The 115,343-nt window shown below is 36.0% G+C and carries 101 protein-coding genes, 2 pseudogenes and 1 riboswitch (2 of these 104 running past the window's edge); of the genes and pseudogenes, 67 read left to right on the forward strand and 36 right to left on the reverse strand.

What is annotated here, in order from left to right; all coding sequences use genetic code 11:
- The 6 genes from lytS to msrB all read left to right on the forward strand — a co-directional run.
- A protein-coding gene (gene lytS, locus ACUN28_RS01875; protein ID WP_016085371.1) for a two-component system sensor histidine kinase LytS crosses the window boundary here: on the forward strand, positions 1-1,046 show its 3' portion. Its footprint begins 724 nt before the window's first position; only the last 1,046 of its 1,770 coding nucleotides appear in the window; its start codon lies beyond the left edge, outside the window; the stop codon is at positions 1,044-1,046.
- Positions 1,024-1,764, forward strand: a complete 741-nt coding sequence (locus ACUN28_RS01880) for a LytR/AlgR family response regulator transcription factor (RefSeq protein ID WP_016085372.1) — start codon at positions 1,024-1,026, stop codon at positions 1,762-1,764. The genes lytS and ACUN28_RS01880 overlap by 23 nt, the downstream gene beginning before the upstream one ends.
- A gap of 133 nt (positions 1,765-1,897) precedes the next feature.
- Positions 1,898-2,329: an antiholin-like murein hydrolase modulator LrgA gene (gene lrgA, locus ACUN28_RS01885; protein WP_016085373.1), complete on the forward strand. Its 432-nt coding sequence runs from the start codon at positions 1,898-1,900 to the stop codon at positions 2,327-2,329.
- Positions 2,330-2,363: 34 nt separating this feature from the next.
- Positions 2,364-3,056, forward strand: a complete 693-nt coding sequence (gene lrgB, locus ACUN28_RS01890; RefSeq protein WP_000168869.1) for an antiholin-like protein LrgB — start codon at positions 2,364-2,366, stop codon at positions 3,054-3,056.
- Positions 3,057-3,381: 325 nt separating this feature from the next.
- Positions 3,382-4,416 (forward strand): AI-2E family transporter, encoded by a 1,035-nt coding sequence (locus ACUN28_RS01895; RefSeq protein WP_016085374.1) that lies wholly within the window; start codon positions 3,382-3,384, stop codon positions 4,414-4,416.
- 101 nt (positions 4,417-4,517) lie between these two features.
- Positions 4,518-5,483 (forward strand): peptide-methionine (R)-S-oxide reductase MsrB, encoded by a 966-nt coding sequence (gene msrB, locus ACUN28_RS01900; RefSeq protein WP_016085375.1) that lies wholly within the window; start codon positions 4,518-4,520, stop codon positions 5,481-5,483.
- A 28-nt stretch (positions 5,484-5,511) separates the two neighbouring features.
- Here the strand turns inward: msrB and ACUN28_RS01905 are convergent, their stop codons facing one another.
- The gene (locus tag ACUN28_RS01905; RefSeq protein ID WP_016085376.1) at positions 5,512-8,628 is read right to left on the reverse strand and encodes an efflux RND transporter permease subunit; all 3,117 of its coding nucleotides are present in this window, start codon (positions 8,626-8,628) and stop codon (positions 5,512-5,514) included.
- Positions 8,629-8,927: 299 nt separating this feature from the next.
- On the opposite strand from ACUN28_RS01905, the gene ACUN28_RS01910 reads away from it, so the two are divergent.
- Positions 8,928-9,800 carry a TetR/AcrR family transcriptional regulator gene (locus tag ACUN28_RS01910; protein WP_016085377.1) on the forward strand — a complete coding sequence of 291 codons (873 nt, stop codon included), beginning with the start codon at positions 8,928-8,930 and terminating at the stop codon, positions 9,798-9,800.
- Between the two features lie 30 nt (positions 9,801-9,830).
- Here the strand turns inward: ACUN28_RS01910 and ACUN28_RS01915 are convergent, their stop codons facing one another.
- Positions 9,831-10,802, reverse strand: a complete 972-nt coding sequence (locus tag ACUN28_RS01915) for a glycosyltransferase family 2 protein (protein ID WP_016085378.1) — start codon at positions 10,800-10,802, stop codon at positions 9,831-9,833.
- Between the two features lie 36 nt (positions 10,803-10,838).
- Entirely contained in the window at positions 10,839-11,222 is a 384-nt protein-coding gene (locus tag ACUN28_RS01920) for a GtrA family protein (protein WP_016085379.1), read from the reverse strand.
- 302 nt (positions 11,223-11,524) lie between these two features.
- On the opposite strand from ACUN28_RS01920, the gene ACUN28_RS01925 reads away from it, so the two are divergent.
- Positions 11,525-12,964 (forward strand): glycosyltransferase family 39 protein, encoded by a 1,440-nt coding sequence (locus tag ACUN28_RS01925; protein ID WP_016085380.1) that lies wholly within the window; start codon positions 11,525-11,527, stop codon positions 12,962-12,964.
- 44 nt (positions 12,965-13,008) lie between these two features.
- Here the strand turns inward: ACUN28_RS01925 and ACUN28_RS01930 are convergent, their stop codons facing one another.
- The 5 genes from ACUN28_RS01930 to ACUN28_RS01950 all read right to left on the reverse strand — a co-directional run bounded on the left by ACUN28_RS01930 (position 13,009) and on the right by ACUN28_RS01950 (position 19,670).
- Positions 13,009-14,460 carry an ArnT family glycosyltransferase gene (locus ACUN28_RS01930; protein WP_016085381.1) on the reverse strand — a complete coding sequence of 484 codons (1,452 nt, stop codon included), beginning with the start codon at positions 14,458-14,460 and terminating at the stop codon, positions 13,009-13,011.
- 91 nt (positions 14,461-14,551) lie between these two features.
- Positions 14,552-16,105 (reverse strand): ABC-F family ATP-binding cassette domain-containing protein, encoded by a 1,554-nt coding sequence (locus ACUN28_RS01935; RefSeq protein ID WP_016085382.1) that lies wholly within the window; start codon positions 16,103-16,105, stop codon positions 14,552-14,554.
- A gap of 211 nt (positions 16,106-16,316) precedes the next feature.
- The gene (locus tag ACUN28_RS01940) at positions 16,317-17,138 is read right to left on the reverse strand and encodes a glycosyltransferase family 2 protein (protein WP_016085383.1); all 822 of its coding nucleotides are present in this window, start codon (positions 17,136-17,138) and stop codon (positions 16,317-16,319) included.
- Positions 17,139-17,166: 28 nt separating this feature from the next.
- On the reverse strand, positions 17,167-18,621 hold the full coding sequence (locus tag ACUN28_RS01945; protein ID WP_016085384.1) for an oligosaccharide flippase family protein: 1,455 nt from the start codon (positions 18,619-18,621) through the stop codon (positions 17,167-17,169).
- A gap of 536 nt (positions 18,622-19,157) precedes the next feature.
- Entirely contained in the window at positions 19,158-19,670 is a 513-nt protein-coding gene (locus ACUN28_RS01950) for an acyl-CoA thioesterase (RefSeq protein WP_000412135.1), read from the reverse strand.
- 313 nt (positions 19,671-19,983) lie between these two features.
- Between ACUN28_RS01950 and ACUN28_RS01955 the strand changes: the two genes are divergently transcribed.
- Entirely contained in the window at positions 19,984-21,297 is a 1,314-nt protein-coding gene (locus tag ACUN28_RS01955) for an ArnT family glycosyltransferase (protein WP_016085385.1), read from the forward strand.
- A 92-nt stretch (positions 21,298-21,389) separates the two neighbouring features.
- Here ACUN28_RS01955 and ACUN28_RS01960 read toward each other — a convergent pair whose 3' ends face one another.
- The 3 genes and pseudogenes from ACUN28_RS01960 to ACUN28_RS01970 all read right to left on the reverse strand — a co-directional run bounded on the left by ACUN28_RS01960 (position 21,390) and on the right by ACUN28_RS01970 (position 23,453).
- Positions 21,390-22,130: a methyl-accepting chemotaxis protein gene (locus ACUN28_RS01960; RefSeq protein WP_431154533.1), complete on the reverse strand. Its 741-nt coding sequence runs from the start codon at positions 22,128-22,130 to the stop codon at positions 21,390-21,392.
- A gap of 63 nt (positions 22,131-22,193) precedes the next feature.
- Positions 22,194-22,691: pseudogene (locus tag ACUN28_RS01965) on the reverse strand (protoglobin family protein); the annotation flags it as partial.
- A gap of 129 nt (positions 22,692-22,820) precedes the next feature.
- Entirely contained in the window at positions 22,821-23,453 is a 633-nt protein-coding gene (locus ACUN28_RS01970) for a trimeric intracellular cation channel family protein (protein WP_000924376.1), read from the reverse strand.
- Between the two features lie 271 nt (positions 23,454-23,724).
- Here ACUN28_RS01970 and ACUN28_RS01975 point away from each other — a divergent pair, with 271 nt between their 5' ends.
- The 8 genes from ACUN28_RS01975 to ACUN28_RS02010 all read left to right on the forward strand — a co-directional run bounded on the left by ACUN28_RS01975 (position 23,725) and on the right by ACUN28_RS02010 (position 33,049).
- A complete protein-coding gene (locus tag ACUN28_RS01975; RefSeq protein ID WP_016085387.1) occupies positions 23,725-25,125 on the forward strand; it encodes an O-antigen ligase family protein in 1,401 nt (466 codons plus the stop codon).
- Between the two features lie 77 nt (positions 25,126-25,202).
- Entirely contained in the window at positions 25,203-26,303 is a 1,101-nt protein-coding gene (locus ACUN28_RS01980; protein ID WP_016085388.1) for a glycosyltransferase family 4 protein, read from the forward strand.
- Positions 26,304-26,318: 15 nt separating this feature from the next.
- Positions 26,319-27,059, forward strand: a complete 741-nt coding sequence (locus ACUN28_RS01985) for a WecB/TagA/CpsF family glycosyltransferase (protein ID WP_016085389.1) — start codon at positions 26,319-26,321, stop codon at positions 27,057-27,059.
- Between the two features lie 281 nt (positions 27,060-27,340).
- Entirely contained in the window at positions 27,341-28,540 is a 1,200-nt protein-coding gene (locus tag ACUN28_RS01990) for an MFS transporter (protein ID WP_016085390.1), read from the forward strand.
- Between the two features lie 200 nt (positions 28,541-28,740).
- Positions 28,741-29,457 carry a LytR/AlgR family response regulator transcription factor gene (locus tag ACUN28_RS01995; protein WP_016085391.1) on the forward strand — a complete coding sequence of 239 codons (717 nt, stop codon included), beginning with the start codon at positions 28,741-28,743 and terminating at the stop codon, positions 29,455-29,457.
- Positions 29,458-29,578: 121 nt separating this feature from the next.
- Entirely contained in the window at positions 29,579-31,654 is a 2,076-nt protein-coding gene (cstA, locus tag ACUN28_RS02000) for a carbon starvation protein CstA (protein WP_016085392.1), read from the forward strand.
- Positions 31,647-31,850 carry a YbdD/YjiX family protein gene (locus tag ACUN28_RS02005; protein WP_016085393.1) on the forward strand — a complete coding sequence of 68 codons (204 nt, stop codon included), beginning with the start codon at positions 31,647-31,649 and terminating at the stop codon, positions 31,848-31,850. The genes cstA and ACUN28_RS02005 overlap by 8 nt, the downstream gene beginning before the upstream one ends.
- 143 nt (positions 31,851-31,993) lie before the next feature.
- The gene (locus ACUN28_RS02010) at positions 31,994-33,049 is read left to right on the forward strand and encodes a diguanylate cyclase (RefSeq protein WP_016085394.1); all 1,056 of its coding nucleotides are present in this window, start codon (positions 31,994-31,996) and stop codon (positions 33,047-33,049) included.
- An 83-nt stretch (positions 33,050-33,132) separates the two neighbouring features.
- Here ACUN28_RS02010 and pdxK read toward each other — a convergent pair whose 3' ends face one another.
- Entirely contained in the window at positions 33,133-33,957 is an 825-nt protein-coding gene (gene pdxK, locus ACUN28_RS02015) for a pyridoxine/pyridoxal/pyridoxamine kinase (RefSeq protein ID WP_000174251.1), read from the reverse strand.
- Between the two features lie 134 nt (positions 33,958-34,091).
- Here pdxK and ACUN28_RS02020 point away from each other — a divergent pair, with 134 nt between their 5' ends.
- From ACUN28_RS02020 to ACUN28_RS02030, 3 genes are all read left to right on the forward strand, one after another.
- Positions 34,092-35,642, forward strand: coding sequence for a GAF domain-containing sensor histidine kinase (locus tag ACUN28_RS02020; protein WP_016085395.1), 1,551 nt, complete (start codon positions 34,092-34,094; stop codon positions 35,640-35,642).
- Positions 35,643-35,662: 20 nt separating this feature from the next.
- Positions 35,663-36,310 carry a response regulator gene (locus ACUN28_RS02025; RefSeq protein WP_016085396.1) on the forward strand — a complete coding sequence of 216 codons (648 nt, stop codon included), beginning with the start codon at positions 35,663-35,665 and terminating at the stop codon, positions 36,308-36,310.
- A gap of 189 nt (positions 36,311-36,499) precedes the next feature.
- The gene (locus ACUN28_RS02030) at positions 36,500-37,126 is read left to right on the forward strand and encodes an FMN-dependent NADH-azoreductase (RefSeq protein ID WP_016085397.1); all 627 of its coding nucleotides are present in this window, start codon (positions 36,500-36,502) and stop codon (positions 37,124-37,126) included.
- 63 nt (positions 37,127-37,189) lie between these two features.
- On the opposite strand, the gene ACUN28_RS02035 is transcribed toward ACUN28_RS02030, so the two are convergent.
- Complete coding sequence (locus ACUN28_RS02035) at positions 37,190-37,861, reverse strand: transcriptional regulator YeiL (RefSeq protein WP_016085398.1); 672 nt, start codon at positions 37,859-37,861, stop codon at positions 37,190-37,192.
- Between the two features lie 106 nt (positions 37,862-37,967).
- Between ACUN28_RS02035 and ACUN28_RS02040 the strand changes: the two genes are divergently transcribed.
- The gene (locus ACUN28_RS02040) at positions 37,968-38,663 is read left to right on the forward strand and encodes a YjjG family noncanonical pyrimidine nucleotidase (protein WP_016085399.1); all 696 of its coding nucleotides are present in this window, start codon (positions 37,968-37,970) and stop codon (positions 38,661-38,663) included.
- 43 nt (positions 38,664-38,706) lie between these two features.
- On the opposite strand, the gene ACUN28_RS02045 is transcribed toward ACUN28_RS02040, so the two are convergent.
- Entirely contained in the window at positions 38,707-39,936 is a 1,230-nt protein-coding gene (locus ACUN28_RS02045; protein WP_016085400.1) for a chloride channel protein, read from the reverse strand.
- Between the two features lie 319 nt (positions 39,937-40,255).
- Positions 40,256-40,360, forward strand: a riboswitch (SAM riboswitch).
- Between the two features lie 93 nt (positions 40,361-40,453).
- Between ACUN28_RS02045 and ACUN28_RS02050 the strand changes: the two genes are divergently transcribed.
- The 3 genes from ACUN28_RS02050 to ACUN28_RS02060 all read left to right on the forward strand — a co-directional run bounded on the left by ACUN28_RS02050 (position 40,454) and on the right by ACUN28_RS02060 (position 44,076).
- The gene (locus ACUN28_RS02050) at positions 40,454-41,752 is read left to right on the forward strand and encodes a bifunctional O-acetylhomoserine aminocarboxypropyltransferase/cysteine synthase (RefSeq protein ID WP_016085402.1); all 1,299 of its coding nucleotides are present in this window, start codon (positions 40,454-40,456) and stop codon (positions 41,750-41,752) included.
- The gene (gene metA, locus ACUN28_RS02055; RefSeq protein ID WP_016085403.1) at positions 41,736-42,641 is read left to right on the forward strand and encodes a homoserine O-acetyltransferase MetA; all 906 of its coding nucleotides are present in this window, start codon (positions 41,736-41,738) and stop codon (positions 42,639-42,641) included. The genes ACUN28_RS02050 and metA overlap by 17 nt, the downstream gene beginning before the upstream one ends.
- A 139-nt stretch (positions 42,642-42,780) precedes the next feature.
- Positions 42,781-44,076 carry a homoserine dehydrogenase gene (locus ACUN28_RS02060; RefSeq protein WP_016085404.1) on the forward strand — a complete coding sequence of 432 codons (1,296 nt, stop codon included), beginning with the start codon at positions 42,781-42,783 and terminating at the stop codon, positions 44,074-44,076.
- A gap of 23 nt (positions 44,077-44,099) precedes the next feature.
- On the opposite strand, the gene ACUN28_RS02065 is transcribed toward ACUN28_RS02060, so the two are convergent.
- Positions 44,100-44,726: a YczE/YyaS/YitT family protein gene (locus ACUN28_RS02065; RefSeq protein WP_016085405.1), complete on the reverse strand. Its 627-nt coding sequence runs from the start codon at positions 44,724-44,726 to the stop codon at positions 44,100-44,102.
- 97 nt (positions 44,727-44,823) lie between these two features.
- On the opposite strand from ACUN28_RS02065, the gene ACUN28_RS02070 reads away from it, so the two are divergent.
- Genes ACUN28_RS02070 through ACUN28_RS02090 form a run of 5 tightly spaced genes read left to right on the forward strand, consistent with a single transcriptional unit; the run spans position 44,824 to position 49,289 of the window.
- Positions 44,824-45,801, forward strand: a complete 978-nt coding sequence (locus ACUN28_RS02070; protein ID WP_016136948.1) for a LacI family DNA-binding transcriptional regulator — start codon at positions 44,824-44,826, stop codon at positions 45,799-45,801.
- Positions 45,802-45,811: 10 nt separating this feature from the next.
- Complete coding sequence (locus ACUN28_RS02075; RefSeq protein WP_116329605.1) at positions 45,812-46,693, forward strand: SGNH/GDSL hydrolase family protein; 882 nt, start codon at positions 45,812-45,814, stop codon at positions 46,691-46,693.
- Positions 46,690-47,607, forward strand: coding sequence for an ABC transporter ATP-binding protein (locus tag ACUN28_RS02080; RefSeq protein WP_000207734.1), 918 nt, complete (start codon positions 46,690-46,692; stop codon positions 47,605-47,607). Before ACUN28_RS02075 ends, ACUN28_RS02080 begins: the two co-directional genes overlap by 4 nt.
- Positions 47,600-48,592: an ABC transporter permease subunit gene (locus ACUN28_RS02085; protein ID WP_016085408.1), complete on the forward strand. Its 993-nt coding sequence runs from the start codon at positions 47,600-47,602 to the stop codon at positions 48,590-48,592. Before ACUN28_RS02080 ends, ACUN28_RS02085 begins: the two co-directional genes overlap by 8 nt.
- 19 nt (positions 48,593-48,611) lie before the next feature.
- The gene (locus tag ACUN28_RS02090; protein WP_016085409.1) at positions 48,612-49,289 is read left to right on the forward strand and encodes a uracil-DNA glycosylase; all 678 of its coding nucleotides are present in this window, start codon (positions 48,612-48,614) and stop codon (positions 49,287-49,289) included.
- An 87-nt stretch (positions 49,290-49,376) separates the two neighbouring features.
- Here the strand turns inward: ACUN28_RS02090 and ACUN28_RS02095 are convergent, their stop codons facing one another.
- The 3 genes from ACUN28_RS02095 to ACUN28_RS02105 all read right to left on the reverse strand — a co-directional run bounded on the left by ACUN28_RS02095 (position 49,377) and on the right by ACUN28_RS02105 (position 52,164).
- Complete coding sequence (locus ACUN28_RS02095; protein ID WP_016085410.1) at positions 49,377-49,670, reverse strand: DUF3817 domain-containing protein; 294 nt, start codon at positions 49,668-49,670, stop codon at positions 49,377-49,379.
- 211 nt (positions 49,671-49,881) lie between these two features.
- The gene (locus tag ACUN28_RS02100) at positions 49,882-50,703 is read right to left on the reverse strand and encodes a Cof-type HAD-IIB family hydrolase (protein ID WP_016085411.1); all 822 of its coding nucleotides are present in this window, start codon (positions 50,701-50,703) and stop codon (positions 49,882-49,884) included.
- 177 nt (positions 50,704-50,880) lie between these two features.
- Positions 50,881-52,164, reverse strand: coding sequence for a purine/pyrimidine permease (locus tag ACUN28_RS02105; RefSeq protein WP_016085412.1), 1,284 nt, complete (start codon positions 52,162-52,164; stop codon positions 50,881-50,883).
- Positions 52,165-52,259: 95 nt separating this feature from the next.
- On the opposite strand from ACUN28_RS02105, the gene ACUN28_RS02110 reads away from it, so the two are divergent.
- From ACUN28_RS02110 to ACUN28_RS02120, 3 genes are all read left to right on the forward strand, one after another.
- Positions 52,260-53,252 carry a potassium channel family protein gene (locus tag ACUN28_RS02110; RefSeq protein WP_016085413.1) on the forward strand — a complete coding sequence of 331 codons (993 nt, stop codon included), beginning with the start codon at positions 52,260-52,262 and terminating at the stop codon, positions 53,250-53,252.
- Positions 53,253-53,258: 6 nt separating this feature from the next.
- On the forward strand, positions 53,259-53,546 hold the full coding sequence (locus ACUN28_RS02115; RefSeq protein ID WP_016085414.1) for a YwdI family protein: 288 nt from the start codon (positions 53,259-53,261) through the stop codon (positions 53,544-53,546).
- A gap of 64 nt (positions 53,547-53,610) precedes the next feature.
- Positions 53,611-53,979 (forward strand): DUF423 domain-containing protein, encoded by a 369-nt coding sequence (locus tag ACUN28_RS02120; RefSeq protein WP_000688322.1) that lies wholly within the window; start codon positions 53,611-53,613, stop codon positions 53,977-53,979.
- A gap of 30 nt (positions 53,980-54,009) precedes the next feature.
- Here ACUN28_RS02120 and gerQ read toward each other — a convergent pair whose 3' ends face one another.
- The 4 genes from gerQ to hemQ all read right to left on the reverse strand — a co-directional run bounded on the left by gerQ (position 54,010) and on the right by hemQ (position 57,279).
- On the reverse strand, positions 54,010-54,438 hold the full coding sequence (gene gerQ / locus ACUN28_RS02125; RefSeq protein WP_016085415.1) for a spore coat protein GerQ: 429 nt from the start codon (positions 54,436-54,438) through the stop codon (positions 54,010-54,012).
- A 27-nt stretch (positions 54,439-54,465) separates the two neighbouring features.
- Positions 54,466-54,888: a cell wall hydrolase CwlJ gene (cwlJ, locus tag ACUN28_RS02130; RefSeq protein WP_000538163.1), complete on the reverse strand. Its 423-nt coding sequence runs from the start codon at positions 54,886-54,888 to the stop codon at positions 54,466-54,468.
- Between the two features lie 174 nt (positions 54,889-55,062).
- Positions 55,063-56,334, reverse strand: a complete 1,272-nt coding sequence (locus ACUN28_RS02135; protein WP_016085416.1) for a serine hydrolase — start codon at positions 56,332-56,334, stop codon at positions 55,063-55,065.
- A 201-nt stretch (positions 56,335-56,535) separates the two neighbouring features.
- The gene (gene hemQ / locus ACUN28_RS02140; RefSeq protein ID WP_016085417.1) at positions 56,536-57,279 is read right to left on the reverse strand and encodes a hydrogen peroxide-dependent heme synthase; all 744 of its coding nucleotides are present in this window, start codon (positions 57,277-57,279) and stop codon (positions 56,536-56,538) included.
- Positions 57,280-57,559: 280 nt separating this feature from the next.
- Between hemQ and pta the strand changes: the two genes are divergently transcribed.
- Positions 57,560-58,531, forward strand: a complete 972-nt coding sequence (gene pta, locus ACUN28_RS02145) for a phosphate acetyltransferase (protein WP_016085418.1) — start codon at positions 57,560-57,562, stop codon at positions 58,529-58,531.
- Between the two features lie 48 nt (positions 58,532-58,579).
- Here the strand turns inward: pta and ACUN28_RS02150 are convergent, their stop codons facing one another.
- The gene (locus tag ACUN28_RS02150) at positions 58,580-59,425 is read right to left on the reverse strand and encodes a lipoate--protein ligase family protein (protein ID WP_016085419.1); all 846 of its coding nucleotides are present in this window, start codon (positions 59,423-59,425) and stop codon (positions 58,580-58,582) included.
- 175 nt (positions 59,426-59,600) lie between these two features.
- Here ACUN28_RS02150 and ACUN28_RS02155 point away from each other — a divergent pair, with 175 nt between their 5' ends.
- Positions 59,601-60,191: a lipoprotein BA_5634 family protein gene (locus tag ACUN28_RS02155; protein ID WP_033659979.1), complete on the forward strand. Its 591-nt coding sequence runs from the start codon at positions 59,601-59,603 to the stop codon at positions 60,189-60,191.
- Between the two features lie 28 nt (positions 60,192-60,219).
- Here ACUN28_RS02155 and ACUN28_RS02160 read toward each other — a convergent pair whose 3' ends face one another.
- Positions 60,220-60,912: an RsfA family transcriptional regulator gene (locus ACUN28_RS02160; protein ID WP_016085421.1), complete on the reverse strand. Its 693-nt coding sequence runs from the start codon at positions 60,910-60,912 to the stop codon at positions 60,220-60,222.
- A 284-nt stretch (positions 60,913-61,196) separates the two neighbouring features.
- Between ACUN28_RS02160 and ACUN28_RS02165 the strand changes: the two genes are divergently transcribed.
- The 6 genes from ACUN28_RS02165 to ACUN28_RS02190 all read left to right on the forward strand — a co-directional run bounded on the left by ACUN28_RS02165 (position 61,197) and on the right by ACUN28_RS02190 (position 67,217).
- Entirely contained in the window at positions 61,197-61,421 is a 225-nt protein-coding gene (locus tag ACUN28_RS02165; RefSeq protein ID WP_000526076.1) for a DUF1450 domain-containing protein, read from the forward strand.
- Positions 61,422-61,734: 313 nt separating this feature from the next.
- The gene (locus ACUN28_RS02170; protein ID WP_016085422.1) at positions 61,735-62,790 is read left to right on the forward strand and encodes a FecCD family ABC transporter permease; all 1,056 of its coding nucleotides are present in this window, start codon (positions 61,735-61,737) and stop codon (positions 62,788-62,790) included.
- The gene (locus ACUN28_RS02175; protein ID WP_016085423.1) at positions 62,787-63,803 is read left to right on the forward strand and encodes a FecCD family ABC transporter permease; all 1,017 of its coding nucleotides are present in this window, start codon (positions 62,787-62,789) and stop codon (positions 63,801-63,803) included. Before ACUN28_RS02170 ends, ACUN28_RS02175 begins: the two co-directional genes overlap by 4 nt.
- Before the next feature lie 15 nt (positions 63,804-63,818).
- A complete protein-coding gene (locus tag ACUN28_RS02180) occupies positions 63,819-64,631 on the forward strand; it encodes an ABC transporter ATP-binding protein (protein WP_016085424.1) in 813 nt (270 codons plus the stop codon).
- A gap of 190 nt (positions 64,632-64,821) precedes the next feature.
- Positions 64,822-65,766, forward strand: coding sequence for an ABC transporter substrate-binding protein (locus ACUN28_RS02185; protein WP_000787739.1), 945 nt, complete (start codon positions 64,822-64,824; stop codon positions 65,764-65,766).
- Between the two features lie 146 nt (positions 65,767-65,912).
- On the forward strand, positions 65,913-67,217 hold the full coding sequence (locus ACUN28_RS02190) for an HD domain-containing protein (protein ID WP_016085425.1): 1,305 nt from the start codon (positions 65,913-65,915) through the stop codon (positions 67,215-67,217).
- A 39-nt stretch (positions 67,218-67,256) separates the two neighbouring features.
- Here ACUN28_RS02190 and ACUN28_RS02195 read toward each other — a convergent pair whose 3' ends face one another.
- Positions 67,257-67,442 carry a 2-hydroxymuconate tautomerase gene (locus ACUN28_RS02195; RefSeq protein WP_001147171.1) on the reverse strand — a complete coding sequence of 62 codons (186 nt, stop codon included), beginning with the start codon at positions 67,440-67,442 and terminating at the stop codon, positions 67,257-67,259.
- 112 nt (positions 67,443-67,554) lie between these two features.
- Here ACUN28_RS02195 and ACUN28_RS02200 point away from each other — a divergent pair, with 112 nt between their 5' ends.
- Positions 67,555-68,229, forward strand: a complete 675-nt coding sequence (locus ACUN28_RS02200) for a site-2 protease family protein (protein WP_016085426.1) — start codon at positions 67,555-67,557, stop codon at positions 68,227-68,229.
- 25 nt (positions 68,230-68,254) lie between these two features.
- Positions 68,255-68,764, forward strand: a complete 510-nt coding sequence (locus ACUN28_RS02205; RefSeq protein ID WP_016085427.1) for a YwhD family protein — start codon at positions 68,255-68,257, stop codon at positions 68,762-68,764.
- Positions 68,765-68,797: 33 nt separating this feature from the next.
- On the opposite strand, the gene ACUN28_RS02210 is transcribed toward ACUN28_RS02205, so the two are convergent.
- Both ACUN28_RS02210 and ACUN28_RS02215 read right to left on the reverse strand, forming a co-directional pair.
- The gene (locus ACUN28_RS02210; protein WP_016085428.1) at positions 68,798-70,849 is read right to left on the reverse strand and encodes a transglycosylase domain-containing protein; all 2,052 of its coding nucleotides are present in this window, start codon (positions 70,847-70,849) and stop codon (positions 68,798-68,800) included.
- Between the two features lie 98 nt (positions 70,850-70,947).
- Positions 70,948-71,673 carry a glycerophosphodiester phosphodiesterase gene (locus ACUN28_RS02215; protein WP_016085429.1) on the reverse strand — a complete coding sequence of 242 codons (726 nt, stop codon included), beginning with the start codon at positions 71,671-71,673 and terminating at the stop codon, positions 70,948-70,950.
- A gap of 152 nt (positions 71,674-71,825) precedes the next feature.
- On the opposite strand from ACUN28_RS02215, the gene ACUN28_RS02220 reads away from it, so the two are divergent.
- The 4 genes from ACUN28_RS02220 to speB all read left to right on the forward strand — a co-directional run bounded on the left by ACUN28_RS02220 (position 71,826) and on the right by speB (position 75,508).
- Entirely contained in the window at positions 71,826-72,233 is a 408-nt protein-coding gene (locus ACUN28_RS02220; RefSeq protein ID WP_016085430.1) for a MerR family transcriptional regulator, read from the forward strand.
- 5 nt (positions 72,234-72,238) lie between these two features.
- Positions 72,239-73,402: an MFS transporter gene (locus ACUN28_RS02225; protein WP_016085431.1), complete on the forward strand. Its 1,164-nt coding sequence runs from the start codon at positions 72,239-72,241 to the stop codon at positions 73,400-73,402.
- Between the two features lie 186 nt (positions 73,403-73,588).
- Positions 73,589-74,416: a polyamine aminopropyltransferase gene (speE, locus tag ACUN28_RS02230; protein WP_016085432.1), complete on the forward strand. Its 828-nt coding sequence runs from the start codon at positions 73,589-73,591 to the stop codon at positions 74,414-74,416.
- A gap of 219 nt (positions 74,417-74,635) precedes the next feature.
- A complete protein-coding gene (speB, locus tag ACUN28_RS02235) occupies positions 74,636-75,508 on the forward strand; it encodes an agmatinase (protein ID WP_001209831.1) in 873 nt (290 codons plus the stop codon).
- Between the two features lie 303 nt (positions 75,509-75,811).
- Here speB and ACUN28_RS02240 read toward each other — a convergent pair whose 3' ends face one another.
- Positions 75,812-76,849: a PTS sugar transporter subunit IIC gene (locus ACUN28_RS02240; RefSeq protein WP_016085433.1), complete on the reverse strand. Its 1,038-nt coding sequence runs from the start codon at positions 76,847-76,849 to the stop codon at positions 75,812-75,814.
- A gap of 234 nt (positions 76,850-77,083) precedes the next feature.
- On the opposite strand from ACUN28_RS02240, the gene ACUN28_RS02245 reads away from it, so the two are divergent.
- Complete coding sequence (locus ACUN28_RS02245) at positions 77,084-77,446, forward strand: YxeA family protein (protein ID WP_000779940.1); 363 nt, start codon at positions 77,084-77,086, stop codon at positions 77,444-77,446.
- A gap of 25 nt (positions 77,447-77,471) precedes the next feature.
- Here ACUN28_RS02245 and ACUN28_RS02250 read toward each other — a convergent pair whose 3' ends face one another.
- On the reverse strand, positions 77,472-78,458 hold the full coding sequence (locus ACUN28_RS02250) for a S66 family peptidase (protein WP_016085434.1): 987 nt from the start codon (positions 78,456-78,458) through the stop codon (positions 77,472-77,474).
- A 203-nt stretch (positions 78,459-78,661) separates the two neighbouring features.
- On the opposite strand from ACUN28_RS02250, the gene ACUN28_RS02255 reads away from it, so the two are divergent.
- From ACUN28_RS02255 to ACUN28_RS02275, 5 genes are all read left to right on the forward strand, one after another.
- The gene (locus tag ACUN28_RS02255; protein ID WP_000414868.1) at positions 78,662-79,099 is read left to right on the forward strand and encodes a DUF1934 domain-containing protein; all 438 of its coding nucleotides are present in this window, start codon (positions 78,662-78,664) and stop codon (positions 79,097-79,099) included.
- Complete coding sequence (argS, locus tag ACUN28_RS02260; protein WP_016085435.1) at positions 79,099-80,769, forward strand: arginine--tRNA ligase; 1,671 nt, start codon at positions 79,099-79,101, stop codon at positions 80,767-80,769. Before ACUN28_RS02255 ends, argS begins: the two co-directional genes overlap by 1 nt.
- A 151-nt stretch (positions 80,770-80,920) precedes the next feature.
- Positions 80,921-81,448 carry an RNA polymerase sigma factor gene (locus ACUN28_RS02265; RefSeq protein ID WP_016085436.1) on the forward strand — a complete coding sequence of 176 codons (528 nt, stop codon included), beginning with the start codon at positions 80,921-80,923 and terminating at the stop codon, positions 81,446-81,448.
- Entirely contained in the window at positions 81,435-81,749 is a 315-nt protein-coding gene (locus ACUN28_RS02270) for a hypothetical protein (protein WP_016085437.1), read from the forward strand. The genes ACUN28_RS02265 and ACUN28_RS02270 overlap by 14 nt, the downstream gene beginning before the upstream one ends.
- Complete coding sequence (locus tag ACUN28_RS02275; RefSeq protein WP_016085438.1) at positions 81,733-82,404, forward strand: ECF-type sigma factor negative effector; 672 nt, start codon at positions 81,733-81,735, stop codon at positions 82,402-82,404. Before ACUN28_RS02270 ends, ACUN28_RS02275 begins: the two co-directional genes overlap by 17 nt.
- A gap of 25 nt (positions 82,405-82,429) precedes the next feature.
- On the opposite strand, the gene ACUN28_RS02280 is transcribed toward ACUN28_RS02275, so the two are convergent.
- A complete protein-coding gene (locus ACUN28_RS02280) occupies positions 82,430-82,804 on the reverse strand; it encodes a hypothetical protein (protein ID WP_016085439.1) in 375 nt (124 codons plus the stop codon).
- A gap of 1,838 nt (positions 82,805-84,642) precedes the next feature.
- Between ACUN28_RS02280 and ACUN28_RS02285 the strand changes: the two genes are divergently transcribed.
- Positions 84,643-91,494, forward strand: a complete 6,852-nt coding sequence (locus ACUN28_RS02285) for a Cna B-type domain-containing protein (RefSeq protein WP_445423328.1) — start codon at positions 84,643-84,645, stop codon at positions 91,492-91,494.
- Between the two features lie 647 nt (positions 91,495-92,141).
- Here the strand turns inward: ACUN28_RS02285 and ACUN28_RS02290 are convergent.
- On the reverse strand, positions 92,142-93,539 hold the full coding sequence (locus tag ACUN28_RS02290) for a M28 family metallopeptidase (RefSeq protein ID WP_016085443.1): 1,398 nt from the start codon (positions 93,537-93,539) through the stop codon (positions 92,142-92,144).
- A 515-nt stretch (positions 93,540-94,054) separates the two neighbouring features.
- The gene (map, locus tag ACUN28_RS02295; RefSeq protein ID WP_016085444.1) at positions 94,055-94,849 is read right to left on the reverse strand and encodes a type I methionyl aminopeptidase; all 795 of its coding nucleotides are present in this window, start codon (positions 94,847-94,849) and stop codon (positions 94,055-94,057) included.
- A 157-nt stretch (positions 94,850-95,006) separates the two neighbouring features.
- Here map and ACUN28_RS02300 point away from each other — a divergent pair, with 157 nt between their 5' ends.
- Genes ACUN28_RS02300 through ACUN28_RS02315 form a run of 4 tightly spaced genes read left to right on the forward strand, consistent with a single transcriptional unit; the run spans position 95,007 to position 98,370 of the window.
- Positions 95,007-95,909 carry an ABC transporter ATP-binding protein gene (locus ACUN28_RS02300; protein WP_016085445.1) on the forward strand — a complete coding sequence of 301 codons (903 nt, stop codon included), beginning with the start codon at positions 95,007-95,009 and terminating at the stop codon, positions 95,907-95,909.
- Positions 95,906-96,640 carry an ABC transporter permease gene (locus ACUN28_RS02305; protein ID WP_016085446.1) on the forward strand — a complete coding sequence of 245 codons (735 nt, stop codon included), beginning with the start codon at positions 95,906-95,908 and terminating at the stop codon, positions 96,638-96,640. The genes ACUN28_RS02300 and ACUN28_RS02305 overlap by 4 nt, the downstream gene beginning before the upstream one ends.
- Positions 96,641-97,771 (forward strand): sensor histidine kinase, encoded by a 1,131-nt coding sequence (locus ACUN28_RS02310; RefSeq protein ID WP_016085447.1) that lies wholly within the window; start codon positions 96,641-96,643, stop codon positions 97,769-97,771.
- Positions 97,768-98,370: a response regulator transcription factor gene (locus ACUN28_RS02315; protein WP_016085448.1), complete on the forward strand. Its 603-nt coding sequence runs from the start codon at positions 97,768-97,770 to the stop codon at positions 98,368-98,370. The genes ACUN28_RS02310 and ACUN28_RS02315 overlap by 4 nt, the downstream gene beginning before the upstream one ends.
- Positions 98,371-98,399: 29 nt before the next feature.
- Here ACUN28_RS02315 and ACUN28_RS02320 read toward each other — a convergent pair.
- Positions 98,400-98,946: pseudogene (locus tag ACUN28_RS02320) on the reverse strand (M4 family metallopeptidase); the annotation flags it as partial.
- 168 nt (positions 98,947-99,114) lie between these two features.
- On the opposite strand from ACUN28_RS02320, the gene plcR reads away from it, so the two are divergent.
- Together plcR and ACUN28_RS02330 are read left to right on the forward strand one after the other, a co-directional pair.
- Complete coding sequence (plcR, locus tag ACUN28_RS02325; RefSeq protein ID WP_016085450.1) at positions 99,115-99,972, forward strand: transcriptional regulator PlcR; 858 nt, start codon at positions 99,115-99,117, stop codon at positions 99,970-99,972.
- A 79-nt stretch (positions 99,973-100,051) separates the two neighbouring features.
- Positions 100,052-100,198, forward strand: a complete 147-nt coding sequence (locus ACUN28_RS02330) for a quorum-sensing peptide PapR (protein WP_000734736.1) — start codon at positions 100,052-100,054, stop codon at positions 100,196-100,198.
- Positions 100,199-100,214: 16 nt separating this feature from the next.
- On the opposite strand, the gene ACUN28_RS02335 is transcribed toward ACUN28_RS02330, so the two are convergent.
- The 3 genes from ACUN28_RS02335 to cls all read right to left on the reverse strand — a co-directional run bounded on the left by ACUN28_RS02335 (position 100,215) and on the right by cls (position 105,201).
- Positions 100,215-102,893: a DUF4084 domain-containing protein gene (locus tag ACUN28_RS02335; RefSeq protein WP_016085451.1), complete on the reverse strand. Its 2,679-nt coding sequence runs from the start codon at positions 102,891-102,893 to the stop codon at positions 100,215-100,217.
- A gap of 128 nt (positions 102,894-103,021) precedes the next feature.
- Complete coding sequence (uvsE, locus tag ACUN28_RS02340; RefSeq protein WP_016085452.1) at positions 103,022-103,975, reverse strand: UV DNA damage repair endonuclease UvsE; 954 nt, start codon at positions 103,973-103,975, stop codon at positions 103,022-103,024.
- A gap of 32 nt (positions 103,976-104,007) precedes the next feature.
- Positions 104,008-105,201, reverse strand: a complete 1,194-nt coding sequence (gene cls / locus ACUN28_RS02345) for a cardiolipin synthase (protein WP_016085453.1) — start codon at positions 105,199-105,201, stop codon at positions 104,008-104,010.
- Between the two features lie 240 nt (positions 105,202-105,441).
- On the opposite strand from cls, the gene ACUN28_RS02350 reads away from it, so the two are divergent.
- The 8 genes from ACUN28_RS02350 to pyrG form a co-directional block, all read left to right on the forward strand.
- A complete protein-coding gene (locus ACUN28_RS02350) occupies positions 105,442-107,553 on the forward strand; it encodes a heterodisulfide reductase-related iron-sulfur binding cluster (RefSeq protein WP_016085454.1) in 2,112 nt (703 codons plus the stop codon).
- 9 nt (positions 107,554-107,562) lie between these two features.
- Positions 107,563-108,846 carry an acetyl-CoA C-acetyltransferase gene (locus ACUN28_RS02355; protein ID WP_098404985.1) on the forward strand — a complete coding sequence of 428 codons (1,284 nt, stop codon included), beginning with the start codon at positions 107,563-107,565 and terminating at the stop codon, positions 108,844-108,846.
- A 56-nt stretch (positions 108,847-108,902) separates the two neighbouring features.
- Positions 108,903-109,754: a 3-hydroxybutyryl-CoA dehydrogenase gene (locus ACUN28_RS02360; RefSeq protein ID WP_000538860.1), complete on the forward strand. Its 852-nt coding sequence runs from the start codon at positions 108,903-108,905 to the stop codon at positions 109,752-109,754.
- Positions 109,755-109,826: 72 nt separating this feature from the next.
- On the forward strand, positions 109,827-110,957 hold the full coding sequence (locus ACUN28_RS02365; protein WP_016085456.1) for an acyl-CoA dehydrogenase: 1,131 nt from the start codon (positions 109,827-109,829) through the stop codon (positions 110,955-110,957).
- A 21-nt stretch (positions 110,958-110,978) separates the two neighbouring features.
- A complete protein-coding gene (acdA, locus tag ACUN28_RS02370) occupies positions 110,979-112,118 on the forward strand; it encodes an acyl-CoA dehydrogenase AcdA (RefSeq protein ID WP_016085457.1) in 1,140 nt (379 codons plus the stop codon).
- A gap of 66 nt (positions 112,119-112,184) precedes the next feature.
- Positions 112,185-112,814, forward strand: a complete 630-nt coding sequence (locus tag ACUN28_RS02375) for a TetR/AcrR family transcriptional regulator (RefSeq protein WP_000238598.1) — start codon at positions 112,185-112,187, stop codon at positions 112,812-112,814.
- Positions 112,815-112,968: 154 nt separating this feature from the next.
- Positions 112,969-113,493: a DNA-directed RNA polymerase subunit delta gene (gene rpoE / locus ACUN28_RS02380; protein ID WP_016136942.1), complete on the forward strand. Its 525-nt coding sequence runs from the start codon at positions 112,969-112,971 to the stop codon at positions 113,491-113,493.
- A 257-nt stretch (positions 113,494-113,750) separates the two neighbouring features.
- Positions 113,751-115,343, forward strand: the 5' portion of a protein-coding gene (gene pyrG, locus ACUN28_RS02385) for a CTP synthase (RefSeq protein WP_016085459.1). The gene runs 15 nt beyond the window's last position; 1,593 of the gene's 1,608 nt are visible here — the first part of the coding sequence; it begins with the start codon at positions 113,751-113,753; the stop codon falls past the right edge of the window.

Genomic DNA, 115,343 nt, shown 5'->3' on the forward strand with positions numbered 1-115,343 from the left:
ATGTGGCACAAATTATTCACCGTTTTACGGGAACGGATGCGGTATCCTTAACAGATACAGAGAAAATATTAGCTCACGTTGGATTAGCATCAGATCATCATATTCCTTCACACAGTTTAATAACAGGTTTATCGAAAGAGGTTTTACATACAGGGAAAATAATGAAAGCGAAATCACGTGAGATTATTAATTGCCAACATGAAGGCTGCCCTCTGCAAGCAGCTATTGTTATTCCATTAACTTCACATGAAAATACGATAGGGACATTAAAACTGTATTTCAAGAACTCTAACCAGTTAAGTCGTGTTGAAGAGGAACTAGCAGAAGGATTAGCAAAAATATTTTCCACGCAGCTTGAATTAGGTGAAGCTGAGTTGCAAAGCAAATTATTACAAGATGCAGAGATAAAGGCATTACAAGCACAAATTAACCCGCACTTTTTATTTAATGCGATTAATACAGTATCAGCTTTATGCCGAACAGATGTAGAAAAAGCAAGGAAGTTATTATTACAGCTTAGCGTGTATTTTCGTTGTAATTTGCAAGGGGCACGTCAGTTATTAATTCCGCTAGAACAGGAATTAAACCATGTACATGCATATTTATCATTAGAACAAGCGCGCTTCCCAAATAAGTATGAGGTGAAGATGTACATTGAGGAAGAGTTAAAGACGACTTTAGTTCCACCATTTGTACTTCAGCTATTAGTTGAAAATGCATTGCGCCATGCTTTTCCGAAGAAACAACCAGTATGCGAAGTGGAAGTGCATGTTTTTGAAAAAGAGGGCATGGTTCACTTTGAAGTAAAAGACAATGGACAAGGAATTGAGGAAGAACGTTTAGAACAATTAGGAAAGATGGTAGTTCCGTCAAAGAAAGGGACTGGAACCGCTTTATATAATATTAATGAACGTCTAATCGGGTTATTTGGGAAAGAAACGATGCTTCATATCGAAAGTGAATTAAATGAGGGGACAGAGATTACTTTTGTTATTCCAAAAAAGGTAGGGGAGGAAGAGCGGATTGTTAAAGGTATTAGTAGTTGACGACGAAATGTTAGCACGTGACGAACTAAAGTATTTATTAGAGAGAACGAAAGAAGTTGAGATAATTGGTGAGGCGGATTGCGTAGAGGACGCATTAGAAGAGCTAATGAAAAACAAACCAGATATTGTTTTTTTAGACATTCAGTTATCGGATGATAACGGATTTGAAATCGCAAATATATTAAAGAAGATGAAAAATCCACCTGCAATTGTGTTTGCTACTGCCTATGATCAATATGCATTGCAAGCATTTGAAGTAGATGCGTTAGACTACATTTTAAAGCCATTTGATGAAGAACGTATTGTACAGACATTAAAGAAATATAAAAAGCAAAAACAAATAAAATTAGAAACGAAACAAGAAGTAAAGAGTGTAGATGTAACGACCGAGATGCATAAATTAGCATTACCAATTGAAGAATCGATTGTACTTGTGAATATTGAAGACATTATATACGTAGGACTTGTGGACGGAAAAGTGACAGTAAAAACGACGAGAGAAACATATGTAACTCATGATACACTTGTCATTTTGGAAAAGAAGTTGCCGCAAGCAAGTTTTATGCGTGTCCATCGCAGTTTTGTTGCAAATATTAATCATATTACAGAAATACAACCATGGTTCAATTCTACTTATAATTTAATTATGAAAGAAGGATCAAAAGTACCTGTTAGCCGTACATATGCAAAAGAACTCAAAAAGCTGCTTCGTATTTAAGAAGTAGCTTTTTGTATTTCATCTGCCTATTTTTGTAACTAATTTTGTATATTTGACGTTCTGTTGTGTAAACGCTTACAGTTTTGTTTGTATCTTATACAATAAAGGTACCAAATCGAAAGAGGTGGCCAAAATGAGTACGAAAAAAGTATATAGTTTCTTATCACAAGCATTCATATTTTCAGCTATTATGTTAGTTTCTAATATTATTGCAACACATTTACCAATTCCGATGCCCTCATCGGTAATCGGATTAGTCATTTTATTTAGCTTATTATGTTTAAAAGTTATTAAATTGGAGCAAGTTGAATCACTCGGAACAGCTTTAACAGGTATTATCGGATTCCTTTTCGTTCCATCAGGTATTTCAGTTATTAATTCTCTTGGTGTGATGGGACAATATTTTGTACAAATTTTAACTGTAATTGTTGTCGCAACAATTATTTTACTAGCTGTAACAGGGTTATTTGCACAATTCATTTTAGGAAAAGATGACAAAGAAACAAAAGATACGAAAGAATTGAAAGTAGTAAATAAAGGACGCAAGCACGGAAAAGTTGCGTAACCAATTTAGTATATATTGTTAGGAGGTAATGAACATGGCAAGCACAATGACTCCATACTTCGGAATCGTCGTTTCATTAATCGCATACGGAATCGGAACATTATTATTTAAGCATTCAAAAGGATTTTTCTTATTCACACCATTATTCGTAGCGATGGTATTAGGGATTGTCTTTCTAAAAGTAGGTAACTTTACTTTTGAAGAATATAATACTGGCGGCAAAATGATTAGCTTCTTCTTAGAACCAGCAACAATCGCCTTTGCTATTCCATTATATAAACAAGTTGATAAGTTGAAAAAATATTGGTGGCAAATTTTATCGGCTATCGTAGTTGGATCTATTTGTTCAGTAATTGTCGTGTTCATTGTTGCAAAAGCAATTGGTTTAGATACAGCAGTAATGAATTCAATGTTACCACAAGCAGCAACAACAGCAATTGCGTTACCAATCTCTGAAAGTATTGGTGGCATTCCAGCAATTACATCGTTTGCAGTTATTTTTAACGCAGTTATCGTATACGCATTAGGAGCATTATTCTTAAAAACATTTAGAGTGAAGCATCCGATTGCGAAAGGTCTGGCACTTGGAACAGCAGGTCACGCATTAGGAGTGGCAGTAGGAATTGAAATGGGTGAGGTAGAGGCAGCTATGGCAAGTATTGCTGTAACAGTAGTTGGGGTTGTAACCGTAGTTGTCATACCGATGTTTATGCCATTTATTGGATAGTAAAACTTACTTAAAAAATGAGAAAAGCAAGCTATTTGTAGGACAGATTTCTACTGATAGCTTGCTTTTTATGTTACAGTAGTGGTAAGACCTATTTAAACAAAATGTAAGTTTCCTTAAATCTTCATTAATACTGTGTAGAATACGTTTTGAATTAGGTCATTGTATTGTAAAATAAGAAGTAAGCTACTATAGACCTGCTAATGTAGGCGTATAATGAGCTTATAAAAATCTTAATATGAATGAATAATTAAAAGTAGAAAAGAGAGAAAAATCTACTTATTAACGTTTTACTTTATAGGACAGGAGAGAGTACTCGTCGATTATGCAAATAAAAAACCTGTTTCAAAGCAAAGGATTTCAGAGGTTACTCGTATTAGTAATACTTGCTCTCGTGTTATACGGGCTACAAAGTATGTTGAATTTAATATTAATTACGTTTATTCTCACGTATTTAATGGATCGATTCCAAAAGTTTATTTCCCGCAAATTAGACCACTTTATGCCCATTAATCGAAAGCTCATCATAGCATTTCTATATGTCATGTTAATTGGTGGAATTGCTATTACGCTATTTAAATATTTACCAGTATTAACGATACAAATTTCACAATTGATTTATCAATTTAACGTATTTTTAAGAAACCCACCAGATAGTGAATTAATTAAGTATGCAGTTAATGCTGTCAATCATATGGAACTTTCGAAGTATGTAGGACAAGGCGTTGACATTCTGTATAAATCGATTACGAATGTTGGGAAATTTGGCCTTCAAGTGTTACTTTCTTTAATTTTAAGTTTATTTTTCTTATTGGAAAAAGCTCGTATCGTTGCTTTTACTGCAAAATTTAAAGAAAGCCGACTTGCAATTTTCTATACTGAAATTGAGTACTTCGGTAAGAAATTTGCACGTTCATTCGGAAAAGTAATCGAAGCACAATTTTTAATCGCAGTTGTTAACTGTGTTTTATCCGTTATTGCACTATGGATATTAGGATTCCCACAATTACTAGGTTTAGCGTTAATGATTTTCTTACTTGGTTTAATTCCAGTAGCCGGGGTGATCATTTCGTTATTCCCACTTTGTATGATTGCTTACAATATCGGCGGTATTATGTACGTTGTTTATATTTTAATTATCGTAACAGTGATTCATGCGCTTGAAAGTTACGTATTAAATCCAAAGTTTATGTCGCAAAAAACAAATTTACCGATTTTCTATACGTTTATGGTATTAATTTTCTCAGAACACTTCTTAGGTGTATGGGGACTGATTATCGGTATTCCAATCTTCATCTTCTTATTAGATGTCTTAGATGTGACAAGTGATGAAATGGAGAAGGATGTTGGAACAAAATAAAGTGAAGTAAAGAAAAAGCATCGGTGTTCGATGCTTTTTCTTTTATAACATTATGTTTCTTATGCCATACTGTAAGGAGAATATAGAATAGGGGTGAAAGAATGGCTGTAAATGAAAAGGTAGAATTAGCTACATTTGCTGGAGGGTGCTTCTGGTGTATGGTTTCGCCATTTGAAGAGATGGAAGGGATTATAAAGGTTGTTTCTGGCTATACAGGTGGTCATAAAGAGAATCCAACGTATAAAGAAGTATGTTCGGAAACGACGGGACATTATGAGGTAGTACAAATTACATTTGACGCAAATAAAATGCCGTATGAAGAGTTATTAAATATATATTGGAGACAAATTGATCCGACTGATATAGGAGGACAATTCCACGACCGTGGACAGTCTTACGAAACGGTGATTTTCTATCATAATGAAGAACAACATAAGAAGGCAGAGGCTTCAAAAGAAGAGCTTGCAAAGAGTGGCCGCTTTTCAAAGCCAATTGCGACAAAAATATTGCCAGCTGCTACATTTTATCCAGCTGAAGAATATCATCAAGGATATCATAAGAAAAATACATTCCGCTATGAGTTATATCGTAAAGGTTCGGGACGAGATGTTTTTATCAAACAACATTGGCCGAAAGATAATGCTCATTTAAAAGAAAAACTAAATGAGATGCAATTTTATGTAACACAGGAAAATGGCACAGAACCACCATTTCGAAATGAGTATTGGAACCATCAACAGGAAGGTCTTTATGTAGACATCGTTTCAGGTGAACCGTTGTTTACTTCTATAGATAAATTTGATAGTGGATGTGGATGGCCTAGTTTTACAAAACCAGTTATGGCAGCAAGTTTGAAAGAAAAAATGGATGTGAGTCATAATATGACTCGTACAGAAGTGAGAAGTAAGGAAGGGGATTCACATCTTGGGCATGTATTTCCGGATGGTCCAGGACCAAATGGCCTTCGTTACTGTATTAATTCTGCAGCTCTTCGATTTATTCCAAAAGAGGAATTAGAAAAAGAAGGCTATGGTGATTTCCTAATCTTGTTTGGAAATAAAAAATAACCTCGCAGTTAGCGAGGTTATTTTTTTGTTATTTTGCTTTTTTCTTTTTAAATTTGCTTAATGCTTCATAAACGATTGGAACAATAAGAAGTGTTAATAACGTTGAACTTGTTAATCCACCGATTACTGTTACACCAAGTCCTTTAGAAATTAAGCCGCTACCTTCAAATCCTAATGCAAGCGGGATAAGGGCCCCGATTGTTGCGATTGCGGTCATTAAGATAGGACGCAGGCGTGTTGCACCAGCTTCTAATAAAGCTTCACGTGTTGATAGACCTTCATTTTCTTTATGAATAACGCGGTCGATAAGCACGATTGCGTTTGTTACAACGATACCGATTAACATAAGCGCACCAATCATTGCAGAGACACTTAACGTTTCGCCAGAGATTAGTAAGGCAACAAGAGCTCCGATAATTGTAAATGGTAGCGAGAATAAAATTGCGAATGGTGCAAGAGCACCGCCAAATGTAACGACAAGAACGAAGTATACAATGGCAATCGCAGCTAACATCGCTAAGCCAAGTTGCTTGAATGATTCTTCAATATCTTTTGAAACGCCGCCCATAGAAACATCCACGCCAGAAGGAAGATCCATTTTATCTACTTCTTTTTGGACTGCAGCAGATGCTTTTGAAACATCATCAGATGTTAGTTTTGCACTTACTTCCACATAAACACGGCCATCGCGGTGTTTCACTGTATTCGAAGTTTCTCCTTCTTTTACAGTCATCACATCTTTCACAGCCACTTCATTACCAAGTGGTGTTGTAATCTTTCGATTTGTTAAGTCGTCGATTGTTTCATAATTTTGTTTTTCAGCTTCTACATATACATTGACATCTTTACCGTCTTTTTTAATTGTTGTTAGAACAGGGCGATCATGTTGATTAGAAAGTCCCATTCCAATTTGTGCAGCCGTTAGACCCATCTTACTTAGTTTTTCTTGATCTGCAACTAAAGTGTACTCTGCATACGTTTTTGCAATACTAGAGTCTACATCCTTTAAGTCTTTATTTTTCTTCATGATATTTTGAATATCTTTTACGACAGGCTTAATGTCTTCCGAGCTATCTCCGTAAACGTATAGTTTAATTTCGTTACTACCGCCACTCGCTCCGAAATCTTGGTTTTTCCATTCGCCTTTTCCAGACATCTTTTGTAAATCTTTTACGACTTGTTCTTTCTCTTTTTCGAAGTCTTTCGTGTCGTTATCATATTGCACGAAGAACATTGCTTGGTTTGATTGACCAGGACTCATTGGGTTTTCGCCACCTAATGAGAATTGAATTGTTTTGACATTTTTATTATCTTGGAAGTGCTTTTCAGCCTTCGTTGCAATTTTTTCAACGTCTTCTAACGTTTGACCTGGTTCAGGGTTGTACGTTGTAATAATCATTTTTTCTTCTTCAGATGGTAAGAAACTTACACCGATAATTGGTACAAGTGCAAGACTACCTACTAATAGAAGGACAGCGACACTGGATGTAATGATTTTATGATTTAAAGCCCATGCAAGTATGCGTTTATAAATGTTTGCTAATTTACTTGGTTTTTCTTCATGATGTACTTCTTTTTCCCTCATGCTTTCTCTCTTAAATAAGGAATGAGCTAGCATTGGTACAATTGTAACCGCTACTAGTAACGATGCTAATAAAGCAAAGACGATAGTTAAGGCGAATGGTAAGAACATTTCACCAATCATACCTTTTACTAGTCCAAGAGGTAAGAATACAGCAATTGTTACAATGGTAGAAGACATAATTGGGATAAACATTTCTTTCGTCGCTTCACGAATTAAATCTTTCCCGCGCAGTTTCTCTTCTGATAACGACATACGTCGGTAAATATTTTCAATAACAACAATGGAGTCATCGACGACGCGTCCAATAGCGACTGTCATTGCTCCGAGTGTCATAATGTTAAGCGTAATATCCATTTGTTTTATGACTAGTACAGCAATTAATAAAGAAAGAGGTATAGAAACGACAGAGATTAATGTTGTTCGGATATTTCGTAGGAACAGCATAATAATAACAATCGCAAAGATAGCACCAAAAATTGCTTTGCTCAGCATTGTTTCGACTGATTTCTCAATAGGTGCACCTTGGTCGAATGTTGAAATGATCTCTAAGTCTTTATATTTTTTCTCAAGGTCTTTTACTTTATCCTTCACTGCATTTACAACATCAACTGTATTCGCATCAGCAGCTTTCACAATTTGAATTCCAATTGCTTCTTTTCCATTTGTTCGAGAAATAGATTCTGCTTTTCCGACTTCTTTAATGTCAGCAATTTCTTCTAATGTAACTGTCGGAATCCCGTTCATAGCAGCTGGATTCATTTGTGGTGTTTGTGCACCAGCTCCAGCATTTTGACTACCTTGACCGCTCGGTGATGAAGGAATAGCTGGGATTTTTAGTTCTTTTAATGCTTTCATTGTTGTAATATTTCCATCTACAACAACTGATTTTTCCGTGTCTTTAAATGTATATAAGCCAAGTGGTAAAGATACGTCCGATCCTTTAATTACATTTTTTACAGTATCTTCACTTAAACCTAATTCTTTCATCTTATCTTTCTTGAAGACAAGTTGTACTTCATCTACTTGTTGACCTGAAATTTGGACAGATGCGACCCCATCAAGTCCTTTTAATCCTGGAACAACATTTTTTTCTACATTTTCAGTTAAGGCAGCTAAAGATTCATTTTTACTTGCTACGCTTAACGAAATAACTGGGAAGGCATTGAAGTTTACACGTGAAACTTTTGGATCCTTTACGCCTTCAGGCAGTTTCACATTTGCGAGAGCTTCTTTAATTTCTGTTTCAGCCTTTTCCATATTTTTATCAAAATCATATTCTACCTGAATAGAAGATGCGTTTTGAAAAGAGGATGAACTAACAACGTTTACACCACTTAAATTTTGCAGTTGCTCCTCCATCGGTTTGGAAACTTTGTCAGCTACTTCTTCTGGTGTAGCACCAGGGTAAACCGTAGTTACTGTTACAACCGGTGTTGTAATATCAGGAATTGTTTCCAGCTTCATATTCAGCCCAGAATAAATACCTGCAATGGTAACAATAATGGTTAGTAGCCAAACTGCGAACTTATTTTTTAATGAGAAATTAATGATTTTGTTCATGTTTGCGCTCCCTTTTTATCATATTGACCAACTGGTCAGTCTAATACATAATATAACTGACTGATTGGTCAGTCGTCAATGAAAAGGGATGGTATAATAAAGTGGAACTTTAATCAGTGGGGGTTTTGTTCATCACCCACTGATTATTAGCCTTCACCAATCGGGCTTTTACGGGCAGTTAAGTTATCTCCCACCTATCTTTCTTGCATTTGCTGAATTTTGAGGTGGGAGTCTTACTGCCTAGCGAATAGTGGGATAAATTCATAATAAGATGCGAGATTGAATTTAGGAGAGACGATATGAAAGAAAAAGAGCGCTTAATTATAGAGATGGCTATGAAGTTATTTGCGACTAAGGGTGTAAATGCGACATCAGTGCAGGAAATTGTGACAGCATGTGGCATATCTAAGGGAGCTTTCTATTTATATTTTAAATCGAAAGATGAGCTTTTATTAGCAACACTTCGATATTACTATGACAAGATTCAAAATAAAATGATGGATATTGATAAAGAATCATTATTACCACGTGAAAAATTTGCAAAACAATTGTATTGCCAGTTTAACGATATACAAAAGCATAAGGAATTTATTATTATGCATGCGAGAGAAAATGCTATTCCTTTTAATAAAGAAGTGGAAGAGTTTATGATGCGGATGAAGTTAGAGTCTCACGCATTTTATAGGAATAGTTTACTGTCTATTTATGGTGATAAGGTTATGCCATATTTATTAGATTTAGTAATTATGGTAGAAGGCATATGCCGTGGATATTTAGAATTGATCATTTTACAAGCTCCAGAAATTGACTTATCTTATGTCTCTGCTTTTATTTTGAAAAGAGTGGACGATTTAGTAGACGGATTGGTAAAATCTTCGGAAGAACCCGTGTTACATGAAGAAAAGCTTGGAGAATTTCTTTGCAAATCAGAGCTTATTAAGGAGCAGGTTAAGGAACATTTTTTAAAAGAAATTATTGTGTTTAAGCGTACATTAGCTGATCAATTAGAAGATGAGGAATTGCTTGTTACATTAGATGTTTTGGAGGCAGAAATGAGATTGCAAAATCCAAGGATCCCGGTCATTCAAGGGATGCTATCTAATTTAGATATATATCCAAATTTAAAAGAATTTCGTTTGAGGCTTATGGGGTATTACAATATAAAAAGGTAACAATGATAGCTTTCATTGTTACCTTTTTTATTATGCATTCACTTTTTCTTTTGTTTGTGTAGTCTCTTCTTGCTCAATATTGATTGTCTCTTTTACGATATAAATTGGACGGTTTTTACTCTCGTCATAAATACGAGCAATATATTGGCCAACGATGCCAAGACCAAGTAACTGAATACCGCTAAAGAATGTAATAGCAACCATAATAGATGCCCAACCTGTTTGCGTACCAGTGCCAATGATTTTTACAGTAATTGTATATAGTAAGACAATTATTGAAACGAGAACTGATAATAATCCTAAAGTCATAACGATACGTAACGGTTTTGTTGAAAATGCAATAATGCCATCTGATGCAAATTTAATCATTTTCTTTAATGGATATTTTGTTTCACCAGCAAAGCGCTCATCACGTTCATATTCAACATACGTTTGGCGGAAGCCAACCCAAGACATCATACCACGGATGAAGCGATTTCGCTCAGTCATTTGATTGAAAACATCAGCTACTTTGCGATCGATGATTCGGAAATCACCAGTATCTTTTGGGATATCGATATCAGACATGTAGTTTAAGAATTTATAGAAATATTTAGCTGTTAAAAGTTTAAACCAAGTTTCACCTTTACGTTGTTTACGTTTTGCATAAACAACCTCATATCCTTCTTCCCATTTTGCAATAAGTTCAGGAATAACTTCAGGTGGATCTTGTAAGTCTGCATCTATAATTACAATAGCGTCACCTTTTGCAGCAGCAATACCAGCTGTAACTGCTACTTGGTGTCCAAAGTTACGTGCGAAATTAACGATTTTTGTACGGTAATCATTTGCTGCAATCTCAGATAAGATTTCCATTGTACGGTCTGTACTACCGTCGTTCACAAAGACAAATTCGTAATTAATATCATTTTGAAGCATAACGGACTTTAAACGGTTATAACATTCCTGTGCTACTTCTTCCTCGAAGTACATAGGAACTACAACCGAAATTAATTTTTGCATGTTGTATCCTCCGTAGTTTTAATAAGTTGTTCAAGTTTAATTAGTAGTCTTTTCAGTTTGGTTGAATGTCCAAATTTTATTAAGGACAAAATTTATAACCATTCCGACACCAATTGCGAAGATTTGTGCAATTAATGCATTAAAGGTAAGTTTATCTACTAATATAAATAAACATAATGTATTAAAAGCCAATACAATTAAATTTACAGTTAGAAATTTAAAGAACATTGACGTACTTTTATTATTAGGTTTAAACACCCAATTTTTGTTCCAATAGTAGCTATTGGCAACACCAATTAAATAGGCAATTGTATTCGCAATAAGGTAGTTCATCCCGAATTTTAATAATATCCAAAAGCTAATAATTGTAATGAGCGTATTAAAGATTCCTACTAAACCAAACTTTAAGAGTTTCTCCATAATAGTATCCTCATCTTTATAAAATATATAAACAAAATAGGAAATGTAGAAAGGTTATTCATACATAACAACTATCAATTATAGCATAGTTTATGCTAAGATGTTATATGTTTTGAGTGGATATCATTTTAGGATATAGAATAAATCTGTCAATAATAAAAAAGGTTACTTTAAATTGGTATAATGGGCAATATGAAAGCAAACATGGAAATCATGGTAATATTAATGTATAGTAGCTGGGAGTGTATTTTTTTTAGGAAATATAATGTTTTCCCGTATAAAGATTTTAAGGAGTGAGTTTTTTGGAACGTTTTTCTGGATTGTTTTCAACCTTTTCTACACGTGCCATATACGGCATTTATAGCTTTTTCGTTGCGATATTAATTTTTGATTATTTTTCGGATACTCAAAAATACAATTATGTAATGATAGTAGTTGGATTCTTACTTTTATGTACAATTGGAAACTTTATACTTAGTAGCGGATCGCTATATCTTGAAAGATTAAATGAAAAAATGTGCTTTTTTGCACTGTTAATTATTTGTCTAGCAGTGAAAACAGCGTGGATTCTTACATATAAGATTGATCCAATTGGTGATTATGAAGCCTTTTTTAATACAGCAAAAGCATTAGGTGACAACTTTGTTATTCATGATAGATATGTTGCATTATTTCCACATATTTTTGGTTATGCTTCATTCTTAAGTATCTTCCTAAAAATATTTGGGGCAAACTTTATGATTCCACCAATTATTAATGTTGTTTTAACTACAATTTCGATGGGATTAATATATTTTATAGCTAGAAGAATTGGTGGAGTGAGAACAGCGATAACAGCAAGTGTTTTATGGATTCTCTTGCCATCACAAACGATGTATAACATGTTTGCACTTTCAGAACCGTTGTATTGTACAATACTATTATTAGCCTGGGCAATTATGATAATTGTTTATGATAAACTTGAAAATATAACGATTGCAAAGGTTCTGATGTATTCAATTCTATTAGCTGCATTACTTGTATTAATAAATATGGCAAGACCAATTGCAGCAGTGCCAATTATAGCCTTAGCGATATGGATGTTTATCATAGATACAAAGCATATCGGAAATAAAAAGCTACTTATTAATAAGGTGGCATATGTAGGGGTTATCATTATTGGATATTTAATGATGTCTTCGGCGGTAAATCATTATGTAACATTACGTTTAGGTGAAGAGATAGCAACAGTGCCGGGATACAATATTCATGTAGGATTTAATAAGGGAGCCTCAGGAACATGGAATCCAGGAGATTCAGCATTACTATATCATTATAGTGGTCAACCAGGATGGAGTGCTCAGGACGTTCAAAAGCAAATGCTTGAAGAAGCGAAAAAGAGAATCAAAAATGATGATATAGATTTCGGGAAACTAATGTATGATAAATTTATTATCTTTTTAGGGAATGATGATCAAGCTGTTAAATATGCAGATCCAATTATGGACCATAAAGTACGCTATACTATAATTTCTAATGTTTTCTATTACTTTTTACTAGTTACTTCACTGTTCGGAGCGTTAGTAGCTATAAAAAATAAAAATAAATCTTCACTTTTAATTATTTGTTTATATGTGATTGGGCTAACAATGGCACAAATGATAGTAGAAGTAGCACCGAGATATCATTATTCGGCTACAATACCTATGATCTTTTTAGCTGCTTTTGGTATTAGTCACATTTACAATAAAAAAAGAGTATAAATAAAAAGGCATGAGCTCAGTATTGCACTGAGCTCATGCCTTTTTTATTTGGCCTTTCTTTTAGACACGAGACGATAAACTACATATAGTCCAGCACTTTGAATGATTGTAAAGCTAGGGATGATAAAGTATCGATATCTTGTTTGATATTCAATTAAGAAGTGAATCGTTATATAACCAATTATTAATAATAAAAATAGTGTGTAATGTGTGTTATTTTGCTTAGTTAATAAGAGATAAAAAGTTGCTAACGTACCAAATAACATGGTTGTAATATATATATATTTATCGTATATCTTAAGGTCTTCTTGTAAGGTAATCATATCATTCTCTGTGTTACTTAGTGTTGCCAGACTCCATACTGGAGCGGAATCATAATCTGCCCACATAATTGTGAATTTATCACCAAATAAAGATAAAACCTTTTGTGGATCAGCTAGTCGTTCTTGAATTAATTTCTTCTCAACGGCTTCTCGTTCTTTTCCAAGTTTAAAGGACATAACATAGTCTACATCTGCTGAAGAATATCCACCTCTTGTTTCGTGATTAAGTCCTACTGTGAATTTCCAGAGAGGATCCCTGTTAGATAGCGGATATTGGGTAATTCCGGCAGATATAAATGAAGAACTTATAATGTAATGAACAAGGTAAAAAATGATGAAAATCCCAGACAATTTTTTTATAGAAGTTAAAATATCCTGTTTTGATTTTCCTAATATACCTTGTAAAAAGACATAAAGGGCTACTGCAATCAAAACTAAAGCGCCAAGTGGACGCATAATATCTCCTAAAGCTAGGCAGATCCCTATAAAAATCCACATATATTTATGGGTTAGGCCTTTTGTAATTAATAAATAAAACCCAAGATAAAATAGAAATGTGGCAATGTGTTGATTCGTTAGTAATGAGCTTAATACAATGCTTGGGATATATAATGCATATAGCAATCCAGCCATTCTTCCAGACCACTCATTAAAAACATATGAAGTTATTTTGTAAATTAGCCATGTTGTTCCTGTGCAATACATTATATTTAAAAGTTTTAGAAGGAAAGGGCCTTCACCGAATAACTTAATAATGAGTGCTTGGTACATTGTAAATCCAAGTTGATAAACCCATGAAGTATAATAGTCATCTTGTGCAAAACTAAAATCGCCTTTAGTGGCTTGAATAGCACTATTGTACATCACTGAAAAATCTGATTCGATAGGAGTAGGAACGTTGAGAACCCAAATTAATCGAACAGAAAAAGCTAAAATAATAAGTGAAACGGTAAATGTAAATGTAGACATATACGTATTAAAAATATACCCAATAAGTAAAAATAGAAGACCTATTATAATAATAATTGGGATTATAATAAAGGACTGTGTGTCGGTTTTTTCTTGGATTACCACTATCGATTGCCACGTTATAGCAGCAGAAATAATTAGACATAGTACTAATAAGCACTTTACAAAAAATGTATTAAGTTTTAGGGGGATTGTGCGTTGCATCACTAAAAACTCCTTATCAAATTGCATGGTTATTTTAAAACGAAATCCCTTTACACATTAAATATTAGTGTAAAGGGATGTTGTTAGGGGATTAAGAATTTTCTTGGGCCCATTTTTCTACATCCCAAGTTTTTGTTATCCAATCTTCATAAAAGTCTGGTTCGTGGCATACAAGAAGAATTGTCCCTTTGTATGCTTTCATCGCTTTCTTCAACTCTTCTTTTGCTGTAACATCAAGGTGGTTTGTTGGCTCATCAAAGAGTAGCCAGTTACTTTCTTCACCCATTAGTTTACATAAACGAACTTTTGCTTGTTCGCCACCGCTTAATTGATTCAGTGGACGAGAGATATGTTCGTTTTTTAAACCGCATTTTGCTAACATTGCACGTACTTGATGTTGGTCTAAGCTAGGGAATGTATTCCAAACATCATCAATTGGTGTTATATTATCAGCTTTTACTTCTTGCTCGAAGTATGATGGGTTTAAGAAGTCACCAAGACTTGTTTTTCCGCTTAATGGTTTAATTTTACCTAAAATCGTTTTTAATAGCGTTGATTTACCGACACCATTACATCCAACAATTGCAATTTTTTCACCACGTTCAATTGTCATTGTTAATTTCGGTAATAACGGATGTGTATATCCGATCTCTACATTTTCCCCTTCGAAGACAAAGCGACTACTTGCACGGCTTTCTTTAAAGGAGAACTCAGGCTTAATAGCTGTTTCAGGACGATCGATACGCTCCATGCGATCAAGTTGTTTTTGACGGCTCTTTGCACGGCCTGTCGTTGAGTAACGGGCTTTATTTTTTGCAATAAAATCTTCTTGCTTTTTAATAAACTCACGTTGCTTTTCATAAGCGTTAATATGTTGGTTTTTATTGATTTCTGCCAGCTCTAGGAATTTCTCATATGTTGCTGTATAACGCGTCATTTTTGTGAATTCTAGATGGAAAATAACATCGACACATTTATTCATAAATTCCGTATCATGGGAAATTAATAGGAATGCATGTGGATATTCTTTTAAATAATTTGTTAACCAATGAATATGTTCAACGTCTAAATAGTTGGTAGGCTCATCTAATAGTAATACTTCTGGTTGCTCAAGTAGTAACTTTGCAAGTAATACTTTTGTACGTTGTCCACCACTTAATGCCGCAACATCACGATCTAGACCAATTGCATCAATTCCAAGGCCGCGTGCTGCTTCTTCAATTTTAATATCTAATAAATAGAACCCACCTGCTTCAAGGGCATCTTGAATTTCTGCCATTTGTTCAAGAAGTTCCTCTAATTCTTCCGGTGTAGCGGTTCCCATTTTTTCTGCAACTTCATTTAAAGCTTTTTCTTTTTCAAATAAAGGTAAAAACGCATCTGCTAATACGTCACGAATCGTGCGACCAGGTGTTAAAATGGTATGTTGGTCTAAGTAACCATAATTTGTACCAGGTGTCCATTCTACACGGCCTTCGTCATGGATAAGCTGACCAGTAATTATATTCATAAATGTTGATTTACCAACACCGTTTGCTCCAACTAATCCAACATGTTCTCCTGCGAGTAAGCGCATGGATACATCTCTAAATAATGTACGATCACCAAATGTATGGCCTAATTTTTCAACAGTTAATAAGCTCATAATATCCTCCGTTCGTTTCTAAATAGTGTCTTGAATCATGATACTAAATTCTTGGATATAATGCTATCATTTCAAAAATATATAATGTAATTGATCAGCAGGGGGGATGCGATTATAAAAGAATGATGGGTTACTTTGTAAGAAATAAGCGATGCAGGAGAAATAAAAAACAAGGTGTAACTATTTAATAAAAGTAGTTACACCTTGCTTTTTATTTTAAATATCCACGAACAATTCCGCGTAAGCGATTTGCGTGGAATTTGCGCTTATCATTAGAAATATTTTGTGTCATACGGAATGTTGCCGCAGCGACAGCACGTAAGAAATAAGGGAATCCATAGTGTAAGCGAATAACTCTACCAAAACCACCAGCATAAGAAACGGCACGTTTTAATGATTGCTCATTAATAATTTCTTCTTTTACAGGATGGTATACGAACAGATCTTTTCTAAATAAACCAGTATAATTTTGTTTCATACCACGTAGTACAAAGTCAGTTTCTTCACCAGCTCCATAAATCGTGCCAGAACCAACACCTAAATCTTCATCAAATGTACCTACATCTTGTACAAATTGTTTTGTGAAGAATAGTGTGAAAGAAGGTCCCATGAATCCATATTTATTATTTAAAATAATGTCTGAATTCGGTGCGTGTATTAAAGAACCTGTGCCTTCCACATTTGTAGTGTTTGTTGAGATGAAATGAACATCTTTATTAGAGTTGAAAGTTTCTAATATACTCTCTAAAACATTTGTTTCATAAATACAATCATCATCTGGAAAAGCGATGAAATCACCATCTGCTACTTTTAAGCCTGCATTTCGAGCTCTCGATAGTCCTTTAATAGGTGTATAAATGTAATGAATAGAAAATTTTTCTTTATATTCATCAAATAAATCAGAGATTGGCGTATCATTTTGATCTACTACGATAAGTTCAAAGTTTTTGTAAGTTTGTTGTTCAAGTGATTTTAGTAAGTCAAGAATATCATCACGTCTGCCACAAGTAGCCATGATTAAAGAAAATTTCAAGTTTAACAGCTCCTTTTAGAGATTGCGTTTAAGCCTTTTTGAATCGTCCTAATATCTTTTCAAGTAGTGAAAAGAGAATTTCATCCTTTGTTATAAAGAGGATAAGGGCATATGTTAATCCACACGTTATTATTACTAGGATAACTTGTAGTATTTGTCCAGATACGAGCATATCAATAACGAATGCTATCGGGACAAATGTTAGTGAATAAAATAGATATTTAAGTTTTTGTATATCGAATAAAGTATAGTTCACTTTTAATTTCTTTTTCACATAAATATATTCAAATGTGATTAAGAAACAATTCGCAATTGTTGTTGTGAAAATTGCGGTTGTTGGTGTAAGTACATGGAAGTATATTAGTGCAATATTGGATGCTAAGTTGATAAATCCGCAAATGAATAAAAATCGCACTAAAATGCTTTCTTTCTTTTTCACATAAATAATTTGATTCGATAAAATGGACTCAATACCGACTGTAATCATATAGAAAGCGAAAACAATTAATGTATTACCAGCCTCAGCAAATTGTTGTCCACCGTAAATAACAACAGCTCCATGAGCAATGAGCATTAAACCAATTGAGGCAGGGAATAGGGTAATGAAATATACTTTTGAAATTTTGTTTAATAATGATTCGTATTCCATTTCAGATGCGTTCCCTGATAAGTAAGACAGTCTTGGAACGGTTACTTGTACAACACTTAACATAAGTGTATTAATAATCATCATAATTTGAAAAGCCATTACGTAATATGCAACTTCTTCTTTTCCAACATATACTCCTAAAACCAGACGATCTAATTGAGTATATAAAATATTAGCATTTGAAAAAATCAAGACTAATAGTAACGGTTTTAAATGAGGAATAATCGTTAAGTCGGAAAAATCAAATTTCACTTGGCGTTTCACATATATAAAGCTAATAGAGTGGTTTAAAAATGTCGATAAGACTAATAAACCAGCAAATGTTTTGTAATCGTCGACCCCATGAATGAAAGAGAAAAGAAGTACGACATAGATTAATCGAACGATAACTGTTTTTTTAGTGATGAAGTCATAATTTTCATATGCTTCATTGAACCATTCCACATAAAACATATTAGATATAAAGTTAAAACCGAAAATAAGAAGAACAGGAAATAGACTTTCATGTCCGAATCCAATATAACTAAAGAGCACAAAGGCTGATAAAGCTAAAATACTAGTTGTGAAGTTAATTACATAGAGACTTGTAAATAACTTAGAAACTTTCTTTTTATCGTTTTTAATTAAGCTAATTTCACGTAAACCATATTGATATACACCAAATACGGCGAACACGAAGAAGTAATTGAAAAAAGTTTCAGCAAGGTTAACGGTTCCAATTGAATTTGCTCCTAATGTTCGATATGCGTAAGGACCAACTAAAATTGGAAGTATAATATTAAACGTGTTGAGCAGTATTTTATAAAAAATATTTGAAGCAATTGATTTCTGCATAATTTCACCTTTCCATTAAAATAATCCAGTTTCATTAAAATACTTGCTATGTCATAGTAAGTTTTTTTGCTAGAGTTAATTTTCTCAATATAATGAAGTGTAAGGTGTTTTCTACACTGTTTACAAATCCTTAAATTGTTTTGTTGACCACCCGTATAAGTGTACCCTACATAAACTTTGTAAAGCAACTGTTGATGGGATAGAAGCGTATTATAAAGTGAAACTTTAATCAGTGGGGTTTTGTTCATCCCGCATTGATTATCAGCCCTCACCAATCGGGCATTTACGGGCAGCGGGGCTCCTGCCTAACGTCTTTGCTCCAGCCGAATTTTAAGATGGGAGTTTACAGCCCGAAAATAGCGGGATAAATGAGATTTTATCAATTAGAAAAAGTTAATAGCGAGCGGGTATGTATAAAAATATTACATAATATGTGTGAAAAGGAGTAATGGTTGTATGAAGGTATGGAATTGTTTATAAAAAATGAGCGAATATGTGATAGCTATTCGCTCAGAAGATGTTTTAATGGTGGAGGTCTATATACTCCAAGGTTTACTTAAAGTTAAAACTTCAGCCATTTCCTTGCTTTTTACACGCCCTTTTTTTCTACTTTCTGCACGCTCAGAACCAGTTGTGTGTAGCCAATGTTCTTCTTCAGTTTCCGGTAGTACTTGTGGAACAGATGAAGGTTTTCCATCTTTTAATGCAACGAATGTAATGAAACATGTTGCAGCTATTCTACGTTCGCCTGCTAATAAATTCTCCGCAATTACTTTTACGAACACTTCCATCGAAGATTTTCCTGTATAACATACGAATGCTTCGTAACAAACAGAATCTGCTTGGTGAATGGGAGTTAAAAAATCAACAGAATCGATAGATGCTGTTACGCAATGTTTACGGCTATGTCTTGCAGCTGCAATTGAAGCAATACTATCAATTTCTGCTAATAATTTTCCTCCGAAAAGTGTTTGATGATTATTTAAATCATTCGGAAAAACACGTGTTGTTTTAATTGCTTTGGATTCTCGCATGAATTTCTTTTCCATATGGTCAGCCCCTATTTTCTGTTTTCAATCAGAATGACATGTATTGTAAGTGGAGTACAAAAATATTAAAAATCAATAGATATTTAATGAAGTAAAGAATTCCAGAAGAGGGTTAGTAAAACTTCTGTATTTGTATTCATGTAACTGAAAGAAAATTTATCACTATATAAAGTGTAGTGTAAAAGAGGATTCGCTTACATTGCAAGTGAAAAAATTCGGACCCTGTATTTGTCATAGAAATTCCCTATCAGCTGTGTACCTATTCATGATAGAATCGTTTTGTTATGAATGGAAATAGAGGTGCAATGGACATATGAATCATATACAAACAAATTTTTCGTCTTTTTTCAGTAAAATAATGATTGGTGCGATGCTCGCATTTTTTGTTTATAGTTGTTGGTCTGCGTTTGAAACAAGTAAACAATTTTTTGGCGACAGTACAACAAGTGTAACAATCGTATTGGTTATTTTTGTTATTCTCATGCTGTTAATGGCATCGATTTTACAGTATCGTTTTACAGATAAACAATTTCTTGTTTTTCTTATTAGTACATCTATAGTTGTGAGACTTAGTATGGTTTTATTTGTAGATGTTCCGATTATCGGTGATATGAACGCGATGTTTGAGTCTGCAAAGCAGATTGCAATTGGTAATAGCGTAGAGAATGTAGCGCAGTTACCTTTTATTATTTATGAATCAATTATTATTCGTGTATTTGGCGATACAGTATTCGCATTGCAGTTATTTAATGTTTTATTTTGCACAGGGACTGCATTTTTCATTTATCGTATTGCAGCAATGGTTTTTGGAGAAGAGTGCGGGCGTATTGCGTCTGTATTTTACGCTTTATATATTCCAAATATATTTATGAGTTCCTTATTAACATCAGAATCGCTCGCAATATTTTTATTTTATTTGGCTTGTTACATACTTTTATATAAAGGTTTAGATCATCCTTATATGTGGGTGCTTTCAGCAATTTTATTTGCATGTAGTAATATGATGTTTCCAATGGGGGTATTTCTTCCTATTTTTATTGCTGTATATGTGTTGTTAATTGAACTCTTTCAATCAGCAATGAAGCAAAAAGTACTATTAAAGATGATAGGGATACTGATTTTATTTTATAGTGCTCATTTTGGTGTGAGTTATGGAATTCAGACAATGGGAATGTCACAATATACGATTTCAAATGAGACGTATGTTCAATCTGTTTTAATTGGAAAAGAGAAAAATGAGGAAAAAACAACTAAGAATCAAAGCGTAACAGAGCATATTGATCAAAAGCTAAAAGAGATTGAAGAAGAAAGATTTAAACTTTTAAAGCCAGTAATTAATCAATTCTCAGATGAGGGAATACATTCTATTCTATTTAAATGTGAAAAACTTATATATATAGCGGTAACATTGTTTATGTCTATTGCTTTATTACACTTTCTTATTAAACAACAACAAAATGAAGGGTATATGTTGTTCTTATTGTTAATTAGCGGATACGTATTGTTAAGACTCTTCCAAGTAAATATGGCATATTACAATCTTATTGTGCCAGCATTGTTTATTTTGCAAAGCTTTGGTGTTTATATGAGCTATGTGTATTGTCAAAAAATATTCTTCAGAAAATAAAAAGAATCCACTTTGGATTCTTTTTTTATTGATGGATGGTGAGGATTAGCCGTCAGCAGAGATAAAGAATCTCTACTGACATAAGCTTCACTCTATCGGTTCAGTTCCAGTTGTAAACTATCAGCTGTTAGAGCCATTTTTGAGGAATCGTCTTGAATTCCTTTCATTACTTGTGAAATGGTTTCTAACTCATTCTCAATTTTTTTATTCTGTTCTTTCGAGTTAGACATGTCTTTCACAATTTCTTGGAAGTATTGATCTGTTGCAGACATACTATCCGTTCCTTCAGATACGAGGGAGCTAATTTGTTTCACAGAAGAAGAGACACGAATAATTTGTTCATTTGTTTTTTCAACGAGCTTTGTAACGTTGAATATAGATTCTTTCGTTTGCTCGGATAACTTTCGAATTTCTCCAGCTACAACAGAAAAGCCTTTGCCAAATTCCCCAGCACGTGCAGATTCAATCGCAGCATTTAGTGCGAGTAAATTTGTTTGCTCTGCAATGGATTTTACAATATCTATAATTTCGTTAATTTTGTTAGAAATATCGAGAAGTTCATGAGTATCTGTAATGATCGTTTCCATGTTCGTTTGAATGTATTCCATTCGTTTATTTTGCTGATTTAATTGTTCTTTCCCTTTATTCGCTTTTTCTTCTGATGTTGTAGCTAATGATGTACCTGTTTTGGCAATTTCTACAATAGTTTCAGATTTAGCGGTTAATTGTTGAATAGAAGAACTCGTTTTTTCAGATACAGATGCTAGTTCTGTTGCAATATGCGTAATGGTCATAGCTGTTATTTCTTTTTCTTTTTCAAGTTCTTTTTGCATTCTTTCATATTCAGATTCATAAGCTGCAAGAACGAGTTCTTGCTCAAGAGTGAATAATTTGTTTATAACATTTATGGAATAAGAAAAATCATCAATTGTTGTAATTTTCGTTTTTAAAATCTTCATGATAGAGCGGAATAATTCTTGATAAGCAGCTGTATACCACTTTCTATGTAACCCAATTTGTACATGCCTTTTTGCAATTCTAACGCGTTGGTCAATAAAATCTTCATGCATATCTCCGCTGAATAATTCTTTTATATGCGTTTTTAAAGTTTGCTTTAGTTTTGGAATAGAGCTATAACGTTCAATAACAGTAATTAAATTAGGCTGTTTTGTAATATTGGCATAGAATTTTTCCGTAATCCAATCAATTTCTTCATAAATAAAGGGCTGCAGTACCTTTACGGTTTGTAAATCTTCTTTTGAAATATGTAGCATGTCCATTTGAATTTTCAGTTCAGAATTAGTAGGCACGTTAAAAGTGATTTGTTGCTCCTTACTTAATTCAAGTATACTGGCGTTTGTTTTATTTGTATGTTTTTTAAAAACCCCGAGCATCGTTCTTCCCCCTGTGTATAAAGCGTTTTCATTTTTGTTTCTTATATAATTATATATTTTTATATACAATTACTCTACATTAGTGTGTAGAATAGTATATAAATTAAGAGAATTCTATGTAGAATTCTCTTAATGGCCTTTATTAATTTTAGCATGTGTTTTAAAGAAAACTGGGAAATGTACATTATATATTACAGTGACAACACGAATAATGAATGTTACTAATAAACAAACATAGAAAGCTAATACGTGTGCCCCCATTGCATATGTGATTAGGAAACTAATTGCTCCTAAGATAGAAGCGATTGCGTAAATCTCTTTTCGGAATACGTAGGGGATATCTTGAGCGCAAATGTCACGCAAAATACCGCCTCCAATACCTGTAATGACTCCCATTGAAACAACTAAAAATGAGGCGTCAACATGATGTGACATTGCCGCATTTGCACCAATAGCCGTAAAAACACCTAAGCCAACAGCATCAGAAAGCATGATAACGACTTGTAGTTTATTGATACGCTCAAAAAACATACAAGTAAATAATGCTGATAATACACTTACGAAAAAGTAAATGGGTTTAACAAATGCGACAGGAGGCAGGTTACCGATCATAATATCACGAATAATACCGCCGCCGAGAGCTGTAGCTACAGCTAAACAAAGGACACCGAATAAATCTAAATCTTTTTTTAAACCAACTAATGTACCAGAAATAGCAGCGGCGATAATGCCAAGAAACGTAAATATGTCGATTAATAACATTGCTGTAATCCCTTCCTCCTAAAGATGTTCCAGAGAAAAAATATACACTAAAGTTATGTAAATAACAATGCATTTTCGTTACATGTAGAAAAAAAGAAAGAATGAGGAAAGAAAGCGCTTGAAAATGCAAATATGCTTTTTTCTATAAGGTAAGATTGGGGAGAAATGTGAGACGTTTAATTAAAAAATATATGTTATAATAAATATTTGAGATAAGAAAAAAATATTAACTGTATAGATTGAAATTAGGTAATAGTTATGGAGGTTCTAGATGTTAAGCGAAAATAGTAAAAGTAATAAATTTGAAAATTTTCTACTAATCTTTATTTTGTTGCAACCGATTTTAGATTTACTTACAGCGTTCTGTATCATGGTTTTAAAAATTGATACGACCATTGGAGTTATTACACGCTTATTCGTTATGTTCCTAAGCGGGATATATATTTTAATTCAAACGAAGAAACAAGGAAATATAAAATATATATTGTATATAATATTAGTAGGAATAGTCTTCACCATCGGATTGGTAAATAACAAGCTTACAAAAAACCCTATGGTACTTACAGAAGAAATTAAGTTTATAGCAAAAGCTTTATATCCATTTGTTATGCTTACTTGTTATGTGTTTGTGTTTAAGTCTTTAAAAGAAAAAAGCCATTCAAAAATGCGCGACTATATTACGTATGCATCGTTAATTATAGGAGTAGTCATGGTAGCTTCGATTACTACTGGTACAGATTATAATAGTTATGAATGGGTAAAGTTAGGGTCACGCGGTTGGTTTTATGCAGGTAACGAACTAGGATCTATTTTAGCCATCATGTGTCCAATTGTTATTTTGTACTCAATTGAAAAAACAAAAAGTATAGGTAAAGCATACTATTGGATTCCTTCAATTTTAGTTGTTTACTCATTATTTGCAATTGGGACAAAGGTTGGCGTAGGAGCAATCTTTGGATCAATGGCTATAGCAGTTGTTATGTGCTTTATTCAAGCATTTACACAGCGTAAAGACGGAAAGAAACATGCCTATTTATTAAATGGTTTTCTTGCAATAACTGTATTTGTAGGCATATTGGCATATACACCTTTTTCACCATTTATGAAAAATATGGGATTCCATTTCCAATTGATTGAACAAGAACAGAGTGCGAAAAAGGAAGAGAAAAAGAAGGAGGAAGCTAAAGAGCACAAACCTCCTGTGACAGAGCAAGAAAAAGAGAAAGAGAAAGCAAAAGAGAAAGTAGCTGAGAAAAAAGAAGAAACGCAAGCACTTATCTTTAGTGGGCGTCAATTATTTGAACAGATGTATAAAGATTTCTATAATGAAGCCCCAATGTCTCAAAAATTATTAGGAATGGGTTATGCTGGTAACTATAAAGAACAGCCGAAATTAATTGAACGTGACTTCCATGATTGGTTCTATTCTTTCGGAATCATAGGGTTCATTTTACTTGTAATTCCATTCTTATACTTTGGTATTAAATTTATTGCATGTATATTTACTAAATTTAAACAAATATTCACAGTGAAATATGCAATGGTAATTGCAGCGATACTTCTCGGATTAGGTATCTCATTCATGGCTGGTCATATTTTAATTGCACCAGGAGTGAGTTTCTACTTAGTATTACTCATGGCATATTTAATAGTTGACTTGGAAATTGAATGATAGAAAAATAAAAGCTAGCATATGTTAGCTTTTATTTTGTTATAGTAAATAAAAAGAAAAAATGGGGGATGTAAGAAATGAAAGTGTTGCATATGAATGCTGGTGCAGAAGAAGGTGGGGGGAAAACACATATTATTTCACTTTTATCTCAATTTTCAAAGGAAGAAGTGGAATTAATGGTATTTGAAGAAGGTGCGATTGCTAGAGAGGCGAGAAACCTTGGTATTCAAGTGCATGTTTTTACCCAATCATCTCGGTACGACCTATCAATTCTTTCAAAAATAAAAGCATTTATTAATGAAAATCAATTTGACATTGTGCATACACATGGCGCACGAGCAAATTTCTATCTCTCCCTCTTGAAAAAAGGTATAAAAGCGAAATGGATAATGACTGTCCACAGTGATCCAACTTTGGATTTTATGAAGAGGGGATTAAAAGGATGGGTATTTACGAAGTTAAATTTACGTTCTTTCAGGAAGGTAGATTTGTTCTTTGCAATTACGGAGAACTTTAAGAGAAACATAATAAAACTAGGTGTACCAGAAGAGAAAATCTGTACGGTTTATAATGGAATTGAGTATGATAATACTCCGGCAAAACCGTATGATAAGAGTGAATTTGGCATCGATGAAGGAGTATTTACAGCCATTCAAGTAGCGCGTCTTCATCCTGTTAAAGGTCATGATATTTTATTTGAAGCGTTACAAAAAATTAAAATTCCAAATATAAAGGTGCTCTTGCTTGGTGATGGGCCCATAGAAGCAGAATTAAAAGAGATGGTAAAACAAAAGGGCTTAGAGGATAAGGTGATGTTTCTAGGTTTTCGTACAGATTCCAAAGAATTATATGCATCTGCACACATTAATTTGTTAACCTCTTATAGCGAAAGTTTCCCTCTCGTTTTATTGGAAGCGGCTAATCAACGCTTAACATCTATTGCAACAAATGTAGGTGATATGAAAAAGTTAATAGTTGATGATACGTATGGATGGATTGTACCAATTGGTGATGCAGACTCGTTAGCAAGCGCATTAGAGAATGCTTACGAAAAATGGTTGAATGGTGAATTAGAAGCGATGGGAAATCGTTTATATAATCATGCATCTACTCAGTTCTCGCTAAAAAATTTGTATGAAGATACTTATAATGCATATAAAAAACTTTTACTGAAATAGAGAGGATAGTTAATCATGGAAGTAAAAACGGTTGATATTCTAGGTGTTCCTTTTTCTACAATGACAATGGATGAAACAGTCCAATATTTGAAGGGGCAACTAGAATTGGAGCGAACGCATACTTTTCAGGTAGTAACAGCGAATCCTGAAATTGTTATGTGTGCAAAAAAGGATGAAGCATTCCATCAAACATTATTAAATACAGATTTAATTACACCTGATGGTATTGGAGTTGTAAAAGCAAGTGGTATGTTAGGTACACCTGTAAAGGAACGTGTAGCAGGTTTTGATTTAATGTGTAATTTATTTGCGAAGCTATCACAAGAGAATAAACCGGTATCTGTTTTCTTACTTGGTGCAAAACCACATGTTGTACAAGCTGCAGCAGATCATTTAACGAAGACGTATTCAGCAGTATCTATTGTGGGTATACAAGATGGGTATTTTAAACAAGAGGACGAAGAAAATATCATTTCTCGTATTCAAGAAGCAAAACCAGATCTATTACTTGTCGCACTTGGTTTCCCGAGACAAGAGAACTTTATCCAAACTAATAAGCATCGTTTAGAAACGAAAATGGCTGTTGGAGTAGGTGGAAGTTTAGACGTATGGGCTGGAGAGGTAAAACGTGCACCAAAATGGATTCAATCGATTCATTTAGAGTGGTTTTATAGATTGTGTAGCAATCCAACGCGCTGGCGTCGTCAGTTAGTATTAGCGGAATTTTTAAAAGAAGTTATGCGTTCGAAAAAGTAGCGGAATATCGCTACTTTTTTATTTGGCCATTTTTGATAAAATGCACCTTTAATCAGTGAGGTTTTGTTCACCTCCTACTGATTGTTAGTCTTCACCAATCGAACATTTACTGGCAGTCGATCTTCAATCTAACTCTTTTGCTCCAGGTGAATTTTGAGGCGGGATAAGTATTTTATTTTTTGGGAATGATGAAGGAGAATTTTTTACACAAAAGTATTTTACTTATGCAATTCACACATGTAAAATGATGTGTAAAGACAGCTGTGTAAGGAGGACTTCTTGTGGGCAAGGTGAAGGAAATTTCGAAGCGAAAGCTACTTGGTATAGCAGGGCTTGGATGGCTATTTGATGCAATGGATGTTGGTATGCTTTCATTTGTAATGGTAGCACTGCAAAAAGATTGGGGATTAAGTACGCAAGAAATGGGCTGGATAGGCAGCATTAATTCAATTGGTATGGCAGTCGGAGCGCTCGTTTTTGGAATACTATCAGATAAAATAGGGCGGAAATCAGTCTTTATTATTACATTATTACTATTTTCTATCGGTAGTGGTTTAACTGCTTTAACGACGACACTTGCGATGTTCCTTGTTTTACGATTTTTAATTGGTATGGGGCTTGGCGGAGAGCTTCCAGTTGCTTCTACATTAGTATCAGAGAGCGTTGAAGCACATGAACGTGGCAAAATAGTTGTGCTATTAGAAAGTTTTTGGGCAGGTGGATGGCTAATTGCAGCTCTTATCTCGTATTTTGTTATTCCGAAATATGGTTGGGAAGTTGCAATGGTATTGAGTGCGGTTCCAGCACTATATGCTTTATATTTAAGATGGAATTTACCGGATTCCCCGAGATTCCAAAAGGTTGAAAAAAGACCGTCCGTTATTGAAAATATAAAGGCAGTTTGGTCTGGGGAATATCGTAAGGCAACAATTATGTTATGGATTCTATGGTTTTGTGTTGTCTTTTCCTATTATGGGATGTTCCTTTGGTTACCTAGCGTAATGGTATTAAAAGGATTTAGTTTAATAAAAAGTTTCCAATACGTACTTATTATGACGTTAGCTCAATTGCCAGGGTATTTCACAGCTGCTTGGTTTATTGAACGTCTTGGTCGTAAGTTTGTTTTAGTTACGTATTTAATCGGTACAGCGTGCAGTGCTTACTTGTTTGGAGTGGCGGAGTCGTTAACAGTATTGATTGTAGCAGGCATGTTACTATCCTTCTTTAATTTAGGCGCTTGGGGTGCATTATACGCCTATACACCTGAACAGTATCCGACAGTTATTCGTGGTACAGGTGCAGGAATGGCAGCTGCATTCGGTCGTATTGGTGGTATTCTTGGGCCACTATTAGTAGGATATTTAGTTGCTTCACAGGCTTCACTATCATTAATATTTACGATTTTCTGTGGATCAATTTTAATTGGCGTGGTTGCTGTAATTGTACTTGGGCAAGAAACGAAGCAACGAGAATTAGTATAAGGTGAAACTTTAATCAGTGAGGGATCTATCCATTGCTAATTATTGGCCCGTACCAATTGTATTTTTGGGGGAACCGTGGTGGTTCCCTTTTTTCTGTTTTTTTAGATAAATAATGGTATAGTAAGAAAAAGGGAATGTTCCTTATAAAAGCGAATGTATACAACAGGACATACGGACAAAAGAATTAGGTGGTTGAAGAAATGAAAATTTTACTGATCATGGAAGAAGCAGAAGAGCGAAGAAGTTTAGCTGAAAAATTTACTGAAAATATAAGGAATGTAGAATGTTTTGAAGCGAATACGGGAACAGAATCATTATTTATTATGAAAAAGCATACTCCAGATTTTGTTTTTTTAAATTCAAAATTACTAGATGGAACTGGCTTTGAATATGCGAGTTTATTACGGGAAGTAAATTGTTATACGAAATTTATTTTTATGGGTGAAGATATAGAAGAGTCCATTACGGCATTTCGTTTTCAAGCATTATATTATTTACTACGCCCATTTCGCGAAGAAGATTTGCAATTCCTTTTATATAGAATGGGTAAAGAGCAAGGCGAGAAAGCAAAGAGCTATTTGCGAAAACTACCGATAGAAGGTCAAGAGGGGATTAGATATATTTTTCCTGAAGATATTGTATATGTAAGCAAAAATAAGGAAAACAAAACGGTTTCCATTTATACAACGAATAATCAGTATATTTCAACATATACACTTCAGGAGCTAGAGAATAAGCTAAATATATATGATTTTTTACGCGTGCATAAAAGTTATTTAATTAATATGTCATATGTACAAGAACTAAAACCTTATTATAATGGCACATATAATCTGTATTTAGATAAATATGATGAGCAACCGATTCCAGTTAGTCGTAATTATGTGAAACGACTTCGAAATAAAATTGAATTATAGCAGATAATGCGAATTTTTTAACATGATAAACTAAAAATCCTTCATGATAAGGAGGATTCAAATTAAATATTCAGAAAATTTAGTACAATCCCACTAAGCAATAGTATTGGGGGGATTGTATGTGAAAACATTGAAGTCGATTTTACTATGGGGAGTTATTGCAGCAGTAGGAGCAGGTGCTTTTGGTGTAATAGCTTTATCACAAGGTGAAACTATTAATGCCGTGTGGCTCCTAGTAGCTGCGGTATGTGTGTATGCAGTGGCTTATCGCTTTTATAGTAGATTTATAGCGAGAAAGGTATTCGGTTTAGATAATAATCGGCAAACGCCAGCCCATACATTAAACGATGGAAAAGATTATGTTCCGACAAATAAGTGGGTATTATTTGGGCACCATTTTGCAGCAATTGCTGGGGCAGGGCCTTTAGTAGGACCAATTTTGGCGGCACAAATGGGATATTTACCAGGGACAATATGGATTATTGTTGGGGTAGTTGTCGCTGGAGCTGTGCAAGATTTTGTCATTTTATTTGCTTCGATGAGACGGAATGGTAAATCTTTAGGAGAAATGATTAAAGATGAGATTGGTCCTGTTACAGGGCTTATTGCAATGATAGGTATTTTAGGCATTATGATTATTTTATTAGCGGTATTAGCATTAGTAGTAGTAAAGGCACTTGTCGGAAGTCCGTGGGGAATGTTTACGATAGCAGCAACGATTCCTATTGCTATTTTAATGGGAGTGTACATGCGCTACATTAGGCCTGGACGGGTTGGGGAAGGGTCAGTAATCGGAATTGTTCTACTTATACTGTCTCTTATTGGAGGACAGTATGTGGCGGAAAATCCAACGCTTGCAAATATGTTCACGTTTAGCGGTGAAACGATTGCTATTATGCTGATTGTATATGGATTTATCGCATCGGCATTACCAGTTTGGATGCTTTTAGCACCACGTGATTATTTAAGTACATTTTTAAAAGTCGGAACAATTGTTGGATTAGCAATCGGTATTTTAATTGTAGCACCAGATTTACAAATGCCAGCAGTTTCGAAATTTATCGATGGAACAGGTCCTGTTTTCCCTGGAAACTTATTCCCGTTCTTATTTATTACAATTGCTTGTGGTGCGGTGTCTGGCTTCCATGCTCTCGTTTCATCAGGTACGACGCCAAAAATGATTGAACAAGAGGGACACGCACAGCCAATCGGTTATGGAGCAATGTTAATGGAGTCATTTGTAGCGGCGATGGCGATGATTGCAGCTTGTGTATTAACGCCGGGAACTTATTTTGCGATTAATAGTCCCGCAGCACTTATTGGTACGGATGTCTCGCAGGCAGCTCAAGTTATTTCTTCATGGGGATTTGCTATTACACCAAATGAACTAAAAGATCTTGCTGTAAACGTTGGGGAGCAAACAATTTTATCACGTACAGGTGGTGCGCCAACGTTAGCGATAGGTATGGCATATATTTTCTCACAAGTAATAGGTGGAACGGCCATGATGGCATTTTGGTATCATTTTGCGATTCTCTTTGAAGCGCTATTCATCTTAACAACGATTGATGCTGGAACGCGTGTAGGCCGATTTATGATTCAAGATATTTTAGGGCATGTATATAAGCCATTTGCGAAAACGGATTCTACATTAGCGAATGTAATAGCTACAACGTTATGTGTATTAGGATGGGGTTATTTCTTATATCAAGGGGTAGTAGATCCGCTTGGTGGAATTAATACATTATGGCCACTGTTCGGTATTGCAAATCAAATGTTAGCAGGTATTGCATTATTACTTGGAACAACAATTTTGTTCAAAATGGGGAAAAAGGCATATGTTTGGGTGACGCTTATTCCAACTGTCGGATTGCTTATTGTAACGATGACGGCGGGTTATCAAAAGCTATTTCATGAAAATCCTAAAATAGGATTTCTATCCCACGCAAAGGTGTTTCAGGGAGCACTAGATGAGGGGAAAGTGTTAGCGCCAGCTAAAAATGTCGCTCAAATGAAACAAATTATTTTCAATGATTATATTGATGCGGCACTTTGCGGGATTTTTATGATAGTTGTAATCGCTGTATTAATTTCTGCAATTCGAATTTGGATTCAAGTATTAAGAAATAAGCCGATGCCGCTAAAAGAGGCACCATATATCCCTAGAGATGAAAGTGAGTCGAGGAACTATGCTTAAAAAATTGCGGCAAGTATGGGGACAAAGGAAACACTTTATTAGTTTACTTGTTGGGGTACCAAGCTATGAAACATATGTAGAGCACATGAAAAAGCATCATCCAGAAGAAGAAGTTGTATGTCAAAAACAATTTTTTGCAGAAGCGCAAGAAGCTAGATTTAATGCAAAGGGCGGAAAAATATCACGTTGTTGTTAATAAAAAAGGGACGAAATTTCGTCCCTTTTTTATTTTTTCTGTTTCACGTGGAACAGAAAAAATAAAAAGCTTTGGGAATTATAGGGATTTCGTATACAATAAAATAAGGAAAGGTATAGACGAAAAAGTAGGGAGATTATTTTATGTTAAGGGATTTATTTGTAAACACAACAATTATTCTTTCCTTTATCTTTATTGGAGGTCAGCTTTTAAGAGATAGACCGTTACAAGAAGGGTTATCTTTTTGGCAGAAATGTGTAGTAGGTACTCTTACTGGAATATTAAGTGTACTGTTGATGCATTTTGGTGTACATATTGAAGATATTATGTTGGATCTACGTTATCTAGCTGTTATTTTGGCAATTATAATTGGAGGTCCGATAGCTAGTAGTATAACAGTTACTATTATTTTAATTACCCGATTATTTTTTACCGAGTACTCTCTAGCCTCTGAATTGGCTTGTTATACGATTGTATTGATAGGTGTTGGAGTTATTTTCATTTGGCGGATGAACGCTTCTATCTTTACAAGGTGGATTTGGTTTAATGTATATAGTTTATCTATTTTAGCGGTGCCACTCTCTATTTTATTTAAGGATATATCTATAGTGGCATTATATTTAGTTTGTAGTAGTATAGCAGCATATATCACATTTATAAGCGCAAATTACGTATTGCAATCGAATGAGTTATTTCAAACGATGAAGCAGTATGCAACGATAGATGCATTGACAGGTTTAGGGAACGTAAGACAGTTTGATTTAGAAATGAATCGTCATATTGGTAGTAAGCGTATAAAAAATGATTCACTTTGTTTACTACTTATAGATATTGATCACTTTAAGTGTGTAAATGATACGTATGGGCATCCTGCAGGAGATGAAGTATTAAGACAAATAGGATGTATTTTACGAGAAGTTTCAGCGTTTCCAGATTTGGTCTTTCGAAAGGGTGGAGAGGAGTTCGCGCTTTTGATACCGCAGAAGGGGTTAGCTTATGGAATGCGTATGGGGGAACAAGTGCGCACAGCTGTTGAAAAACATTCATTCCAATTGTTAAATGGAACAAAGATAAAAATTACAGTTTCAGTAGGAATTTCAGTGTATGAAGAGTCACCAGAGCAATTTATTCAAGCTGCTGATGACGCGTTATATTACTCGAAAAGAAATGGTAGAAATCAGGTCAGTTCTGTATCTTAAAGATAAGATGACCGGAAGAGCTTATAAAAAACACCCACAGAGAGGGAATATATGAACTCTCTGTGGGTGTTTTCACTTATAGGTTAGACAAGTTCTTTTGATGCAACGAATTTACGATATGCACCGTGATGTGTTGGGCCTACGTATTCGTTGATCTTGAATGAATAACGGATAGCAGCTGTGATAAATTCTTTAGCAGTTTTTACTGCTTCTTTCACAGGCTTTCCTTTTGCAAGTTCTGCTGTAATTGCAGCAGAATATGTACAACCTGCGCCATGTGTATTTGTCGTATCGATTTTTTCTGATTCTAGAAGATCAAATGTTTCTCCATCATATAGGACGTCGATTGCAGTTTCCGTACCAAGTTTGCTACCACCTTTAATTAGGACGTATTTCGCACCTAAAGCGTGGATTTTCTTCGCTGCTTCTTTCATGTCCTCAAGAGAATTAATCTTTACGCCACTTAATTGGTAAGCTTCAAATAAGTTTGGTGTTACAACTAATGCTTTTGGAACAAGAACGTCACGTAAGCAATCATTCGTTTCAGGATGTAATGCTTCATCTGCACCTTTACATACCATAACAGGGTCAACCACTACATTTTTGAAATTATGTTTTTCGATTGTTTCTGCAACCATTTCAATAATTTCTACTGATCCAAGCATGCCTGTTTTTAAAGCATCTACTCCAACACCTTCAATTGTTGTTTCTAATTGTGGTTTTAATGTAGAAGCTGGGATTGGGAATACGTTATGTGCCCAACCGTTATGTGGATCCATCGTTACAATTGTCGTAAGAGATGTCATTCCGTATACACCAAGTTCTTGGAATGTTTTTAAATCTGCTTGTATACCAGCACCGCCACTTGTATCAGAACCAGCGATAGTAAGTGCTTTATTTAATGTCATTATGAAAGCCCCCTCAAGTGATATAATGAAAACTATGTTTTCACCATTATATCAATGTTACGAATAAGTACAAAGTGAAAAGTAGATGATTTACTTGAGAGGCGATTTAAAATCTTGTATGTGGGAGACTGAGGATGTTTCGAGATAACCGTACAAATGAATTAGTTATATTAAAAGAAATTGCAGAAACGCTAAATACATCAAATGATACATATCATGTATTGCAAGCAGTGTTAGAAAAATTGCTCAATGTAACAGGTTTAACGACAGGATGGATTTTTCTTGCGGATGAAAACGGGAAGTATACAAAGTTGATTGATTACCAGTTACCAGAGGCACTTACATATGAAAACAAACGCCCGATGTGTGAAGGTGAATGTTGGTGTTTACGTGGTTTTGTAGATGGAAAATTAGAGCGAGCAGTTAATATTATTGAATGTAAAAGAATTAATAATGCAATTGAATACAATTGGGGAGATACAGAGGGGATTCTTCATCATGCTACAGTTCCTTTAAAAGCTGGAGGAGAAAAATTTGGTGTTTTAAATGTAGCAAGCCCAGGTAAAACACATTTTTCAGAAGAAGAATTAGTATTGCTCCAATCGGTTGCCTTCCAAATTGGGACGGCTTTAAAGCGAACAAAATTATATGAAAACGAAAAGCGAAGGGCACATTATTATGTGAAATTGGAGCGTTTTATTCAAGCTTTAAAAACGATTCATAAGTTTAATGTATTACCTGAAAAGGTGGTAAATTACGTAGGTGAAGTATTTCAATGGAATCAAGTGGCATTTTTTATTAGGGAAGAAAAAGAATTATCTTTGCGAGCTTCTTATGGTCAGGGAGAGTTACAAGAGGGTGTAAAAGAAGCGGCAAAGAAGGCGTTAGAACAAGATGAGCCAGTTCTAGTAAAACATCTAAATGGAGCTGTTATTACTACGCCAATACATATTCAAAATCATATGTTTGGTGTTTTATGTGTTAGTTTAAATAATGGAGAATTTGATGTTAATACAATAGATGTAATTCAAGCATTATCGAACCATGTTTCATTAATAATAGAGAATTTAAGGTTAAACGAACAGCGCCGTGAACTCGTACGAATGGAAGAAAGAAACCGATTAGCGAGAGATTTACATGATTCTGTTTCGCAAAAATTATTTTCATTAACCTTTATGACAAAAGGTGCTGAAGCAGTTTTAAAAGGTCAAAATGAAAAGGTAGATCAATCTTTGCATGAGATGCGTGAACTAGCGCAAGGAGCTTTAAAGGAAATGAGAACATTAATTTGGCAGCTTCGTCCGGCAGGATTAGAAAAAGGCTTATTACCAGCTTTAAAGCAGTACGGTGAAAACTTGGGACTGAAAATTAGGGAACAAGTTACGGGTGTTCGTGATTTACCACGTGTAGTAGAAGAATCATTATGGCGCATTGGACAAGAAGCGCTAAACAATGTAAGTAAGCATGCGGGTGTAAAAGAAGCGACAGTTTACGTTAAAATAACTGAGAAAAATGTATCATTAGAAATAGTAGATCACGGTAATGGGTTTATAGAAAAGGACATACAAAAGAAGAAATCACTCGGCATGACTACGATGCGGGAAAGAGTAGAATTAGTTGGTGGAACAATTAAAATTGTAAGTGATAAGAAAAGAACAAGTGTAAAAGTAAACGTACCATTATGATGTGAAAATGAGGGAAGTTTGTGAAAATAAAAGTATTGTTAGTTGATGATCATACAGTCGTTTTAAAAGGGTTAGCATTTTTCTTAAGTACACAGGAAGATTTAGAATTAGTTGGAGAAGCAAATAATGGGAAAGAAGCATTAGTGAAAGTAGGGGAGACAAATCCTGATGTTGTACTAATGGATTTATATATGCCCGAAATGGATGGTGTTGAGGCGACGGCGTGTATCAAAAAAGAATATCCGGATGTGAAAGTAATTGTATTAACTAGTTTTTCTGATCAGGCGCATGTTTTACCAGCGTTAAGGGCGGGAGCGAGCGGCTATATTTTAAAAGATGTAGAACCGGATCAGCTTGTTGAAGCTATTCGAAGCGCATATAAAGGTAATATTCAATTACATCCGGATATAGCAAATGCCCTTCTCTCTCAAACATTACCTGTGGAAGAAAAAGAAGAAGAACCTTCTATTCAAGTGGATGTGCTAACAGCGAGAGAAAATGAAGTGTTGCAGCTATTAGCGAAAGGGATGAGTAATAAAGAAATAGCTTCTGTTTTAGTTATTACAGAAAAAACGGTAAAAGCGCATGTAAGTAGTATTTTGAGTAAATTAAACTTATCCGATCGCACGCAAGCAGCATTATATGCAGTGAGAAATGGGGTTGTATAAGACGAAAGTCGTAAGACCTAGTTCGCCTTTAGAAGGTGGACTTTTTTTATGGAAAAATACGTCTATGTGAGGACGAAATCGTCTTGATATAAAGATAAAATATGTTTGTAAGCAACAAAACAACAATTACAAGGGATACCTTTTTGAAAGCATATAACAACAAAAGAGTGAGTACTAGGAGGAAAAACAATGGCAACAGTTTTATTTGTAAAAGCAAACAACCGCCCAGCGGAACAAGCAGTTAGTGTGAAATTATATGAGGCATTTTTAGCAAATTACAAAGAAGCACATCCAAATGATACAGTAGTAGAACTTGATTTATATAAAGAAGAATTACCATACGTAGGCGTAGACATGATTAATGGTACATTCAAAGCAGGTAAAGGATTTGATTTAACAGAAGAAGAAGCAAAAGCAGTAGCAGTTGCTGATAAGTACTTAAATCAATTCCTAGAAGCTGATAAAGTTGTTTTCGGTTTCCCATTATGGAACTTAACGATTCCAGCAGTACTACACACATATATCGATTATTTAAACCGTGCTGGTAAAACGTTTAAATATACGCCAGAAGGTCCAGTTGGTCTAATTGGAGATAAGAAGATTGCATTATTAAACGCGCGCGGTGGTGTATATTCTGAAGGCCCAGCAGCTGCAGTAGAAATGGCTGTTAAATATGTAGCAAGCATGATGGGCTTCTTCGGTGCAACAAATATGGAAACAGTAGTTATTGAAGGGCATAATCAATTCCCGGATAAAGCAGAAGAGATTATTACAGCTGGTCTTGAAGAAGCAGCTAAAGTAGCAAGCAAATTTTAATTAAAAATAGAATCGTCACTCGAAAAAAGTAGCATTAACATGTAAACGTTAATGCTACTTTTTTTATATTTTAAGTTCGTCAGCCAGTGTTTCTAATTGAATTCGATCTTGTATGTAATAGATTCTTCCATCCTTTTTTAAATAATTTTGCTGGCAAAACTGGTTTAACACATATAAAAGATGACGGTAGCTGACATTTAAGTATTCTGAAGCCTCGGTATGTTTTTCGGTATAACTGTTACTTTGTTCTGTTAATAGAATAAAGGCTGCTAACCGGTTTTCGAACGGATAACTATTGTTTTTGGCGTAACTTTCTGTTCGGGTAATTGTTTTTTCGCCGATAAATTTGCATAGTTTCTGTAGAAAGATAGCATCTTGCAATAAAAGATGCTGGCAATCTTTAAGAGGAAGCGCTAAGCATATACAATCTTCAATTACTTCTACCGTTTTCGTAACGGATTCTACGCCAATTAGCCCTAATTCTCCAATGAACGAAGGTGCTTGAATAAAGTTAATTAAGGAGACCCTTCCGTTTTTGTGACTCATATATATTTTTGCCTTCCCGGAAATTAAGTAATAAAGATAAGGAACATCAACCCCTTCAGTACATATCTTTTCTTTCTTTTGAAAGGAATGTAGTTCAGCATACGGTAAGACATCAAAAGAAAAAAGAGTGTGGAAGTTGTAATTTTGTATGGAATGAGAGATTTCTTTGCTATTTTTGCTGACTTTCATATTTTCACCTCATGTTTAGTATGAGATATCTCCTATTATTTTTACAAGAAAGAATGATACGATTTATGTAAATTTGTTTTTGTAGAAAAGAGAGTGTGAGGGGCCTATGAAAAAATATAAAACACTATTATTTGATGTAGATGATACATTGTTAGATTTTCAGAAGGCAGAGAAAATGGCGTTACGTATGCTTTTTGAAGAGAAAGGGATTCCTCTAACTAGCGAGGTTGAAGTGCAGTATAAAACAATTAATAAAAGTCTTTGGGATGCTTTTGAAGAAGGTAAAATGAACCGTGATGAAGTTGTAAATACACGGTTTTCGATTTTGTTTAAAGAATACGGGGAAGAAGTAGATGGGATATTATTCGAAAATAATTATCGCAGTTACTTAGAAGAAGGGAATCAACTTATACAAGGCGCGTTTGAATTTATAAGTCAAATTCAAAGTGAGTACGATTTATATATAGTGACAAATGGTATTTCTAAGACGCAAGATAAACGTTTACGTAATGCAGGATTACATACCTTGTTTCAAGATGTTTTCGTTTCCGAAGATACAGGATTCCAAAAGCCGATGAAAGAGTATTTTGATTATGTTTTTGAACGAATTCCTAATTTTGCTCCTGAAGAAGGGCTCATTATTGGGGATTCGTTAAGCGCTGATATTAAAGGTGGATATGTAGCGGGAATTGACACTTGTTGGTTTAATCCAGAAAAGAAATCAAATAATAGCGAGATTGTGCCAACATATGAAGTACAAAATTTTGAAGAGTTATATGCAATATTGAAGCAGCGTGTGTAATGAAAATAGGCAGTGGAACTTTTGTCCCTACTGCCTATTTGTATTAGCTTGTAGTTTCGTTGTTTTTAGGAAGTGGAAATGCATTACCAATCGCTGCCGCTCCAAGCATCGGGAATAGTAAGTTGAGCGGGAAAAACATGAGCAATAGTAATGTTATAGCAATTGGTTTTCTTAATGCATAGCTTGAAATTGCTGTTGTTACGATGGCTACCGAAGCGATTGGATCTATAGGGATAATGGAAGCTATAGCATATCCGATACTAGATCCAGCAAATATAATCGGGAAAATATGCCCGCCACGCCAACCTGTATTTAAACAAACAGCAGTAATACATAATTTTAAAATCCCTGAAAGAAGTAGTACCCAGAAGGATAAATGGCTCCATTCAACGACTAAATCTTTTAATTGATGTTCTCCGGAGAATAACGTGTACGGGAGAAAAGTTCCTGTAATTCCTAATAAAATACCACCGATAATTCCAAGTGATAGTTTATATTCTTTTAAGGGATGGATTAATTTCTCTAATGTGAATTCTAATTTGAAATAAAAGAATCCAACTATAGCACCAATACTAGCAAGTGGTAGAAAGGCAATCCATTCATTAAGAGATAGGGAACCCTCCCCAAAATCAACGATAAAGGATCCACGATTATCGAATTTACTAAGTAATAAATAAACGGAAAAACCAGCGAAAGTGGTAGCTAAATATACAATTGCTTTTTTTCCTTTAGAAAATTCGTTAATTTGCTCACCCTCATTTTCATTTGGAGCTAAATAACCGAATAATGGCGCGTTAAAAATTACACTTAAAGTAGCACCGATTCCAACCTCTGTTAGTTCATTCATTCCTTTTAAGGCGAATGTAAAGCGATCGCCTACCCATGTACAAAGTCCACCGATAATTCCAACAAGTGCTGCTTCGGGACCTAAGCTAGCTCCAAATATTAAAACGATAATCGCAGTTAAAGTAGCTTTATGTACAAAACGGTATTCAATTCTACCTGTTTTTTTATATTCACCCATTACTTCCGGCATAAGACGTGGATATGTGCCGAAGTATTTTTGGGTTAAACCAACGAGAATCCCACCGATAGTTGTTACACAAATAGTGTAATAAGGGGGAGAAGAGAAAATAGTAGGTAAGTATCCCCAAATAAAGTGAATGCCGATATTTATTGTAACTAAAAATAACCAGACTGTTGCTCCTACTATAGAGCCTAAAAGAATGCCGTATAGGACGAGCATATAGTGCATGTCTTTTGTATTTGTCATGTGATACCTCCGTTATGTAAGTTTTAATGTCGAAAGGATTAAATATACTACTGCGAAATGAGATGAATATGTATAGTATCTTTTTGAGAGGTTGGCTTATTCAATATATTGAGGTCTCGTGAGAATTTGGAATGTATACAGTTAAACTACGTATTTAATTCTATATATTAATCGGGGGTTTTAAAAGGTCTTTTTCAAATGAATATGGAATATATTTCTTTTGTTATGCATGTAAACTTATTTGTAATTAATTTTGAACATTCAGAAAAACCAATTGACATTAGGAAATTATTGCTATAAAATCAACGGTAATTGCATAGTCTTATCAAGAAAAGGTGGAGGGACAGGCCCGATGAAACCTTGGCAACAGCCGTATAACGGAATTGTGCCAAATCCTGCAGGTAATAATCCTGAAAGATAAGAAAGAGCCTTTAGAGCGTGTTTTCAAACTGCTCCTTTCTTGTTTTCAGGAAAGGAGCAGTTTTTTTATTTTGTATAAAAGAAAGGAGAATGAGAGATGGGAGAATCATGGGGAAAAGGAACAATTTGTGTGCAAGGTGGCTATACACCAAAGAATGGTGAACCGCGTGTTTTACCGCTTTATCAAAGTACAACGTATAAATACGATACTTCGGATGATTTAGCGGCGCTATTTAATTTAGAGGCAGAAGGATATATCTACACGCGTATTGGAAATCCTACTTTAGCTGCATTTGAGCAAAAGTTAGCGGATTTAGAGGGTGGTGTAGGAGCTGTTGCAACGGCTTCTGGGCAGGCTGCTATTATGCTTGCCGTTTTAAATATTTGTAGTAGCGGAGACCACTTGCTTTGTTCTTCAACAGTTTATGGCGGAACGTTTAATTTATTTGGAGTGAGTTTGCGTAAGCTTGGTATTGATGTTACGTTCTTTAATCCGAATTTAACTGCTGATGAAATTGTGGCCCTTGCTAATGATAAGACGAAACTTGTTTATGCAGAATCGTTAGGAAATCCAGCGATGAATGTTCTAAATTTCAAAGAATTTTCAGATGCAGCGAAAGAGTTGGAAGTACCTTTTATCGTGGATAATACATTAGCAACTCCTTATTTATGCCAAGCATTTGAACATGGAGCAAATATTATCGTTCATTCTACGACGAAATATATTGATGGTCATGCAAGTTCTTTAGGTGGCATTGTTATTGACGGAGGGAACTTCGATTGGACAAATGGGAAATATCCTGAACTTGTTGAACCGGATCCAAGTTATCACGGCGTAAGTTACGTTCAAAATTTTGGTGCAGCAGCTTATATTGTGAAGGCACGTGTTCAATTATTAAGAGACTACGGAAACTGTATGAGCCCATTCAATGCGTATATTAGCAATATCGGCTTAGAAACGCTGCATTTAAGAATGGAGCGTCATAGTGAAAATGCTCTCGCAGTTGCTAAGTGGCTTGCTAACCATGAACGTATTGAATGGGTGAATTATCCGGGATTAGATAGTAATGAAAATTACTCGTTAGCACAAACGTATTTGAAGAAAGGTGCTAGTGGTGTTTTAACATTCGGCATTAAAGGGGGATTAGAAGCAGCGAAAGAATTTATCGCAAATGTAAAACTAGCAACTCTCGTAACGCATGTAGCTGATGCGCGAACTTGCGTCATACATCCTGCTAGCACAACGCATAGACAATTAAGTGCTGAGGATCAGCGTTTAGCTGGCGTCACATCAGATTTAATTCGTTTATCGGTCGGTATAGAAGATGTTTCTGATATTATTGCAGATTTAGAAGCAGCGCTAGTCGGAGGCAAAGAACATGCCGATCATAATTGATAAAGATTTACCAGCTCGCAAAGTGTTGCAGAAGGAAAATATTTTTGTAATGACGAAGGAGCGAGCAGAAACACAAGATATCCGGGCATTGAAAATTGCTATATTAAATTTAATGCCTACAAAGCAAGAAACAGAGGCGCAATTACTTCGTTTAATTGGCAACACACCGTTGCAATTAGATGTTCATTTGCTTCATATGGAATCGCATTTGTCCCGTAATGTAGCACAGGAACATTTAACGAGTTTCTATAAAACATTTCGTGATATTGAGAATGAGAAATTTGATGGACTTATTATTACGGGAGCACCAGTTGAAACTCTTTCTTTTGAAGAAGTAGATTATTGGGAAGAGCTTAAACGTATTATGGAGTATTCAAAAGAGAATGTAACATCTACGCTTCATATTTGCTGGGGGGCACAGGCTGGTTTATATCATCATTACGGCGTTCCAAAGTATCCTCTTAAGGAAAAAATGTTCGGTGTATTTGAACATGAAGTCCGTGAGCAACATGTGAAATTGTTACAAGGGTTTGATGAATTGTTTTTCGCCCCGCATTCTCGTCATACAGAAGTACGAGAGAGTGATATTAGAGAGGTGAAAGAATTAACATTATTAGCAAACTCTGAGGAAGCGGGTGTGCACCTTGTTATTGGGCAAGAAGGAAGACAAGTGTTTGCGCTCGGGCATAGTGAATATAGTTGTGATACGTTAAAGCAAGAATATGAACGGGACCGCCAAAAAGGGTTAAATATTGATGTGCCGAAAAATTATTTTAAGCATAATAATCCAAATGAGAAACCACTTGTAAGGTGGAGGAGCCATGGGAATCTATTATTCTCTAATTGGCTGAATTATTACGTGTATCAAGAAACCCCTTATGTACTATAAAAAGATTGTGTAACACGTGGTAACGTTTTCTTTGTAAAGATCAGCTTATATTTTTCCGAATGTTCAAAAAACATTGTTTTTCAGATTTTTTACTCATATAATTTCATCTAAACACAATTTTTGAGGGGTGGACAGTATTATGAAAGAAATTCAAGTTGGTTTATTAGGTCTTGGGACAGTTGGTAGTGGTGTAGTTCGTATCATTACAGATCATCAAGAGCGACTTATACACCAAGTAGGTTGTCCTGTAAAAGTAACGAAAGTACTAGTACAAAATATTGAAAAAGAGAGAGAGGTAGAGGTACCTTCTACTCTATTAACACAAGATGCAAATGAAATTTTAGATAATCCAAATATTGACGTTGTCATTGAAGTGATGGGTGGCATTGATGATGCAAAAGTATATATTTTGCAAGCTTTACAAAGTGGGAAGCATGTTGTGACTGCCAATAAAGATTTAATGGCGTTACATGGTGCGGAACTCTTAGCGGTAGCAAAAGATAATAAAGCTGATTTGTTTTATGAAGCAAGTGTAGCTGGAGGGATTCCGATTTTACGAAGTATCGTAGAAGGACTTTCTTCCGATCTTATTACGAAAGTAATGGGAATTGTAAATGGAACGACAAATTTTATTTTGACGAAAATGTCAGATGAAGGGAGAGCATATAACGACGTGTTAAAAGAAGCTCAGCAACTTGGATTTGCAGAAGCAGATCCAACATCAGATGTGGAAGGTTTAGATGCGGCAAGAAAAATGACAATTTTGGCTACCCTTGGTTTCTCTACAAATGTAGAGCTTGGAGATGTGAAGGTAAAAGGGATTACTTCTATTACAGAGGAAGATATTGAATACAGTAAGAGTTTAGGATACACGATTAAATTAATCGGTCTTGCGAAGCGGGATGGTGAAAAATTAGAGGTTACAGTTGAACCGACGCTACTTCCAAATACACATCCTCTTGCGGCCGTGCAAAATGAATATAACGCTGTATATGTGTACGGTGAAGCGGTCGGGGAAACGATGTTTTATGGACCAGGTGCAGGAAGTTTACCAACAGCAACAGCTGTTGTTTCAGATTTAGTAGCTGTAATGCAAAATATTCGATTAGGTGTAAACGGAAATAGTGCGGTATCCCCGCAGTATAAAAAGGTATTAAAAGAGCCAGACGAAATTGTTGTGAAGAAGTTTTTAAGACTTCATGTAAAAGATGAAATTGGTGTATTTGCAAAAATTACTTCATTGTTCTCTGAGCGTGGTGTTAGTTTTGAAAAGATAATTCAAATGCCGCTTGAAGAGAAAGGAAAAGCTGAAATTGTAATTGTAACGCATCGTGCGTCTCTTGCTGATTACGAGTACATTCTACATACATTGCAAGGGTATGAAGAAATAGATTGTTTGAAAGCAAACTATCGAATTGAAGGGGATGCTAAGTAGTATCTCCTCTAATAAAAAACCTATTAAGCAGCTTGCTTAATAGGTTTTTTTCTATTTAAAATCTGCGTGCCAATTTGAATAAATGCTTGGATAATCCAGCCTGTTGTAAAGGATAAGATGATTGTTCCAAAATAGATAGGTCCATCCAATAAAAAGCTTAATGTTAAAAATAAAAACGCTAATGAAATTTCTGTTCTTCTAAACGTCCACTTCTTTTTCTCAGCAACGGTTAAAACGAAAGCTTCTTGAGGCGCCGCGCAAAGGTTTGTAGAGACGTAAAGACCGATTCCAGCTCCAACAAATAGATTTCCACAAATAAGTGTTATATATTTTGGAAGAGAGCGGATAGCGTCCATAATAGTTGTAATGGAACCAATCCAATCAACAAAAAGCGAAATAAGAACCATCGTCACAATTGTACCAATTGTTATTTGTTTTTTATTCCAAAAGAGTACGATAAGTGTAAATGCAAAATTAATCATGAAAATCCAAAAACCGATACTTATCCCAAAATTTTGATATAGTGCAATAAAGAAGGAATCATAAGGGCTAAGTCCAAAGGAAGTAATTGTCGTCATCATATTAATACCGATGGCGAGAATAAGTAGACCACCAATGAAAAATATATATTCTAATTTGAATCGAAGCATAGTTGTATATCCTTTCAAAATGTATTTGCTAGGAAAGGATATATTGTGGAAAGCTTACCAGGTCAAGGGAGAATTTTTGCGAGAAGGGGAAAATGAGATGACGAATATAAGAAAGATTGCTGAACTTGCTGGGGTATCTGTTTCAACTGTTTCACGTGTACTGAATAATCATCCATATGTGAATGAACAGAAACGAAAAGAAATTTTAGCAATTATAGAAGAATTAAATTATACGCAAAATGTGAATGCAATTCATTTAGTGAAAGGAAAAACGAATGTCATTGGCGTTTTATTACCGCACGTAAATGATCAATATTATAGCGCTATTATCGAGGGAATATCAAAGGAAACAGCAAAAAATAATTATAATATGATGCTTTGTCAGACGAATTATAGTGAGGAAAGAGAATTAGAAATTTTGAATATGTTAAAAATGAAAAAGCTTGATGGGGTTATTATATGTTCCCGGGCAAATAGTAAGGAAAAGCTTGAAGAATATACGAAATTTGGTCCAATTGTTATGTGTGAAGAAATAGAATCGAATTTCATTTCGAGTGTGCATATTGATTACTATAAAGTCTTTTCGCGCGGGATGAAGAGCTTAATAGATGCTGGCCATACAAGTATTGGGTATTGTATTGGAAGAAATAATAGTATTAATAGTCAGAGAAGAAAACAAGCATATGAGGATTCGCTTCAACAGGTTGCTATAACACCGATAGAGGCCTGGAAGTTTAAGGGCTGTTTTACGGTGGAAGATGGGCGTAATGTAGTCAGAGAATGGGCTCGTATGTCTGTAAAACCGACGGCGTTTCTTGTATCTTGCAACCATATTGCAGCGGGTATGGTAACAGAGGCGAAAAAACAAGGAATTCGTATTCCAGAAGATATTACGATTATCGGCTGTGATGATCAAGATGTGGCAGATATTTTAGGCATTACGACGATTTCATATTCTAGTAAAAATGTAGGCGTGAAGGCATTTGAATTATTATATGAAAAGATTAATGATGAGAAAATAGATGTAAAGCACGTAGAGTTATTGCCAGAATTAGTACATAGGGAAACAACATAATAGATAAGGTGTGAAAATCGCTTTTCAAAATTGCGTTTGGTATAATTATGGACAATCTATAAGGGCTAAAAGGGGTTTTGATATGAGATCAAAAGTAGTAAAAGTAATTCTACTCATTACAATTGCATCTTTCTGTTTATTTGCATATGGCTTTGTTTCAGGTGTAAATGATGTATTAAATCCGAAAGCTTCAAATTTAATTAAAAAGACCGATGTAGTGGCAAAAGAGAAAAAGAAAACGGGAACGTTACAAATCGTTAGTTTAGGTGATTCATTAACACGTGGTGTTGGTGATAAAGAAGGAATTGGCTATATTGGACGGGTGAAAGAAGATTTACAAAAAGATTATAAGCAAAAGGTTGCCTTAACGAACTTAGCTGTTAGTGGTGCGAAAATGCCTGATTTATTAAAACAAATGGAGAGTAGTGGCGCTCAATATTCAATTAAGCAAGCAGATGTAATCGTTTTAACGATTGGAGGAAATGATTTATTTCCAGGTTGGGAATCGCTTGGAAAGATAGATTTAGAAACATACCGTCCTGATACAGAAACATTCCAGAATGAAGCGAAGAAAATTATAGAAGAAATTCGTAAGTTAAATACAGATAGCCCTATTTTTTGGCTAGGTTTATATAATCCTTTTGAAGATGTAGAAGATTTAAAAGGGTCTTCAAACATTGTTGTAGATTGGAATGCATCTTTAGAAAAATTGGCGATAAATAATAAAAATGTGTATATTACACCGACATTTGATTTATTCCAAAACCGAGGGAAAGATTTATTATACTCCGATCATTTCCATCCGAATGAAGTAGGGTATACATATATGGCGGACCGATTAGTTCAAAATGTTACGAGTAAATTAAAACTAGAACAAGGAGGGGTAAAATGACGACGATACTTTCCGTACGAGACGTGAAGAAGGTAATTGGAAAGAAGACAATTGTAGAGAATATTTCCTTCGATGTAAAACAAGGAGAAGTGTTTGGCTTCCTAGGACCGAATGGCGCCGGGAAAACGACTACCATTCGAATGTTAGTTGGATTGATTAAAGAAACAGAAGGTACGATTTCTATCGGTGGTTATTCTATTAAGGAAAATTTCAGAGAAGCGATGCGTCAAATTGGGAGTATCGTTGAAAACCCAGAACTGTATACATATTTAACGGGATGGGAAAATTTAAAACAATTTGCCCGTATGCTGGGTGATATATCAGATGAACGTATTATTGAAATTGCTCAAATGGTTCATTTGGATGAAAGAATTCACGATAAGGTAAAAACATACTCACTTGGTATGAAACAGCGCCTTGGCATTGCGCAAGCGCTTCTTGGAAACCCAAAATTGCTCATATTAGATGAGCCAACAAATGGTTTAGACCCAGCTGGAATTAGAGAACTTAGGGAATTTATACATAAGCTTGTGAAAGAAGAAAATATGAGTGTGTTTATTTCAAGTCACTTGCTAAGTGAAGTACAAATGATATGCGATCGGGTTGCGATTATTCATAAAGGAAAAATGATAACAGTTGCCAAGGTTGAAGAGTTAATTAAAACAGCAAGTGATCGTGTAGAATGGATTGTTACACCGATTTCTAAGGCAAAAGATATGCTAGAAGATGCTGAAGAAGTAAGAGAAGTGAGTATAGAAGGTGACCGATTACTATGCCGCATGGATATCTCATCTATAAGTAGTTGGAATAGACACTTTGTAGAAAATGGGATAGATGTGCATAGTGTTAAGGAGCTTGTATTTACGCTAGAAGATTTATTTATTGAACTCACAAGGGGTGAGCAGCATGCGTGAATTTGCGAATCTAGTCTTAAATGAATCGGAAAAAATTTATCGTAAGAAACGTATTTTTGTTGTCATGCTTATTTTAGCAATCTTGATTCCACTTTTCGTGTATGCGCAGTATCGTGAAGTAGAAACGACACAGAAAAGACTAGGTACAACGGATTGGAAAGTTTCATTACAACAACAAATTGTTGATTCTCAAAACCGCTTGAACAACTCTAGATTACCAGAAGAATGGCGTGATTGGCTAAAGGTAAGAGTGGAGCAGCAACAATATTATTTAGATCATGATATTAACCCGATGGCACCGGGCGCACCAACTTTTGTAAGGGCGTTTATTGAGCAAGGAATTACATTGTTTATTCCGCTTCTTGTCATGATTGTCGCTATTGACATTGTTTCAGGAGAAAGAAGTGATGGAACGATGAAAATGTTGCTCACGCGGCCGATTCGGCGCTGGAAAATACTCCTTAGTAAGTACGTGACGATGTTATTTTTCATTTCACTCATACTGCTTCTTGTAGGTGTATTTGCTTACGGATTATCCGGGCTTGTATTTGGATACTCGGGATGGAATTTACCGGTTTTAACAGGGTTTGTTATTGATAAAGAGAACCTAAATACAAACTTCGTACATCTTATTCCGCAGTGGCAATACATCTTGATGGCGTATGGATTAGCTTGGTTTGTTGCTATCGTTGTCGGAACTATATCATTTATGGTTTCCGTTTTAATTCGCAATACGCCGGCTGGAATGGGTGTTATGTTAGCCGCGTTAATTGCAGGAGGCATTTTAAGTTCATTCGCAACATCTTGGGAAGGTGCGAAATATATTTTTAGTGTGAACTTATCGTTAACAGATTATTTATCAGGGAAATTGCCTGCATTACAAGGTTTATCGATGGGATTTTCTTTAATGAATTTAACGGTTTGGGCGGTCGTATCTCTTATTATTTCATTTGTAGTATTTACAAAGCAGGATATGGTGAATTAATTGGACAGGAAGTGAAGTCATGGAAAACGTTTTGAAGAATGATTGGGGACCATTATTGGCGTCAGAATTTGAGAAAGAATATTATCGTACGTTAGCTGTTTTTTTGAAAGAAGAGTACAGTACGCATGTTGTTTATCCGAAGGTAGAAGATATTTTTAACGCCCTTCAGTATACAAGTTATGAAAATACAAAGGTCGTTATTTTAGGGCAAGACCCATATCATGGACCGAATCAAGCGCATGGTTTAAGCTTTTCTGTACAACCTGGTATTAAAACACCACCATCATTGTTAAATATGTATAAAGAGCTTCGAGATGAATATGGATGTGAAATTCCGAATAATGGTTATTTAGTAAAATGGGCAGAGCAAGGAGTGCTACTATTAAATACTGTATTAACAGTTCGACAAGGTGAAGCAAATTCTCATAAAGGAAAAGGATGGGAGCACTTCACGGATCGCGTAATTGAGCTATTAAATGAACGTGAAAAACCGGTTATTTTCATATTGTGGGGACGTCATGCACAGGCGAAGAAAAAGTTAATTACGAATACGAAGCACCACATTATCGAATCTGTACATCCAAGCCCATTGTCAGCAAGACGCGGTTTCTATGGTAGTAAGCCATACTCTAAAGTAAATACGATTTTAGCAAATATGGGCGAGAGAGAAATTGATTGGGAAATTCCAAATTTGTAAAGTGAAACTTTAATCAGTGGGAGTTTTACTGCCCGTTAATGCGGGGTAAATAAAAAAGGTAGTTAACAGTCGTTAACTACCTTTTTACTATTGTTGTTCGTTCTTTAATTTTGCATCTAGTACAAACGTACCGAATGGGATAATTGATGAAACAAATGCCCCAAGTGCCCATAAAATTGATTTACGGTGTACGATTGTTACTTGAATTACTGCAAAGATGAATAGAATAAATAAAACGCCATGAGCCATGCCTGTGATTTTAACAGCTGTTGCAAATCCTGCGAAATATTTTAATGGCATTGCTACAAATAATAGTAGTAGGAAAGAAATCCCCTCAATGAGTCCGATTGCTCTTAATCGTCCGATTGGTGTAGATAACATGTAAAGTAGCCTCCTTTAACGTATGCTTGTTTATAGTAAATTTGTATTCTTTTTCAAAATAAAATAGTCTAGTTTGTTTCATTATATACAAAAAGAAACTTTACACTACGAGAATAGTGCAAAGTTCAAAATATAGTCACAAAAGCAGGACAATTTAAATAAAAACCTATTTGAAGTGTTTGACTTCAAATAGGTTTTATGAGTGAAAATATTAAACAAGCGCTTCTCTTTTTAATACGAACTTCTCTACAACCTTTGCAACGCCATCATTCATATTTGTATCTGTTACGTAGTTTGCAATTTCTTTAATATCATCTGGTGCATTGCCCATTGCAACACCAAGACCAGCGAATTCGATCATCGCCTGATCATTATAGCTATCGCCCATTGCGATAACTTCTTCACGCTTAATGCCTAGCTTTTGGATTAGTTGGTTTAAGCTTGTTCCTTTTGTAACACCAGCTTCAGTAAATTCTAAGAAGAATGGTTTTGAACGCATCACGCTTAATTGGCCTTCTAGTTGCTGTTGTAGTTTCTTTTCTACTACAACAAGGCGTTCAGCTTCTTTATTCATTAATACTTTTACTACAGGCTCTTTAACAGCAGCTTTAAAGTCATCTACTACAACAATTGGCATACCAGTAATATCGCCCTCAATTTCAGTATAAGGATTATTTTCTTCTGTTACGATATCATCGCCAATGTAAGTATGAATCCATACATCTTCAGTTTTACTAATTTCAAATAGGTTGTGAACGATTTCAGGAGATAGCGTACTACTAAAGATTTCTTCGTTTGTTTTACAGTTAATAATTTTTGCACCATTAAAAGATAGAATGAAACTGCCGTATTCTTCTAAACGAAGTTCTTTCGCTACATTGCGCATACCAAATGTTGGACGTCCAGAAGCAAGTACAACCTTTACACCTTGCTCTTGTGCAGTCATTAGAGCCTCTTTCGTACGAGGTGAAATGGTATGGTCGTCACGTAATAAAGTATCATCTAAATCTAAAACAATCATTTTATAAGTCATATTGAAAATTCCCTTCTTTATTTAAATAGAAATACATGTTCATGAAGATATTAAGAAATAATAGTAAGACATCGAACTTCTTCGGAAAGAAATAGATAAATTACCATGAGCGTATTGCCCATGATAATTTATCGTAACAACTCTAAAGGTAGAGTGCAATAATGGAAGTTTTCCAATTTACGATAGTTGTTTTTCTGTCGAACGAGAAAATAGTATTTCGAGCAAAATTGCCATTACAGATCCAAGAACGAGACCGTTACTTAAAAATGATGCTAGAAATGGTGGGAGCGTAGAAAATGCTCCAGCTGGAACGAACATAACTCCGACTCCTGTAAAGATGGAAAGACCCGCTACTTTAAATAATCGTTCTTTATCTTGTACTGTGTCGTATTCACGGAAAGCTAGACCAATCATACTTGCAAATACAGGATAGATAGCAGCATAACCAACTGCAACTGGGATTGCTGCAAAGAATGAAGTGATTTTTGGGAATATACTAACGGCAATAATAAAGCTCGATCCTAACATAAATGGGAGTCGCTTATAAATATTAGTCGTTGCAATAAACCCTGCTGATCCAGAAATGGCGACAGGTCCAATAGCTGAGAATAGACCACCTAGTAATTGATTGATTCCTGTTATAATGCCGGCTTGTTTGAAACGATCTGGTGCGGCACCTTCTTCATACTTAGAGACAATCTTTTGCACAACACGAATACTTGCTAACATATTTGTTAGAAGTAATAGTGTAACGAAAACTACCGTAATTGCCATGTTCCATTCAATGCGAGGCATTCCGAAAACAAATAGGGATGGAAAACGGATTACATCTGTCACAGGCGTTACTGGATTAGATAATCCGAAGCATGCAAATAATATCCAGCCGCAGACAATACTGAAAAGAACGGAATATTGTCCAATAATAGGTAGCTTCATAATGAAAAAGGATAGTAAAATAACAATGAGTGAAAGAATAAATACGTCAGCTTGTACTTCTGTATGTTGTCCGTCAAGGCCAAACATTCCCTTTAAGAAGGAACCACTAAGTTGTGCGACAAGAAGAAATAAATATGTTCCAATGACTGTCGGTGTAAAATAGCGAACTAGCTTATCGATGAGTCCGAAAACACTAAGAATAATACAAATGATACCACTTAATAGGAAGGCGTATTGAAGGACTTTAAGCGTTTCATTGCTTGATCCAAATAATACGACACCTAAACTTGCATAAAGGGAGAAAATCCCCCACCAAAGGCCTGCAGGACCTTCTTGAATAGGAAGTTTATGTCCAAAAATAGCTTGCAGTAGACCAGCGAAGCCAAGAACAAATAATGTTCTTTGTACAAATGCAATAGCTTCAGCTCCATCGAGGCCATAACTAGTTGCGACGCTAATTGGTACAATAAGGCTCCCAGCTAAAATAAATAGCGCCCATTGTAAGGCGGAAAGAAATGTTTTCATTATATCAACCTCTTTCATAGATTCCGTATCTAGTATATATGTATTTCATTTCCACTGGCAAAGATTGTAGATAGAGAAAAGAGTTGAAACACGATATGAATGCACGTAAGCAATTATGGATAGCAGTTATATGCATGACTTTTGTTGTAATTCTAGGAACATTAGGATTTATGACAATTGAAGAGATTAGTTTGTTTCAAGCATTTTGGATGACGATGATTACCGTATTAACTGTTGGATATGGAGACGCCGTTCCTGTAACACATGCAGGAAAAGTTTTTGCGCTTCTTATTATACCGGTTGGCGTCGGTATCGTTACGTATGCAATTGGTGTAGTGGCAGCTATGATTATTGAAGGGAATTTATTTCATGCAGTACGGAGGAAGAAGATGGATAAACAAATAGCACAGTTACAAAATCATATTATCGTATGTGGTTGCGGTAGAGTGGGGCTTCAAGTTGTACATGAATTGCAAGAAAAGAAAATTCCATTTGTCGTCGTGGATAAAGATGAAAGTATATTGGAGAAGGAAAAACTTTTGTATGTACATGGGGATGCAACGGAAGACCAAGTGTTACATCATGCTGGAATTTCAAAGGCAGCCGGTCTAGTTGCCATTGTAGCCAATGACGCCGAAAATGTATTTATTACATTAACGGCAAGAGGAATAAACGATGCAATTAAAATTGTGGCAAGAGCGGAAAAACCTGAAACCGAAGACAAATTACGGCGGGCTGGGGCAAATAAGGTGATTAATCCATCTAGCATGGCAGGAATTCATATTGCAAAAGGTATTGCGAATCCGCTAACAGTTCATTATATTGATACAGTATTGTATGGCGTGGATCAGTCATTTGTAATTGAAGAAATCGCAGTCGGAAAAGGCTCTATGTTAGCTAGTAAATCGTTACTAGAGAGTGATGTGAGAAATCAATTTGATGTAACAATTTTAGCGATTTTGAGAAATGGGAATGTTATACATAATCCGACGGGGCAGGAAAAATTGCAAGAACATGATATGATAATAGTATTTGGTTCAGTAGAGAAGCTGGGGCAATTTGAGAAAGAAATACAAAGTACGAGGTGATAAGGAATGCAAATATCGAGCGATAAGATTTTAAATAAAATGGCGAATGAAATTGCAAAGGCAAAAAGTAGTGAAGGGCAAAAATCAAAAGATCATTTATTAGTTGTGCGCGCTTTATGTGATTTACTATTAGATGAACAGGCTGAATCTCCTACGTATAGAGAGCCGCAAATTCAATCGCAAGTAATTGGAACGCAGCCTATAACGACAGTTCAACCGGTTATGCCAGTTTCTGGAGAACCTGTGTATATAAAAGAAGAAGGTGCAAATGGTAATTCATTATTTGATTTTTAATGATTAAATCGTTTGGCTTATATGAAAAAATTGCTTATGATAAAGGTAAAAAAGGGGAATTAAGATGAAAATTTTCTTTTTACTAGGTTGTATTGCAGCGGGATTATCTGTTGCGTTAGGGGCTTTTGGAGCACACGGTTTAGAAAATAAAGTTTCTGCAAAAATGTTAGAAGTTTGGAAAACTGGTGTTACATATCAAATGTTTCATGCAGGTGGACTATTCGTAGTTGCTTTATTAATGGATAAGATTCAATCATCACTTTTAACTACTGCTGGCTGGCTTATGGTAGCTGGGATTATTATGTTTTCAGGTAGTTTGTATGCATTAAGTACGACAGGTATTAAGTTCTTTGGCCCAATTACACCTCTTGGTGGTGTAGCGTTTATCGTGGCATGGATCTTAGTCGGAACTGCAGTTGTAAAAGGGTTATAAAAAACAAAAGCTGGCATACGCCAGCTTTTTTTATGGTCTTGGAGCATAAGTTGCTTGTTGACTAGGTAAATACATAATTTCTTCTGGGAATTCTACATAATCTAAGTAAATCATTAGTAGTAAATAACGTTTTCCTGATTGTGGCTCACTAATTACGATATGATCACGACCAGCTGCTTCGATAATACCTGTATACGATTGTGTACCGAGTGAGCTACCACGCTCATAAGTCATTACAACTGTGGCTTGCTTGCCCTTGTTCAAACGAAGAATATTTTCAATATACGACTGTTCTAATGGTAACATGCCTTGAGAAACAGCATATTGAGCTTGCGCAGCTTGTTGTTGCATCGCTTGCTGTTGTTGCTGTTGCTGTGGGGTCATTTGTTGCGGTTGTACGTAAGTTCCAGATGGTTGATAGAAACCTGTTCCGTAATACGGGTTTTGTTGCTGTGCCATTCAAAAATCCCTCCTCATTATCAATCCTTAATATACGCCAGGACAATCCTCGCCAGATGGCTGGAAGAAGCAGTGCTTTTTGAAGCGACCAGAGTTTTGTTGATTATACCAAGTTGGTGGACAAGGGCCTTCAGGTCTAAAAAACCACAAGGAAAAGTTAGCAGGCCAAAAACGTTGTCCTTGAATCGTTCGCCTTGCTAATGCGATATCTTGTTCTCTTGCACGCTGATAAAAATACCCTTTTTGCGTTGCCTCAAAACCGCCAGGATTTTGATACACCATTTGACGTAAATTACGTATTTTTTTAAAATCTAAACAATTTCCGCGGACACGATTTACACCTACGTTTCCGACCATTAACATTCCTTGTTGCCCTTCTCCTTCGGCTTCAGCACGCATCAGTCTAGCTAATAACTTTACATCTTCTTCGTTATAAGCAATAACGCCCATTATGTGTCACCTCTCTTTTGGGAATACCTTTTGGAAAGAGGTTATTTCTAGATGAAGTGTGGAACAATTACTAGTTCATACGTATGAGGAAAAGGACTCAGATATGACAACCAAACGAAGTTTTACATTGAGAGAGGAAAATAAAAAAAGCTAGCATGAGCTAGCTTTTCATCATTAAAATACTTTAGACCATAAGTTTGAGAAGAAATCACCGATAGAGCGCATTGTTAATACGAACCAATTTGCTTTTTCAACATCTTCTGTCGTTTTTGCAGTAACTTTCATACTTTTACTACCGTCTAAGAAACCATATTTATCAGTTGATTCTAAAGTAATTGAGCCTACTTTGGCATCTTTCTTAATAGGAGCAACTAAATGGCCATCTTCAGCAAGTGATTTACTTGCTTCCGTCCCAATTTTGTAAGTGGGTTTGCTCCCTTTTTTCGTAATCACCGTTATTTCTTTCTCGGGTGCAACTGTTACTTGATCTTCTTTCCCCTGTACTACAGGGATTGTATTGTTTTTATCAATTTTTAATTTTTGTTTTTCAAAGTTATTAAATCCATATTCAATTAATGCACGAGATTCAGTGAAACGCTCGTCCATTGATTTTGTTTTAATAATAACTGAAATAAGGCGTAATTCACCACGTTTTGCTGTAATAGTGAATCCGTATCCAGCAGTATCAGAACTACCAGTTTTTAAACCGTCTGTTCCTTCATAAGAGAAAGCGGCACCTGGTAACATCCAGTTCCAGCTTTCCATACGAATTGGTTTCGGATGATTATCTGGGAAGTTTCTAAATCTTTGTTTTGTATCCTCTAGCATTTCTGGATACTTTGTAATCATTGCTTTTGAAAGCATACCCATATCGCGAGCTGACATGGAATTTTCTCCATTCGGATCAGTTCCTTCAGGATGTTTTCCCTTTAAGTCAGCGTTGTTTAACCCAGTAGCGTTTACAAATTTATATTTCTTTAACCCTAGTTTTTTTGCATGTTCATTTGCAAGATTTAAGAAGTTTTTCTCACTTCCTGCAAGAAGTTCTGCTAAGGCAATACTAGATCCGTTTGCAGAGAAGATAACGATAGAATGATATAATTCTCTTACAGTATATTGACGTCCCTTTTCGAATGGAACGTTAGAGAATTCATTATTACGTGAAACTTCATAAGCGTAATCAGAAATGTTTACCTTTGTATCCCAAGTGATTTTACCCTCTTTAATTGCTTCTAATACGGCATAAACAACAATTAATTTTGACATACTAGCGATAGCTAGTAATTCATCTGGATTTTGTTCATGCAGTATTTTTCCTGTATCTGCATCAAATAGAAGTGCAGCTGCTGCCTCAATATGTATTTTTTCTTCCGCATGGGATGTTGTTACTCCTAAGGAAGAAATTGACAATAAAAGCGCTAGTAAAATAGACAAGATTTTCTTCATATAGATTATCACCTTCGCATCGTTATTAGCATGTAGCTCGTCCCATTTTAGCATAAATTTGGATATGAAAAGGTTACAATTTCACACGGAATTTGAAAAGAATTTGTCGATTTTTGTTCAAAATTGCAGGGAAAAGGAGGTTTTTGGGGATAAATATAGAGAAGAATAAAAAAAGGAACGAATTTCGTTCCTTTTCACCATTTATATGTGTAAAAATTTCTCTACTTTTTCATCTGGTAAAATATTTCCAACGAAGAATGTCCCAAATTCACCATAACGAGCACTTACTTCATCGAAGCGCATTTCATATATAAGTTTTTTAAATTGAAGAACATCGTCAGCAAATAATGTTACGCCCCATTCGAAATCGTCGAATCCAACAGATCCTGAAATGACTTGACGTACCTTACCTGCGTATTGACGACCAATTTTGCTATGACTGTACATCATTTTTTTACGCTCTTCCATAGGAAGCATGTACCAGTTGTCATCACCTTGGCGACGCTTGTCCATTGGGTAGAAGCAAATGTGATTTGCTTTTGGTAGTTCTGGATATAAGCGAGCTAAGATTTGTGGATTTTGGTATGGATCTTCATCAGCTGGAAGGTAGTTGCTTAGTTCAACAACAGATACGTAAGAGTATGCAGGAACCATATATTCAGCTAATGTTGTTTTATTCAATTCTGTCTCAATTTCATTTAACTCTTCCATTGTTGGACGTAAAATCATAAGCATAATATCAGCTTTTTGGCCAACAACTGTATACATTGCATGACTGCCTTTTTTTGCAGCAGCTACTTCGTTCCATTTTTCAACGACATTTAAAAATTCAGACACTGCCTGTCCGCGTTCGTCGCTAGATAATGTTTTCCATGCAGCCCAATCAATAGAACGTAAATCATGTAAACAATACCAGCCATCTAACGTTGTTGTTGCTTCACTCATTCTATTCACCTCAGTTAATGATAGTTTTACACGTTAACTATAGCATATATAGTTTTAAAATCATCTATATAAAACCTTGGCGCATAAAATTGTCACATTTAAATTTATGTGAAAATAGGAGAAGATAAGGCTTAAAGGGGCTTTATTTCTAGGCTGAATTTTATGAAAATATAATCATTTTCATTTTATCTATTTTTTGGGAGCTATAAGTTTAAAATATAGAGGAAAAGCAGTATTCTTAAAGATAGAGTTTTTTTAACATATGTAGGAGGGTTTATTCGTGAGCAACTTATTTACAACAGTAAAAGAAAAAGTTCAAGGAAAAGGCATTTCTATCGTACTTCCTGAAGGAACTGATGAAAGAATTTTAGGCGCTGCAGAGCGTTTAGCAAAAGAAGAGTTAGTAAAACCAATCTTAGTTGGTAATAAAGAAGAAATTAGCGCAAAAGCTGCTAGCTTGAATTTAACATTAGCAGGCGTTGATATTTATGACCCAGCTACATACGAAGAAATGGATGCGATGGTAGCATCTTTCGTTGAACGCCGTAAAGGTAAAGCAACTGAAGAAGACGCTCGCAAAATCCTTAAAGACGAAAACTACTTCGGTACAATGCTTGTATACATGGGCAAAGCACACGGTTTAGTAAGTGGTGCAGCTCACTCTACAGCTGATACAGTTCGTCCAGCACTTCAAATCATTAAAACAAAACCAGGCGTTACAAAAACTTCTGGCGTATTCATTATGGTACGTGAAGAAGAGAAATATGTATTCGCTGATTGCGCAATTAACATTGCACCAAACAGCCAAGACTTAGCTGAAATTGGTATCGAGAGTGCGAAAACTGCTGAACTATTCGGTATTGATCCACGCGTTGCTATGTTAAGCTTCTCTACAAAAGGTTCTGCGAAATCTCCAGAAACAGAAAAAGTTGTAGAAGCAACTCGCATTGCAAAAGAAATGGCTCCAGAACTAACTTTAGATGGAGAATTCCAATTCGATGCTGCATTCGTACCATCTGTAGCTGAGAAAAAAGCTCCAGGTTCTACAATTCAAGGTGATGCTAACGTATTCGTATTCCCAAGCTTAGAAGCTGGTAATATTGGCTACAAAATCGCTCAACGTTTAGGTAACTTCGAAGCAGTAGGACCAATCTTACAAGGTTTAAACATGCCTGTAAATGACCTATCTCGTGGATGTAACGAAGAAGAAGTGTACAAGTTAGCTTTAATTACAGCAGCTCAAGCACTTTAATTCTATAATGAATTGAAATAAAGACCGTCGCTATAATAGCGACGGTCTTTATTTTTCTAAGCCAAGTGCTTTATTGTTACGATCAATGATACGTTGTAAATTCGTCTCATATAAAGGAATTTCATCTACTGTTAATGGAGATGGTGTTAACTTTGGAGCGAATTGCTGCAGTGTTTTTAAAAGGCGCATCATTAAATCTTGTACTGTAATGGTTTCGCCAAGTAGTTCTGAAAGTGAAGCCATCGTACTCGGTACAATTTCAGGGTACGTAAAGCGTGTTTCTTCTCCTTGAATGGCTAGGTTGTAGAAATCACGAACGAGTGCGGCACGCTCAGAGCCACTTCCTGTAGCACAGAGATAAATTTGGACAGCGACACCACCGCGAATACGGCGCTGTGAAATACCAGCGAATTTTTGATCGCGAATACTCAAGTCATAGCTACCAGGACAGTAAGAGCCAACAATTTCTTTTGCCTCGATTGTAACGTCGTAATCTTTTAACATTTCCTGAATTAAATGCCACATTGTATCGTATCCAAGATCAATATCGATACCTTTTTCTGTTTCTTGGAATAAAAGTGATACGTTTAACACACCTTCATCAAGCACAACTGCAAGTCCACCAGAATTACGAACGATAACATTGAAATTGTTTTCTTTTAAAAAGGAAATACCTTCTTCCAAGTGTGGTAGGCGTGAATCTTGAATGCCAAGGACAATTGTATTGTGATGAACCCAAGAGCGCATTGTTGCAGCTGATTCGCCCTTTCCGATACTTGTGCATAATGTGTCGTCCATTGCAAATGACTGCAATGCATGGAATGTTGGTCCCAAGCTAGACTGATCTACAATACGCCACTCTGGCTGAGATAAAATGGAACGGGAATTGCTCATATAACTAACCCCTTATCTTTAAAATGACAATCTCTATTATAGCAAAAAATAATGAAAGTAGTTTTTAAGAGGGAATCTTACTGAATTGTAAGGTTATCGTAAGGAAAGTGAATTGGTTAAACGAGCTGCGACAGTTAAACTAAGAGATGCAATGATGATTTTAGGAGGAATACAGATGAAAAAAGTTAAATTAGGACTCGTAGCGATTATGTCGGCTGCCGTATTTAGTGGCTGTTCTATTATGGATATGATTGCACCACAAGCAAAGGGCGTTGTTATGTACGGAGATGAAACAGGCGTTCAAAAAACAATGGATCAATATAAAGATAAAATTGAATCTCAAAATAAATTTGAAGCAAAACTAGGTACTGTTAATGAGAAAAAGGTTTTAATTATGAATAAAACAACAGCTGAAAAGATGGTAAAAGAAAACATGCTGAAAAAAGTAGTGAAAGAAGATGTAGAACCAATTAAAGCATTGCCGGCTATTTCTGATGAAGCTGGAATTGTATTTGCTAAAGAGGAACAAAAAGATGTAGTAATTGATGGAAAGAAAATGAAGTATGAAGGTAATGTAGTAATTGGTGATGCGCGTAAATATACAGATATGTATGCGGTTGTTAGTGATACGGAATATGCAAAAATAAGTGAACCGGTAAAAACGATTGGATTAGCAGCTTTTAAAGAGAATCCAAAGGAAAAGATTTTCCCAGATATAAAGAGAGGTTCTAACGTAGAAGAAGCACATATGGTGGAAGTGAAATAATAAAAAGGATGCATGTAATGCATCCTTTTTATTCTGCAATTTTTTCTAAGTTACCATTTCGATCCATTCGGAAAGATGTTTGAGAACGTTCTTCGTCATCCATGACTGCTAACTTACGAGCTCGGTTCATGATGTTCATAAGTGTTTCGTAATCTTCTTGTACAGTATGAGATTGTTGTTCTAATTTTTCTAGTTTCTTTTCTAGTTCTTCATTTCGAAGGATTTGTGCTCTAATTTCTTGTTTCAATCTCGTATTCTCGTTTTCAAGAGCTGTCACTTTTATATTTGAAGAGCCGACTGTTTGTAAAAAATAAATAACATCTTGCATTGTCATAGAGCCTTTCGCAGCAGGAACAGTAGATTCCTGATAGGGAATAGCTTCTTTATATTGTACAATTGATTCCTCTTGTACTAGTTCTTCATAATCAGTTATCGAATCTGAAGCTGGTGGTGTATAAAGTAAACGTTTTTTCGCTTGTTCACCGCTTGCAGCACGCATTTTATCTTTACGATGTTTTTTTGCTAGTTGAAGAGCTTGTTCATAGCTATAGCGAACAACAGCATTCCAACGGAAACCACAGGCAGCAGATGTACGATTTAATTGATCTCCTACTTCTTCAAATGCATTTAATTGAGTGCTTCCTTCTCGAACGTGACGAAGTACAGTTTCAGCAAGTAATAAATCGTCCTCATCCGTCCAAGCATCTTGTCTTACTTTCATAGATTCAACTCCCTTTCTTTTTATGAACTTCCTATTTTTATAATGGGCAAAAAAATGAGCTTTTATACAAAGCTTTTAAAAATATGGTAGATTTCGATGAAAGGTGAAAATTTTGCGATGAATGATGAGAGCTTCTGTAGGAGAGCATATAAATATATAGCATTATATGAAGAAAGAGCGTCGTAAGGAAACTTGCAACGAGCTTCAAAGAGCGGTAAAATACCATTTAGTGTTTATTTTTAAATGTACTTGAGAAAAGTTTAAAATAGAGGAAGTGTTGTATAATGGGAAACGAATTTCGTGTGTGTGATGATTGTCAGGCAACGAACGTTAAAACGTTGATTCCGAAGTTAAAAAAAGTAGATTCATGTGCAACGATTGAAGTTGGATGTCAGTCTTACTGTGGCCCTGGTCGTAAAAAATCATTCGCATTTGTAAATAATCGTCCAGTTGCGGCTCCAACAGAAGATGAATTAATTACAAAGATTGAAGTAAAGTTAAATAAATAAGAAAAAGAAGAGTGAACAGATTACTCTTCTTTTTTTATGCCCATAAGAGGAAAGAATTATTCTTTGGAAGCTTAATTGTTGAGGGATAATGGTAAGTGATACATAGGCATTACCTGTTCATTAAGGCTTCAATTTAGATAAATTTGTATTTCAAAATAATAGTTGACAGTCTTTGGAAGCGATAGGTAGAATAGAAGGTGTCTGATTCTGAGAATCATTATCAAGGAAGGTCAATTCACCTAATTTTTTTATTACTATTTGAGAATAAATTTCATTTTATTAAATATATGTTGTTGGTTAGGATGGTTGAGGGATGGAAGCGAGCGCAAGGAGTATAGGACAACAAGAAGAGAATGTTAAAGAGATTAAGAGTAGGCCGCTCATTGCTTCTATTATTTTAGTAGCAGGTACAGTCTTGTTAGCTTTAAGCATGGCATTGTCTATTTCGTTTGGTGCTGCAGATATTAGTTTAAAGACTGTATGGCAAGCTGTGTTTCAGTTTGACGGTTCTATTACGCATCATAACGTAATTCAAGAACTTCGCATGCCTAGGGCAATAGGGGGCGTAGTAGCAGGTGCCTTTTTAGCGGTATCGGGAGCAATTATGCAAGGTATGACGCGAAATCCACTTGCTTCTCCATCGTTAATGGGAATTACAGATGGGGCTGTATTTGGGATTGCAATTATGTATGCATTTTTTCCTAATTCACCTTATTTAATGTTTGTCATCGCATCTTTTATTGGAGCTGCGTTTGGGGCGAGCATTGTATATGGAATTGGATCTTCTTCACCAGGTGGATTAACACCTGTGAAATTAGCTTTAGCAGGTGCAGCAATTAGTGCTTTATTAGGGGCCATCTCATCTGGAATTGCGCTGTATTTCAATCTTGCTCAAGAGGTGAGCATGTGGAATGCTGGCGGAGTTGCTGGAGTGAAGTGGGAAAGTATTAATATGTTAGTGCCGATTGGGCTTGTGTGTCTTTTTATTGCAATTATGATGTCAAGGTATATTACAATTTTGAGCTTTGGTGAAGAAATTGCGATTGGACTTGGTCAAAATACGACACTAATTAAATTTATCGGAACAGTACTTGTTCTTGTGTTAACAGGTTCTGCAGTTTCTATGGCAGGATCGGTTGGATTCGTTGGACTTGTCATTCCACATATGACTCGTTTCCTTGTAGGCTCAGATTATAGATGGGTTATTCCATGTTCTGCAGTCTTAGGCGGGCTGTTAATTGAATGTGCAGATATGTTATCTCGCGTTATTAACCCACCGTTTGAAACGCCAATTGGAGCAATTACAGCACTAATTGGGGTTCCATTCTTCCTCTATTTAGCACGTAACGAAGGGAGAGGAAAAATGTGAGGACAAGTGTCTTAACAAAAAAGAACGTTTCTATTTTAACAATTTTAGTAGGATTAATCGTCACTGTATTTTTAGTAAGTTTAAATACAGGAACATTTAAAATACCACCAATGGATGTATTAAAATCATTGGTTGGACTTGGGGCTGAAGATCAGTCTGTTATTTTATTTGAATTCCGTATGCCACGTATGGTTATTGCTATATTAGTTGGATCCGCTTTGGCGATGTCAGGTGCGATTTTGCAAGGATTATCGCGAAACCCACTTGCTGATCCAGGTATTATCGGTATTAACGCTGGAGCGGGATTAACAGTTGTTATATTCGTCTACTTTTTCTTCGGGAAAGTTGGGACTGGTACATTTTTATCTGTATTTATCCTTCCATTCTTCGCGTTAGTTGGTGCGATATTAGCAGCGGTTATTATTTATTTACTAGCATGGAAAGACGGCGTTTCATCTACTCGATTGATACTTGTTGGTATCGCTGTTGCAGCTGGGTTTGGAGCTGTTAGTTTAATTTTTTCTATGAAGATGACATCTAACGATTTCCGTTTTGCGACGATTTGGTTAGCAGGAAGTCTGTGGGGTACAGATTGGAAGTTCGTGCTAAGTGTACTTCCATGGATGGTTATATTCTTGCCACTTGCTATTAGTAAGGCGCACATATTAAATGTAATGAACCTAGGCGACTCTACAGCTGTTGGCCTTGGCGTAAATGTAGAAAAAGAAAGACGTAAATTATTATTTATTGCAGTTTGTTTAGCGGGTGCATCTGTCGCTGTTGCTGGAGGAATTGGTTTTATCGGTTTAATGGCTCCACATTTAGCGAGGCGCCTTGTTGGTGGTAAACATCAAATTATGCTGCCTACTGCTGCACTAATAGGGACGTTTTTACTTTTATTCGCAGACGTAATTTCAAGAAGTGTGTTACCAACTTCAGAAATACCGGTCGGTCTTGTTATTTCTGTAATTGGTGCACCATATTTTATATACTTACTTATGAGGACAAAATAAAGGGAGGCTTTTTGTATGGCAACTTTAGCAGTTGATGCGGTATCTGTTGGCTATAATGAAGGGTTAATTATTGATGGATTAACAGTTGAAATTCCGGAAGGGAAAATTACAACAATTATTGGACCAAATGGTTGTGGGAAGTCCACATTATTAAAAACAGCTTCTCGTATTTTGAAGGCGAAAAAAGGTACTGTTTATCTTGACGGAAAAGCAATTGAGAAACAGCCAACGAAAGAAATCGCAAAGAAAATGGCAATTTTACCACAGACTGCAGAAGTGCCAACTGGCCTTACTGTGTTTGAACTTGTTTCATATGGACGTTTTCCTCATCAAAAAGGATTTGGAACGTTGAAAGAAGAGGATTATCGTTACATTCATTGGGCACTTGAAGTGACGGGAATGACAGAATTCGCAAATCGTTCAGCAGAAGCGTTATCAGGCGGGCAACGTCAACGTGTATGGATTGCGATGGCTCTTGCACAAGGGACAGAATTACTCGTATTAGATGAACCGACAACGTACTTAGATATGGCCCACCAATTAGAAGTATTAAACTTATTGAAAAAGTTAAATGAAGAAGAAGGTAGAACGATTGTTATGGTTATCCATGACTTAAACCATGCTTCTCGTTTCTCAGATCATATGATTGCATTAAAAGCAGGTAAGTTAATGAAACAAGGAACGCCAGATGAAGTAATGACAAGTGAAACACTTCGTAACGTATTTGAGATTGAAGCTCAAATCGTTCCATGTCCAGTAAACTGTAAGCCAATTTGTTTAACATATGATTTAGCGATGATTAGTAATCAATTGCGTAAAAAAGCATAATTAGAACCCCCTCTTAGAGAGGGGAGAATTCTAATGGACGTTGAGCTTCTTATTAGTAAATAGGAAGTTGAACACCCGTTAGAACGGGGCATAAACAACAATTAATAAATATATATTGATTAATTGTTAATCTTGTTTCTTATAGTTCACTGTAACTTATAAGAGAAATACAGCTAGAAGGAGTGGGAACATGAAGAATTTTAAAATGGCGTTATTAGCAATGGTACTAGTCGTTACTTCTGTACTATTTGCAGCTTGTTCTAACAAAGAAGAGAAGAAAGCAGATGCGAAGGATGCGAAGACTGAAGAGCGCACTGTACAACATGCAAAAGGGGAAATTAAAATCCCTGCAAATCCAAAGAAAATTGCTGACCTTAGTGGTTCAACAGAAGAATTATTAATCTTTGGTATGAAACCAATTATTACTGCTAATACATCTCAAGAAAAAATTGATGCACATATTGAAAAGAAATTAAAAGACGTAAAACCAGTTGGTTCTGCTTGGGGCGATAAAATTAACATCGAAGCAGTAGCTGCTGCAAAACCAGACTTAATTCTTGTAAACAATCGTCAAGAAAAGATCTATGATCAATTATCTAAAATTGCACCAACAGTTATGTTAAAAACTCCATTAGACCAATGGCGTCCAAAATTCGAAGAAGTAGGTCAAATCTTCGGTAAAGAGAAAGAAACAAAAGAATGGTTTAAACAGTATGATGAAAAAGCAAGCAAATTACATGATAAAATCGTTGCGAAAACTGGCGATGCTAAATTTATGAAAATGGCTGCATATCCAAATGCTTTCCGCGTATACGGTGACTACGGTTACGGTAGCGTAATCTTTAACGATTTAAAATTACCAGCAGTTAAAGGTACACCAACGGATAAACCATTAGTACAAGTACAAAAAGAAGCTTTAATCGATTACAACCCAGATTACTTATTCGTATTTACGACTGGTGACGGTTCTCAGCGTCTAAAAGAATTCCAGGAAGAATCAATTTGGAAAAACATGAACGCTGTTAAAAACAACCACGTATTTACAATTAAAAACGAAGACTTAAACAAAGGTTACTTCCCTCTAGGTAAAGAAATGATCTTAGATGAAGTTGCTGAGTTCGTTTTAGGGAAATAATGTATAAAAAGAAATCACTTTTACTCCGGTAAAAGTGATTTTTTCTTTATATAAGGGCAATTAATATAGTCTTTCATTTCTTTCTGTTTCCTATTTCGTTTATAATATATAGTAAGAATGCAGTAAAGAAAGGGGGATGTCGGAAGGTGGTATATTTAAACGACAAACTCAGCGAAACAAAAGTGTTTAAAGACCCGGTACATAAATATGTGCACGTGCGCGATCGTGTTATTTGGGATTTAATCGGAACGAAAGAATTTCAACGCTTACGCCGTATTAAGCAGCTTGGAACGACATTTTTTACATTTCACGGTGCAGAGCATAGTCGCTTTACTCATTCATTAGGTGTATATGAGATTATTCGTCGTATGATTGATGATGTGTTTGATGGCAGACCGAACTGGAATGCTGAAGATAGATTGTTATGTTTATGTGCGGCATTACTTCATGATGTCGGTCACGGCCCGTTTTCTCACTCCTTTGAAAAAGTATTTTCATTAGATCATGAGAAATTTACACAAAAGATTATCGTTGGAGATACGGAAATTAATCGCGTATTAAGTCGTGTGGATAAAGATTTTCCACAAAAGGTAGCCGATGTAATCGCAAAAACATCTTCTAATAAATTAGCGATTAGCATGATTTCCAGTCAAATTGATGCAGATCGTATGGACTATTTATTAAGAGATGCGTATTTCACTGGCGTAAAGTATGGAAACTTTGATATGGAACGTATATTGCGTGTCATGCGTCCGTACGGCAATCAAGTAGTTATTAAAAATAGTGGTATGCATGCTGTTGAGCATTATATTATGAGTCGTTATCAAATGTATTGGCAAGTATATTTCCATCCGGTGACGCGCAGTGCTGAAGTTATTTTAACGAAGATTTTACACCGTGCAAAATCATTGCACGAGAAGTATTATACATTTAAAAATCATCCGGTTCATTTCTATTCTTTATTTGAAGAAGAAGTAACAGTAGAGGATTATTTAAAGTTAGACGAGAACGTTATGTATTATTACTTCCAAGTATGGCAAGACGAAGAAGATCCAATTTTAAGTGATTTATGCCGCCGTTTTATGAATCGAAACCTATTTAAATATGTAGAGTTTACAGATAAGCACGGTTTAGATAATTGGATGGAATTAAGTAGCTTATTTAAAAAGATTGGACTTGATCCAGAATACTATTTAGTAGTTGATTCAACATCAGACTTACCGTATGACTTTTACCGTGCTGGTGAAGAAGAAGAACGTCTGCCAATCTTACTTCTTATGCCAAATGGAGAGCTTAGAGAGCTTTCACGTGAATCGGATATTGTTGAGGCGATTACTGGCAAGAAGAGAAGGGATCAAAAATTATTCTATCCGCATGATTTAATCTATGAAGATGGAAGAAAAGGAAAATATAAAGAGAGAATCATCGAGTTACTAGAAGGAAAAAAATAAGAAGCAGCTAAGAGCTGCTTCTTATGAAAGAACTTGGAATTATTTGTCGCTTAAGCGTTTTCCGCCAACTGCATAATGGTTTTTAGACATTTCTTCGATGAAAACAACGATGTTTTCTTCAGGAGCACCAGTTGTTTCGCTTACTGCTGCTGTTACTTTCTCAGCAAGAGCTTTCTTTTGTTCCTCTGTGCGTCCTTCTAGCATTTTCACTGTTACGTATGGCATATATAATCGCTCCTTTTATGTAAGTTACACTCTTATTATAGCGGATTATGGGGAAGAACAATCGAAAAAACAAATAATTTCTTTTTTTGACATATTGAAGAGGAGATGAATCATGGATCAGTTATTTAGATATCCATTGCAAGAAATCCCGTTAGTAGCAATGGCGATTATTATTGCATTATCAGTGCATGAATTTGCGCATGCATATGTTGCATATAAATTTGGAGACGATACAGCAAAGAGACAAGGTCGCTTAACTTTATCACCTATGGCGCACTTAGATCCTATCGGGATGATTGCAGTATTAATTCTTGGTTTCGGTTGGGCAAGGCCAGTACCAGTTAACCCGTACAATTTTAAAAGACCGCGTCTTGCTGGGATATTAGTTTCGATTGCTGGGCCGATCAGTAACTTAATTTTAAGTGCGATTGGTTTAATTATTTTATATAGTTTAGCGGTATTCGGAGTATTTGATGCAATTCCAGCTGCAGTAGCAGATACGTTAGGTCGATTCTTCCAAATTTTTATTATGCTTAATATCGTTTTACTTGTATTTAACTTATTACCAATCCCGCCACTTGATGGATATCGTGTTGTGGAGGATTTAGCACCAGCAAATATTCGTGCGAAAATGACACAGTATGAAAAGTATGGAGCAATCGCGTTATTAATTCTCGTTATTACACCGCTTAGCAATTACACAATTCAACCTATTTTCAATGTTGTCATTCCGTATGTATTTGTATTTTTAGACAGTATCATTGCGCCTATTTTCAGGCTTTTCTAATCAGTAAGCGAGGAGGACTTTATATATGACAGAGAAAAAGAAAAAAATCGGTTTTAATATCGTGAAAAATGATTCAACAGATGGACATGGTGGATTTGGCGTTGGGGCATTAAGCCTAGAAAATATTTCACCTGTATTTGTCGATGTACTAGAGAAAACAGCCTTTGTTGATATCGGTGCGATGCATGCGCGTAGTACGGTCGAAAAAGGTATTAAGTTTTTAACAAATAAAGATGAAGTTCCAAACGGAAAACCATTTTGGCTTGTGTGGGTAACGATTGAAAGAACTGCGACAGGAGCTTATTATGCAGGTGTAACAGCTTGTGAAATGACAGTTGACCGTGAAATTCGTCGCGGATATAAATCACTTCCAGAGCACGTAAACAAAATGGATAAATCAATGAAGCGTCACATTATGGTTGACCATATGGATGAATCATCTAAAAAAGTACTTGGTACATTCTTGAAAGAACATAATGAAGCGATTTGGAACGAATCTAGTGAAGAATTGCACCGTGCATTATTAAGTGAATAAAAAATAGCTGACGGATGCCCGTCAGCTATTTTTTTACCAAGGAAGATATTTTTTCCACCAACCTGTTTTTTTCTTTTCTTCAGTTGTCTTTTCAAATTCTTCCTTATCATCAACATGATCCATACAATATTCAGTTGGTTCTGTACCTTTTGCGAAATACATTTTAACTGAAATTGGACAGTTTTTTGTAGCGATTTTTCCGTTTTCAGGATTAATATCGACTGCAACGACGTCACTTGGCTGCTTAAACTCTTTTTTAGGTTGGCCATCTAAGCCTTTCTCCATCGTATCGGTCCATATTCTTTTCGCATATCCTTGTTCTGCTACGTTTGAAATCGATTTAGGTTGATCATATCCAACCCATACACCAGTTACGATTTGCGGGGTAAATCCAATCATCCAACTATCTGTTTCAGTAGAACCAGATTTTCCGGCATATGTTCTCGAGAGTTTAGATAACATCGACTGACCAGTTACAGCAGCGTAACTGCTTAGTTTTTTATTAAACATACCCGTCATCATTTCTTCCATCACAAACGCTTTGCTCTTATCGAGAACTTGTTTGCTCTCCAAATGAGCATCGTATAACATATTCCCTTCATGATCCATAATGCGGCGAATGAAAATAGGTTTTACTTCCTTTCCGCCGTTTGCGAACATGCTATAAGCATTTACCATTTCAATTGGCTTTACAGGAGATGTACCAAGAGCAAGAGACGGAACATCTTTTAATGCACTCGTAATTCCGAATTGTTTCGCTGTTTTTGTAAGGATATCTTCACCTAAAAACAAATTTGTTTTCACAGCATATATGTTATCAGAGACTGCGAGAGCTTGTGCCATCGTTACGAAATCATCTGCATAATAATCTTTATAGTTTTTTGGTTTATACTTTGAAACACCGTCACCTAAAGTAAATACCGTGTATTCGCTTTTTAAGCGCGTAGCCGGGGTGAAACCTCGTTCTAGTGCCGCATAGTATAGAAATGGCTTAAATGTAGAACCAGGCTGACGAACGGCTTGTGTAGCCCTGTTAAATTGACTCGTATTATAATCAGTTCCACCAACAAGGGCAGCTACTTCACCTGTTTTTGGATTTATAGAGACGAGAGCAGTTTGTATGTTTGTTGTGTCAGGTATGTGATCTTTTACAGCTTGCTCTGCAACCGATTGTAATTTAGGGTCTAGCGTTGTATAAATACGCAGGCCGCCCTTTTGTAAGGCTTGCTCATCTAATCCGATATCAAGAAGAAGAGAAGCCTGTACAGCATCTTGGAAATAAGGCGCGACCTCTGCCACTTTTTTCGCATCTAATGAAGCAAAGCTTAGTGGTTCTTTTTTTGCTGAAGTTGCTTGTTTCTTCGTAATATAACCTTGTTCTACCATTTCATCTAATATGAGAGATTGTCGTCCTTTAGCACGATCCTCTTTCAAAAAAGGAGAGTAGACACTAGGTCCTTTCGGGATACCAGCGAGCATGCTAGCTTCTGCTAATGTTAATTCTTTTGCTGTTTTATCGAAATATAGACGAGACGCAGCTTCGATTCCGTAAGCGCCATGTCCGTAATAAATTGTATTTAAATAACCTTCTAAAATATGATTTTTATTATAGTTCACTTCAAGGCGGACGGTGTACATCGCTTCTAATAGTTTCCGTTTCCACGTTTTATCATGATCTAAGTATAGGTTACGAGCATACTGTTGTGTAATTGTACTAGCACCTTGGACTTTTGCCATCGCTTTTAAATCGGCAACAATAGCACCAGCAATACGCTTCATATCAAAGCCATGATGTTTGTAGAATCGTTGATCTTCGATAGATAGTGTTGCCTCTTTTACATAAGGAGAGATTTCATTGAGAGATACATTGTAGCGTTTTTGCATTTCATTACTTTGCCCTATAACAGTGTCATCATTAGCGTAAAAGACACTTGTTTGCGGGACAGCAACAGGAGGAGGTCCCATAATTTTTGCAATTATAATAATAACAAAAAAGGAAAAAACGAAAAAAAGAACAGAAGAAAACATTACGGTGAAGAAAAGACGTTTATATTTTTTAAGTTTCGGATTCATAGTTTGATTCATCTTTTTCAGCCCCTCATTCATACAAACATTATTGTATTAGTATTGAGGGTTTTCGGTTATTTTAAACAATGAAATTTTGAAAACAAAAGCTCCTTCAATTAAGAAAGGAGCTCAAAGGCACGTGCTGGCCAATCGGTAATAATGACATCTACGCCATAATCAACCATAGTTTGTAAATCTTTGTATTCGTTAATTGTATAAGGGCGGAAAACGTACCCTTGTTTTTGCGCTAGTTGAACAAATTCCTTTGTTAGTAGTTGAAAGTTTGGATGTAAACCAGTTGCTTCTCTAGTTTTTGCTTCAGCGATAGGATCAGCAAGTGGTGTATCGTATAAAATCGCTCTTGGGATTTCAGGAGCAATCTCTGCTAATAATGAAACAGATTCGTGGTTAAATGAGGAGAATACAATTTGATTAGATAGATGATATTCTCGAACAAGAGCCACAACTTTTTCTTCAATATTAGGGTAGTGAATGACATCTGTTTTTAACTCAATATTGAGCTGTAAATTTGTTGTAGATAGCCAAATGAACACTTCACGTAACGTTGGAATTTTTGCTTCATCGAAAGAGGGGTCTTTATGGCTACCAGCATCTAAAGCTTGTAATTCCGCTACCGTTTTTTCAGAAACAAGACCTATGCCATTTGTTGTGCGATCTACCGTTTCATCGTGAATCACGACAAGTTCACCATCTTTTGACAGGTGGACATCAAGTTCAATTCCATGGGCACCAATGCGTTCAGCTTCTTGGAAGGCAATCATCGTATTTTCTGGATGTGTTCCTTTTACCCCGCGGTGGGCGAAAATAAGTGGTTTATTCATACGGAAATCTCCTTATCGTTTCTTTTCTTTCATTATGAAACTGCTTTTGAAAAAATACAATTGAATAGGATAAACATTTACAAAAGTCTAACAGTTGCACAAAAGTTAACGTTAACGTAAAATGTAATAGTTGAGTGAAGGGAGGAATAAACATGTATAAGATTGATGAAGTCACAAAGCAAGTTGGTTTAACAAAACGTACACTTCGTTATTATGAGGAAATTGGTTTAATTCATCCCCCAGAACGTAGTGAGGGGAACATTCGCCTGTATACAGATGAGGATATCGCCAGAATTAAACGGATTGTGGAAGCGAAAGAAGTATTAGGAATTACGCTTCAAGAAATGCAACATTTCTTATCGTTAAAAGAAAGAATGGAACAAAGAAGAAATAGTGCAAACCCTCGTGACCGCGAAATGATTCAAGAAATTAAAGAGATGCTTGAAAAACAAGTGCAAACGCTAGACGAGAAAATGGAGCAAATGCAGCGTGTAAAGGTGGAACTAGAAGATAGCTTACATCGTGCAGTGACATTTTTGGAGAGTACAAAAGGAGAATGATCAAAATGGAGAGCAAACAAAAATTAGGGAGATTAATTACAGTGGTGGCTACCTTCCTTGCCTTTTCGGGTATAGGGGTAGTCGATCCAATCTTACCAAGCATTGCTGAACAAATTGGTGCATCGCATTGGCAAGTAGAGATGCTATTTACAGCATATATTTTAACGATGGCAATTATGATGTTACCAGCTGGAATATTCGCATCAAGATTTGGTGATAAACGAATGATGACGATCGGTCTTGCGATTGTAACTGTATTTGCGTTTATATGCGGTATATCGCAAACGATTGCCCAATTATCTATTTTCCGCGCGGGGTGGGGATTAGGAAATGCAATGTTCTTCGCAACGGCGATGACATTATTAATTGCATTAAGTAAAGAAGTTCATGAAGCAGTAGGATTGTATGAAGCAGCTATCGGTTTAGGAATGGCAGGCGGACCGTTATTAGGCGGGATATTAGGTGGACATTCTTGGCGTTACCCATTTTTTGCGACGAGTATTTTAATTTTCTTAGCATTTATTTTAGTTTTCTTTTTTGTAAAAGAACCGGAGCGAAAAGTGAAGCGTAAAGCGGCAGGTGTAGGAGAATTACTTAACCTGGTGAAATATAAGCCGTTTATGCAAGGTGCGATTTCAGGAATGTTATACTACTACGGATTTTTCGTGGTGTTAGCATATTCACCACTTATTATGCATTTATCTGCTATTCAATTAGGATTTGTATTTTGTGGATGGGGATTAGCGTTAGCTTACGGTTCTGCAATTTTAGCCCATAAGCTAGAAGGGAAATATGAGCCGAAGGCATTGTTAAAAGGTAGTTTACTCGTATTTGCCCTATTTTTAATTGCACTATTCTTTGTGAAAGTTATGTGGTTACAAATTGTATTAATTGTTCTATCAGGATTAGCGTCAGGGTTAAATAATGCATTATTTACAAGTTATGTAATGGATATTTCACCTTATGAAAGATCTGTTACATCTGGTGTTTATAACTTCGTTCGTTGGTTAGGTGGCGCAATTGCTCCAATCTTATCAGGAATCATCGGCCACACTGTTTCACCGCAAAGTCCATTTTTAGTCGGTGGAATTGTGGTGTTAGTCGGTTGCGTAATAATTTTAATTCCAATTCGTAAACCGGTAGAAGTAGAGACAAAAGCCCTTTCTTAAGAAAGGGTTTTCTTTCCTATTACAGGGCAATCCCTTTTCACATATATGTTAGAACCCTCTGACTAAAATATATTTTCGGTATTTTTGTACTTTTAACTATACTTTTCGGATGTTTTGTTTTATTTTTGTTAGGGGACATTAATGATGTCCCTATTATAAATTTGCATTGAAAGGCGTGATTGTACGATGGAACTATGGTTCACTGAAAAACAAACAAAACATTTTGGGATTACGGCACGTATTAACCGCACATTACATACGGAGCAAACAGAATTCCAAAAACTTGATATGGTTGAAACGGAAGAGTTCGGAAACATGCTTATTTTAGATGGCATGGTTATGACAACAGAAAAAGATGAGTTCGTTTATCATGAAATGGTAGCGCACGTACCTTTATTTACACATCCAAACCCTGAAAACGTATTAGTTGTAGGTGGTGGCGATGGTGGTGTTATTCGTGAAGTGTTAAAACACCCAAGCGTAAAGAAAGCAACTCTTGTTGAAATCGATGGAAAAGTAATTGAGTACTCTAAACAATACTTACCATCAATTGCAGGCGCATTAGATAATGAGCGTGTAGAAGTAAAAGTAGGAGACGGTTTCCTACACATCGCAGAGAGCGAATATGAATATGACGTAATTATGGTAGATTCTACTGAGCCAGTAGGACCAGCAGTAAACTTATTTACGAAAGGTTTCTACGCTGGAATTTCAAAAGCGTTAAAAGAAGATGGTATTTTCGTTGCACAAACGGACAACCCTTGGTTCACACCAGAACTAATTACAACTGTGTTTAAAGACGTAAAAGAGATCTTCCCAATTACTCGTTTATACACAGCGAACATTCCAACTTATCCAAGTGGTCTTTGGACGTTCACAATTGGATCTAAAAAACATGATCCATTAGAAGTAAGTGAAGAGCGTTTCCACGAAATCGAAACGAAATACTACACAAAAGAATTACACAATGCAGCATTCGCATTACCGAAATTTGTTGGCGATCTAATTAAGTAAGAGAATCGTATCGAACCAATAAAGTGTAAGTAGCTCATTTAAGGTGTTTGTCCAGAAGACTTGAACATGCTAGCTACTTACACTACTGTAAAGAAAATTGTCTTCTTATTGTAAAAAAGAAGACCCCCGGTAAATCGAGAAAGAGGAGCAATTCGCTCCAAATTTGAGAAATAATGAAAGGTTGGGATACCTTAAGTTCCACATAAGGAGGAAAAGAATATGCGTTTTGATGAAGCTTATTCAGGTAAAGTATTTATTAAAAGTCATCCAAGTTTTGAAGAGTCAAAGGTAGTTATTTACGGGATGCCTATGGATTGGACAGTAAGTTACCGTCCGGGATCTCGCTTTGGCCCTGCACGTATTCGTGAAGTATCAATCGGTCTTGAGGAATATAGTCCATATTTAGATCGTGAACTAGAAGAGGTAAAATATTTTGATGCGGGTGATATCCCGTTACCATTCGGAAACGCACAACGCAGCTTAGACATGATTGAAGAGTATGTATCAAAACTTTTAGATGCCGATAAGTTTCCACTAGGGCTCGGCGGTGAGCACTTAGTGTCTTGGCCAATTTTTAAGGCAATGGCAAAAAAATATCCGGATTTAGCAATCATCCACATGGATGCTCATACTGATTTACGTGAATCATATGAAGGGGAGCCTTTATCCCACTCTACACCAATTCGTAAAGTGTGCGATTTAATTGGTCCGGAAAACGTATATTCTTTCGGAATTCGTTCTGGAATGAAGGAAGAATTTGAATGGGCGAAAGAAGTAGGTATGAACTTATACAAATTTGACGTACTAGAGCCGTTGAAAGAAGTATTACCGAAACTTGCAGGACGCCCAGTTTATGTCACAATCGACATTGACGTATTAGACCCAGCTCACGCTCCAGGAACAGGAACGTTAGAAGCTGGAGGTATCACATCTAAAGAATTATTAGATTCCATCGTGGCAATTGCAAATTCAAATATAAATGTAGTTGGAGCAGACCTAGTAGAAGTAGCTCCTGTCTACGACCATAGTGATCAAACACCAGTCGCAGCAAGCAAATTCGTGCGGGAAATGCTGCTCGGTTGGGTAAAGTAAAAGTGAAGCCGACTGTTTAGACCCGGTGACTAAGGTTCTTTCCTGCAAAAGGTGCTTTTTACCTTTTGGCAGGGAAGGTTCTTAGACGCAAGGGTCTAGGAGGCGTAACTGGATAGAAATAAAAGCGGAGATTTTAGCCGCTGTAGCTGGATAAAACAAGAGCCTCCTATATGAATAGGGGCTCTTGTTTTATCGATATGTGTCGGTAAATCTACATATTAAAAAAAACGCTGATATAATTTCACTGACTGTCACGAGACATAAAAAAGAGCGATTCTCAAACGATGAGAATCGCTCTTTTTCTTATGCAACATTCTCTTCCGAAGCAATGCCGCGAATTTCATCAGCAGAACGGATTGGATATTTGCGGAATATAATTGATCCGATGTACCCAACAATCGTGGTAACGATTCCACATAATACAGCAGCAATTGTTACTTTTACGACGTCATTAAATCCGAATAAGACAAGAAGTCCTGGGATTGGTGATGCGGTTCCTGGTGCATTATTAACGAGCTGGAACAGAGATGTAATAATACCAGCAAGTGCACCGCCAACGAAGTTTGTCGCATAAATTGGAATTGGATTTGCTGAAACAACATCGGCTTGTGTTAAAGGCTCGATTGCTACAGCGATTGTGTCTTTCTTTGAACAAATTTTTAGTCGTTTAAAGAAAATAAAGTTCATTGGGGCTGAGGCTGCTACAGCAAGACTACCAATTGCCATTGGTAAACCTGTTAATCCAAGCATTGCAGTTAGTGCCATAGAACTTAATGGAGAGGTAGAAATAACTGTTATTAATCCACCAAGCATAATGCCCATAATGATAGGACTTTCTGTAGTTGCAACTGAAATCATAGAACCGATTTTACCGAGCGTTGCGTTCACGAGCGGATCCATAAGCATGGCCATTCCGCGTGAGATTGGTGCGGCAATAAATAAAATTGCTAAAAACTCTACACCAGCAGGTAATTTCTTTTCGAGGAATTTCACGACGAAAGCGCAAACGTATCCGGCAAAAAATCCTGGTAAAATGCCGAATCCACTAGTAGCGATACCGATTAAAACAGCATATACGGGTGAAACACCGATTGCTAGTGCGACTAAAATTGCGGCTGCGACACCACTCATACTACCAGAAGCTTCTCCTACTGATTGTAGAAAGTCATTATGAAACATTTCTCCACCGATATAACGGTGAAATGCTTCAATAAGAAAACTTGCGATTGCTGCATTAGCTAAAGCACCCATTGCTTTCATTCCGTAAGGAGCGCGGTAACTAAAAAGTGTAAATAGACAAAGTACAACAAGTAATAGTGCTAAACCTTGCAAGATAGCCATTGGAAAACTGTCTCCTTTGATTTTTGTAATAAAAATTTGTATCATTCAATAATAATATAAAAGTTCATGAAACGGAAAAAATTTTTATTGGGAAATTGCTATAAGGTGAAAAACCCTTACAATAATGTAAGGAAAGTGTAAGACTTTTCAATAGAGTATAGTATGCCTTTTTCCGTATAATACAGGTATAGACATAAGACTAGTGAGAAAGAAGTGCAAACAGGAGGCGCATGTATGAAATTGGTAATTAAAGTTTTAGTTGTATTCGCCATTATTCTAGGTGGAACAGCGTATTATTTGAACACAAAAACAGAAGGTGTACATGCTTTTGTAGACAACTTCTTTTCAAATAAAGAAATACAAGATTATTATGCGGTTATAGATAAAGGTGAGAAAAAAGACGGTGAATACTTGTATACATTTAAAGGGTATACAGAAGACGGAAAGTTACAAGTTGTGAAAAGAATGATGAACCGTGAATTGCATACTGGGGCGTTTATAAAAATTTATGCAAAAGGTATGCAAGGAAAAGGATGGGCTGAAATATCGAAAGAGTCAATCCCACAAAAAGCGTTGGAAAAAATAGAAAAACCATAAAAGGAGCGACTTATTCGCTCCTTTTTTAGTGCGTTAAAATAGTGATAGATGTTTTTTCTTTGTTAGAAATGATTTTTGCACGTCCGCCAATCGGGAAAGTGAAAATCGGGGTTGTATGCCCGAAACTTGCGTTTACAATGACAGGGATATGTGCGAGTTCAGGTTTTGAAGCAATCATTTCTTGAATGTCTTCTATCGTACATTCTGCGCCTTTTTGCATCTTTCCTATAACGATGCCTTTTACATGTTCAAAATCTTGTTGTTGCATAAGAGAATGTAAATAGCGATCAAAAGTTTTAAGGGTAGATGTTCCTGTTAAACTATCCTCTTCAATAAATAAAATTTTCTCCTTTAAGTTAGGCATATATGGCGTACCTTGCAGTAAGTTAAATGTGCTCATATTGCCACCGATAATATCTCCTGTAGCTTCTCCCTCGTGAATTGAAACATATCCTTTATTTTTAATAAATTCTCGATTTTCCTGATCTACATACCAAGAATCATCGCTCCATGTTTCAGATGGCAATATTTCAATAGGTTCATTAGAAGTTAAGCATTTTAAAAAGTAATCGGTCGTATACTCGAGTCCTTTTTCCATTCCAAATGAAGAGAAATGGGGTCCTGAATATGTAACAAGTCCTGTTTTTGTGTAAATTGCATTATTTAACGCAGTGATATCAGAATAGCCACAGAAAAATTTCGGGTTTTCTCGAATCAAATCGTAATCGAGATGTTTTAATAAGCCATTAGAGTTGTATCCGCCAAGTGTCGTCAAAATGGCTTTTACATTCGGGTCTCTAAATGCTTCGTGAAGATCGTGAACGCGTGAAGAGATAGAAGAGGAAGCAAATCGATCTATCTCATCAGCATATGTTGAGAATGTAACTTGAAAGCCCATGTCGTTTAATCTTTTTATAGCAAGCTCTTGATTCGTATTTGAGACAATACTTAAACTACAAGATGGTGAAATAACTCTAATTTCATCACCCTTTTTTAATTTTGTTGGTAGCACTTAGATTCACCTCTATAATTAATTAAATATTTAGATTTAACAAATATTTTATCATATGAAATAAAGTGAAAGTGAATTATTTTTTGAAATAGAGTTTTCCTGATTTTTCAGCAGACAGACAGAGGTTTTTTTTGATATGATAGGAAAAGTGATTTATTATAAGCAGTATTTAATATCTATAACATTTGAAAGGTGTGCAAGACGTGGAGAAACAACTTGCAGGCTTGCCGGTACACGTTCATTTCGTAACAGAAATCCGTGAAGGGGCGAGGAAGGAAACCGTTGCTTTTGAAGCAAATGGTCAATACTATGTAAAAGGTCAAGGTACATACGTAACATTCCAAGAGCCGAACGAACAGGGCGAAGTGAAAACAATTATTAAAATTCAAGATGAACAAGTTCTCATTATGCGTTCAGGTGCTGTTTCAATGCGTCAAACGCATGTGAAAGGTGAATGGACAACTGGTACGTATACGAGTGAACTTGGTACGTTTGCATTGCAAACGAAAACTGATAACGTTCTTTTTAAATGGTCGGATGAAAAGAAAAAAGGACAACTCTTCTTAACGTACGCATTGCTTCTAAGTGAACAAGAAGCTGGCAGATATACAATTACACTTAATTTGAAGGAGGCAAAATAATGAATTCTTTAGAACAAGTAAAAGGATTAATTAAAGAAGAAATTCAAGCTGCTGTATTAAAGGCAGAATTAGCGACGGAAGAACAGATTCCAAACGTTGTATTAGAATCTCCAAAAGATAAAACAAATGGTGACTTCTCTACAAATATGGCAATGCAACTTGCACGCGTTGCGAAAAAAGCACCTCGTATGATTGCAGAAGAATTAGTTGCAAACTTCGATAAAGCAAAAGCTTCTATTGAAAAAATTGAAATCGCTGGTCCTGGTTTCATTAACTTCTACATGGATAATAGCTACTTAACAGACTTAATCCCAACAATCGTTAATGCTGGTGAAGCTTACGGTGAAACGAATACTGGTAAAGGTGAAAAAGTACAAGTCGAGTTCGTATCTGCGAATCCAACAGGTGACCTTCACTTAGGACATGCACGTGGTGCGGCAGTAGGTGACACTTTATGTAACGTGTTAGCGAAAGCAGGATACGATGTATCTCGTGAGTACTACATTAATGACGCTGGTAACCAAATTCATAACTTAGCTCTTTCTGTTGAAGCTCGTTACATGCAAGCTTTAGGTCTAGAGAAAGAAATGCCAGAAGACGGATACCATGGTGCGGATATCATTGGAATCGGTAAACGTTTAGCTGAAGAGTTTGGCGATCGTTATGCAAAAGCTGATGCTGAAGAAAGCTATGAATTCTACCGTGAATACGGTTTAAAATATGAGTTAGCAAAACTTCAAAAAGACTTAGAAAGCTTCCGTGTTAAATTTGATGTATGGTTCTCAGAAACATCATTATACAAAAACGGAAAAATCGATGCTGCACTTGCAGTATTAAAAGAGCGTGACGAGATCTTTGAAGAAGGCGGTGCAACTTGGTTCCGTTCAATGACTTACGGTGACGACAAAAACCGTGTATTAATTAAAAATGATGGTTCTTACACGTACTTAACGCCAGATATCGCGTATCACCGTGATAAATTAGAGCGTGGTTTCGATAAGCTAATCAATATTTGGGGTGCTGACCACCATGGTTACATTCCGCGTATGAAAGCTGCTATTCAAGCGCTAGGTTACGATAAAGAAACACTTGAAGTAGAAATCATCCAAATGGTACAACTGTATCAAAACGGTGAAAAAATGAAGATGAGTAAGCGTACAGGTAAAGCAGTTACACTTCGTGAGCTTATGGAAGAAGTAGGCGTGGACGCAATGCGTTACTTCTTCGCAATGCGTAGCGGCGATTCTCATTTAGATTTCGATATGGACTTAGCTGTATCAAAATCTAATGAAAACCCAGTATACTATGCACAATATGCTCATGCTCGCGTATGCAGTATCCTTCGTCAAGGTGAAGAGTTAGGATTAGCTACAGGCGGAGACGTGAACTACAAACTTGTTACTTCTGAGAAAGAAGTAGAGTTACTGAAAAAACTTGGTGAATTCCCAGCAGTAGTTGCGGATGCAGCACAAAAACGTCTGCCACACCGCATTACAAACTATGCATTTGAATTAGCAGCAACATTACACAGCTTCTACAATGCAGAAAAAGTATTAAACCAAGATAACTTAGAATTAAGTAAAGCTCGTTACGAGTTAATGAAAGCAGTACGTACTACACTTCAAAGCGCATTAGCAATCGTAGGAGTATCTGCACCAGAAAAAATGTAATTAAGAAAAGCGGAAGCGGACTTTCGTTTTTAAGTAAAAGGCAATCACACGATGTTGTGATTGCCTTTTTGTATGGGGATAATAAAAAATAAAATTTTATCAAACAAAAGGAGAATTTGCGCCGTCTTATATAAATGACAGGAGGTTTCCGATGGAAGAAAAGGTAGAAGAATTAATTGATATATATAAGCAGCAAATATATTCCTTATGCTATAAATTAGCGAAAACGAAAGAAGATGCAGAAGATATTTTTCAAGAGACTTGGATAAAAGTTTTTTCCTCTAGGCACCAACTTTCTTGTGTGGAAAATTATAAAAAATGGATTACTACAATTTGTGTTCGTACATTTTATGACTTTTATCGTAAGAAGAAAAGGTGGAAAGATCGCGTATTGGATTTATTTCATAAAGAGGATGGTGGAGAAATAGATTTGGCAGATGAAGTGAATATATCAGAAAAATTTATTCAAAAAGTAGAAGCGGAAATGATACGGGAAGTTATACAGTTATTGAATGAAAAATATAAAACTGTGCTCGTACTCTACTATTATGAACAATACTCTTATAAAGAAATGAGCGAAATATTAAATATACCGATTGGCACGGTGAAATACCGCCTTAATTATGCGAAGAAGCAAATGCGGGAACATTTGGAGGGGTTCGTTTATGACGGAAGATAAGTTTGATCAGAAGATAAAAAGTAGCTTAGCGGGAGAGATGATTCCAAGCGAAGAGCTAATAAATAATACGAAGCAGATTGTGCGAAATGCTCAAAAAATAGAGAAGAGATGGGTTATATGTATTCATGCTATTTGGATGATTGTATTAACTGTCACTCTAGAGCAGTTCGTTAGTCATTTGGATCATAAAATATCTGTCATTATAACGATAGTTATTGTGATGCACCTATACATTCCTATATATGTTGTCATACAGTCATTTTTAAAGAAGGAGTATAAATTACATGATAGAGTTCGCTAATCCATTTGTAGTAATTGAGATAGCTGGGATTGCAATGTTTTTGGCTTTTATAGCACTTTTAGTATGTGTAGTATCATGGGTGTATACAGATGCAAAAATGCGTGGAATAAGTAAGTGGTGGAGTGTTATAGCGATTGTATTGCCATTTTTTATTGGAGTTTTGTTATATATGGTACGAAGAAGTAAAAGGAAAGTAGAAGGAGAACATGCGATGAAGGGTATGAAAAAGCAAAAAATAACGCTGGTTGTGATATTTGCAAGTGCAATGCTTGTATTACTTAGCGGCTTTGCTTTCGTTCAAACGTTAGATGATATGTGGAGAGCTGGTGATATATATTTAGAAAATGAGAAGCAAGGGGAGACAAGTTACGAGGCAAAATTCTCATCATGGGATATTGCTGGGAAAGATATTGAACTTGAGTATGCAAAAGATACAGAAGTAACATTTTCTTATGAGACGGATGCAAAACGTGGGAATTTATGCTTTAGCTTGTATGAAAGGCAAGGAGAAGGAATAAGAGAGTTAAAAGAGATCTGTGAATCGAAAAAAGGTACTTTTAAAGCTGCATTAAAAGCGAATGAAAAGTATGTATTTAATATAAGTGGTGTAATGGTGAAAGATGGTTTTGTAAAAGTGAATTGGGAAACAAAGTAAAGGGCCTTGAGAAAGGCCCTTTATTTTATCGGATTGTATACGTAACCGAAAAGCTAACAGGACTATAGTAAACGTAAGGTGCATGAAACTGAACGTACATATTTCCATCTGTTTTTGCAGTGAAAATTCGGCCGTAACCATCAGAATAACGTCCAATAAGTTTATGATTTGAGTCATAAACACTGTAACTAGGAGTTTTGCTGTTAGGTTGAATTGTTAGTTCCTGTCCTTTTTGAAGGAAAACAGGTTCTTGTTCAGAACTACTTCCAGTTTGCAAAGAATAAAATTTTGTAAAGCTTTGTTCTTGAGTAGCGGCAGCCGCCTTTGTTTCAGGAATAAACGCGGTAGCACCAGTAATTCCTGCTAAAGTTAACGCACCGGCTAAAATCATTTTTTTCATAGTAAAGAAGCCTCCTTATTAGTTGTAATCATTTTTGTTACAGTTAATATTGTATATGATAATGAGTGGGAGGAAATATGCTTTTATGCATATATGTATTTTCTCAATAAAAAATCACCACTTTAAAGTAGGTGATTTTTGTTATAACTAATTGTTTTTTTCTTTTGGACTGACAAAAGAAGACGGATAAAGGCTTTATATCTGTTTTTTCAAAAAATTAATTTGTATTGAGAAATAGAAAAGTGCAACCTGAATTATTTGTATATTTTTAATGAGGATATAGATGTTATCACTTTTAAAAGAAAGGTGGCTTTTTCTGAAAAACCTAAACATATAATGTTGTGTAAATTAAGGAGAATTATATGAGGGTGGTCAACCTTAGCCAGAATATGATATGTAAAATAGGATAATTGGTTAACCTAAAGATGCCTTATAATAATGAAGTAAAAATGGGGAGCAACAATTAACTATTGATTTTTGGTAACAATTCTAGAATAATAGACTATGGAAAAAATTTGTTGTTTTTTGGGGGAATTACGAAAAAAGGCATGTCTGTATTATTTATTGATGAAATGCTAATAGGGAATGTTGTAATTGCTTTAAATCATGTTATTACAATCAAGGTAAGTGTACTTAAAATTATAATCTATCTAACAACTGAGTAGGTAATCCTCAAAACTTCTTATTTAAGGAGTCAAGGATTTGGTGCTAATCAACTTGATTTTTTAGATTCGATAAAAATAATGAGGAGATATACAGCTCTTATTTTTGATTTAACATCATTTATATATATATTAATACATAAATGTATATAAGTATATATAAATATTTTATTATTCGTAAAGAAATTAAAAATTTTTAGCGGATAGATGATATGTAGGTTTATTTTAATTTTTTGACATAGCTCTAGAATCAGATCCATCAGGAGAAACCCTTTTTCTCGACACCCATTTATATACTCCAAAAATGAAAAGACTGATTCCCGTATTTCTGCAAAATTCACATGAAATCAGTTGAAAATCACAATCGTTTTTAGTTACCCCAAAACTTGTTTCACTTTATTCAGATTTGGAGAATATTTCTTTTATCTTCATAGACAAATAATACTTCGTCCGTAATATTTTAATCATATAGCGCTGATGTTAAAATGTTTTTTGCATCAATTTATTTCGGTATTTAACTAAATATCAAATGTTTTAATACATGGACATTGTCAGCCGTACTTATGATGACAGAAAGCTTATCTTCTAATGATATCCTGTAAAATATGAGTATTTTAACTCGTTCCACATTTATAAGCTTTTTTGCTGGTATGCTGAATGCGACTATAATCCGTAATTTTCGTTATTTTTCAGAACGATAAGTATGGAAGTTGATAGGATGCATATTTGCTGTGAAGTAGTTAGTCTATATTTGCCCGCACTAAAATCTTTTACACATAGAATAATCATTTTATAATCCCTAAGGCACAAAAAGAAGAATGGTTGTCATGAGTTTCGTCTGGAATGCATTTTAAATCATTTTTTCCTGATTTTAAATGTATTCCAGTATCTGTCGCCTATATGTATTTATTATTTAAACTTTTTTGTCAAAGTTTATCTATGTTCCTATTAAAAAATATAGGTCAAAAGTACATAATTGTAGGCGTGTCGAAAATGTTAGATACACTTATAAAAAATCAAGTTTCAAGTTGTTAAGTAGTAGTGAAGGGGGGAAGAGAAATCATAATAGCTATTAAAAATACGTAGGTGAAATAGTTGGATAATAGAATTTTCATCATAACATGTTTGTACCAGAAACTATTTATATTTTAAATTATGAGGAGGCTAACATAAAGTATGTATTTAAAGAGAATAACTTCTATTTTTTCGATTATAATGATTTTCATGTTTACTATAGGTCAGAGTCTTTTACCTATAGTAGCAAACGCACAAGAATTAAATACATTAGGACTTGTGGATAGTTTTAAGATTGATAAAACAGATCTTTCTATCGGACAACGGACTAAAGTAACTATAAACTTCAGTGAAAAAGATAGTCTTAAGCTGAAGTCTGGAGACACACTAACATTAACACTGCCTCCAGAATTAAAAGGATTAAATACAGAGTTTCTATTAGATGATTATGGTACTTGTAAAGTCACTGCAGGTACTGTGGTATGTACATTTAATGATAAAGTGGGTACACATCAAAATATTAAAGGGTATTTAAACTTTTTTGTGGAAGCTGCTAATGTAGGAACGGATGAAAAGAAAGAGATTGAAACCAATTTCGGTACAAATGTAGATAAGCAATCTGTAACAATTACCGGCCCAAGCAGTGGTGGGGGTACAGATCCTGGAAAGCCACCATTTTTTTATAAAACTGGTGATATGAACTCAGGTAAGAGCGATGAAGTACGTTGGTTCTTGAATATAAACTTGGCTAAAGAAGAGTTAAGTGGTGATATTGTTGTGACTGATAATTTACAGGAAGGTCAAACACTTAATAAGGATAGTTTCTATATAATTGTAGATGATTATATAGGTCGTCGATCTTTAACGCTACAAGAGCTTGAAAAGCAAGGTTACGGAACGATTACCTTTACTGGAGACAAATCATTTAAAGTTGTGCTTAATAAGGATAAAGCGCGTCTTGCCTCCTTTTCGATTGGTTATACATCTACTATAACGGAAGCTGGGAAGAAGCAAGAGTTTTTTAAGAATGATTATACGATTGATTACCAAGTTCTAAACAAGGAACCAGTTAATGAATCGGGTACTCATCCAGTCGAAAATATGACAGCTGGCGGTGGTGCTGAAGGTAACGTGACTCCAAAAGGAACACTAAAAATTGTGAAGCATATTGAAGGGGATGAAGAAAAAGTAATCCCAAATGTTTCGTTTAAGTTGTATAAAGAGCCTGATGAACAAGTTGGAGATGTATATAAAACAGATGAAAAAGGGATAATTGAAATCCCTAATTTACAACCAGGTAAATATTATGTGAAAGAAGTTTCAGCTCCAGACTATGTTGATTTCGATCCTCAAGCAAAAGTAATTTTTGAAGTTAAATCAGATGCTGTAAATGGAGTTAAGTTGCCAATTCCGAATAAGGTGAAAACTACATCTATTGCAGGGACGAAGACGTGGAAAGGCGATAACGAGAAAGACCGTCCAAGTTCAATCAAAGTAGAGTTACTACAAAATGAGAAAGTAGTAGACACGAAAGAAGTAACAGCGGCAGATGGTTGGAAGTACAAATTTGACAACCTACCAGCATATGATGCAAATGGAGTAGCATACAAGTATGAAGTAAAAGAACAACCGATAGATGGATACACAACAGAAGTAAATGGTTATGACATTACAAATACAAAAGTGGTACAAACAACTAAGGTAGAAGGAACAAAAACATGGAAGGACGGAAATGCGCAAAGTCGTCCAACGATGATTAAAGTAGACTTACTACAAAATGGTACAGTGATTGCGACGCAAGAAGTGAGCGAAGCAACAGGATGGAAATATGAATTTAAAGATTTGGTAATAAACGATGTAGCCGGAACAGCATATAAGTATGAAGTGAAAGAACAACCGGTAGATGGATATGAATCCAAAGTAAATGGTTATGACATCACGAATACAAAAGTAGGCAAGACATCAGTTGCAGGAACGAAGACGTGGAAAGGTGGCACAGAGGAAGAGCATAAAGCCATCAAAGTAGACTTACTACAAAACGGTACAGTGATTGCGACACAAGAAGTCAGCAAAGAAACAGGTTGGAAGTATGAATTTAAAGATTTAGTAGCGTTCGATGCAAATGGAAAAGCATACAAGTATGAAGTGAAAGAACAACCGGTAGATGGATACGAATCCAAAGTCAATGGTTATGATATCACAAATACAAAAGTAGGCGAAACAAAAGTAGAAGGAACGAAAACATGGAAAGACGATAACGCGAAAGATCGTCCGGAAATGATCAAAGTAGATCTTTTACAAAACGGTAAAGTAGTAGATACAAAAGAAGTAACAGCGGCAATAAATTGGAAGTACACGTTTGAAAAACTTCAGGCATACGATGCAAACGGAGCAGCGTACAAGTATGAAGTGAAAGAACAAGCAGTACCAGGATATGAATCCAAAGTAAGTGGTACTGATATCACAAATACAAAAGTAGGCGAAACAAAAGTAGAAGGAACGAAAACATGGAAAGACGATAACGCGAAAGATCGTCCGGAAATGATCAAAGTAGATCTTTTACAAAACGGTAAAGTAGTAGATACAAAAGAAGTAACAGCGGCAACAAATTGGAAGTACACGTTTGAAAAACTTCAGGCATACGATGCAAAGGGAGCAGCGTACAAGTATGAAGTGAAAGAACAAGCAATACCAGGATATGAATCCAAAGTAAGTGGTACTGATATCACAAATACAAAAGTAGGCAAAACAAAAGTAGAAGGAACGAAGACATGGAACGACGGAAATGCAACAGACCGTCCGACAATGATCAAAGTAGACTTACTACAAAACGGGAATGTGATTCAAACACACGACGTACTAGCAGTAATGGGTTGGAAATATATATTCTCAGATCTAGAAGCATATGATGCGGAAGGAAAGGCTTACGAGTATACAGTGAAAGAACAGCCAGTACCAGGATATGAATCCAAAGTAAGTGGTACTGATATCACAAATACAAAAGTAGGTCAAACAAAAGTAGAAGGAACGAAGACATGGAACGACGATAACGCAACAGATCGTCCAGAAATGATTCAAGTAGACCTTTTACAAAATGGTACAGTGATTGCGACGCAAGAAGTAAGCAAAGTAACAGATTGGAAATATGAATTCAAAGATTTAGTAGCGTATGATGCAAATGGAGTAGCGTACAAGTATAAAGTGAAGGAACAACCGATAGCTGGATATGAATCCAAAGTAAATGGTACTGACATCACAAATACAAAAGTAGGCGAAACAAAAGTAGAAGGAACGAAAACATGGAAAGACGATAATGCGAAAGATCGTCCGGAAATGATCAAAGTAGATCTTTTACAAAACGGTAAAGTAGTAGATACAAAAGAAGTAACAGCGGCAACAGATTGGAAGTACACGTTTGAAAAACTCCAAGCATACGATGCAAACGGAGTAGCGTACAAGTATGAAGTGAAAGAACAGCCAGTAGCCGGATATGAATCCAAAGTAAATGGTACTAACATCACAAATACAAAAGTAGGCAAAACAAAAGTAGAAGGAACGAAAACATGGAAAGACGATAACGCGAAAGATCGTCCGGAAATGATTAAAGTAGACCTTCTACAAAATGGTACAGTGATTGCGACGCAAGAAGTAAGCAAAGCAATAGGCTGGAAGTACGAATTCAAAGATTTAGCAGCATATGATGCAGAAGGTAAGGCATACAAGTATGAAGTGAAAGAACAAGCAGTACCAGGATATGAATCCAAAGTAAGTGGTACTGATATCACAAATACAAAAGTAGGTCAAACAAAAGTAGAAGGAACGAAGACATGGAAAGATGATAACGCAACAGATCGTCCGGAAATGATTAAAGTAGACCTTTTACAAAATGGTACAGTGATTGCGACGCAAGAGGTAAGCAAAGCAACAGGTTGGAAATATGAATTTAAAGATTTAGCAGCATATGATGAAAATGGAGTAGCGTACAAGTATGAAGTGAAGGAACAACCGGTAGCAGGATATGAATCCAAAGTAAGTGGTACTGATATCACAAATACAAAAGTAGGCGAAACAAAAGTAGAAGGAACGAAAACATGGAAAGATGATAGCGCGAAAGATCGTCCGGAAATGATTAAAGTAGACCTTTTACAAAACGGTAAAGTAGTAGATACAAAAGAAGTAACAGCGGCAACAGAATGGAAGTACACATTTGAAAAGCTCCAAGCATACGATGCAAACGGAGTGGCATACAAGTATGAAGTGAAAGAACAGCCAGTAGCAGGATATGAATCTAAAGTAAGTGGTACTGATATCACAAATACAAAAGTAGGTCAAACAAAAGTAGAAGGAACAAAGACATGGAAAGACGATAACGCGAAAGATCGTCCGGAAATGATTAAAGTAGACCTTTTACAAAATGGTACAGTGATTGCGACGCAAGAGGTAAACAAAGCAACAGACTGGAAATACGAATTCAAAGATTTAGCAGCGTATGATGAAAATGGAGTAGCGTATAAGTATGAAGTGAAGGAACAAGCGGTGGTTGGATATGAATCCAAAGTAAATGGTACTGACATCACAAATACAAAAGTAGGCGAAACAAAAGTAGAAGGAACGAAAACATGGAAAGACGATAACGCAACAGATCGTCCAACAATGATCAAAGTAGACCTTTTACAAAATGGTAAAGTAGTAGATACAAAAGAAGTAACAGCAGAAACAAACTGGAAGTATACGTTTGAAAAGCTCCAAGCATATGATGAAAATGGAGTAGCGTACAAGTATGAAGTGAAGGAACAACCGGTAGCAGGATATGAATCCAAAGTAAGTGGTACTGATATCACGAATACAAAAGTAGCGAAATTGACAGTGGAAGGAACAAAAACGTGGAACGATAACCAAGCAACAGATCGTCCAAGCTCGATTAAAGTAGACCTTTTACAAAATGGTAAAGTAGTAGATACAAAAGAAGTAACAGCGGCAACAAACTGGAAATATGCATTCGCGGATTTAGAAGCATATGATGAAAATGGAGTAGCGTACAAGTATGAAGTGAAGGAACAGCCGGTAACGGGATACGGATCTGACGTACACGGTTATGACATCACAAATACGAAAGTAGGCGAAACAAAAGTAGAAGGAACGAAGACATGGAACGATAATAACGCAACAGATCGTCCGACAATGATCAAAGTAGACCTTTTACAAAATGGTAAAGTAGTAGATACAAAAGAAGTAACAGCAGAAACAAACTGGAAGTACACGTTTGAAAAGCTCCAAGCTTACGATGCAAAAGGTAAGGCATATAAGTATGGAGTGAAAGAACAGCCAGTAGCTGGATATGAATCCAAAGTAAAAGGTTATGACATCACGAATACAAAAGTAGGCGAAACGAAAGTAGAAGGAACAAAAACGTGGAACGATAACAATGCAACAGATCGTCCACGTTCGATTAAAGTAGACTTACTACAAAACGGTAAAGTAGTAGATACAAAAGAAGCAACGGCGGCAACAAACTGGAAGTATACGTTTGAAAAACTCCAAGCATACGATGCAAACGGAGCAGCGTACAAGTATGAAGTGAAAGAACAGGCAGTACCAGGATATGAATCCAAAGTAAATGGTACTGACATCACAAATACAAAAGTAGGCAAAACAAAAGTAGAAGGAACGAAAACATGGAAAGACGATAACGCAAAAGATCGTCCGGAAATGATTAAAGTAGATCTTTTACAAAACGGTAAAGTAGTAGACACAAAAGAAGTAACAGCGGCAACAGAATGGAAGTACACATTTGAAAAGCTCCAAGCATACGATGCAAACGGAGTGGCATACAAGTATGAAGTGAAAGAACAGCCAGTAGCAGGATATAAATCCAAAGTAAAAGGTTATGACATCACGAATACAAAAGTAGGCGAAACAAAAGTAGAAGGAATAAAGACGTGGAAAGACGGAAATGCAACAGACCGTCCGACAATGATCAAAGTAGACTTACTACAAAACGGGAACGTGATTCAAACACAAGACGTATTCGCAGTAATGGGTTGGAAATATACATTCACAGATTTAGCAGCATATGATGCGGAAGGAAAAGCTTACGAGTATACAGTAAAAGAACAAGCAGTATCAGGATATGAATCCGAAGTAAATGGTACTGACATCACAAATACAAAAGTAGGCGAAACAAAGGTAGAAGGAACAAAAACGTGGAACGATAACAATGTAACAGATCGTCCAAGTTCAATTAAAGTAGATTTACTACAAAACGGTAAAGTAGTAGACACAAAAGAAGTAACAGCAGAAACAAACTGGAAGTACACGTTTGAAAAGCTCCAAGCATATGATGCAAACGGAGTAGCGTACAAGTATGAAGTGAAGGAACAACCGGTAGACGGATACAAATCCGAAGTGAAAGGTTATGACATCACGAATATAAAAGTAGGCGAAACAAAAGTAGAAGGAACAAAAACGTGGAACGATAACAATGCAACAGATCGTCCACGTTCGATTAAAGTAGACTTACTACAAAACGGTAAAGTAGTAGACACAAAAGAAGTAACAGCAAAAACAAACTGGAAGTACACGTTTGAAAAGCTCCAAGCATACGATGAAAATGGAGTAGCGTACAAGTATGAAGTGAAGGAACAACCAGTAGCTGGGTATGAATCCAAAGTAAAAGGTTATGACATCACAAATACAAAAATCAAGGACGAGCCAAATGTAGATCCAAAAGATCCAAGTACAAATCCGAAAGATCCAAGCACAGATCCGAAAGATCCAAGCACAGATCCAAAAGATTCAAGTACAGATCCGAAAGATCCAAGTACAGATCCGAAAAATCCAAACACAAATACAGGCAACAATAGCGATTCAAAAGTTCCACCTACTACAGAAAATGATAAGCCAACATTACTTCCTAACACAGGAGGAACATCAGCAGGAATGAGTTCAATTCTTGGAGGTATGGTATTGTTCCTTTTAGGTGGAATCCTACTCGCTCGTCAGCGAATTAAATAATAAAAAAGCTTTAGATTATTGATTACACTGTAAACTGAGTAGCTGACAAATTAAAAAATTACTATTGATATTGCTCCCTTTAGGTAAGTATTCAAAAACACTTCACAATAAGGTGAAGGGAAGAATGCAGCCTGAAGGGTTTTTTTTATAGAAAAAAGGGAACAATTTCAAGGTGGACTCAATCAGTGGCTCTAAAACGATAACAAAACCGTTTTTAAGAAGCCCATTATCATTGGACCATAAGCTTAGAGCGTGGTATCTCATGTAATTTAAGGTCAATGCTATGTTTCATTAAGTTTTTGATGAATGCATAGCCATTTTTATGGCTAATTTAGAAATAGCATATTGTAAAGCTTTGTTCTTGAGTAGCTGATGCAACGTTTATTTTAGGAATGAAGGCATTAGTTCCTAAAGTTCAAGTTAACACAACTGCAAGAGCACCTTTTTATAATTGAAAAACCTTCTCATTAGATGTAATCAATAGTATTTAAATTTTTTATTCTACATAATGCTATGTGATTGATATCTTTTATTTATATATTACGATTTTAATTATACACCATAATACCATGTAATGAATATGCTTTTATGCATATTTATTTTTTCTTAATAAACAGCCACCGATTAATCGGTGGCTTGAAATAGTATTAAGCGGCTTTCTCTCCTGTTTTTACGGTGGAATGAAGGCTATTATAGATGCCTGTACCAATAACCTCTAATGCCATTTTCATACGTTCAGGTGAAATGTTCTCAAATACGTTATCTTGAGGTGTGTGATATACCTTCTCGATATGATAGATTAATGGATTCCAGCTATCGACACCCATCCAAATAAATAGAGCGGCAGGAATACCAACTTCAGCAAATGGTACGTGATCACTAGAGCCGAATTTTCCTTGCAGTACGAGGTCATTATTTAACTGTTTACCTGCTTGCAAGGCTGCGTCTGTTACAAGGTTTGGAGAACCGTTAGGCGTCATAACATATAAATTCTTTGCCTTATCGTAATTTGTTGCAACCATGTCTGCGTTAAAGACACCTAAAATTCGATCGCGTTCTTTTTGGGATAGACTATTAACGTAATAATCGGAGCCAAGTAAGCCAGTCTCTTCAGAACCAAAAGCAATAAAACGAATTTCTTTATCAGTTTCTACATTTTGAAAAGCACGAGCTAACTCTAATACTAATCCTGTACCAGAAGCATTATCGTTTGCTCCAGGTGCTCCAACTACACTATCATAGTGCGAACTTACAACGACAGCTTTTTCATTACCTGTACTGTTTTTTGGTTTCTTTTTAGCGATGACGTTTAAGGATTTTAAATTAGATTCATGTCTCGCTTTTAGGGAAAGAATTGTTGTCCCTTTTTTAGCGATTTCTTCTTTAAATGCATTTCCTTGCGCATAAGCAAGACCAAATACAGGAATAGATTGCTTTTTCGTTAGGCGGGGATTGAAGGTTTGTCCATAATTTCCGCGTCCACCAATTAAACTGTATAAAAGAACACCTTTTGCTCCTTTGCTAACAGCATTTTCAACTTGTTTATTGTAGTCTGCTACTGTTGTTCCCCTTTCAAATAGAACAATCTTTCCATTTACTTCATTTGGAATATCCTCTAATTTTGTCCCACCTTGAACAAAGATAAGAGGAGCTGTAACAGCTTCTGTAGAAATTAGTGCGTTAGGAGCAGCGCCAGCTTGCCAATTACGCTTTGTGGATAATGGGGATTCAATAAAGCCAACGTACTGATCTGGCACTTGAAATGGTTGATAGTCTACTTCATAGCCCATTGATTTAAGTTGCATACCAACGTAGCGAGAAGCCCATTCTTCTGATTTTGTCCCACCAGGGCGAGGACCAATTGTTTCGGATAAGAAACGGATGTGTTCGATGGCGCGGCTTGCATCAACTTGTTTTGTGATAGGTGAAGTCTGTGTGATTTCTGACGTGGAATCAGCTTTGGCTTGTCCAATTGGAGCCAAGCTAACAGCGAGTGATACAGCAAGCAAAGAGCTTACTATTTTTTGTTTTAAAGATTTTTTCATTTTTTCCTCTCCTATTCTTCTATTCTCTCTGACTGACAAAAGAAGACGGATAACGACTTTATTTTACCTTTACATTTTTTATTTTTCAATATTCTGACATTGAGAAATAAAAAATACTATATGCATATTTGCATATTTTTGGTGGAGATATGTATGCTATCATTTTAAATGAAGGTTCGCTTTCTGCTTGGAAAGCTCCTACATTGCATGAATCTAGTGTACCCAAACTTTAGATTATGTAGAGAAAAGAATCCACTGTAGGGTTTCTTTTCTCGTGTTTGAATCATGTGATGATAAATATGTTTCCGCATTTCATAATTATCATCAGTGATATATGTAAGGCATCCATATGAAAATAAGAGGCTGTTCAATGGTTTTCCGTACTTTTGGGCAGCCTCACCCCGTTAAAAAGGTGGTGCCTTGATGCACCACCTTTTATTTATATAAATTTTTGCATACCTAAAAGTAATAAAAAATAGCCGTTTGGTAGGTTTCTGCTACCAAACGGCTATTTTTTATATTTCTGTTAAAATAATCGGTTCGCCGCGTGTTACGACAACTGTATGTTCACATTGTGCAACAAGGCTTTTATCAGGTGTAACGAATGTCCAACCATCATCGCCGCGCTCAATAATGTGATCAGCTTTCATAGAAATGAATGGCTCTACAGCGATAACAAGACCGTCTTTTAGAAGTGCATTATCCATTGGGTCAAAGTAGCTTAAAATGTGGTTTGGTGCTTCATGTAAGCTAAGGCCAATACCGTGACCAGTTAAGTTTTGAATCACATTGTATCCATTTTTATGTGCGAAGTTTGAAACAGCACGACCAATTTGATTTTGCTTTGAACCAGCTTTAACCTTTTTCATTGCTGCCCAAAATGCATCAACAGCTGCTTGGCAAAGCTTTTCTTTTGCTTCATCTTCTCCAAGTACAAATGAAATACCTGTATCTGCATAATAGCCATCAAGTGCAGCAGATACGTCGACGTTTACTAAGTCGCCGTCTTTTAATACACGCTCTCCTGGAATACCGTGAGCAACTTCTTCGTTTACACTGATGCAAGTTACGCCAGGGAAATCATATTCTTTTTCAGGTGCAGAAATAGCACCATGCTCATCTAATACTTTTTTACCGATCAAATCTAGCTCTTTCGTTGTCATGCCTGGCTTTGCTTGTTTTTTCATTTCTTCACGTGCAAGCGCAACGATGCGGCCGATTTTTCGTAAGCCTTCTAAGTCTTGTTCATTACGAATAATCATGAAAACCACTGTCCTTCCTCGAATATATATCTTATCCGATTGTATCATGTTTATTTTCGTCCTGCTACTCGCTTGCGGTATGCGGATTGATTCCTCTCACAAAGAATACATGACAATTGTCATATCGATGTTATGACGCATCATACTGTTTCCTAACTTTTCCAACACATACAATGTAAATATAAGAAACAGCGGGGGTGGAGAGATGGAAAAGATTATTGAAGTAAATGGTGTTTCTAAAACATTTAAACATAAAAGTGCAGTAAATAATGTTTCATTTCATGTAAATAAGGGGGAAATCGTAGCACTACTTGGACCGAATGGTGCAGGGAAAACGACGACGATGTCGATGATGCTTGGATTAAAGGATCCGACGGAAGGAACTGTTTCTATATTTGGAAAGAGTCCCAAACATAGAGATGTTCGTAATAGCCTCGGTGCGATGTTACAAGAAGTAAGTGTCATTGATAGCATTACAGTGGAAGAGGCAATTGAGTTATTCCGTAGTTATTATACGAATCCGGTAGCGAAAGAAACGTTGCTACAGTTATCAAATTTAGAATCGGAGCGAAAGCAAAGGTGTGAGAAATTATCAGGTGGGCAAAAAAGAAGGTTAAACTTTGCACTCGCACTTGCGGGAAATCCAGATTTGCTATTTTTAGATGAGCCGACAGTTGGAATGGATATTACGTCTCGAAGAACGTTTTGGGAAACAATTCGAAAGTTAGCAAGTGAAGGGAAAACAATTATTTTAACGACACACTATTTAGAAGAAGCGGATGCGTTGGCGGATCGTATTTTATTGTTTGCAAACGGAAAGATTATCGCAGATGGTACACCAGATGCGATGAAGGCGACGATTTCGCGAAAAACTATTACGTTTTATTCGAAGGAAAGTATTCCTGCAAAATTACTAAAAGAATTACCAAACGTAACAGAAGTACAGTCAAACGAAGGGCACTTCATTTTAACAACTGAAGATACAGATGCAACTTTAAAAGCAATTTATCAAAAGAACTTACCTGTAACAGATGTTTCGGTCGAACGTGGAAGCCTTGATGAAGCATTTGAACAGTTTGTCGCAAATCAGAAGGGGGAAATCGCATGAGAGCGTTTTTGATGCAATGTAAGATGGAGATATTCCGTACGTTTCGCAATAAATTATTTATCTTTTTCTCATTACTAATGCCAGTTATGTTTTACTACATTTTCACAAATGTTGTTCAAGTGCCACAGAACGGGAATGAATGGAAAGCTCACTATTTAATTTCTATGACTTCATTCAGTATTATTGGAACAGCACTTTTTAGCTTTGGTGTTCGTCTTTCTGAGGAAAGACAAAAAGGGTGGGCACAACTGTTGAGAATTACACCTTTGCCAGAAGGGGCATATATTTCTGCGAAAATTGTTTCACAAACAGTAGTAAATGTGTTTTCAATTGTAGTTATTTTTATAGCAGGTATTTTAATTAATGATGTTCAGTTAACGTTTGGTCAATGGATAGGCGCTGGTTTATGGCTATTACTAGGTGTAACACCATTTTTAGCGCTTGGATCGATAGTCGGTTCTATTAAAAAGGTTGATGCAGCAGCGGGTTTAGCAAATATTTTAAATATGTGTTTAGCAATTCTTGGTGGTCTATGGATGCCGATCGAAGTATTCCCGAAAATATTAAGATCTATCGGTGAATGGACGCCAACATACCACTTCGGAAGCGGTGCGTGGGACATTGTAGCTGGAAAAACAGTTGGTTGGGAAAATATCGCGGTATTAGGAGGTTATTTCCTTATATTTGTTGTAATATCAATATATATAAGAAAAAGACAGGAAGCGGTATAAATGATAGAGAAGAAGAGGATTGAGATTTTTCCGAAACATATGGGTTTCTTCCCGTATATGTGGTTCGTTTATCTGTTGTTTCCAATTTACCATTTAGTGCAGTCGTCAGGGTGGAAGCTTGTAATTGGAAGCGGTATGTTGATAGTTTTTATCATCACATACCGTCAGCTTTATTTTGTAAAGAGGACGTTTGTTTTTTGGGCATGTGTTCAAATGGTACTCATCTTTTTATTTGCTTTATTTTACAATCCTTTCATGATATTCTTTGGCTTTTTCACGGCAAGTGCGATGGGATTTACGCCAAATAAGAAAGTGTTTCGAGTGCTATTATGTTTGTTGGTTATTATGCTTGGGGCATTTTTATTTATAAATATGAATCAACTAACGACTACAAGTTTAGTAAATATCGTTCCGATGTTTATTTTAATGCTCCTTACGCCATTTGGAATGCGTAATTTTAATCAGAAAAAGATGTTAAGAAATCAATTAAACGAAGCGAATGAGCAAATTAAAGACTTAGTAAAACGTGAAGAACGTCAGCGGATTGCAAGGGATCTTCATGATACGTTAGGGCACACGTTATCACTCATTACTTTAAAAAGTCAGCTTGTGGAGAAGTTAATTGTAAAAAATCCGGAGCGTGCAAGTGTGGAAGCGAAGGAAATTACACAAACATCTCGTACCGCTTTAAAGCAGTTAAGGGAATTAATTTCTGATATGCGCATGATTACAGTAGAAGAAGAGCTTGAGCAAATAAAAGCAATCTTACAAGCTGCTACTATTGAATTAGAAATAAAACAAGAAACCAGTGCAAGTTCGTTATCACCGATTGAACAAAATATTTTAGGAATGTGTTTACGTGAGGCTGTGACGAATGTTGTAAAGCATAGTAAGGCGACGCATTGTACAGTTTCTGTACTAGAATCACAAGGTGAATTAATTTTGACAGTAGAAGATAATGGAGTTGGCTTAACGGATCAAAACCATGATGGAAATGGCATTCGTGGTATGAAAGAGCGTATCGCTCTTATTGATGGATTTGTTGAACTGGGTACGATTAATCCAGGGACACTATTAACAGTAAAAGTTCCAGTTGTTATTCGAACAGGAAAAGATGAGGTGAGGGCATGATTCGAATTATTATTGCAGAAGATCAGCGGATGCTTCGTGGTGCATTAGGGGCCCTGCTTGATCTAGAAGATGATATTGAAGTAATTGGGCAAGCTGCGAACGGGGAAGAGGCGCTAAAACTAATTGAATCGTTAAAACCGGATGTAAGCATTATGGATATCGAAATGCCGATTCAAAGCGGATTAGATGTTGCGGAAACGTTAAAGAAAGAACAATCAGCATGTAAAGTAATGATTTTAACAACATTTGCACGCCCTGGATATTTTGAACGAGCAATGAAAGCTGGCGTGCACGGATATTTATTAAAAGATAGCCCAAGTGAAGATTTAGCTGCAGCGATTCGTAATGTGATGAAAGGAAAACGAGAGATCTCTCAAGATTTAATGTTCGGCTTATGGCAGGAGCAAAATCCATTATCGGATCGCGAAAAAGAAGTATTGTTACTTGCGAAAGAAGGAAAGACGGCAAATGAAATTGCGAAGGCACTTTATCTTTCACCTGGTACAGTACGTAATTATATTTCCGAAGTATTAACGAAGCTTGATGCGAAAAATAGAATTGAGGCAATTACAATTGCGGAAGAAAAGGGATGGATATGAAAAGAAGTTTACCTACGAGTGGTAAACTTCTTTTTTTTATAAATAAGTATTTCAATAGAGAGTTTTGTCGCAGTCGCATCGCTCAGAATTTGAAGTATATCGCGTAATTTAGATTTTACTTCATTTTTCGACAAAAAATTTGTTATAGTAAGATTAGGTTGTTGGTCTAAATTTTGGACAACTTTACCACTAACAGTTGTAATTACTCCATTTTTATCTACTTTTACAATAAGATCTTGGCCATATACTTTATAATTTTTGTAAGTTTGTGCAAGGCGGACTTCGGTTTGATTTTCTTTTGTTTCTTTATTTGTAGGTTGGGAATCTACATTCATTTCAGTTGTCACTCACTCTTGTTGAGCTTTAGCCTCATTTATCTCACCCTTTAAATACTTTTTCGCCATATATTTTTGTATCATTTTGAGGTTGTGTTAATTTTTAAATCGTTAAACTAGGCTGAGCAATTTCAACTTTTACTTCATTTCTATTTAGTTCTTGGGTGTGAATAGCTTCTGCTGATAAAGGATAAAGAAGACCGAATGTAACGAAAGCACGGGCAAATTTTCTATAATTTATCTATAAAACGTCTAATCTATTATTGTATGTGAGATGAATTTTATGAAAAATTTGCCGAATTTTATATATATTATGCATTATTTCATATCAAAAATTGTCGAATTCACATTATTGTAGTGGTATGACAACTCAAAAAATTAGATTGTTATAATGGGATGGTGAGTAAGTATGCACGCAGAAAAACTAGGAAGTGAAATTAAAAAAATTAGGGTAATGAGGGGATTAACACAAAAACAGTTATCCGAGAACATATGTCATCAATCGGAAGTGAGCCGAATTGAATCGGGCGCGGTATACCCAAGTATGGATATATTGCAAGGTATTGCAGCGAAGTTACAAGTTCCCATTATTCATTTTTATGAGGTACTCATTTATTCTGATATTGAGAGGAATAAGCAATTAAAAGATCGAATTATTATGCTTTGTAAGCAAAAGAAATATAAAGAAATTTATAGTAAAGTATGGGATGAGCTGAAAAAGGAAGAATATCATCCCGAGCTGCAGCAATTTCTTCAATGGCAATATTATGTATCTGCTTACATATTGAAAAAAATCGATTATGAATATTGTATTTTAGAATTAAAGAAATTGCTCAATCAACAATTGGCAGGAATAGATGTATATCAGAACCTTTATATTGAAAACGCAATTGCAAACATTTACGCTGAAAATGGCTATTTTAAGAAGAGTATTGAGTTATTTGAAAATATATTAAAACAATTAGAGGCATTACATGATAATAAAGAGTTTGATGTGAAGGTGAGACATAACCATGCAAAAGCATTATACTTAGACAATCAATACGAAGAAGCGCTTTGTCACGCAAATAAAGCCATTGAACTATCGTGTCGAATTAATAGTATGACATTGATTGGACAGTTATATTATCGAAAAGGTGAATGCCTAGAAAAGCTCGAGTGTGATAGAGCAGAAATTGAAGATGCTTACGAAAAAGCGTGCTTCTTTTTCGATATATTAGGAAACCATACGTTAAAGGAATCAATTATAAAAAAAATGAATAAATAAAAAAACAAATATGCATAATTGCATAAGATGTGGATAAATTTTCATGATATATTTAAAGAAAAAATGCGGGTGATGGAATATGAAGAAACTACTTATTGGTAGTCTATTAACGTTAGCGATGGCATGGGGTATTTCATTAGGAGATACAGTTTTAGAGAAAAACCAAGTAATTTCTTATAATGATCAAGAGATACAAGTAGCTTCAGATGTACCTTTTGAGTATTAAAAAACAACCGTCTTACTTAGACGGTTGTTTTTTTGTGGAGTAACATCCAAACGTCTTTACTAGAAACAGGTTTGCTAATAAAGAATCCTTGAATGTGGTCACAGTTTTGTTCATATAAAAACTTCCATTGTTCTTCCGTCTCTACACCTTCTGCAATAACTTCTAAATTTAGTTCTTTTGATAGTGTAATGATGGAAGAGATAATCGCTTCCTCTAAAGGGCTAGTTGTAATGCCGCAAATAAACTCTCGAGCAATTTTTAATGTGTTGATTGGATATTTTGTTAAATAAGCTAAAGAACTATAACCAGTTCCAAAGTCATCGATTGAAATTTGAATACCGAGATTTTGAAGCTGTTCTAACTTTGCAACTACAGATTGATTTTGATTAATTGCGATACTTTCTGTAATTTCAATATCTAATGCTTCTGGTTTTAGCTCTGTTTCTTTTAATACTTTTGAAATGGTTGAGATTAAATCTGCATGGTTAAATTGAACAACAGATAAATTCACACCAACTTTCAAGTGAGAAAAACCTTGATTATGCCATCTTTTTGCCTCTAAGCAAGCGGTACGTAAAATCCAATTTCCAAGTTCAATAATAAATCCTGTTTCCTCAGCTAGCGGAATGAACTGGGCAGGAGATACGATTCCGAGTTTTGGATGCTTCCAACGAATTAATGCTTCAAAACCGATAATTTGTTTTGTTTTTGTGCTTACTTGTGGTTGGTATTCAAGGAAAAATTCATTTTGTTGTAGTGCTTTTGAAAGTTCTCCTTCTAAGAAGTTACTCTCATTTTGAGCAATACTCATTTCTTTTGAGAAGAAAACAAATCTGTTTTTTCCATTTGCTTTTGCGCGATACATAGCCATATCAGCATTTTTCATTAATTCTGTTACATCTGTTCCATAATCAGGGTACATTGCAATTCCGATACTCGGTGTAATAGACAGTTCTTCATCTTTAATGAAGAACGGTTTGTTTAAAATGGTTAAAATCTGTTCAGCTATAAATATTGCACTCTTTTCTGAGTACATATCTGGTAATAGAATTGTAAACTCATCTCCGCCTTGGCGAGCAACGACATCCTTTGAACGCAAGCAACTGCGTAATCTTTTTGCTACTTCAATTAATAATAAATCTCCGACGTCGTGACCAAGTCTATCGTTAATTTTTTTGAATCGATCTAAATCAAGGAACATGACGGCAACATCATTTGCGCTAGTTTGAGTTGTATTTAAAATATTTTTTAAGTCCTTTTCAAACTTTCGGCGATTTGGTAATCCAGTAAGTGAATCATGAAAGGCTAAATGTTCTACTTGTTTTTGTTTTTCATATAAAGTTGTAATATCACGTGCTATGCCGAACATCCCAACAACTTCTTTGTTTATGAAAGTAGGGATGAGTGTAATGTGAAGGTAATAGTAATAGCCTTCTTTTTCTTTTGTGCGAACTTCTAAAGTTTGTGGTCTACCTTCTGTTGTCATTTGTAAAGCTTTCTTTAGTAGATCATGGTCTTTTGAGTCAATAAAGTGTAGAAGAGAATAGCTTTCTACTTCACAATAGTAGGCAGTAAATAAGCTTTCACATGCTGTATTGGATTGTTGGAAAATACCATTCATATTTAAAGAAAAAACGGCATCAGGATGATCTTCGAATAAAGATTTATAGCGTTGTTCACTCTTTGATAACGCAGATGCACCTTCTTCTACTTTACCTTCTAGTTGTGTAGTCAACTGTTCGTATGTATCGATTAGTGCTTGATTATCTTTCCACATGTAAAGTTGTCGTAGGAATAATAAGATGAGTGATAATACGAGACCGATTAACATGAACTTATCATCCCAAGGTTGAAAGACAATAAAAGAAAAAGTAATGATTATACTAAAGTAAGGTAATATAAAGCGCACATAGTCAAATCGATAATACTTCGTTTTCGTTTCATGCTGCATTGGTTTATCCACAATGTATAGTATGGACGACAAACCAATTAATAAAATTGAAGCGGTATGTATTAAGTAAGAGACTTCAGAAGAAGTTTCTATCCCTGCGTTTAATTGGAACAGATGTATATATCCGTACACAAGTATGATAGTAAAGCCGATAATTAATGAGATTCTACTAGAAGAATATTGTTCTCGTCTATATAGGCTAATAACGGCGTAAATTACTAATGCTTGTGCAATAAAGTATCCAATTAAAACCCAGTGATCGGTTGTTAACATACGAAAGCTTGAAAGGTCCAAAATAAAAGTTAGGGTAAAATAAATATTCATGATAACAATAAAGATGCTATCGAATGAAAATTGAGCAAGACCTCTAATAGAGTAATGTTTTATGAATTTGATAGCAAACCCAGAAAAGAGCAAAATATATTGTATGATGAAAAAAGGTAGTGCCTTATATGAGAATATGACTTGATCATATATAGAAAGTGAATGAAGAAATAAAGTTATCTCCATAGTTAGTCCGCATATGCAAGTGCATAGTAATAAAACCCAAAATAATTTATCAGTATGCTTCATTTTCTTAATAGCTTTATATAAGCAATAGCAAGAAAAGAGCGCGGCAAAACAAAATAAGAAGAGAATTCCAATTTCTTTTATATTCAAGTCCTTAGGGATCAGAAATATCCAAAGAGAAAATATAACTATATACATTATGACAAATTGTACATATTTTTTTTGATTAATCATATTATGACTCCGTTTCAATAAATTTGAATCGCAGGTGGAAAATGCTAACTCCAATCATAGCATATAAAATAGGGTGTTTTTTACTATAAAAATTACTTTTTTTGAGAAAAATAGCGCAAGATTACAATTTACCATTGTAATGTTGCGCCATGTATTCTTTTTATCCCTCTTATAGAGGATAGTTCACGTATTAATTGCAGCATTGCTAAATCTTTCTGTTTACTTTCAATCATAATATCGAAATTGTGATTGTTTTTTTTTGCAATGTGTAAGAAAGGTTTAATAAAATCTAAATCAATATATTCAGCATGAGCCCTAAATTCTTTTTCTGATTTAGGGGAGGAAATGTGAACTTTAGGAGGGATATTTGTATGTGACCAAGTTTCAAAAATTGCAGGAAGTAACTCTTCTAGCGGTTCCTCGCAAGGGTTTGCCATGTGATGGTGATAATCAAATACGAATGGGACCTTTTCTTTTTGACAAATAGATAGAGTTTCAGCAGTTGTATATGTTTTATCATCATTTTCAAGTGTCATTTGTTTTTTTATATGTGCAGGAAGTTTTTTTATGTTTTCATGGAAACGTCCAACGGCTTTTTCTTTATTTCCATAGGCACCACCTACATGGATGTTAATATAAGAAGTATCTGCAACTCCTATTGCATCTAATACTTTATAATGATAGGTCATATCTATAATAGCGTTAGTTGTAATATGTGGTTTATCACTTGTAAATAGCGTAAATTGATTTGGATGAAAACTTACTCGTAAATTGTGTTCTTTAATTAATGACCCAATTTTACGCCAAAGCGGTATAAATGCCCCGATATAATCAAATTCAACTTCGGGATGTGTTGCAAGTGGAACAATGGAAGATGACAAGCGATATAACGGAATTTCATGCGCTATATTGTAATGAAGAATACGTATTGTATGCTCAAGATTTTGCTTTGTAACATCGTATAGTTTATCTTCTCGCTCTTGTTTACTGAGCTTTTGAAAGCTTGTAAATGTCATCGTTTTAGCCGGAGAGCAATCCCAGAGTGCCATTGCATGTGAGACATATCCGAACCGCATAATCATAATGAACGCATCTCCTTTATTCATTATCTTTCCTATAGGAAGAAAGCAAGTATCGTTCCTACCCATTCTTTTCCTCTATCAATAAGAGAATGCGGGCTAACATCTTTAAAGGAAAGTAATGACGCGTTTTCTAGATCTTCATGGAATTTGTTTTTTACTGTTTGTATAAAAGGTTTATCATATAAAAGACAGTTGATTTCATGGTTAATATATAAACTTCTCATATCAAAGTTTGCAGTTCCGATATCACAAATATAATCGTCCGCTATAATAACTTTAGCGTGAAAAAAACCTTGTTGAAATGCGTAAATATTACACCCGGCTTGTATTAACTTTCGGCAATACGGGAATTTCGCTTCTCGAACAAGGGCGTGATCAGCTTTTTCTGGAACGAGAATCGTTATTTGAACCCCACGTTTTCGTGCTTGTAATAATGCGTTCATAATTTTTTTTCCAGGAATGAAATATGGTGTACCGATAAAGAGTTCTTCTTTCGTATTTTCAATTAAGTGTAAAAAAGTATGTTGTAAATATGCCCCATCGGTCGGAATAAATTGATGTAGAATGATTCCTGGTTGTTGCTTAGGAAAATAAATAGGTGAATCTAATAAATTTTGACCCGTATCGTCGAGCCAATCATGTGAAAATTGCTTTTGTAAATCTTGTACTCCTTCGCCTGTAAGACGTAAATGATAATCGCGCCATAATCCTAATTTTTGATTATGCCCTAAATATTCTTCTCCAATATTAAATCCGCCAATATAACCAATTTTCCCGTCAATAACTGTAATTTTTCTATGGTTTCTTTGATTTGCAGAAAAGAAAGGAAAAGGAAATTTCACTTTGTGACAAAATGAAAAAGAGACACCATGTTTTTGTAGGGAGCGAATGTCCTCGTTTGATAAATGATGGCTCCCAAATCGATCGAGTAAAAGTCTTACTTCAATTCCTTCCTGTGCCTTAACGATAAGTAGCTTTAAAAATTCCCGACTAATCTTATCGTTTTTTACAATGAAGAACAAAACGTGCACATGGTGTTTCGCTTGTTTTATATCAGTAAATAGGGCGTCATACAAATCTTTTCCGTATGTATAAAGGTGAAAATCACTTTGGCGTAAAGGGAAAGTACGAGAGCGCACACGTTTTAAATGAAGAAGCCTCCCATATAAAAGGTCAATTGTGATCCAAAGAGTAACGCATATTAACAAGAGAGATACGAAGAACATGAGTGAATTCCCTCCTTTGCATTCTTTTCACCTTCACTTTTCCGGCTAATTAAAGTTTCACTTTATAGTTTCACCGAAATAAACAGCTTTATGAAAAAATATGTTGTTGTATAACAAAAAACTGTTGACTGAATGCTCACTCATTATATAATGAAGGTAGGGGATAAAATTCAGAAAATTATATGTTTTTGAAGATTCTAAAAAAGAAAGAGGGCTTACAAAGAGAGGGGTAGCATAAAAATGAATAGCTTACTGATCATGAATTGGCTGGCTGCCATTGCTGTTATTGCTTATGCGGGATATTTGTTTGTATATCTTATACGAACGAGAATGGCCTACATACAGTTAGGAAAAAAGATTGAATTTGACCGTCGTTTTAAAGAGCGTTGGGATCTTCTTAAGGTAAATGTTTTCGGTCAGAAAAAGCTGCTGAAAGATAAGAAAAGCGGCATTATTCACGTTATGTTCTTTTACGGATTTATTCTTGTCCAATTTGGAGCAATTGACTTCGTTTGGAAAGGACTCGCACCAGGATCACATCTTCCACTTGGACCACTATACCCTGCATTTACATTCTTCCAGGAAATTGTCACACTTGTTATTTTAATTGCAGTCTTTTGGGCTTTTCATAGACGTTATGTCGAGAAGCTAGTTCGTTTAAAACGTAATTTCAAATCAGGCCTTGTCCTTATCTTTATTGGTGGCTTAATGATTTCTGTGCTACTCGGTAATGGAATGGGGATTATATGGCACGGCGAGGAGCTTTCATGGAGTGAACCAATCGCTTCTGCAATCGCTTACGTTTTCTCGGGTATAAATGAAACCGTAGCCATTTCTGTGTTCTATTTCTCTTGGTGGGTGCATCTACTAATTTTGTTAACGTTTTTAGTGTATGTACCACAATCAAAACACGCGCATTTAATTGCAGGACCAGCTAATGTATTCTTCGGTCGTCTTTCAAACCCAGGGAAACTTGAAAAGATCGATTTTGAAGATGAAACACAAGAAACATTTGGTGTTGGTAAAATTGAAGACTTTAGACAAAATCAGCTTATCGATTTATACGCTTGCGTAGAGTGTGGTCGCTGTACAAATATGTGCCCGGCAACCGGAACAGGGAAAATGTTATCGCCGATGGATTTAATTTTAAAACTTCGCGATCATTTAACTGATAAAGGAGCGGCTGTAACATCAAAAGCACCGTGGGTTCCAGTAGTTGCTTTTAATAATACACAAGGAAATCAGTTAGCGATGATGGCAGCTGGGAAAGGGCAACAAGAATCAGCAGCTACAACACTCGCTTACGATCCGAGTTTAATCGGAGACGTTATTACAGAAGAAGAGATTTGGGCTTGTACAACGTGCCGTAACTGTGAAGACCAGTGTCCAGTTATGAATGAGCATGTAGACAAAATTATTGATTTACGCCGCTATCTTGTTTTAACAGAAGGAAAGATGGACGCGGAAGCGCAGCGTGCGATGACGAACATCGAGCGTCAAGGGAATCCGTGGGGTCTAAACCGTAAAGAGCGTGAAACATGGCGCCAAGGTGATGATGAAGTAACAGTTCCAACTGTAAAAGAAAAATCGAAAGCTGGCGAGGAGTTTGAATATTTATTCTGGGTTGGTTCGATGGGATCATACGACAATCGTAGTCAGAAGATTGCGATATCGTTTGCGAAGTTAATGAACGAGGCAGGCATTTCATTCGCGATTCTCGGTAATAAAGAAAAGAACTCTGGAGATACACCGCGCCGCCTTGGAAATGAATTCGTCTTCCAAGAAATGGCGACAAAGAATATCGAAGAATTTGAAAAAGCAGGAGTGAAGAAAATCGTTACGATTGATCCTCATGCATATAACACATTTAAAAATGAGTATCCAGACTTTGGCTTGCAAGCAGAAGTCTATCATCATACAGAATTGTTAGCTCAGTGGGTGAAAGAAGGACGCTTAAAACCTGTTCACGCAATTGAGGAAACAGTTACGTACCATGATTCCTGTTACTTAGGAAGATACAACGAAGTATACGAAGCACCACGCGATATTTTGAAAGCAATTCCTGGTGTGAATCTTGTAGAAATGGCACGTAACCGTGAAACCGGAATGTGCTGTGGCGCAGGTGGTGGCTTAATGTGGATGGAGGAAACAGCAGGTTCTCGTATTAACGTTGCTCGTACAGAACAAGCACTAGTTGTGCAGCCATCCATTATCGGTACAGGTTGTCCATATTGCTTAACGATGATTAGTGATGGGACGAAAGCGAAAGAAGTAGAAGAGAAGGTTCAAACTCTTGATGTAACAGAGATTTTAGAACGCTCTGTTATCGGACAGAAGAAAGAAGCGATGTAATCTGCAAGCATGTATACAACTTTAGAGAGAGGTGCAATGATTGCACCTCTTCTCAACGTAAGAATACCGAGCGAGCGCTCAGTGCTAAAAAATGAAATGGGGGAAAGAAACATGAGTAAAACAGTTATTTTAAGTGCTGCAAGAACACCGGTTGGGAAATTTGGAGGATCTTTAAAAGACGTAAAAGCAACAGAACTTGGAGGAATTGCAATTAAAGCTGCGCTTGAAAGAGCAAATGTTTCTGCTAATGATGTTGAGGAAGTTATATTTGGAACGGTTATTCAAGGTGGACAGGGACAAATTCCATCGCGCCAAGCTGCGAGGGCTGCTGGAATCCCTTGGGAAGTCCAGACGGAAACAGTGAATAAAGTTTGTGCATCAGGGCTTCGTGCGGTTACGTTAGCGGATCAAATTATTCGTACTGGTGATCAATCACTGATTGTAGCTGGCGGTATGGAGTCGATGAGTAACAGTCCTTACATTTTACGCGGAGCAAGATGGGGATACAGAATGGGCAACAACGAAGTTATTGATTTAAACGTAGCTGACGGTTTAACATGCGCATTTTCAGGTATACACATGGGTGTTTATGGCGGAGAAGTTGCGAAGGAAGATGGAATCTCTCGCGAAGCGCAAGATGAATGGGCATATCGTAGCCATCAGCGTGCGGTTTCAGCGCATAAAGAAGGACGTTTTGAAGAGGAAATTGTGCCAGTAACGATTCCGCAAAGAAAAGGCGATCCTATTGTCGTTGCAAAGGATGAGGCACCACGCGAGGATACAACAATTGAAAAATTAGCGAAATTAAAACCTGTATTTGATAAGACAGCGGCGGTGACAGCTGGTAATGCGCCAGGACTAAACGATGGTGGTGCTGCACTTGTACTAATGAGCGAAGACAGAGCGAAGCAAGAAGGAAGAAAGCCATTAGCAACGATTTTGGCGCACGCGGCAATCGCGGTAGAATCAAAAGATTTCCCAAGAACGCCAGGTTATGCAATTAACGAATTGTTGAAAAAAACAGGCAAGACAATTGAAGATATCGATTTATTCGAGATTAATGAAGCCTTTGCGGCGGTAGCAATTGCAAGTACAGAGATTGCAGGAATTGACCCAGAAAAATTGAATGTAAATGGCGGCGCAGTGGCGATGGGACATCCGATTGGAGCAAGCGGAGCGCGCATTATTGTTACACTTATCCACGCCCTGAAGCAGCGCGGAGGCGGAATTGGAATTGCTTCGATTTGTAGCGGTGGCGGTCAAGGTGATGCAGTGATGATTGAGGTTCATTAATTTACGGCGAGAAAACGATTCATTTATTACAGACTTATATTAAGGGGGAAGAAAGAATGGGTGTACAAAAAATAGTTGTAATTGGTGCGGGACAAATGGGATCGGGAATTGCGCAAGTATGTGCAATGGCAGGATATGATGTGAAGGTACAAGATTTAAAACAAGAGCAATTAGACAGAGGATTGGCTATTATTACGAAAAACTTAGCGCGCCAAGTAGAAAAAGGACGCATGAAGGAAGAAGAGAAGGAAGCAACGTTAAATCGCCTTACAGTAACGCTTGATTTAGATTGTGTGAAGGAAGCGGACCTTATTATTGAAGCGGCTGTTGAGAAAATGGATATTAAAAAGAAAATCTTTGCGAATCTAGATGAAATTGCTCCAGAACACGCAATCTTAGCGACGAATACGTCATCTCTGCCAATTACAGAAATTGCAGCGGTAACGAAACGTCCAGAAAAAGTAATCGGTATGCACTTTATGAATCCCGTTCCAGTTATGAAACTTGTTGAAATCATTCGTGGTTTGGCTACAGATGATGCAGTATATGAAACGATTGAAGACATCACGAAAAAAATCGGGAAAGTCCCAGTTGAAGTAAATGATTTCCCTGGATTTGTATCGAACCGTATTTTATTACCGATGATTAACGAAGCAATTTATACGTTATATGAAGGTGTAGCGACGAAAGAAGCGATTGATGAAGTAATGAAACTTGGTATGAATCATCCGATGGGGCCGCTTACGCTAGCTGATTTTATCGGTTTAGATACATGTTTATACATTATGGAAGTGTTACATGAAGGCTTAGGTGATAGTAAATATCGCCCATGTCCATTACTACGTAAGTACGTAAATGCAGGATGGTTAGGACGTAAAACAGGTCGTGGTTTCTACGTTTACGAATAAATTCCCCTTTGTTACAAAACAGTGGTCTTACCAAATTATTAAAAGGATATATAGCAAATGGAGGCGGAGTATATGAACTTTCGTTTTAATGAAGAGCAGCAAATGATGAGGAAAATGGTTCGAGATTTTGCGCAGAAGGAAATAGCTCCCTTTGTTCCTAGTATGGAACAAGGGGTGTTCCCGAAAGAGATTTTGCAGAAGATGGGTGAGCTTGGACTAATGGGTATTCCAGCGCCTGCAAAATACGGCGGCGCAGAAATGGATTTTATTTCTTACATTTTAGCAATTGAAGAAATTTCAAAGGTAAGCGCAACAGTTGGTGTAATTTTAGCTGTACATACGTCAGTTGGAATGAACCCAATTTTATATTTCGGAACAGAAGAACAGAAAGAGAAATATGTTTCTAAACTTGCGACTGGTGAATATTTAGGCGCATTTGCATTAACAGAACCCAATGCAGGATCAGATGCAGGGAGTTTGAAATCAAGAGCTGTGAAGAAGGGTGATCATTACATTATTAATGGATCGAAAGTGTTCATTACAAATGGGGGTGAAGCAAGTACATACATTGTATTCGCTTCTACAAACCCAGAGGCAGGAAAAAGTGGGATTTCTGCATTTATAGTAGAAAAAGATACACCGGGCTTAATTATCGGCAAAGATGAGCATAAAATGGGCCTTCTCGGTTCTCGTACAGTACAACTTACGTTCGAAGATATGAAAGTGCCAGCTGAGAATTTACTTGGTGAAGAAGGACAAGGATTTAAGGTAGCGATGGCGAATTTAGATGTTGGACGAATTGGAATCGGTGCACAGGCGTTAGGGATCGCTGAAGCGGCGCTTGCATGTGCAATTGATTATGCGAAAGAACGTGAGCAATTCGGAAAGCCAATTGCGGCGCAGCAAGGGATCGGATTCAAACTTGCAGATATGGCAACTAGTGTAGAAGCAGCGCGATTACTCGTATATAGAGCGGCATCGCTAAGAGCACAAGGATTACCATGCGGTAAAGAAGCTTCTATTGCGAAATTATTCGCTTCTAAGACGGCTGTTGAAGTTGCGATTGAAGCGGTGCAAGTATTTGGTGGTTACGGTTATACGAAAGACTATCCAGTAGAACGATTTTTCCGTGATGCAAAGATCACGCAAATATATGAAGGAACGAGTGAGATACAGAAACTTGTTATTAGTCGATCTTTATAAAAGGACAAGGGGGAGACGGGAATGCATTTTAAACTATCAGAAGAACATGAAATGATAAGAAAGATGGTTCGAGATTTTGCTAAGAACGAAGTAGCACCGACGGCAGCTGAGCGTGATGAAGAAGAGAGATTTGATCGTGCACTATTTGATCAAATGGCAGAGCTTGGTTTAACCGGTATTCCGTGGCCTGAAGAATACGGCGGAATTGGAAGCGATTACTTGGCGTATGTAATTGCTGTCGAAGAATTATCTCGCGTTTGTGCTTCAACAGGTGTAACACTGTCTGCACATACTTCGCTTGCTGGTTGGCCGATTTTTAAATTCGGGACGGAAGAACAAAAGCAAAAATTTTTACGACCGATGGCTGAAGGGAAGAAAATTGGTGCATACGGCTTAACGGAGCCAGGATCTGGATCGGATGCTGGTGGAATGAAGACAATCGCAAAGAGAGATGGCGACCATTATATTTTAAATGGATCAAAAATTTTCATTACAAATGGCGGCATTGCTGATATTTATGTTGTTTTTGCATTAACTGATCCTGAATCAAAGCAACGTGGAACGAGCGCATTTATTGTGGAGAGTGATACACCAGGATTTTCAGTTGGGAAGAAGGAGAGTAAGTTAGGGATTCGCTCTTCACCAACAACTGAAATTATGTTCGAAGATTGCCGTATTCCTGTAGAGAATTTACTTGGTGAAGAAGGACAAGGGTTTAAGGTAGCGATGCAAACATTAGATGGTGGTCGTAATGGTATTGCGGCGCAAGCGGTTGGTATTGCACAAGGGGCTTTAGATGCTTCTGTAGAATATGCAAGAGAGCGTCATCAGTTTGGGAAACCAATCGCAGCGCAGCAAGGAATTGGCTTTAAACTTGCAGATATGGCAACGGATGTGGAGGCGGCGCGTCTTCTAACATACCAAGCTGCTTGGCTTGAATCGGAAGGGCTTCCGTACGGGAAAGAGTCAGCGATGTCAAAAGTATTTGCTGGCGATACAGCGATGAAGGTGACGACTGAAGCGGTACAAGTATTTGGTGGTTACGGTTATACGAAAGATTATCCAGTAGAGCGTTATATGCGAGATGCAAAGATTACACAGATCTATGAAGGAACACAAGAGATTCAAAGGCTCGTAATTTCTCGTATGTTAACGAAGTAGGAGCAAAAGCGTAGGTATTTTCCTACGCTTTTTCCTTCCAAAAAATAATAGAGAGAGGTGAAGGGGATGGTTAAACATAATGTACATGCGTCCGTGAAAGATGAAAAATTAGTTGCGTTAAGGCGTGAACAAATGATTAAAGGTGCGGTGCAATTGTTTAAGCAAAAAGGATTTCCACGTACAACAACGAGAGAGATTGCAAAGGCAGCTGGATTTAGTATAGGGACGCTTTATGAGTACATTCGTACGAAAGATGATGTTTTGTATTTAGTTTGTGATAGTATTTATGAACATGTAAAAGAAAGATTAGAGGAAGTAGTGTGTACAGAGAAGGGAAGTATAGAAAGCTTAAAGATAGCGATAACGAATTACTTTAAAGTGATGGATGAATTGCAAGAAGAAGTATTAATTATGTATCAAGAGGTACGTTTTTTACCGAAAGAATCACTCCCGTATGTATTAGAAAAGGAGTTTCAAATGGTAGGAATGTTTGAGAATATTTTAGAACAGTGTACGGAAAATGGGACATTTACATTAAATAAAAAGGAAATACAGCTTCTTGCACATAACATTTTCATACAAGGACAAATGTGGGGATTTAGACGTTGGGCCCTGCAAAAACTGTATACGCTTGAAGAATATACAGAAATGCAAATTAGGTATGTACTGCAAGGAGCGCATATGTTTCCGAAATAAGGAATAGACAAATTATAATTTTATTACCATATTAAAGTTTCCCGTTTTTTTTGTAGCATATTTGTGCGACTTTTGTTTATAATGAATAGTATGGATTTTTTTAAGCAGACCGTTATATATAAGGTTATATTTGAAGAAAGGAAGTGCCGCATAAGTGAATTTTAAGCAATATTCACCAGAAGAGCTAAAAGAATGTTCAATGATTGAAGTTGTACATAGCGTTTTAGGGGATAAAAGACAAGCAACGACATTCAACGAGTTGGTTCGAGAAATCGCTCAAGTGCTGGGACTATCTCAAGAGCAAGTTAATGCGAAACTCGCACAATTTTATACAGATTTAAACATCGATGGACGTTTCATTAATTTAGGAGAAAATCGTTGGGGGCTACGCAGCTGGTACCCATATGAGCAAATTGATGAAGAAATCTTACCTCAGCCAAAACCGAAGAAGAAACGTAAAGTTGAAGAGGACGGTTTTGACGACTACATCGAAGAAGATGAAGACTTCGACGATGCAGACGGAAATGAAGAAGAGGTAGAAGATTTGGACAAGGTTCTTGAAGAAGAAGACGGAGATGACGATGATCTTGATGATTTAGATGAAGATGATGAAGATGACTTCGCCGAAGAAGAACTTGAGTACGATGAAACTGAAGAAGAAGAAGAGGAAGAACTGTAGTTCTTGACTTTTCATTATCGTCCATGTAGAATCATTTTTGGGCTCTTTAAAAAAGGACGATAATACTTTTAAAGTGTAAATATAAAAGAAAATTGCTCCCTACTTATTACTTTATGTGATGAGGGGAGCAATTTTCTTTTTTGTTTTTTGTTTAGAAAATAAAAAGAGTCTAACAATAAGATGGATACAGTGTTATCTACATACGTTGCGCTTTGCAACGGTGATTATATAACAGCAAAATAGGAGGGAGCTTTTTCATGACTAAGTATATTTTTGTAACAGGCGGTGTAGTATCGTCTTTAGGAAAAGGTATTACAGCAGCATCTCTTGGAAGACTTTTAAAAAATCGTGGTTTAAACGTAACGATTCAAAAGTTTGATCCATACATTAACGTAGACCCAGGGACTATGAGCCCATACCAACACGGTGAGGTATTCGTAACAGACGATGGTGCAGAAACTGACTTAGACCTTGGTCACTATGAGCGTTTCATCGACATCAACTTAAACAAATATAGCAACGTAACAACAGGTAAAATTTACTCTTCAGTTCTTCAAAAAGAGCGTCGTGGTGAATACCTAGGAGGAACAGTTCAAGTTATTCCTCACATTACTAACGAAATTAAAGAGCGCGTATACCGTTCTGGTCGCGAAACAAACGCGGACGTTGTTATTACAGAAATCGGTGGAACTGTTGGTGACATCGAGTCTCTACCATTCTTAGAAGCAATCCGTCAAATTAAGAGCGACATCGGTCGTGACAATGTAATGTACATTCACTGTACGTTAATCCCGTACTTAAAAGCAGCGGGTGAAATGAAAACAAAACCAACGCAACATAGCGTTAAAGAGCTTCGTAGCTTAGGTATTCAACCAAATATTATCGTTGTTCGTACAGAACTTCCTGTTTCTCAAGATATGAAAGACAAGCTTGCATTATTCTGTGACATTGATACAAAAGCAGTTATCGAAGCACGCGATGCAGATACTTTATATGCAGTTCCATTATCTCTTCAAGAGCAAAATATGGACCAAATCGTTTGCGATCACTTAAAATTAGACAATCCAGCTGCAGATATGACAGAGTGGACTGCGCTAGTTGATAAAGTACGTAACCTTTCTAAGAAAACAAAAATCGCTCTTGTTGGTAAATACGTAGAGCTTCAAGATGCATACATTTCTGTTGTAGAAGCGCTTCGTCATGCGGGTTATTCATTCGACACAGATGTAGAAGTGAAATGGGTAAACGCTGAGCACGTAACAGCAGAGAACGTACAAGAATTAGTTGGTGACACAGATGGTATCCTTGTACCAGGTGGCTTCGGCGATCGTGGTGTAGAAGGTAAAATCGTTGCAATTCAATATGCTCGTGAAAACAAAGTACCATTCTTAGGAATTTGCTTAGGTATGCAACTTGCATCAATCGAATTTGCACGTAACGTATTAGGATTAGAAGGAGCTAACTCTTCTGAAATTAATCCTGACACACCTTATGCAATCATTGACTTATTACCAGAACAAAAAGATGTAGAAGACTTAGGCGGTACACTTCGTCTTGGCCTATACCCATGTAAGCTTACTGAAGAAACAAATGCTTACAATGCTTATAATGAGCCGGTTGTATATGAGCGTCATCGTCATCGTTATGAGTTCAACAATCAATTCCGTCCGGATATGGAAAAAGCAGGATTTGTATTCTCTGGTACAAGCCCAGACGGCCGTCTAGTTGAAATCATTGAATTAAAAGACCACCCTTGGTTCGTGGCAGCACAGTTCCATCCAGAACTTGTATCTCGTCCAAACCGTCCACAACCATTGTTCCATGATTTCGTAAGTGCTTCTATTACGAAT

It is taken from the genome of Bacillus sp. WC2507 (assembly GCF_052656125.1).

What these genes read in the sequence shown, in the direction of transcription:
- ACUN28_RS02180 (WP_016085424.1), top strand. Translation starts at nt 63,819, where the DNA reads ATGGCAACTTTAGCAGTTGATGCGGTATCTGTTGGCTATAATGAAGGG.
- ACUN28_RS02090 (WP_016085409.1), top strand. Translation starts at nt 48,612, where the DNA reads ATGGAAAACGTTTTGAAGAATGATTGGGGACCATTATTGGCGTCAGAA.
- ACUN28_RS02205 (WP_016085427.1), top strand. Translation starts at nt 68,255, where the DNA reads ATGACAGAGAAAAAGAAAAAAATCGGTTTTAATATCGTGAAAAATGAT.
- ACUN28_RS01980 (WP_016085388.1), top strand. Translation starts at nt 25,203, where the DNA reads ATGAAAGTGTTGCATATGAATGCTGGTGCAGAAGAAGGTGGGGGGAAA.
- ACUN28_RS02360 (WP_000538860.1), top strand. Translation starts at nt 108,903, where the DNA reads ATGGGTGTACAAAAAATAGTTGTAATTGGTGCGGGACAAATGGGATCG.
- ACUN28_RS02355 (WP_098404985.1), top strand. Translation starts at nt 107,563, where the DNA reads ATGTATACAACTTTAGAGAGAGGTGCAATGATTGCACCTCTTCTCAAC.
- ACUN28_RS02110 (WP_016085413.1), top strand. Translation starts at nt 52,260, where the DNA reads ATGAATGCACGTAAGCAATTATGGATAGCAGTTATATGCATGACTTTT.
- pdxK (WP_000174251.1), bottom strand. Translation starts at nt 33,957, where the DNA reads ATGACATTAAATAAAGCACTTACTATCGCTGGTTCTGATACAAGTGGC.
- ACUN28_RS01955 (WP_016085385.1), top strand. Translation starts at nt 19,984, where the DNA reads ATGAATCATATACAAACAAATTTTTCGTCTTTTTTCAGTAAAATAATG.
- ACUN28_RS02155 (WP_033659979.1), top strand. Translation starts at nt 59,601, where the DNA reads ATGAAAAAAGTTAAATTAGGACTCGTAGCGATTATGTCGGCTGCCGTA.
- ACUN28_RS01945 (WP_016085384.1), bottom strand. Translation starts at nt 18,621, where the DNA reads ATGCAGAAATCAATTGCTTCAAATATTTTTTATAAAATACTGCTCAAC.
- ACUN28_RS02285 (WP_445423328.1), top strand. Translation starts at nt 84,643, where the DNA reads ATGTATTTAAAGAGAATAACTTCTATTTTTTCGATTATAATGATTTTC.
- ACUN28_RS02135 (WP_016085416.1), bottom strand. Translation starts at nt 56,334, where the DNA reads ATGAAGAAAATCTTGTCTATTTTACTAGCGCTTTTATTGTCAATTTCT.
- ACUN28_RS02170 (WP_016085422.1), top strand. Translation starts at nt 61,735, where the DNA reads ATGGAAGCGAGCGCAAGGAGTATAGGACAACAAGAAGAGAATGTTAAA.
- ACUN28_RS02315 (WP_016085448.1), top strand. Translation starts at nt 97,768, where the DNA reads ATGATTCGAATTATTATTGCAGAAGATCAGCGGATGCTTCGTGGTGCA.
- ACUN28_RS02050 (WP_016085402.1), top strand. Translation starts at nt 40,454, where the DNA reads ATGGGAGAATCATGGGGAAAAGGAACAATTTGTGTGCAAGGTGGCTAT.
- ACUN28_RS01935 (WP_016085382.1), bottom strand. Translation starts at nt 16,105, where the DNA reads ATGAGCTTATTAACTGTTGAAAAATTAGGCCATACATTTGGTGATCGT.
- ACUN28_RS02365 (WP_016085456.1), top strand. Translation starts at nt 109,827, where the DNA reads ATGAACTTTCGTTTTAATGAAGAGCAGCAAATGATGAGGAAAATGGTT.
- ACUN28_RS02085 (WP_016085408.1), top strand. Translation starts at nt 47,600, where the DNA reads ATGCGTGAATTTGCGAATCTAGTCTTAAATGAATCGGAAAAAATTTAT.
- ACUN28_RS02335 (WP_016085451.1), bottom strand. Translation starts at nt 102,893, where the DNA reads ATGATTAATCAAAAAAAATATGTACAATTTGTCATAATGTATATAGTT.
- map (WP_016085444.1), bottom strand. Translation starts at nt 94,849, where the DNA reads ATGATACAATCGGATAAGATATATATTCGAGGAAGGACAGTGGTTTTC.
- ACUN28_RS02010 (WP_016085394.1), top strand. Translation starts at nt 31,994, where the DNA reads ATGTTAAGGGATTTATTTGTAAACACAACAATTATTCTTTCCTTTATC.
- ACUN28_RS02065 (WP_016085405.1), bottom strand. Translation starts at nt 44,726, where the DNA reads ATGCTTCGATTCAAATTAGAATATATATTTTTCATTGGTGGTCTACTT.
- ACUN28_RS02020 (WP_016085395.1), top strand. Translation starts at nt 34,092, where the DNA reads ATGTTTCGAGATAACCGTACAAATGAATTAGTTATATTAAAAGAAATT.
- ACUN28_RS02030 (WP_016085397.1), top strand. Translation starts at nt 36,500, where the DNA reads ATGGCAACAGTTTTATTTGTAAAAGCAAACAACCGCCCAGCGGAACAA.
- ACUN28_RS02060 (WP_016085404.1), top strand. Translation starts at nt 42,781, where the DNA reads ATGAAAGAAATTCAAGTTGGTTTATTAGGTCTTGGGACAGTTGGTAGT.
- ACUN28_RS02165 (WP_000526076.1), top strand. Translation starts at nt 61,197, where the DNA reads ATGGGAAACGAATTTCGTGTGTGTGATGATTGTCAGGCAACGAACGTT.
- ACUN28_RS01930 (WP_016085381.1), bottom strand. Translation starts at nt 14,460, where the DNA reads ATGCAACGCACAATCCCCCTAAAACTTAATACATTTTTTGTAAAGTGC.
- ACUN28_RS01950 (WP_000412135.1), bottom strand. Translation starts at nt 19,670, where the DNA reads ATGGAAAAGAAATTCATGCGAGAATCCAAAGCAATTAAAACAACACGT.
- ACUN28_RS02035 (WP_016085398.1), bottom strand. Translation starts at nt 37,861, where the DNA reads ATGAAAGTCAGCAAAAATAGCAAAGAAATCTCTCATTCCATACAAAAT.
- gerQ (WP_016085415.1), bottom strand. Translation starts at nt 54,438, where the DNA reads ATGGCACAGCAACAAAACCCGTATTACGGAACAGGTTTCTATCAACCA.
- ACUN28_RS02275 (WP_016085438.1), top strand. Translation starts at nt 81,733, where the DNA reads ATGATAGAGTTCGCTAATCCATTTGTAGTAATTGAGATAGCTGGGATT.
- ACUN28_RS01970 (WP_000924376.1), bottom strand. Translation starts at nt 23,453, where the DNA reads ATGTTATTAATCGACATATTTACGTTTCTTGGCATTATCGCCGCTGCT.
- ACUN28_RS02105 (WP_016085412.1), bottom strand. Translation starts at nt 52,164, where the DNA reads ATGAAAACATTTCTTTCCGCCTTACAATGGGCGCTATTTATTTTAGCT.
- ACUN28_RS01915 (WP_016085378.1), bottom strand. Translation starts at nt 10,802, where the DNA reads ATGCAAAAATTAATTTCGGTTGTAGTTCCTATGTACTTCGAGGAAGAA.
- cwlJ (WP_000538163.1), bottom strand. Translation starts at nt 54,888, where the DNA reads ATGGGCGTTATTGCTTATAACGAAGAAGATGTAAAGTTATTAGCTAGA.
- ACUN28_RS02215 (WP_016085429.1), bottom strand. Translation starts at nt 71,673, where the DNA reads ATGAATAAACCACTTATTTTCGCCCACCGCGGGGTAAAAGGAACACAT.
- msrB (WP_016085375.1), top strand. Translation starts at nt 4,518, where the DNA reads ATGGCTGTAAATGAAAAGGTAGAATTAGCTACATTTGCTGGAGGGTGC.
- cls (WP_016085453.1), bottom strand. Translation starts at nt 105,201, where the DNA reads ATGTTCTTCGTATCTCTCTTGTTAATATGCGTTACTCTTTGGATCACA.
- speB (WP_001209831.1), top strand. Translation starts at nt 74,636, where the DNA reads ATGCGTTTTGATGAAGCTTATTCAGGTAAAGTATTTATTAAAAGTCAT.
- speE (WP_016085432.1), top strand. Translation starts at nt 73,589, where the DNA reads ATGGAACTATGGTTCACTGAAAAACAAACAAAACATTTTGGGATTACG.
- ACUN28_RS02240 (WP_016085433.1), bottom strand. Translation starts at nt 76,849, where the DNA reads ATGGCTATCTTGCAAGGTTTAGCACTATTACTTGTTGTACTTTGTCTA.
- ACUN28_RS02120 (WP_000688322.1), top strand. Translation starts at nt 53,611, where the DNA reads ATGAAAATTTTCTTTTTACTAGGTTGTATTGCAGCGGGATTATCTGTT.
- ACUN28_RS01920 (WP_016085379.1), bottom strand. Translation starts at nt 11,222, where the DNA reads ATGGAGAAACTCTTAAAGTTTGGTTTAGTAGGAATCTTTAATACGCTC.
- ACUN28_RS02100 (WP_016085411.1), bottom strand. Translation starts at nt 50,703, where the DNA reads ATGACTTATAAAATGATTGTTTTAGATTTAGATGATACTTTATTACGT.
- ACUN28_RS02290 (WP_016085443.1), bottom strand. Translation starts at nt 93,539, where the DNA reads ATGAAAAAATCTTTAAAACAAAAAATAGTAAGCTCTTTGCTTGCTGTA.
- lrgA (WP_016085373.1), top strand. Translation starts at nt 1,898, where the DNA reads ATGAGTACGAAAAAAGTATATAGTTTCTTATCACAAGCATTCATATTT.
- ACUN28_RS02270 (WP_016085437.1), top strand. Translation starts at nt 81,435, where the DNA reads ATGACGGAAGATAAGTTTGATCAGAAGATAAAAAGTAGCTTAGCGGGA.
- ACUN28_RS02310 (WP_016085447.1), top strand. Translation starts at nt 96,641, where the DNA reads ATGATAGAGAAGAAGAGGATTGAGATTTTTCCGAAACATATGGGTTTC.
- ACUN28_RS02200 (WP_016085426.1), top strand. Translation starts at nt 67,555, where the DNA reads ATGGATCAGTTATTTAGATATCCATTGCAAGAAATCCCGTTAGTAGCA.
- ACUN28_RS02330 (WP_000734736.1), top strand. Translation starts at nt 100,052, where the DNA reads ATGAAGAAACTACTTATTGGTAGTCTATTAACGTTAGCGATGGCATGG.
- ACUN28_RS02375 (WP_000238598.1), top strand. Translation starts at nt 112,185, where the DNA reads ATGGTTAAACATAATGTACATGCGTCCGTGAAAGATGAAAAATTAGTT.
- ACUN28_RS02350 (WP_016085454.1), top strand. Translation starts at nt 105,442, where the DNA reads ATGAATAGCTTACTGATCATGAATTGGCTGGCTGCCATTGCTGTTATT.
- ACUN28_RS01960 (WP_431154533.1), bottom strand. Translation starts at nt 22,130, where the DNA reads ATGCAAAAAGAACTTGAAAAAGAAAAAGAAATAACAGCTATGACCATT.
- ACUN28_RS02150 (WP_016085419.1), bottom strand. Translation starts at nt 59,425, where the DNA reads ATGAGCAATTCCCGTTCCATTTTATCTCAGCCAGAGTGGCGTATTGTA.
- ACUN28_RS01995 (WP_016085391.1), top strand. Translation starts at nt 28,741, where the DNA reads ATGAAAATTTTACTGATCATGGAAGAAGCAGAAGAGCGAAGAAGTTTA.
- ACUN28_RS02160 (WP_016085421.1), bottom strand. Translation starts at nt 60,912, where the DNA reads ATGAAAGTAAGACAAGATGCTTGGACGGATGAGGACGATTTATTACTT.
- ACUN28_RS02080 (WP_000207734.1), top strand. Translation starts at nt 46,690, where the DNA reads ATGACGACGATACTTTCCGTACGAGACGTGAAGAAGGTAATTGGAAAG.
- ACUN28_RS02225 (WP_016085431.1), top strand. Translation starts at nt 72,239, where the DNA reads ATGGAGAGCAAACAAAAATTAGGGAGATTAATTACAGTGGTGGCTACC.
- ACUN28_RS02040 (WP_016085399.1), top strand. Translation starts at nt 37,968, where the DNA reads ATGAAAAAATATAAAACACTATTATTTGATGTAGATGATACATTGTTA.
- acdA (WP_016085457.1), top strand. Translation starts at nt 110,979, where the DNA reads ATGCATTTTAAACTATCAGAAGAACATGAAATGATAAGAAAGATGGTT.
- ACUN28_RS01910 (WP_016085377.1), top strand. Translation starts at nt 8,928, where the DNA reads ATGAAAGAAAAAGAGCGCTTAATTATAGAGATGGCTATGAAGTTATTT.
- metA (WP_016085403.1), top strand. Translation starts at nt 41,736, where the DNA reads ATGCCGATCATAATTGATAAAGATTTACCAGCTCGCAAAGTGTTGCAG.
- ACUN28_RS02305 (WP_016085446.1), top strand. Translation starts at nt 95,906, where the DNA reads ATGAGAGCGTTTTTGATGCAATGTAAGATGGAGATATTCCGTACGTTT.
- ACUN28_RS02195 (WP_001147171.1), bottom strand. Translation starts at nt 67,442, where the DNA reads ATGCCATACGTAACAGTGAAAATGCTAGAAGGACGCACAGAGGAACAA.
- ACUN28_RS02115 (WP_016085414.1), top strand. Translation starts at nt 53,259, where the DNA reads ATGCAAATATCGAGCGATAAGATTTTAAATAAAATGGCGAATGAAATT.
- ACUN28_RS01905 (WP_016085376.1), bottom strand. Translation starts at nt 8,628, where the DNA reads ATGAACAAAATCATTAATTTCTCATTAAAAAATAAGTTCGCAGTTTGG.
- ACUN28_RS02220 (WP_016085430.1), top strand. Translation starts at nt 71,826, where the DNA reads ATGTATAAGATTGATGAAGTCACAAAGCAAGTTGGTTTAACAAAACGT.
- argS (WP_016085435.1), top strand. Translation starts at nt 79,099, where the DNA reads ATGAATTCTTTAGAACAAGTAAAAGGATTAATTAAAGAAGAAATTCAA.
- plcR (WP_016085450.1), top strand. Translation starts at nt 99,115, where the DNA reads ATGCACGCAGAAAAACTAGGAAGTGAAATTAAAAAAATTAGGGTAATG.
- ACUN28_RS02245 (WP_000779940.1), top strand. Translation starts at nt 77,084, where the DNA reads ATGAAATTGGTAATTAAAGTTTTAGTTGTATTCGCCATTATTCTAGGT.
- lrgB (WP_000168869.1), top strand. Translation starts at nt 2,364, where the DNA reads ATGGCAAGCACAATGACTCCATACTTCGGAATCGTCGTTTCATTAATC.
- hemQ (WP_016085417.1), bottom strand. Translation starts at nt 57,279, where the DNA reads ATGAGTGAAGCAACAACAACGTTAGATGGCTGGTATTGTTTACATGAT.
- ACUN28_RS01985 (WP_016085389.1), top strand. Translation starts at nt 26,319, where the DNA reads ATGGAAGTAAAAACGGTTGATATTCTAGGTGTTCCTTTTTCTACAATG.
- ACUN28_RS01975 (WP_016085387.1), top strand. Translation starts at nt 23,725, where the DNA reads ATGTTAAGCGAAAATAGTAAAAGTAATAAATTTGAAAATTTTCTACTA.
- ACUN28_RS02185 (WP_000787739.1), top strand. Translation starts at nt 64,822, where the DNA reads ATGAAGAATTTTAAAATGGCGTTATTAGCAATGGTACTAGTCGTTACT.
- ACUN28_RS02280 (WP_016085439.1), bottom strand. Translation starts at nt 82,804, where the DNA reads ATGAAAAAAATGATTTTAGCCGGTGCGTTAACTTTAGCAGGAATTACT.
- ACUN28_RS02070 (WP_016136948.1), top strand. Translation starts at nt 44,824, where the DNA reads ATGACGAATATAAGAAAGATTGCTGAACTTGCTGGGGTATCTGTTTCA.
- ACUN28_RS01895 (WP_016085374.1), top strand. Translation starts at nt 3,382, where the DNA reads ATGCAAATAAAAAACCTGTTTCAAAGCAAAGGATTTCAGAGGTTACTC.
- ACUN28_RS02265 (WP_016085436.1), top strand. Translation starts at nt 80,921, where the DNA reads ATGGAAGAAAAGGTAGAAGAATTAATTGATATATATAAGCAGCAAATA.
- ACUN28_RS02300 (WP_016085445.1), top strand. Translation starts at nt 95,007, where the DNA reads ATGGAAAAGATTATTGAAGTAAATGGTGTTTCTAAAACATTTAAACAT.
- ACUN28_RS02095 (WP_016085410.1), bottom strand. Translation starts at nt 49,670, where the DNA reads ATGTTATCTACACCAATCGGACGATTAAGAGCAATCGGACTCATTGAG.
- ACUN28_RS02045 (WP_016085400.1), bottom strand. Translation starts at nt 39,936, where the DNA reads ATGACAAATACAAAAGACATGCACTATATGCTCGTCCTATACGGCATT.
- uvsE (WP_016085452.1), bottom strand. Translation starts at nt 103,975, where the DNA reads ATGATTATGCGGTTCGGATATGTCTCACATGCAATGGCACTCTGGGAT.
- ACUN28_RS02005 (WP_016085393.1), top strand. Translation starts at nt 31,647, where the DNA reads ATGCTTAAAAAATTGCGGCAAGTATGGGGACAAAGGAAACACTTTATT.
- ACUN28_RS02210 (WP_016085428.1), bottom strand. Translation starts at nt 70,849, where the DNA reads ATGAATCAAACTATGAATCCGAAACTTAAAAAATATAAACGTCTTTTC.